The 115343-nt window shown below is 58.7% G+C and carries 101 protein-coding genes, 1 tRNA gene, 1 other RNA gene and 2 pseudogenes (2 of these 105 only partly in view); 48 read left to right on the top strand and 57 right to left on the bottom strand.

The genetic code is table 11. The annotated features are described in order from the left end of the window. The 5 genes from AC07V9_RS08820 to AC07V9_RS08800 form a co-directional block, all read right to left on the bottom strand. Window positions 1-683 carry the 5' portion of an HpcH/HpaI aldolase/citrate lyase family protein gene (locus AC07V9_RS08820; protein ID WP_495015343.1) on the bottom strand. The gene continues 148 nt to the left of window position 1, outside the view, so 683 of the gene's 831 nt are visible here — the first part of the coding sequence; the start codon lies at window positions 681-683; its stop codon lies beyond the left edge, outside the window. Window positions 684-840: 157 nt separating this feature from the next. Next, window positions 841-2040, bottom strand: a complete 1200-nt coding sequence (locus tag AC07V9_RS08815; RefSeq protein ID WP_495015342.1) for a CaiB/BaiF CoA transferase family protein — start codon at window positions 2038-2040, stop codon at window positions 841-843. Between the two features lie 157 nt (window positions 2041-2197). Further along, window positions 2198-3562: an MmgE/PrpD family protein gene (locus AC07V9_RS08810; protein ID WP_495015341.1), complete on the bottom strand. Its 1365-nt coding sequence runs from the start codon at window positions 3560-3562 to the stop codon at window positions 2198-2200. Window positions 3563-3572: 10 nt separating this feature from the next. Further along, on the bottom strand, window positions 3573-4736 hold the full coding sequence (locus AC07V9_RS08805; RefSeq protein WP_495015340.1) for an acyl-CoA dehydrogenase family protein: 1164 nt from the start codon (window positions 4734-4736) through the stop codon (window positions 3573-3575). Between the two features lie 62 nt (window positions 4737-4798). Next, on the bottom strand, window positions 4799-5638 hold the full coding sequence (locus AC07V9_RS08800; RefSeq protein WP_495015339.1) for an HTD2 family dehydratase: 840 nt from the start codon (window positions 5636-5638) through the stop codon (window positions 4799-4801). A gap of 128 nt (window positions 5639-5766) precedes the next feature. Between AC07V9_RS08800 and AC07V9_RS08795 the strand changes: the two genes are divergently transcribed. Next, entirely contained in the window at window positions 5767-6681 is a 915-nt protein-coding gene (locus tag AC07V9_RS08795; RefSeq protein ID WP_495015338.1) for a LysR family transcriptional regulator, read from the top strand. A gap of 92 nt (window positions 6682-6773) precedes the next feature. Here the strand turns inward: AC07V9_RS08795 and AC07V9_RS08790 are convergent, their stop codons facing one another. Next, the gene (locus tag AC07V9_RS08790; RefSeq protein ID WP_495015337.1) at window positions 6774-7655 is read right to left on the bottom strand and encodes an AraC family transcriptional regulator; all 882 of its coding nucleotides are present in this window, start codon (window positions 7653-7655) and stop codon (window positions 6774-6776) included. 219 nt (window positions 7656-7874) lie between these two features. On the opposite strand from AC07V9_RS08790, the gene AC07V9_RS08785 reads away from it, so the two are divergent. Next, window positions 7875-8603 carry a CatB-related O-acetyltransferase gene (locus tag AC07V9_RS08785; RefSeq protein WP_495015336.1) on the top strand — a complete coding sequence of 243 codons (729 nt, stop codon included), beginning with the start codon at window positions 7875-7877 and terminating at the stop codon, window positions 8601-8603. Between the two features lie 138 nt (window positions 8604-8741). Here the strand turns inward: AC07V9_RS08785 and AC07V9_RS08780 are convergent, their stop codons facing one another. Then, window positions 8742-9695, bottom strand: coding sequence for an alpha/beta hydrolase (locus tag AC07V9_RS08780; RefSeq protein ID WP_495015335.1), 954 nt, complete (start codon window positions 9693-9695; stop codon window positions 8742-8744). A gap of 239 nt (window positions 9696-9934) precedes the next feature. Next, window positions 9935-10615: a deoxyribose-phosphate aldolase gene (gene deoC / locus AC07V9_RS08775; RefSeq protein WP_495015334.1), complete on the bottom strand. Its 681-nt coding sequence runs from the start codon at window positions 10613-10615 to the stop codon at window positions 9935-9937. A 140-nt stretch (window positions 10616-10755) separates the two neighbouring features. Between deoC and deoR the strand changes: the two genes are divergently transcribed. Continuing rightward, entirely contained in the window at window positions 10756-11520 is a 765-nt protein-coding gene (deoR, locus tag AC07V9_RS08770) for a DNA-binding transcriptional repressor DeoR (RefSeq protein WP_495015333.1), read from the top strand. 209 nt (window positions 11521-11729) lie between these two features. On the opposite strand, the gene AC07V9_RS08765 is transcribed toward deoR, so the two are convergent. From AC07V9_RS08765 to AC07V9_RS08740, 6 genes are all read right to left on the bottom strand, one after another. Beyond that, window positions 11730-12803: an aldose 1-epimerase family protein gene (locus tag AC07V9_RS08765; protein ID WP_495015332.1), complete on the bottom strand. Its 1074-nt coding sequence runs from the start codon at window positions 12801-12803 to the stop codon at window positions 11730-11732. Further along, a complete protein-coding gene (gene fucP, locus AC07V9_RS08760; protein ID WP_495015331.1) occupies window positions 12800-14134 on the bottom strand; it encodes an L-fucose:H+ symporter permease in 1335 nt (444 codons plus the stop codon). Before fucP ends, AC07V9_RS08765 begins: the two co-directional genes overlap by 4 nt. A gap of 80 nt (window positions 14135-14214) precedes the next feature. Then, complete coding sequence (rbsK, locus tag AC07V9_RS08755) at window positions 14215-15135, bottom strand: ribokinase (protein ID WP_495015330.1); 921 nt, start codon at window positions 15133-15135, stop codon at window positions 14215-14217. A 417-nt stretch (window positions 15136-15552) separates the two neighbouring features. Beyond that, entirely contained in the window at window positions 15553-16503 is a 951-nt protein-coding gene (locus AC07V9_RS08750) for a DUF979 domain-containing protein (protein ID WP_495015329.1), read from the bottom strand. Continuing rightward, window positions 16500-17228, bottom strand: coding sequence for a DUF969 domain-containing protein (locus AC07V9_RS08745; protein WP_495015328.1), 729 nt, complete (start codon window positions 17226-17228; stop codon window positions 16500-16502). The genes AC07V9_RS08750 and AC07V9_RS08745 overlap by 4 nt, the downstream gene beginning before the upstream one ends. A gap of 179 nt (window positions 17229-17407) precedes the next feature. Further along, a complete protein-coding gene (locus tag AC07V9_RS08740; RefSeq protein WP_495015327.1) occupies window positions 17408-18643 on the bottom strand; it encodes an OprD family porin in 1236 nt (411 codons plus the stop codon). Between the two features lie 386 nt (window positions 18644-19029). Between AC07V9_RS08740 and AC07V9_RS08735 the strand changes: the two genes are divergently transcribed. Then, window positions 19030-19956, top strand: a complete 927-nt coding sequence (locus tag AC07V9_RS08735; protein ID WP_495015326.1) for a LysR family transcriptional regulator — start codon at window positions 19030-19032, stop codon at window positions 19954-19956. A 227-nt stretch (window positions 19957-20183) separates the two neighbouring features. On the opposite strand, the gene AC07V9_RS08730 is transcribed toward AC07V9_RS08735, so the two are convergent. Next, on the bottom strand, window positions 20184-21071 hold the full coding sequence (locus tag AC07V9_RS08730) for a LysR family transcriptional regulator (protein WP_495015325.1): 888 nt from the start codon (window positions 21069-21071) through the stop codon (window positions 20184-20186). Between the two features lie 107 nt (window positions 21072-21178). Here AC07V9_RS08730 and AC07V9_RS08725 point away from each other — a divergent pair, with 107 nt between their 5' ends. Further along, entirely contained in the window at window positions 21179-21655 is a 477-nt protein-coding gene (locus AC07V9_RS08725; protein ID WP_495015324.1) for a multidrug/biocide efflux PACE transporter, read from the top strand. Window positions 21656-21814: 159 nt separating this feature from the next. Here AC07V9_RS08725 and AC07V9_RS08720 read toward each other — a convergent pair whose 3' ends face one another. After that, window positions 21815-22690, bottom strand: coding sequence for an alpha/beta fold hydrolase (locus AC07V9_RS08720; protein WP_495015323.1), 876 nt, complete (start codon window positions 22688-22690; stop codon window positions 21815-21817). Between the two features lie 236 nt (window positions 22691-22926). Between AC07V9_RS08720 and AC07V9_RS08715 the strand changes: the two genes are divergently transcribed. Continuing rightward, complete coding sequence (locus AC07V9_RS08715) at window positions 22927-23361, top strand: carboxymuconolactone decarboxylase family protein (RefSeq protein ID WP_495015322.1); 435 nt, start codon at window positions 22927-22929, stop codon at window positions 23359-23361. Between the two features lie 97 nt (window positions 23362-23458). Here AC07V9_RS08715 and AC07V9_RS08710 read toward each other — a convergent pair whose 3' ends face one another. Together AC07V9_RS08710 and AC07V9_RS08705 are read right to left on the bottom strand one after the other, a co-directional pair. Then, window positions 23459-24610: an MFS transporter gene (locus AC07V9_RS08710; protein WP_495015321.1), complete on the bottom strand. Its 1152-nt coding sequence runs from the start codon at window positions 24608-24610 to the stop codon at window positions 23459-23461. A gap of 352 nt (window positions 24611-24962) precedes the next feature. Beyond that, complete coding sequence (locus tag AC07V9_RS08705) at window positions 24963-25604, bottom strand: HD domain-containing protein (RefSeq protein WP_495015320.1); 642 nt, start codon at window positions 25602-25604, stop codon at window positions 24963-24965. A gap of 408 nt (window positions 25605-26012) precedes the next feature. Between AC07V9_RS08705 and rarD the strand changes: the two genes are divergently transcribed. Further along, window positions 26013-26897, top strand: a complete 885-nt coding sequence (rarD, locus tag AC07V9_RS08700; RefSeq protein ID WP_495015319.1) for an EamA family transporter RarD — start codon at window positions 26013-26015, stop codon at window positions 26895-26897. A 177-nt stretch (window positions 26898-27074) separates the two neighbouring features. On the opposite strand, the gene zapE is transcribed toward rarD, so the two are convergent. Beyond that, entirely contained in the window at window positions 27075-28196 is a 1122-nt protein-coding gene (gene zapE, locus AC07V9_RS08695; RefSeq protein ID WP_495015318.1) for a cell division protein ZapE, read from the bottom strand. 9 nt (window positions 28197-28205) lie between these two features. Next, window positions 28206-29414, bottom strand: a complete 1209-nt coding sequence (locus AC07V9_RS08690) for an MFS transporter (RefSeq protein WP_495015317.1) — start codon at window positions 29412-29414, stop codon at window positions 28206-28208. A gap of 302 nt (window positions 29415-29716) precedes the next feature. Here AC07V9_RS08690 and AC07V9_RS08685 point away from each other — a divergent pair, with 302 nt between their 5' ends. From AC07V9_RS08685 to AC07V9_RS08675, 3 genes and pseudogenes are all read left to right on the top strand, one after another. Then, window positions 29717-31162 carry a SulP family inorganic anion transporter gene (locus AC07V9_RS08685; protein ID WP_495015316.1) on the top strand — a complete coding sequence of 482 codons (1446 nt, stop codon included), beginning with the start codon at window positions 29717-29719 and terminating at the stop codon, window positions 31160-31162. A 270-nt stretch (window positions 31163-31432) separates the two neighbouring features. Further along, window positions 31433-32512 (top strand): annotated as a pseudogene (locus tag AC07V9_RS08680) (HAMP domain-containing protein); the annotation flags it as partial. A 291-nt stretch (window positions 32513-32803) separates the two neighbouring features. Continuing rightward, window positions 32804-33370 (top strand): annotated as a pseudogene (locus AC07V9_RS08675) (methyl-accepting chemotaxis protein); the annotation flags it as partial. A 172-nt stretch (window positions 33371-33542) separates the two neighbouring features. On the opposite strand, the gene AC07V9_RS08670 reads toward AC07V9_RS08675, so the two are convergent. Both AC07V9_RS08670 and AC07V9_RS08665 read right to left on the bottom strand, forming a co-directional pair. Further along, on the bottom strand, window positions 33543-34106 hold the full coding sequence (locus AC07V9_RS08670; protein ID WP_495015315.1) for a cysteine hydrolase family protein: 564 nt from the start codon (window positions 34104-34106) through the stop codon (window positions 33543-33545). Between the two features lie 12 nt (window positions 34107-34118). Further along, window positions 34119-35042, bottom strand: coding sequence for a LysR family transcriptional regulator (locus AC07V9_RS08665; RefSeq protein ID WP_495015443.1), 924 nt, complete (start codon window positions 35040-35042; stop codon window positions 34119-34121). A 120-nt stretch (window positions 35043-35162) separates the two neighbouring features. Between AC07V9_RS08665 and AC07V9_RS08660 the strand changes: the two genes are divergently transcribed. Together AC07V9_RS08660 and AC07V9_RS08655 are read left to right on the top strand one after the other, a co-directional pair. Further along, window positions 35163-35912: a 3-oxoacyl-ACP reductase family protein gene (locus AC07V9_RS08660; protein ID WP_495015314.1), complete on the top strand. Its 750-nt coding sequence runs from the start codon at window positions 35163-35165 to the stop codon at window positions 35910-35912. A gap of 164 nt (window positions 35913-36076) precedes the next feature. After that, window positions 36077-36166, top strand: a tRNA-Ser gene (locus tag AC07V9_RS08655). Window positions 36167-36349: 183 nt separating this feature from the next. Here AC07V9_RS08655 and AC07V9_RS08650 read toward each other — a convergent pair. Further along, the gene (locus AC07V9_RS08650; RefSeq protein ID WP_495015313.1) at window positions 36350-36667 is read right to left on the bottom strand and encodes a hypothetical protein; all 318 of its coding nucleotides are present in this window, start codon (window positions 36665-36667) and stop codon (window positions 36350-36352) included. A 569-nt stretch (window positions 36668-37236) separates the two neighbouring features. Between AC07V9_RS08650 and AC07V9_RS08645 the strand changes: the two genes are divergently transcribed. Then, a complete protein-coding gene (locus AC07V9_RS08645) occupies window positions 37237-37515 on the top strand; it encodes a hypothetical protein (RefSeq protein ID WP_495015312.1) in 279 nt (92 codons plus the stop codon). Window positions 37516-37564: 49 nt separating this feature from the next. After that, window positions 37565-38107 carry a hypothetical protein gene (locus tag AC07V9_RS08640; protein ID WP_495015311.1) on the top strand — a complete coding sequence of 181 codons (543 nt, stop codon included), beginning with the start codon at window positions 37565-37567 and terminating at the stop codon, window positions 38105-38107. Between the two features lie 1154 nt (window positions 38108-39261). Here AC07V9_RS08640 and AC07V9_RS08635 read toward each other — a convergent pair. The 9 genes from AC07V9_RS08635 to AC07V9_RS08595 form a co-directional block, all read right to left on the bottom strand. Next, window positions 39262-40089, bottom strand: a complete 828-nt coding sequence (locus AC07V9_RS08635) for a metal-binding protein (protein ID WP_495015310.1) — start codon at window positions 40087-40089, stop codon at window positions 39262-39264. 297 nt (window positions 40090-40386) lie between these two features. After that, window positions 40387-40956 (bottom strand): recombinase family protein, encoded by a 570-nt coding sequence (locus AC07V9_RS08630; RefSeq protein WP_495015309.1) that lies wholly within the window; start codon window positions 40954-40956, stop codon window positions 40387-40389. A gap of 604 nt (window positions 40957-41560) precedes the next feature. Continuing rightward, window positions 41561-42241: a hypothetical protein gene (locus AC07V9_RS08625; RefSeq protein WP_495015308.1), complete on the bottom strand. Its 681-nt coding sequence runs from the start codon at window positions 42239-42241 to the stop codon at window positions 41561-41563. Between the two features lie 843 nt (window positions 42242-43084). Then, the gene (locus AC07V9_RS08620; RefSeq protein WP_495015307.1) at window positions 43085-43672 is read right to left on the bottom strand and encodes a hypothetical protein; all 588 of its coding nucleotides are present in this window, start codon (window positions 43670-43672) and stop codon (window positions 43085-43087) included. A gap of 578 nt (window positions 43673-44250) precedes the next feature. Next, window positions 44251-44739 (bottom strand): hypothetical protein, encoded by a 489-nt coding sequence (locus tag AC07V9_RS08615; protein WP_495015306.1) that lies wholly within the window; start codon window positions 44737-44739, stop codon window positions 44251-44253. Further along, window positions 44732-45004, bottom strand: a complete 273-nt coding sequence (locus AC07V9_RS08610) for a hypothetical protein (protein ID WP_495015305.1) — start codon at window positions 45002-45004, stop codon at window positions 44732-44734. The genes AC07V9_RS08615 and AC07V9_RS08610 overlap by 8 nt, the downstream gene beginning before the upstream one ends. Before the next feature lie 4 nt (window positions 45005-45008). Further along, complete coding sequence (locus tag AC07V9_RS08605; protein ID WP_495015304.1) at window positions 45009-45188, bottom strand: hypothetical protein; 180 nt, start codon at window positions 45186-45188, stop codon at window positions 45009-45011. 829 nt (window positions 45189-46017) lie between these two features. Further along, complete coding sequence (locus tag AC07V9_RS08600) at window positions 46018-47526, bottom strand: tyrosine-type recombinase/integrase (protein WP_495015303.1); 1509 nt, start codon at window positions 47524-47526, stop codon at window positions 46018-46020. A 219-nt stretch (window positions 47527-47745) separates the two neighbouring features. Next, window positions 47746-48054 (bottom strand): DUF6021 family protein, encoded by a 309-nt coding sequence (locus tag AC07V9_RS08595; RefSeq protein ID WP_495015302.1) that lies wholly within the window; start codon window positions 48052-48054, stop codon window positions 47746-47748. 177 nt (window positions 48055-48231) lie between these two features. On the opposite strand from AC07V9_RS08595, the gene pseH reads away from it, so the two are divergent. The 10 genes from pseH to AC07V9_RS08545 all read left to right on the top strand — a co-directional run bounded on the left by pseH (window position 48232) and on the right by AC07V9_RS08545 (window position 56667). Beyond that, window positions 48232-48801, top strand: coding sequence for a UDP-4-amino-4,6-dideoxy-N-acetyl-beta-L-altrosamine N-acetyltransferase (gene pseH / locus AC07V9_RS08590; RefSeq protein ID WP_495015301.1), 570 nt, complete (start codon window positions 48232-48234; stop codon window positions 48799-48801). Window positions 48802-49091: 290 nt separating this feature from the next. Next, entirely contained in the window at window positions 49092-49568 is a 477-nt protein-coding gene (locus AC07V9_RS08585) for a helix-turn-helix domain-containing protein (protein ID WP_495015300.1), read from the top strand. A gap of 68 nt (window positions 49569-49636) precedes the next feature. Beyond that, window positions 49637-50053: a DUF4124 domain-containing protein gene (locus AC07V9_RS08580; RefSeq protein WP_495015299.1), complete on the top strand. Its 417-nt coding sequence runs from the start codon at window positions 49637-49639 to the stop codon at window positions 50051-50053. 138 nt (window positions 50054-50191) lie between these two features. Beyond that, window positions 50192-50590, top strand: a complete 399-nt coding sequence (locus AC07V9_RS08575; protein WP_495015298.1) for a YybH family protein — start codon at window positions 50192-50194, stop codon at window positions 50588-50590. A 188-nt stretch (window positions 50591-50778) separates the two neighbouring features. Further along, complete coding sequence (locus AC07V9_RS08570; protein ID WP_495015297.1) at window positions 50779-52281, top strand: purine-cytosine permease family protein; 1503 nt, start codon at window positions 50779-50781, stop codon at window positions 52279-52281. A 171-nt stretch (window positions 52282-52452) separates the two neighbouring features. Further along, complete coding sequence (locus tag AC07V9_RS08565; RefSeq protein WP_495015296.1) at window positions 52453-52746, top strand: DUF6388 family protein; 294 nt, start codon at window positions 52453-52455, stop codon at window positions 52744-52746. Between the two features lie 148 nt (window positions 52747-52894). Continuing rightward, window positions 52895-53584 (top strand): crotonase/enoyl-CoA hydratase family protein, encoded by a 690-nt coding sequence (locus tag AC07V9_RS08560; RefSeq protein WP_495015295.1) that lies wholly within the window; start codon window positions 52895-52897, stop codon window positions 53582-53584. 231 nt (window positions 53585-53815) lie between these two features. After that, complete coding sequence (gene hemN, locus AC07V9_RS08555; protein WP_495015294.1) at window positions 53816-55198, top strand: oxygen-independent coproporphyrinogen III oxidase; 1383 nt, start codon at window positions 53816-53818, stop codon at window positions 55196-55198. Window positions 55199-55320: 122 nt separating this feature from the next. Then, window positions 55321-56055, top strand: a complete 735-nt coding sequence (gene fnr / locus AC07V9_RS08550) for a fumarate/nitrate reduction transcriptional regulator Fnr (protein WP_495015293.1) — start codon at window positions 55321-55323, stop codon at window positions 56053-56055. A 63-nt stretch (window positions 56056-56118) separates the two neighbouring features. Beyond that, a complete protein-coding gene (locus tag AC07V9_RS08545) occupies window positions 56119-56667 on the top strand; it encodes an adenine phosphoribosyltransferase (RefSeq protein WP_495015292.1) in 549 nt (182 codons plus the stop codon). Between the two features lie 154 nt (window positions 56668-56821). Here the strand turns inward: AC07V9_RS08545 and recR are convergent, their stop codons facing one another. From recR to dnaX, 4 genes are all read right to left on the bottom strand, one after another. Then, complete coding sequence (gene recR / locus AC07V9_RS08540; protein WP_495015291.1) at window positions 56822-57424, bottom strand: recombination mediator RecR; 603 nt, start codon at window positions 57422-57424, stop codon at window positions 56822-56824. Between the two features lie 69 nt (window positions 57425-57493). Beyond that, window positions 57494-58522 (bottom strand): NADPH-dependent curcumin/dihydrocurcumin reductase, encoded by a 1029-nt coding sequence (gene curA, locus AC07V9_RS08535; RefSeq protein WP_495015290.1) that lies wholly within the window; start codon window positions 58520-58522, stop codon window positions 57494-57496. A 294-nt stretch (window positions 58523-58816) separates the two neighbouring features. Next, entirely contained in the window at window positions 58817-59143 is a 327-nt protein-coding gene (locus tag AC07V9_RS08530; protein WP_062385680.1) for a YbaB/EbfC family nucleoid-associated protein, read from the bottom strand. A gap of 68 nt (window positions 59144-59211) precedes the next feature. Continuing rightward, window positions 59212-61368 (bottom strand): DNA polymerase III subunit gamma/tau, encoded by a 2157-nt coding sequence (dnaX, locus tag AC07V9_RS08525; RefSeq protein WP_495015289.1) that lies wholly within the window; start codon window positions 61366-61368, stop codon window positions 59212-59214. A gap of 154 nt (window positions 61369-61522) precedes the next feature. On the opposite strand from dnaX, the gene AC07V9_RS08520 reads away from it, so the two are divergent. The 4 genes from AC07V9_RS08520 to AC07V9_RS08505 all read left to right on the top strand — a co-directional run bounded on the left by AC07V9_RS08520 (window position 61523) and on the right by AC07V9_RS08505 (window position 65707). After that, on the top strand, window positions 61523-62296 hold the full coding sequence (locus tag AC07V9_RS08520) for a substrate-binding periplasmic protein (protein ID WP_495015288.1): 774 nt from the start codon (window positions 61523-61525) through the stop codon (window positions 62294-62296). A gap of 115 nt (window positions 62297-62411) precedes the next feature. Beyond that, entirely contained in the window at window positions 62412-64133 is a 1722-nt protein-coding gene (locus AC07V9_RS08515; protein WP_495015287.1) for an acid phosphatase, read from the top strand. Between the two features lie 124 nt (window positions 64134-64257). After that, window positions 64258-64752 carry an N-acetylmuramoyl-L-alanine amidase gene (locus AC07V9_RS08510; RefSeq protein WP_495015286.1) on the top strand — a complete coding sequence of 165 codons (495 nt, stop codon included), beginning with the start codon at window positions 64258-64260 and terminating at the stop codon, window positions 64750-64752. A gap of 118 nt (window positions 64753-64870) precedes the next feature. Further along, window positions 64871-65707, top strand: a complete 837-nt coding sequence (locus AC07V9_RS08505) for a PhzF family phenazine biosynthesis protein (RefSeq protein ID WP_495015285.1) — start codon at window positions 64871-64873, stop codon at window positions 65705-65707. Between the two features lie 331 nt (window positions 65708-66038). On the opposite strand, the gene AC07V9_RS08500 is transcribed toward AC07V9_RS08505, so the two are convergent. The 4 genes from AC07V9_RS08500 to AC07V9_RS08485 form a co-directional block, all read right to left on the bottom strand. Beyond that, on the bottom strand, window positions 66039-66419 hold the full coding sequence (locus AC07V9_RS08500) for a Rap1a/Tai family immunity protein (protein ID WP_495015284.1): 381 nt from the start codon (window positions 66417-66419) through the stop codon (window positions 66039-66041). Next, window positions 66407-67333, bottom strand: a complete 927-nt coding sequence (gene coaA, locus AC07V9_RS08495) for a type I pantothenate kinase (protein ID WP_495015283.1) — start codon at window positions 67331-67333, stop codon at window positions 66407-66409. Before coaA ends, AC07V9_RS08500 begins: the two co-directional genes overlap by 13 nt. Window positions 67334-67498: 165 nt before the next feature. Further along, window positions 67499-68440: a CDF family Co(II)/Ni(II) efflux transporter DmeF gene (dmeF, locus tag AC07V9_RS08490; protein WP_495015282.1), complete on the bottom strand. Its 942-nt coding sequence runs from the start codon at window positions 68438-68440 to the stop codon at window positions 67499-67501. A gap of 9 nt (window positions 68441-68449) precedes the next feature. Next, window positions 68450-68725, bottom strand: coding sequence for a metal/formaldehyde-sensitive transcriptional repressor (locus AC07V9_RS08485; protein ID WP_495015281.1), 276 nt, complete (start codon window positions 68723-68725; stop codon window positions 68450-68452). Between the two features lie 310 nt (window positions 68726-69035). Here AC07V9_RS08485 and AC07V9_RS08480 point away from each other — a divergent pair, with 310 nt between their 5' ends. Both AC07V9_RS08480 and AC07V9_RS08475 read left to right on the top strand, forming a co-directional pair. Continuing rightward, window positions 69036-70349, top strand: coding sequence for a hypothetical protein (locus tag AC07V9_RS08480; RefSeq protein ID WP_495015280.1), 1314 nt, complete (start codon window positions 69036-69038; stop codon window positions 70347-70349). A gap of 135 nt (window positions 70350-70484) precedes the next feature. Then, complete coding sequence (locus tag AC07V9_RS08475) at window positions 70485-70688, top strand: hypothetical protein (RefSeq protein WP_495015279.1); 204 nt, start codon at window positions 70485-70487, stop codon at window positions 70686-70688. An 8-nt stretch (window positions 70689-70696) separates the two neighbouring features. On the opposite strand, the gene AC07V9_RS08470 is transcribed toward AC07V9_RS08475, so the two are convergent. Both AC07V9_RS08470 and AC07V9_RS08465 read right to left on the bottom strand, forming a co-directional pair. Continuing rightward, a complete protein-coding gene (locus tag AC07V9_RS08470) occupies window positions 70697-72652 on the bottom strand; it encodes a hypothetical protein (RefSeq protein ID WP_495015278.1) in 1956 nt (651 codons plus the stop codon). 34 nt (window positions 72653-72686) lie between these two features. Next, on the bottom strand, window positions 72687-73142 hold the full coding sequence (locus AC07V9_RS08465; RefSeq protein WP_495015277.1) for a hypothetical protein: 456 nt from the start codon (window positions 73140-73142) through the stop codon (window positions 72687-72689). A 414-nt stretch (window positions 73143-73556) separates the two neighbouring features. Here AC07V9_RS08465 and AC07V9_RS08460 point away from each other — a divergent pair, with 414 nt between their 5' ends. Together AC07V9_RS08460 and AC07V9_RS08455 are read left to right on the top strand one after the other, a co-directional pair. Beyond that, a complete protein-coding gene (locus AC07V9_RS08460) occupies window positions 73557-74849 on the top strand; it encodes a site-specific integrase (protein WP_495015276.1) in 1293 nt (430 codons plus the stop codon). A gap of 370 nt (window positions 74850-75219) precedes the next feature. Beyond that, window positions 75220-76704, top strand: a complete 1485-nt coding sequence (locus AC07V9_RS08455) for a DEAD/DEAH box helicase family protein (RefSeq protein ID WP_495015275.1) — start codon at window positions 75220-75222, stop codon at window positions 76702-76704. A 446-nt stretch (window positions 76705-77150) separates the two neighbouring features. Here AC07V9_RS08455 and AC07V9_RS08450 read toward each other — a convergent pair whose 3' ends face one another. Both AC07V9_RS08450 and AC07V9_RS08445 read right to left on the bottom strand, forming a co-directional pair. Next, entirely contained in the window at window positions 77151-77615 is a 465-nt protein-coding gene (locus AC07V9_RS08450) for a hypothetical protein (protein ID WP_495015274.1), read from the bottom strand. A gap of 20 nt (window positions 77616-77635) precedes the next feature. Beyond that, a complete protein-coding gene (locus AC07V9_RS08445) occupies window positions 77636-77953 on the bottom strand; it encodes a hypothetical protein (protein WP_495015273.1) in 318 nt (105 codons plus the stop codon). Between the two features lie 104 nt (window positions 77954-78057). Here AC07V9_RS08445 and AC07V9_RS08440 point away from each other — a divergent pair, with 104 nt between their 5' ends. Next, window positions 78058-78306, top strand: a complete 249-nt coding sequence (locus AC07V9_RS08440; RefSeq protein WP_495015272.1) for a helix-turn-helix domain-containing protein — start codon at window positions 78058-78060, stop codon at window positions 78304-78306. A gap of 180 nt (window positions 78307-78486) precedes the next feature. After that, window positions 78487-79107, top strand: a complete 621-nt coding sequence (locus AC07V9_RS08435) for a recombinase family protein (protein WP_495015271.1) — start codon at window positions 78487-78489, stop codon at window positions 79105-79107. A gap of 293 nt (window positions 79108-79400) precedes the next feature. Here AC07V9_RS08435 and AC07V9_RS08430 read toward each other — a convergent pair whose 3' ends face one another. The 4 genes from AC07V9_RS08430 to ffs all read right to left on the bottom strand — a co-directional run bounded on the left by AC07V9_RS08430 (window position 79401) and on the right by ffs (window position 82704). Next, window positions 79401-79961, bottom strand: coding sequence for a hypothetical protein (locus tag AC07V9_RS08430; RefSeq protein ID WP_495015270.1), 561 nt, complete (start codon window positions 79959-79961; stop codon window positions 79401-79403). A gap of 138 nt (window positions 79962-80099) precedes the next feature. Then, window positions 80100-80777 (bottom strand): DUF2971 domain-containing protein, encoded by a 678-nt coding sequence (locus AC07V9_RS08425; protein ID WP_495015269.1) that lies wholly within the window; start codon window positions 80775-80777, stop codon window positions 80100-80102. A 110-nt stretch (window positions 80778-80887) separates the two neighbouring features. Beyond that, entirely contained in the window at window positions 80888-82372 is a 1485-nt protein-coding gene (locus AC07V9_RS08420; protein WP_495015268.1) for a DUF8370 family protein, read from the bottom strand. A gap of 235 nt (window positions 82373-82607) precedes the next feature. Continuing rightward, an RNA gene (ffs, locus tag AC07V9_RS08415) (signal recognition particle sRNA small type) lies at window positions 82608-82704 on the bottom strand. 222 nt (window positions 82705-82926) lie between these two features. On the opposite strand from ffs, the gene AC07V9_RS08410 reads away from it, so the two are divergent. Beyond that, on the top strand, window positions 82927-83415 hold the full coding sequence (locus AC07V9_RS08410) for a GNAT family N-acetyltransferase (RefSeq protein WP_495015267.1): 489 nt from the start codon (window positions 82927-82929) through the stop codon (window positions 83413-83415). 17 nt (window positions 83416-83432) lie between these two features. On the opposite strand, the gene AC07V9_RS08405 is transcribed toward AC07V9_RS08410, so the two are convergent. The 6 genes from AC07V9_RS08405 to AC07V9_RS08380 all read right to left on the bottom strand — a co-directional run bounded on the left by AC07V9_RS08405 (window position 83433) and on the right by AC07V9_RS08380 (window position 94697). Next, window positions 83433-85238 (bottom strand): putative bifunctional diguanylate cyclase/phosphodiesterase, encoded by a 1806-nt coding sequence (locus AC07V9_RS08405; protein WP_495015266.1) that lies wholly within the window; start codon window positions 85236-85238, stop codon window positions 83433-83435. A 164-nt stretch (window positions 85239-85402) separates the two neighbouring features. Further along, window positions 85403-86569 (bottom strand): zinc-binding metallopeptidase family protein, encoded by a 1167-nt coding sequence (locus tag AC07V9_RS08400; RefSeq protein WP_495015265.1) that lies wholly within the window; start codon window positions 86567-86569, stop codon window positions 85403-85405. 313 nt (window positions 86570-86882) lie between these two features. Next, on the bottom strand, window positions 86883-89246 hold the full coding sequence (ligA, locus tag AC07V9_RS08395; protein ID WP_495015264.1) for an NAD-dependent DNA ligase LigA: 2364 nt from the start codon (window positions 89244-89246) through the stop codon (window positions 86883-86885). A 172-nt stretch (window positions 89247-89418) separates the two neighbouring features. Beyond that, window positions 89419-90279: a cell division protein ZipA gene (gene zipA / locus AC07V9_RS08390; RefSeq protein WP_495015263.1), complete on the bottom strand. Its 861-nt coding sequence runs from the start codon at window positions 90277-90279 to the stop codon at window positions 89419-89421. A 266-nt stretch (window positions 90280-90545) separates the two neighbouring features. Beyond that, complete coding sequence (gene smc, locus AC07V9_RS08385; protein WP_495015262.1) at window positions 90546-94034, bottom strand: chromosome segregation protein SMC; 3489 nt, start codon at window positions 94032-94034, stop codon at window positions 90546-90548. A gap of 3 nt (window positions 94035-94037) precedes the next feature. After that, entirely contained in the window at window positions 94038-94697 is a 660-nt protein-coding gene (locus tag AC07V9_RS08380) for a GntR family transcriptional regulator (RefSeq protein ID WP_495015261.1), read from the bottom strand. Window positions 94698-95004: 307 nt separating this feature from the next. On the opposite strand from AC07V9_RS08380, the gene xdhA reads away from it, so the two are divergent. The 4 genes from xdhA to guaD all read left to right on the top strand — a co-directional run bounded on the left by xdhA (window position 95005) and on the right by guaD (window position 101326). Further along, window positions 95005-96462 carry a xanthine dehydrogenase small subunit gene (gene xdhA / locus AC07V9_RS08375; protein ID WP_495015260.1) on the top strand — a complete coding sequence of 486 codons (1458 nt, stop codon included), beginning with the start codon at window positions 95005-95007 and terminating at the stop codon, window positions 96460-96462. After that, window positions 96455-98863, top strand: coding sequence for a xanthine dehydrogenase molybdopterin binding subunit (gene xdhB, locus AC07V9_RS08370; RefSeq protein WP_495015259.1), 2409 nt, complete (start codon window positions 96455-96457; stop codon window positions 98861-98863). Before xdhA ends, xdhB begins: the two co-directional genes overlap by 8 nt. A gap of 288 nt (window positions 98864-99151) precedes the next feature. Beyond that, on the top strand, window positions 99152-99997 hold the full coding sequence (gene xdhC, locus AC07V9_RS08365) for a xanthine dehydrogenase accessory protein XdhC (protein WP_495015258.1): 846 nt from the start codon (window positions 99152-99154) through the stop codon (window positions 99995-99997). Window positions 99998-100021: 24 nt separating this feature from the next. Further along, complete coding sequence (gene guaD / locus AC07V9_RS08360; RefSeq protein WP_495015257.1) at window positions 100022-101326, top strand: guanine deaminase; 1305 nt, start codon at window positions 100022-100024, stop codon at window positions 101324-101326. A 180-nt stretch (window positions 101327-101506) separates the two neighbouring features. Here guaD and AC07V9_RS08355 read toward each other — a convergent pair whose 3' ends face one another. Next, entirely contained in the window at window positions 101507-102271 is a 765-nt protein-coding gene (locus AC07V9_RS08355) for a GntR family transcriptional regulator (protein ID WP_495015256.1), read from the bottom strand. Between the two features lie 356 nt (window positions 102272-102627). On the opposite strand from AC07V9_RS08355, the gene AC07V9_RS08350 reads away from it, so the two are divergent. Next, window positions 102628-104004: an NCS2 family permease gene (locus AC07V9_RS08350; RefSeq protein WP_495015255.1), complete on the top strand. Its 1377-nt coding sequence runs from the start codon at window positions 102628-102630 to the stop codon at window positions 104002-104004. Window positions 104005-104176: 172 nt separating this feature from the next. Beyond that, complete coding sequence (locus AC07V9_RS08345; RefSeq protein ID WP_495015254.1) at window positions 104177-104803, top strand: LysE family translocator; 627 nt, start codon at window positions 104177-104179, stop codon at window positions 104801-104803. A 263-nt stretch (window positions 104804-105066) separates the two neighbouring features. Here AC07V9_RS08345 and uraH read toward each other — a convergent pair whose 3' ends face one another. Further along, window positions 105067-105420: a hydroxyisourate hydrolase gene (uraH, locus tag AC07V9_RS08340; RefSeq protein ID WP_495015253.1), complete on the bottom strand. Its 354-nt coding sequence runs from the start codon at window positions 105418-105420 to the stop codon at window positions 105067-105069. 402 nt (window positions 105421-105822) lie between these two features. Between uraH and puuE the strand changes: the two genes are divergently transcribed. From puuE to AC07V9_RS08305, 7 genes are all read left to right on the top strand, one after another. After that, window positions 105823-106749 carry an allantoinase PuuE gene (puuE, locus tag AC07V9_RS08335; protein WP_495015252.1) on the top strand — a complete coding sequence of 309 codons (927 nt, stop codon included), beginning with the start codon at window positions 105823-105825 and terminating at the stop codon, window positions 106747-106749. Further along, window positions 106746-107261 (top strand): 2-oxo-4-hydroxy-4-carboxy-5-ureidoimidazoline decarboxylase, encoded by a 516-nt coding sequence (uraD, locus tag AC07V9_RS08330; RefSeq protein WP_495015251.1) that lies wholly within the window; start codon window positions 106746-106748, stop codon window positions 107259-107261. The genes puuE and uraD overlap by 4 nt, the downstream gene beginning before the upstream one ends. Window positions 107262-107305: 44 nt before the next feature. Beyond that, window positions 107306-108301, top strand: coding sequence for an allantoicase (gene alc, locus AC07V9_RS08325; RefSeq protein ID WP_495015250.1), 996 nt, complete (start codon window positions 107306-107308; stop codon window positions 108299-108301). 134 nt (window positions 108302-108435) lie between these two features. Beyond that, the gene (locus tag AC07V9_RS08320; RefSeq protein WP_495015249.1) at window positions 108436-108936 is read left to right on the top strand and encodes an ureidoglycolate lyase; all 501 of its coding nucleotides are present in this window, start codon (window positions 108436-108438) and stop codon (window positions 108934-108936) included. A 50-nt stretch (window positions 108937-108986) separates the two neighbouring features. Continuing rightward, a complete protein-coding gene (locus AC07V9_RS08315; protein WP_495015248.1) occupies window positions 108987-110291 on the top strand; it encodes a urate hydroxylase PuuD in 1305 nt (434 codons plus the stop codon). A gap of 201 nt (window positions 110292-110492) precedes the next feature. After that, window positions 110493-111848: a nucleobase:cation symporter-2 family protein gene (locus tag AC07V9_RS08310; RefSeq protein WP_495015247.1), complete on the top strand. Its 1356-nt coding sequence runs from the start codon at window positions 110493-110495 to the stop codon at window positions 111846-111848. A gap of 379 nt (window positions 111849-112227) precedes the next feature. After that, window positions 112228-113016, top strand: a complete 789-nt coding sequence (locus AC07V9_RS08305; protein ID WP_495015246.1) for an outer membrane protein OmpK — start codon at window positions 112228-112230, stop codon at window positions 113014-113016. A gap of 50 nt (window positions 113017-113066) precedes the next feature. Here AC07V9_RS08305 and AC07V9_RS08300 read toward each other — a convergent pair whose 3' ends face one another. Then, window positions 113067-115343: the 3' portion of an RHS repeat domain-containing protein gene (locus AC07V9_RS08300; RefSeq protein WP_495015245.1), read on the bottom strand. 525 nt of this gene lie beyond the right edge of the window; only the last 2277 of its 2802 coding nucleotides appear in the window; the start codon falls outside the window, past its right edge; it ends in the stop codon at window positions 113067-113069.

The following is a 115343-nucleotide window of genomic DNA, read 5'->3' as shown; positions in this document are numbered from 1 at the left end:
GCACTGGGGGCCAATGCCCCATGAATCACCGGAACCTGCTTGGGGTGGATGCACAATGCGCCGCCGTAGCCCATGTCGTAGGCGTGACGAATCGCGCGATGCAGCCCTTCGGGATCGCCAATCGCCGGGTGTACGCCGTCCAGCGGCGGCAGCAGGTCAGCGCCTCGCGAATGCAGTTGCACCGACATGCGCGCCTGATCGAGAAACACCTGTGCGGCGTGGCTGCCGCTGTTCAGATTCAGGTCCAGCGCCAGGTCCAGCCCGCCGAACGACAGGCGCTCGACCCCCGGTGCATGGGCGATCTGCTCCAGCGCCAGCAAGCCCTTGGCACTCTCGATGATCGGCCAGATCGGTTTACCGGTCTGCCAGACCGCCGCCAACTGGGCGGCGCTCTCGACTTTCGGCAACAGCACCCCGGCCACGCCCGCATGCTGTTTGCAGAACGCCAGATCCGCGCGGTGCTCGGCGTGATCGGGCGCATTGACCCGCACCCAGACAGCCGCTTGCGGGTGCTCTTGCAGGAACGCTGCAAGGTTGTCCCGGGCCTGACGCTTGAGGGGTTCTTCCACGGCGTCTTCGAAGTCGACGATCACCGCATCGGCACCTGCGGCCATCGCCTTGGCAAAGCGTTCGGGTCGGCTGCCGGGCACGAACAGTGCGGAGCGGACGATGGGTTGGGGCATGGTGTATTTCCTTGTGAAATTTATTCTGTGGGAGCGAACTCATTCGCGAGACGTCGGTGAGACCGATGGAAATGCGTCGAATGTACCGGCCAATCGCGAATGAATTCGCTCCCACAGTGAAACCGTGTCCGCCATAAGATCGCGGCCAGAGGGCGACCTAAACCACCCCGGCCTTGACCATCCGCGCCTGATCGTCAGCACTGAAACCCAGCTCGTCGAGAATGCTCGACGTGTGCTGACCCAACCCCGGCACGCCATCCATGCGCGGGGTGAAGGCGGCATTGCGTCCAGGCGGCAGCAGCGACGGCAGCGGGCCGGAGGGGCTGTCCACTTCGCGCCAGCTGTCGCGGGCCTTGAGTTGCGGGTGTTCCCAGACGCCATGCATGTCGTTCACGCGGGCGTTGGCGATCTGTGCGTCTTCGAGGCGCGCGACCACTTCATCCACGCTCAACGCGGCAAAACCATCAACGATGATCTGGCGCAGCACTTCGCGGTTTTCCGAGCGTTTGAAGTTGGCCGAGAAGCGCTCGTCGGTCGCCAGCGCCTTATTCAGCAGCACCTTCTCGCAAAACAGCGCCCATTCACGTTCGTTCTGCAGCCCGAGCATGATCGTGCCGCCACCACCGGTCGGGAACGGCCCGTACGGGTAGATCGTCGAGTGCGACGCGCCGGCCCGTGGCGGCTGCGGCGCGCCGTTGTAGGCGTAGTACATCGGGTAGCCCATCCACTCCACCAGGCTTTCCAGCATGCTGACGTCGATGCGGCTACCCTCGCCGGTCTTGTCCCGCAGCAGCAGCGCCGAAAGGATGCCGGTGTAGGCGTACATGCCCGCGGCGATGTCGGCGATGGAACAACCGGCCTTGGCCATTTCGTTTTCGCCGGGGCCGCCGGTCACCGAGAGAAAGCCGCCCTCGCTCTGGATCAGCAGGTCGTAGGCTTTCTTCTTTTCATAAGGGCCGCCTTCGCCATAGCCGGAAATGTCGCAGACGATCAAACGCGGGAAGCGTTCGTGCAGCGCCTCGAACGACAGGCCCATGCGTGCAGCGGCACCGGGCGCGAGGTTCTGCACCAGCACATCGGCCTGGCCCAGCAGAGATTCGAGGATGTCGCCCGCCTCGTCCTGTTTCAGGTCCAGGGTCAGGCTTTCCTTGGAGCGGTTGGTCCACACGAAGTGCGAGGCCAGGCCGTCGACGCGCTGGTCGTAACCACGGGCGAAGTCACCGACACCTGGACGCTCGATCTTGATCACGCGGGCGCCGAGGTCCGCCAGTTGCCGCGTGCAGAATGGCGCCGCGATGGCGTGCTCCAGGCTGATCACGGTGATGCCGTCCAGCGGACGGGGGTTGTGTTGAGTCATGTTGGTAAACCTCATTTTCCAGACGCCGCAGAATCACCGTGGGAGCGGATTCATCCGCGATGACGTCAGTCCAATCCCACCCATCTGCAGCGTCTGGAACATTGCAATCGCGAATGAATTCGCTCCCACGGGTTCAGCGCTCAGGCAACGATCTGCCTCACACCAAATCCGCCAGATCCCGCGCATCGCGCAGGTGCCAGACCCGTTCGATCAGCGCCTTGCCCTGGGCAACCGAACGGGCGCCGGAGAAGGCCAGCAGGCGCTGCACCTTGTCTTCCAGTTCAGGGCGCGACAGGGTGTTGCCCGGATCGCCTTTCGGGTCGTCGATGGCCGCCGTCAGGGTGCGGCCATCGGTGGTGGTGACGATCACGCGGCCCAGCCAGCGCGCCGGATACGCCCCGTCGACTTCAGGGTCGAGCTCCATGGTCACCTTCTCGCGGAAGGCGGCCACCTGCGCATCGGTGAGCGCCAGATCGCGAAACTCGATCAACTGCGCGCTGCCGTGCACGGCAATCAGGCCCAGCACCGCGCCCATGGAGAACTTGGCCTGGTGCACGGTTTGCGGCACATCGACACGGCCCAGCACATCGATCGCGCCCTGATGAACACGGGTGACGACCTTGGCGATCTGCTCATGACGCAGGCCTTCGCGCTGCATCAGGTGCAACAACGCATCGGCGGCCGGATGGGTGTGGCGGCACGAGGCGTGGAATTTGAACGAGGTCTCGACCAGCGCCCATCGCGACCCCAGACGATCCGACAACTTCGAGGCATCGCTGTCGCTGGACATCCCGGCGGCCATGCCTTGGTCTCCTTCCAGAATATTGCGCGCACCGGTCAGACCGTCTTCGGTCAGGTAAGCCGAAAGCAAGCCATCGGCGGCGGCCTTGGCGGTGTGCAGCTGTTTCGAATCCGCGGCATCGCGCAGGAACTCCCACAGGCCCGCCGCTTGCGTGCCGGCAGTCCCCAGCAGGTTGATGAACTGCTCTTGATTGAAGTTCAGCAGCTTGCCCACGGCCACTGCCGCAGCCAGGGTGCCAACCGTGGCCGTGGTGTGAAAGATGCGGTAGTGCGAGCGACCCATGAACTCGCCAATGCGAATCCCGGCCTCATAACCGGCGACCGACGCCAGCAGCAGATCCTGACCGGATTTGCCCAGGTCCTGCGCCGCTGCCAATACCGCCGAAAACACCACTGTGGCCGGGTGCAGCACCGAGCTGTTGTGCAGGTCATCCTGCTCGACTAGATGCGACGCCGCGCCATTGACCAGCGCCGCGAAATACGCCGAGGTGCCGCGCCCGTTGACCAGGATTTTTGCCTTGCCGCTGGCAGGCCCCATGCGCTCGGCGTAACGCTCGAACACCGGGATCGGCCGCGCGCCTTTGCTCGCCAGCGCCGAGCCGATCCAGTCCAGGAACAAATCTTCGGTGCGATCCAGCACGTGGCCTGGGATGTGCTCGTATTTCAGCTCGGCAAGGAAGCCCGCTAATACCTGAGTGTGGCTTGCCTGGGTATGACTCATCTGGGTGTCCTCAGAAGCTGCGTGGCAGTTCGAGCAAGTGCTCGGCGACGTAGGAAAGAATCAGGTTGGTGGAGATCGGCGCCACCTGGTACAGGCGGGTCTCGCGGAATTTGCGCTCCACGTCGTACTCGTTGGCAAAGCCGAAACCGCCGTGGGTCTGCAGGCAGGCGTTGGCCGCTTCCCACGACGCCTTGGCCGCGAGGTACTTGGCCATGTTGGCCGCAGCGCCTGCGTTCTTGCCGCTGTCGTATTCCTCGCAGGCGCGCCAGCGCATCAAATCAGCCGCTTCGATCTCGATGTGCGCTTCGGCAATCGGGAATTGCACACCCTGGTTCTGCCCGATCGGGCGGCCGAACACCACACGATCACGGGCGTAAGCCGCAGACTTTTCAGTGAACCAGCGACCGTCGCCGATGCATTCGGCAGCGATCAGGGTGCGCTCGGCGTTGAGGCCGTCGAGGATGTATTTGAAGCCCTTGCCCTCTTCGCCAATCAGGCTGTCGGCGGGCAGCTCAAGGTTGTCGAAGAACAGCTCGTTGGTCTCGTGGTTGACCATGTTGGCAATGGGCTGAACGGTCAGGCCCTTGCCAATGGCTTCACGCAGATCCACGAGGAAGATCGACATGCCTTCGGATTTCTTCTTCACCTCGGCCAGTGGCGTGGTGCGCGCCAGCAGGATCATCAGGTCCGAGTGCTGAATACGCGAGATCCAGACCTTCTGGCCGTTGATCACGTACTTGTCGCCCTGCTTCACGGCGGTGGTCTTGATCTTGGTGGTGTCGGTGCCGGTGGTCGGCTCGGTCACGCCCATCGATTGCAGGCGCAGTTCGCCGCTGGCGAGCTTGGGCAGGTAGTGGCTTTTCTGCGCTTCGCTGCCATGACGCAACAGGGTGAACATGTTGTACATCTGCCCGTGCACGGTGCCGGAGTTGCCGCCGCAGGCGTTCACTTCTTCGAGAATCACCGAGGCTTCCGCCAGGCCCAGGCCCGAGCCGCCGTATTCGGTGGGGATCATTGCCGACAGCCAGCCAGCGTCGGTCAGCGCCTTGACGAAGGCTTCCGGGAAGCCTTTCTCTTCGTCGATCTTGCGCCAGTATTCAGCCGGGAATTCCGCGCACAGGGCGCGCACGCCTTCACGGATGGCATTGAGGTCTTCGTTATCGTATGGACTCATGGTCTGTGCTCACATCTGGCAGCGGCGCAGCGACTGTGCGGCCGGCTCTATAAAAGAAGAAATCAGTCGAAAACCACTTCAGCGCTCTGCGCCACACCCGCGTCGTTACCCGCCCACAACTGCGCCTTGCCCGGCTCGGCGATGCGGCCACCCACGCGAAACGGCGTCGGCACGTTCAGCGGGCGCACGCCGCGATAGGCGAAATGACGCACGCGCTTGTCGGGGTTGGCGCGGATGAATGCGCGCAGATTGAAAGTGGCGATCATCGGACCGTGCACCACCAGGCCGGGGTAGCCTTCGGCCTCGGTGACGTAGGGGTAGTCGTAGTGAATGCGGTGGCCGTTGAAGGTCACGGCGGAATAGCGAAACAACAGGGTTGGGGTCGGTTCGATGGTCTCGCTCCAGTCACCCTGCTCGGGCGCCTCACCACTGCTGAGCTTCGGCGCATTGGGCTCGCGGTAGACGATGTCCTGCTCCTCGCGCACGCACAGCTCGCCGTTTTGCGAGTAGTCGTGGCGCAGGGTGACGAACAGCAGCGAGCCGGTGCGGCCGTGCTTTTCTTCGATGTGCAGGATGGTCGACAGCCGGTGAGCGTCGGCGCCGACTTTCAATGGTTGAATGAACTCGACCCGGCCACCGGCCCACATGCGATTGCGGTTGTCGGCAGGTGGCAGGAAGCCGCCGCGAGCGGGGTGGCCATCAGTGCCGAGTTGCGATTCGAACACCGGCTCCTGGAAAAAACACCACTGCCACAGGGGTGGCAGCGCCTCGCCGCTGGCTGGCACTGGTTCACCGAACGTGGCGGCAATGCGCTTGATCAGTGTGAGGCTCAGATGATCATGAGCCTCTTCGGTCCGACCGATCCAGGCACTGAAATCCACTGGCGAATCTGCTGCACTCATGTGAGAGAACCCTTTGCGTTTGTTGTTATTCGCAGATCATGGGAGCACGCGGGCATTCTGTGAATTTGCATTTGCGTATACCGGCGTTCATGTATGCTGAACGCCTTCCGCACTGTCTGGACTCAACCATGCACTTCGACCTGGCTGACTTGCGCCTCTTCATTCATATCGGGGAATCCCCCAGCCTGACCCAGGGCGCCCGCCGCGCCTTTCTCTCCCCTGCTGCTGCCAGCGCGCGGATCAAGGCGTTGGAAAGCCAGCTCGACACCCGTCTGCTGTACCGCGACAGCCGCGGCGTCGAACTAACCCCCGCCGGGCAACGCCTGCTCAAGCACGCGCGGTTGATCATGAGCCAGGTTGATTACCTGAAGAGCGAGTTCACCCACTACGGCACCGATTCGGCCGGGCATATCCGCATCTTCGCAAACACCACGGCGGTGACCGAATTCCTGCCCGAGGTGCTCGCCGGTTTTCTCGCCGAACGCCCCGGCGTCACCGTCGACCTGCAAGAGCGGTTATCACGCGACATCGTGCGCGGCGTGCTCGACGGCAGCTCGGACATGGGCATCATCGCAGGGCCTGTGGAAGCCGCCGGTCTGCAGGTGATCCACTTCAGCACCGACCGCCTGGTGCTGACCGTTCCGGAAGGTCACGAACTGGCCACGCAGAAAAAAGTCACGCTGAAACAAACCCTGGCGTTTCAGCATATCGGTTTGCATGAAGGCAGCACGTTGTTGAGCTTTCTGCGCGATCACGTGGAAAGACTCGGCAAGAACCTGTCACTGCGGATTCAGGTGTCGAGTTTTGAAGCGATCTGCCGGATGGTCGAAGCAGGGGTAGGCATCGGCATCATTCCCGAATCCGCCGCGTCCCGGCACAGTCGCACGATGAAGCTGGTCACCATCGAGCTGGACGAGCCCTGGGCCGTGCGCGAGCGGAGCATTCTGGTGAGGGAACTGGACGCCCTGCCGGGGGTGGTCAGGGCGTTGATTGCGGTGTTGATGCCAAGTGGGCAGATAACCGCCCCCGCGAAGCGTCTGTAAAACCGCTTTCGCGACTGTCGCACAGCTCCAGTTGCTCCTACAGGACGGCAGCCAGCCATACCCTTACCGAACACTGTGGGAGACGTCGCAGGTCACGACGGCGGCGATAGCGCGAGCTCAGGCGACACAATGTCCCGCGAATATACGCCCAGCATCCTCAACCACTTCCCCGGCGGATAACCAAACGTCTTCACGAAATGCCGCGTCATGTGGCTCTGATCGGCAAAACCGGCCATCGCTGACGCGTCACTGAGCGACATGCCGCAGGAGATGGAATGGCGCACCAGATCCAGTCGCCGCAAGGTCAGGTAGCGATGGGGGCTGGTGCCGAACAGGACGCGAAAATCCCGGGACAGGCGCCAGCGGTCGGTGTCGCTGGCCTGCTCCAGTTCATCGAGGCTGACGCCCTGCTCCAGGCTGGCCAGCAGTAATTCCCGTGCACGCTGCGCTGCGGCGTAATCGACGGATTGCCGCCCCTTGCGCGTGCCTGCGGCATCCTGCAGGGCAATGGCGATGTCGAACATGGCGTCGTCCAGCTCCAGCGGATCGAGGGGGTTGTGCAGGTCCTTGAGCAGCGTCTGCGTCGCACTGAACAGCCGAGGGTCACGGGACACGCCACCCTTGATGAAGGGCAACGGCTTGCCATCCAGCACCTGCTGGATCATCGCCGGTTCCAGGTAAAACATGCGGTAGCGAAAGCCGTCTTCGGTGCCCGCGTGGCCGTCGTGGGGCTCGTCAGGGTGCAGGACGATGGTCTGTCCCGGCAAGTTGTTCACCTTGTCCTTGCCGTACTGAAAACTCTGCACGCCAGACAGTGTGTGACCGATGGCATAGGTGTCATGGCGGTGCATCTCGAAACCATGGCCGTGGAAATACGCCTCGATGCGCTCCATGTGCGGCAACGGCGCAGCACGCACGACCCAGTCCTGCTCGCAATGGGTGAGGTGGGCTTCGCCGTTTGAGTATTTGTCCATGAGGCAGGCTCGTGATCGACAGCTGACGCGAACACAGATACCACTTGCGGCGGTGCTTGGGAATGGTCGGCGGCCCGGCTGTCGACGAGGGCCGAGATATGCGACTATTCCCGACTTTTTCCAACAACTGTCTTTCCAAAAGACGCGCATTGATCACGCAGCCTCGCCACGGCTATGCGAAAGCGCGATCTCATTGCCCTCAAACGGACATGCCTTTTCATGAATTTCCTGCGCCGCGTACTTCTCGATCGTCAGCTCAAACAAGGGCTGGCCCAGAACAAATGCCGTCTCGACAGTGGCATTCGGGGCCTGCGGCAGGACATGGAGCTGACCTTGGAGCACGGCGTGAAACTGCATCAGGTCAAGATCCACTCGGCGAAGCTGAGCATCGGTGCCTACACCGACATCGTCAGCGGCACCGAGCTGCAGAATGTCGCGAGCATTGGCCGCTATTGCTCCATCGCCCGCGACGTCACCATCGGCCAGAACCGCAAATCCCATCCGCTGGAGTGGCTCAGCACCCACAGCGCGCTGGGCGGCTTGCGTCAGCAGCAGGCGGGTATGGCGCCGCATGAAGAGGTCAAGCAGACCGTCATCGGCCACGACGTGTGGATCGGCATGGACGTGTTGATTCTGGAAGGCATCACCATCGGTACCGGCGCGGTGATCGGCGCGCAATCGCTGATTACCAAAGACGTGCCGCCGTACGCCATTGTCGTCGGTTCCCCGGCCAAGGTGCAGCGCTATCGCTTCGAGCCGCACATCATCGACGGCTTACTGGCGAGCCAGTGGTGGAACCTCACGCCGCATCAATTGGCCGAACTGCCCATCGAGGACCCGGAAAAACTGCTGGAAGCGTTGAAGGATTTCGTCGTGCCAGACAGCCATCCCGGCAAGGTGGTGGTGCGCAACAAGCCGTTTTCGGTGGGGTATCACCCGGCGCAGTAACGTGGCACGCCGCACATTATTCTGTGGGAGCGAATTCATTCGCGAGATGCCGGTACAGGCGATACATCCCCTTCGCCTGAAACACCTTCGCGAATGAATTCGCTCCCACAGGTTTAAACCGTGTACATCCCTTGGCGCTCAACCCGCTTGTTTGACGGGCGCCTCGGCATCGTTGGACGCATGCGCCGCAGGCGTCTTGGCGTCGAGCAACGCCTGGATCGCGCGGCCATAGGCCTGTTTGCCCAGGTTCATGCTGTTGTTGTGATTGCCGCCGGGGACCATCAGCAGGTTCTTCGGCTCTTGCGCGGCCTGGAAAAGCGCTTCGCTGAAACGCGGCGAGACGAACTGATCCGCGCTGCCATGCACGATCAGCACGGGCATGTGGATGTCGGCGATCTTGTCGATGGAGTCGAATTTCTGTGACACCAGCCAGCGCACCGGCAGCGAGGTGCGGGTGCTGGCCACCGAGGACGCGACGTCTGCCAGATTGGTAAAGGTCGATTCGACGATCAGACCTCGCGCCTGGATGGGTTCATCGCCCTTCTGCGCATCGCGCCCCAGCTCTGCCGCCAGATCCACCGCCACCGCGCCGCCGAGGGAATGGCCGTAGATCAGCCGTTTGCGTGGGTCGGGTTGCAGTTGCTTCAAGCGCTGCCAGGCAATGCGTGCGTCTTCGTACACCGAGGCTTCGGACGGCAACTGGCCTTTGCTTTCACCAAACCCGCGGTAGTCGATGGCCAGCACGGAAAAACCCAGCGCATGCAACTGCTCGATGCGAAAGAACTGCCCGGTGAGGTTCCAGCGTGAGCCGTGCAGGTACAGGATGGCAGGGGCGTCTTTTTTCTCGGCCAGCCACCACCAGGCGTGGATGTTCTGCGAGACGCCGAACGACGACGCCTTGAGTTCCAGTTCCTGCACATCGGCGGGAATGCCGTGGTACCAACTGGCGGTGCCGGGCTCGATCATGAACACAAGCTCACGCTCCTTGTGCTGCAACGCCGCGCAACCGACCGGCAGGCCGACGACGATCAGCACCATGCACAGCCAGAAGAACCAGCGGGCCTTGAAGTGGGCCAGGGAAAGTTGCGGCATAAACGGTGAATTCCGGAGATCAAGTGAGCGCCCCGGCAGTTTGCCATTCCTTGCGGCGCAAGGTCAGGCCCTTCAGCCGAATGGAGTGGACATCCGCTCACCGGCATTCTCCTGTGGGAGCGAATTCATTCTGGGCGGCATTCCGACGAGACGCCGGTACATCCGCTAGAGATGTATCACCTGCAACATTGCATCGCGAATGAATTCGCTCCCACAGGGATATGCGTTTGACTAGGCGATCAATACCCCGAACCAGAAGCCTGCGAGCCACTGACAATCGCGATCCCGGAGCTGGTGCCCAGACGCGTGGCACCGGCTTGGATCATGGCCACGGCGGTGGCGTAGTCGCGCACGCCGCCCGAGGCTTTGACGCCGACGCCTGTGCCGACCACTTTGCGCATCAGGGCGACGTCTTCCAGGGTCGCGCCGCTTTTGCTGAAGCCGGTGGACGTCTTGACGAAGGCCACGTTCAGCTCGCGGCAGATCTCGCAAGCGCGGGTCTTTTGCACGTCGTCGAGCAGACAGGTTTCCAGGATCACCTTGAGCGGCACTGCGCCACAGGCCTGTTTGACTGCTGCGATGTCATCACTGACGAAATCCAGCAGGCCGTCCTTGAGCGCACCGACGTTCAGTACCATGTCGATTTCGCCAGCGCCAGCGGCAATCGCCTGTCTCGCTTCAAAGGCCTTGGTGTCGGAAAGTCCAGCGCCCAGCGGAAAGCCCACCACGGCGCAGACCTTGACCGACGCACCTTGCAGCAACGACGCTGCGTAAGGCACCTGTCCAGAGTTGACGCACACGGAATAGAATCCGTGTTCCTGCGCTTCGCGGCACAATGTGGCGATCTGTTCGCGGGAGGCATCGGCGACCAGCAAGGTGTGGTCGATGTACTGCGCGAGGGTGGCGGGTTCGATCTTCATTGAGTCGTTTCCTTTGAAAGCAGCTATAAGCGGTAAGCCTCATGCGGCAAGCAGGTGCGAATCGGCATGCCGCTGACATGTTTGAAATATAACAGAATATGTTATTTTTACACCATAACTAATCGACAACCGGAACGCCTGTGGACAGTAAAAAATCCGATCGCATCAAACTGATTCAGCAAGCCCTGCAGGACCAGAAAGCCATTCACCTGCGAGAGATGGCGGCGCTGCTGGATGTCTCGGAGATGACCCTGCGACGCGATCTGGGCCGTCATCCGGAGAAATTTCACCTGCTGGGCGGCCACATCACCCTGGCGTTCGACCCGTCCGAAGCCAGCGATTACAAGGTGACCGAGCAAGGCACGCGTCACGTCGAAGAGAAGCGCCGCATCGGCAAACTGGCCGCCGCGTTCATCAAACCGGGCGACACGGTGTTCTTCGATTGCGGCACGACGATCCCCTTCGTCATCGACTTCATCCCTGATGAGCTGGAATTCACCGCCGTGTGCAACTCGCTCAACGTGTTGCTCAAACTGCAGCACAAACCCCACTGCAACATCGTGGTGTGCGGCGGCAGTTTCCACCGCAAGAACCAGGTCTTCGAACATCACAGCGAAGCCAGCATTCTGGATGGCATTCGCCTGACCTGGGCGTTCGTGTCCGCCGCAGGGGTGAGCGACGAGTTCGGCGTAACCTGCTTCAACTTCAACGAGGTGGAAGTCAAGCAGAAGGTCCTGCGCCAGGCCCGTCACTGCATGCTGCTGGCCGATCACTCCAAGTTCGACGCGGTGCGCACCGCGCATTTCGCGACGCTGGAGAACTTTCATGTGGTGGTCAGCGACAAGAAAGTGCCCAAGCCGTATCGCGATCTGATTCAGGGGTATGGGGCGCAGTTGGTGATGTGAGCCGGCGCTGGGTCTTCAGAGCCTGGACCACGGCTATCGCGGATGAATTCGCTCCCACAGATGAAATCCGACTTTCTGTAGCAGTCCGGCTTGCCGGCGGTGGGTCCTCAAAATTGCTACCGCCGGCAAGCCGGACTGCTACAGGGTTCGCGATTTATCTGCCGAAATGCGGTTCACCTGTGGGAGCGAATTCATTCGCGATTAGGCCATCAGCGCTTCAGATCCCCTTCCAGCTGCCGCACTTCTGCAGCCGCCAGATACCCCGTCGTCACACTGAACGACGCACGCTCCCCCGCCGCCAGTTCCCGCACATTGCCCTTGGCCTTTTCCGCCAGATACCCCTCCGGCTCGCAGGTCGCAGGCAGCACGAATGCGGCCACCTGCTGATCGGCGTTGTGCAGAATCCAGCGGGCGGCATGGTCGAATTGCGCAGGCTTGTAGCGCGTGTAAAACGCAGAGCCATCGCCATGCTTGAGGAGAAAATGCGCATCGCCCCTGGCATCGGCCTTCACGCCATCGAAGAAGCAGACAATCTCCGGGTCGTACAGCTCGGGCGTGTTCAGGGTCTGCAAGCGCGACGGCTCTTCGGTCAACTCGGCCATGTACGCCGACCAGGCAGGCGTCGGCTTCACGTGGGCCGGCACGCTGCTACGCACACGCGTGCGCTCGACGCCCAGCGGCTCGACGAACTGCCCATTGGCGACGTAGGCGTAGTTCATGTGGGCCATGTACATCAGCTCCATCGCCTTGCCCGCCAGGTTCTGCACGTCCATGCCGATGTCGAACAACCCCGAGCCCGGACGCAGGGTCACGCTGGGGCGCGCGCGGTAGTGATCGCCGAAACCCATCACGTATTCGTACTCGCCGCCCAGGCGCAGGAACGCGCCTGTCGTGTCTTCGCCCACTTCCAGCCAGGCGCTGTCCATCGGCGCGCAGGGCATCTCGCCGTGCAGCGCATGGTCGTCCTGCGGGGTCGGGCAGCCATTGCGCAGGATGCCGCTGTGAAACATGAAGCAACCGTAGGTGCCGATCACCGTGGGGCTTGGCCGCGGCTGCTCGAACAGGTTGCGCATGGTCAGGTCGCAGCCATCGAACACGGCCGACCAGATCATTTGCCCCTGATACGGCAGCACCACAAGGCGGCCACGATTGTTCTCCAGCGCCAGGGCCTTCACGCCGCTGGGATACGTCCAGGCCAGTACGCGAAAATCGGCGGACTCAAGCAGCGTCTTTTCGGCGCTGCTGAACAGTTCGGGATACAGGGCAATTGTGGTGGTTTTCATGAAGCGCTCACCGCTGCGCCCACTGGCGCGGTCTCGCTGCGCGGATCACGCAGGCACTTGATCGCGTAGGCAACGATTACCACGAAGCACAGCAGTGGCACGCTGTAGGCGATCTGCATGTTGCCGTGGGTGGCATCGGAGAGCAGGCCCTGAAAGATCGGCATCACGCCGCCGCCGACGATGCTCATGACCAGCAGCGAACCGCCGACACCGGTGTCTTCACCCAGGCCGTCGATGGTCAGGCCGTAAATGGTCGGCCAGCAAGGACCGAGGAAAATGCTCACGCCCACTGCCGCGTACACGGCGCTGATGTTCGGCACCAGAATGGTGTAGGCCAGCAAGGCGATGGTCAGCACGCCGTAGATCGCCAGGACCTTGGCCGGGTGCATTTTGCGCATCAGCAGGTTGGCGATCATCTTGCCGACGAAGTAGGCAGCAAAGGTGGTCAGCAGGAACCACGACGCGCTGCGCTCGTTCATCCCGCCCATCTGCATGGCCAGGCGAATGGTGAAACTCCACACGCCCACTTGCGCACCCACATACAGGAACTGCGCCAGCACACCAAAGGTGAAACGCGGGTTGCGCCACAGGCGAGAAAGGCTCTGGCCGATGCTGCTCTTTTTCGCGGTGTCCTTGATGTTGCCCTTGCACGCCGGGAATTTGGTGAAGGCAATGAGCACGAACATCAGGATCAGCACCGCGATCATCCATTTGTACGGCAACAGGGTCGACTGGATCATCTGCAACTGCTGAATGGCCGCGTCAGAGGCGCTCATCTGCTTGAGTTGCTCTTGGGTGGCGTCGGTGTCCTTGAACATCACGAAGCTGCCGACGTACACCCCGGCCATCGCCCCGAACGGGTGGAAGGTCTGCGAGATGTTCAGGCGACGGGTCCCGGTTTCACGGGGGCCCATCAGCGTCGAGTAGGTGTTGCAGGCGGTTTCCAGGAACGACAAGCCAGCCGCGATGACGAACAGGGCCATCAGGAACATGCCGTACTTGGCCATGGACGCGGCCGGGAAGAACAGCGAGCAGCCCACCATGTACAGCATCAGGCCGATGAGGATGGTGGTCTTGTAGCTGAAGCGTCTGACCACCAGCGCCGCCGGAATCGCCACGAAGAAGTAACCCAGGTAGAACGCCGACTGCACGAAGGCGGTCTGGAAATCGCTGAGCAGGAAGGCTTTCTTGAAGTGCGCGATGAGCACGTCGTTCATGCTCGCGGCCGCCGCCCACAACGCAAAACAGCAGCACAGCAGGATAAAGGCGAACCAGGGCGTGCGGTTCAGGTAGAACCCGTCCGGGGATTGTTGGAGCGCGGGCTTTGTCATTGTTGTTCTCCGTGAAGTGCAGGGAATACCCCGCCCTGCCGGTCATGCTGAGCGGTCAGGGCGCGGCGGCGCGTGGTGGTTTAGAGCGTGTCGAGAAAACGCCCGAACGTGGCAGCGTCCGGGTAGGAACTCTGGGTGCCCAGGCCGGTGACCGAGCAGGCGGAATAAGCCACGGCCTGGGTCATGGCGCGGCGCATGTCGCCGTCCTCGCTCCAGTGGCGGGCGAAGCAGCCGATGAAGGCATCCCCTGCGCCAGTGGTGTCGCGGGCGTCGACCTTGATCCCGTCGACGCGGAACTCGCCTTGCTCGCCCACATACAGCGCGCCCTTTTCACCGAGGGTCACGATCACGTGGCGAATGCCGTCCTGCACCAGTTGCAGAGCGGCGGCGCGGGCTGATTCGAGGGAGTCGACGACTTGGCCGGTGATGAGCGCCAGCTCGGTTTCGTTGGGGATGAAGAAGTCCAGCTTCGACAGGTGTGCGCGACTCAGGCCCTTGACGGCAGGGGCCGGGTTCAGCAGCACGGGAATGCCGTTGGCCTTGGCGAAATCGATGGCGTAGTAGACCGTTTCCAGCTCGATTTCCAGCTGTAGCACGATCAGCTTGCAATCGCGCAAGGCGGCCTGAGCGGCGTCGATGTCAGCGGGTTTGAGGTGCGCGTTGGCGCCTTTGACGATGAGGATGCTGTTGTGCGAATCGCTCTGCACGAAGATCGGCGCCACACCGCTGGACACACCCGGCACGCGCTGGACGAACTGGGTGTCGATGCCCAGGCGATTGAAGTTGGCCAGGGTGTTGTCGGCGAACAGGTCGTCGCCCACCTTGCTCAGCATCAGCACGTCGGCGCCCAGCTTGGCGGCTGCGACGGCCTGGTTGGCACCCTTGCCGCCGCAGCCCATGGCGAAATTCGGTGCTTCAAGGGTTTCGCCCTGGGCCGGCATCCGGTCGATGTAGGTGATCAAATCCACCATGTTGCTGCCGATGACCGCAATCTTGTTCATGTGTGTCATACCTTGTGTACGCGCCGCGGACCGAAAGAAGGACTGTCGACACGGTATTATTTTTGTTATTTAAATAACATTTATTGTGACTATTCAACCTCTTTTTTGTAGGGAGATAGCCACTCGCGAAAAAAAAAGGCCAGACATCGCTGTCTGACCCGTGGAAAGCCCGGAATTAGAGGGGTTTGGACCGCTGGTCTATACAGACCACCGATGGTCGCAATCGTTTGCGGCTAGATGAGAGACACAGGTTCTGAGAGACGACAAATACCTGTAGGAGCTGCCGGAGCTGTGCGACAGCCGCGAATGCGTCGGGTCAGACGCTTCATCTGTATCTGACCCACCGCATTCGCGGCTGTCGTAACCTCCAACTGCTCTTACAGACATTTGTGGCGAACCGGTAATTGGCAGCGCGTCTCACATCAGGCAATACAGCAACACGATATTGGCCACCAGCATCGCCAGCGCCGTCGGGATTTGCGCCTTGATCACCGCGTATTTATCCGGCAACTCCAGCAACGCCGCCGGGACGATGTTGTAGTTCGCCGCCATGGGCGTCATCAGCGTGCCGCAGTAGCCGGAGAACATGCCAATGGCCGCCATCACCGCCGGGTTGGCGCCGTACATGCCCACCAGCACCGGCACGCCGATGCCACCGGTCATCACTGGAAACGCCGCAAAACCGTTGCCCATCACGACAGTGAACAGCGCCATCCCGAGCACGTAGACCATCACCGCGACCAGACGAAAATCCAGGTTGATGTAGGCCGTCGCCAGATGCGCCACCGCCTTGCCGACGCCTGCGTCGTTGAACACCAGCCCGAGCATCGCCAGCATCTGCGGCAACACCAGCGCCCAACCCAAGGCCTCGGTCAGACGCCGCGACTCACGCATCGCCTGCACCGGCGTGTCGCGTGTCAACCCGCAGGCCAAAGCCAGTGCTACCAGGCTGCCGATGCCCAGCGAGACGAAGGTGCTGTTGGCCGGATCGAGCAGAAAGACCTCGCCGAACTTGACGTTCTTCAGCACCACCGCACCCATCACCGTGACCAGCGGAATCGCCAGCGCCGGGATGAACAGCTTGTTCTTCAAGCGCCCTGCACTCTGGCGCCGGGCTTTGTCCGGCAGGTTGTCGTGCTGGCCGAAACCCACGCCGCCGAAGCCTGCGATCAGCGCCATCACCAACACGCCAACGCCGACCCACACCGCAGGCAGGCGATCCCCGATCAGAAACGCAACTGCGAACAGGCCCCAGAATAATCCGGTGGTCCAGCGCTTCGGGTTGCTGCGATCGGTGACGCTCATGAACGCGGTGATCGCCAGAATCACGCCCGCCAGCCAGTACAGGTATTGGATCGAAAGGATCATGGCGTGACCTCCTGAGCGACTGTGGATGTCTGTGGCAATGCCTTGAGTTCGCGATTCAGGCGCTGGTCGAAGCGGTACAGGCGAATGGCGTGTATCACAAAGGCGCAGATCGCCGTGGGGATGCCCCAGAAAGCGATGTGCATCGGGTCGACATCGATGCCCGAACCGAGCAGAAAGGTGTGCATCAAGGCGATCGCACCAAAGGCCACAAAGATGTCTTCGCCGAAAAACAGCCCAACGTTATCGGTGGCCGCGCACAACGCCAGCAGCTTGATGCGCAGGGCCTCCGGCAACTGGCCGAAACGCGACTCGGCAGCACCTTCGGCCATTGGCGCGAGCAGCGGGCGGACCATTTGCGGATGCCCGCCCAGGCTGGTCAGGCCCAACGCTGCGGTGCTTTCACGCACGAACAGGTAGGCAATCAGCAGACGTCCGGCGGTAGCGCTGGTGAAGCGGGCGATCCAGTTCTGCGCATGCAGGCGCAGGCCGTGTCGCTCCAGCAGACCGATGACGGCCAGGGGCAGCAGGATGATCAGCGGCAAGGTGCGGGTCTTGATAAAGCCTGTGCCGATGGTCGCCAGAATCGTCTCCAGCGGCATGCTGGCAGACAGGCCCGTGGCCAGCGCCGCGAGGGCGACCACCAGCATCGGGTTGAAACGCAGGACAAAGCCCAGAACGATGACCAGCACGCCGAGCAGCGGCCAGAGGTTGATAGCGGTTTGCATGATGGGGATCTCGTTGTTGGGGTGCTCTGATTCAGAAGTTCGGTTACACACGTCGTGCACTGGATGAACGCAATCGATGTGGGAGCCGGCTTGCTGGCGAAAGCAGTCTGTCAGGCGCAATTGATGTGTCTGATACACCGCCTTCGCCAGCAAGCCGGCTCCCACAAGGGCTTTGCGGTCTACCAGAGCGCCAGGGTGTAACTGACGATCAAGCGGTTCTCGTCCAGGTCATTGCCAAAGTTCGAACGCACGGTCGCGTTGCGCCATTTCACGCCGAGGTTCTTCAGCGTGCCGCTCTGAATCACGTAGCCGATATCGGTGTTGCGCTCCCACTCCCTGCCCTCGCCGCCTGCTGCGCGCTCGACGTTGTCGCCCGACACATAACGGCTCATGAAGGTCAGCCCCGGCAGCCCCAACGCGGCGAAGTCGAAGTCATAACGCAGTTGCCACGAGCGCTCCTTGGCATTGGCGAAATCGCCGATCTGGATGAAGTTGACCAAGTAAGGATCGCTGCCCGTAATGTAGGGAAACGGATCGTCCCCTGTCATTCGCTGGTAGCCAAAACCGAAGGCCTGGGCGCCGACCTTGTAGGTGAACATGGAGCCCAGCGCCTTGTTGTCCAGGTCACGAAAGTTGCCGTCCTCGCGACTGCTGGCGTAACGGATGTCGGACTTCAGGCTCTGGCCCGCCCCCAGCGGCAGCACGTGAACCAGCCCGCCGTAATACTGCTGATAGACGTTTTCCAGCTGCCCGTAATGGGCGCTCAGCATCAGTTGCGGGGTGATCTGATAGTCGCCGCCGCCGAAATTGAAACTGTTGCTGGTGCCGCCGATGCGGTTGCCCGTCATCTCGGTGAAGTCCGAGGAGCTGTTGGCCTTGATGCGGTCGATATGGCCGCCGGTGAACTTGAAGTTGTCCAGTTCCTGAGAGGTCAACAGCCCGCCACGAAAGGTCTGGGGCAACAGGCGCGTGTCGTTGGAGTTGATCACCGGGTCTCTGAAGAACAACGAGCCGACCTTCAGCTCGGTCTTCAAGACCTTCATTTTTGCGGTCAGGCCAAGCTTGGCGTAATCGTCCTGCGACCCCCCGGAGGACAGATCCGCAGGCAGCAAACCGGTGCCTGCCGTGCCATCGCCGGAGTCGAGTTTCAGCCCCAGCATGCCCAGGGCGTCGAGGCCAAAACCCACCGTACCGGGGGTGTAGCCCGACTGCAGACGCAACAGAAAACCTTGGGCCCATTCCTCGGCCTTGTCCCGTGCGCCCTCCTGGCGAAAGTCGCGATTGAAGTAGAAGTTGCGGGCTTCCAGTTCGCCTTTGCTATCGGCGAAGAAGTCCGCTTGAGCGTTGATGCCGTAAGTCAGAGTGGCGCCGCCAAAGAGCAGCGCGCAGACGTATTTTTGGTTGTTATGTGTCATTGAAGCCTCTTCCCGTAAGCGCGCAGCGGCGAAGGCCGACTGCTGGCAGAGCGCAGCGGCGAAGGCCGACTGCTGGCAGAGCGCAGCTAATGAATGAGGTCGGATGCCGGAGCACCCCGACCCTGAAGGCTTGGCGCGCAGGTGGGGGAGGAAGCTGTCCTGCCCGGCGTCGTACCTTTCTCGTGTCGGCGGCCATCTTTCGGCAGGCCGGGGCGCTGCGTCCAACGGGAAAAAACCGCTATGCCCCATAAGATTTTCTGTTGGGGCGGTGGCATGTAACCTGCTGTCTGTGTGGCAAACCTTTCAGGGGTCTGAATGACGGTTCGGCCTGCCCGCAACATTTGGCCCACCGTCATCGCGGCTCAATCGCTCAAGGAAATTGCTCGGTGAATCTCAAGTTTCTGGAAACCTTCGTCTGGGTCGCGCGGCTGAAAAGCTTCCGGCTCACGGCGGAAAAACTGTTCAGCACCCAGGCCTCCATCTCCAGCCGGATCGCGGCGCTGGAGGACGAAATGGGCGTGCGGCTGTTTGTGCGCGATTCCAAAGGCGTGTCGCTGACCAGCGAAGGGTTGCGGGTGCTCGAATATGCGGAACACATCATGGACACCCTGCAAAACATGAAGGCCGCGATCAAGGACCCCAGCCAGGTGCGCGGGCGGATTCGCATCGGCGCCATGGATACGGTGATACACACCTGGCTCAGCCCGTTGGTAACACGGCTGATGAAGTGTTACCCCCATCTTGAGATCGAGCTGACCGCCGAGACCGCAAGCAACCTGTGTTCACAGTTGGAAAAGGGCTATCAGGACATTATTTTCCAGACCGACGTGCTGCGTTTCGACAGCGTGCGCAACGCCATGCTGGCGCGTTATCCGCTGCATTGGGTGGTGCCGGCGGGCTCTGCGTTCGACCGCCCGGACGTGACGCTGGAGGAGATCGCCCAGGCGCGCATCGTGACCTTTTCGCGCAACTCCCGGCCCCATCAGGACATCCTCAACATGCTGCACACCGCCGACATCGTCACCCCGCGCATCAACTGCGTGAACTCGGCCTCGGCGATTACCCGACTGGTGCGCGACGGCTTTGGCATTGGCGCCTTGCCGGTGACGCTGGTGCGTGGGGAACTGGCACAAGGCGTGCTGACCCTCATCGAAAACGTGCCCCTGCCGCCGGTGATGGACATCGTCGCCAGCTGGCGCACCGGCGCGGGGATGGAGTTGGTGGAGGACATCGTCCGGATGACGCGGGAGGTGGTGAACGAGTATGCGCAGGAGATGCCGGTGGGGTTTGTCTTGGAGGCGGGTGAGGATTGAAGAGTGTTGCAGTCGCGGAGCCGGAGGCATATCCCTGTGGGAGCGAATTCATTCGCGAAAAATGTTCCGGACGACATAGATGTGCCAACCCTACCGACGCATCGCGAATGAATTCGCTCCCACAGGGGATGAGCGTTCACGCTCGGGATCGGGGCACTTCCTGAAACGCTGCCCCACCGCTGCTCACACGAAAATTCACGATCCTCCATCGAATTTTCTTGTGTCCCCTAATAATCCCCCCGCCCCTCCAGCAGCGTGTCCAGTAACCACGCCCCTGCCGTACCGAGCTTTTTCTGCCGCGACCAGATCACATCCACTGCCGAGCTGCGCGGCCAGCCAGGGACCTGCAATTCCTTCAAGCGGCCCTGGGCATAACCGCGAACCAGCCAGCGGGGCAAGGCTGACCAGCCGAAGCCGAAGATCGCCATGTCCATCAGCAGCAAGTAATTGGGCGCCGACCACTGACGCAGCGCGCCATCGGGCAGATCGTCGGTCGGGATGCATTCGTCGATGATGGTGTTCAGCCGCAGCGCGCGGTGTTGTGCCAGCGTGCGGTAATCGATGTCGCGGGCGTGCGCGAGCGGATGCTTGTGGGACACGAAGATACCGAAATCGGCACGCTCGGCGATGGTCGCATGGCCCACCTCCGGGGGGTAGCTGGCCTGAGCGGAGAGCAGGCCCAGGCAGGCTCGTCCGGTCTGGATCAGGTTGATCGCATCGCCGTGCTCGGCAAACACGCATTCGAGCTCGATGTCCGGGAAGCGCTGATCCAGCTCGGCCATGCGCACTTCGAATTCAGCGAACTGATTGGCGTCAGACAACACCAGCGTCAGCCGCGGCTCCATGCCCTCGGCCAGACGCCCGGCGGCGCGGCGCAGTTTGTCCGACGCCGCCAACACTTCCTCGATCCGCCCGTGCAGCGCCCTGCCCGCTTCAGTCAGCGCCGGGTGCTTGGATGAACGGTCGAACAGCTCAACCCCCAAGTCGATTTCCAGCCGGGAAATGGCTTCGCTGATGGTCGACTGGCTCTTGCCCAGGCGCCGGGCGGCAGCGCTGAAAGACCCCAGGGTGATGGTCTGGGCGAAGGCTTCAAGGGCTTCTGGGGAGTAACTCATGGCAGGTTCACTCTTCTATCCATCGGTTTTTCCGATGGTAACGATTTTCACTTTAGCCGATTGCCCGCCGACAATGCAGGCCTGCCCGTTACAAAGTGGAAATCATCATGCCTGTTCATAATGCTGCGAAGTCGGCTGTCCCCGCGAAACCCCTCAAGGAGCGTGCCTTTCACGCGCTGCTGTTCGAGCTCATCGGCGTGGTAGTGTTCGCGCCGGGCCTGGCCTGGGTGCTCGGCCAGTCGCTGGGCAAGATGGGCGCCATGACCGTGATGATTTCCACCGTGGCGATGCTCTGGAACATGGTCTTCAATGCCGGTTTCGACCGCCTGCGGGCGCGCCTGGGCTTTGCCATGAGTTTGAAAGCCCGGGCCCTGCACGCGATCTCGTTCGAGACCGGCCTGATCGTCGCCGTGGTGCCGCTCGCGGCGTGGTGGCTGTCGATCAGCCTGTGGGAAGCCTTCCTGCTGGATATCGGCCTGCTGCTGTTGTTCCTGCCGTACACCATGGTGTTCAACATGGCGTACGACAAGGTGCGCGAGCGAGTGGTGACGCGGCCCAATCCGTGTGTAGGGGCGAACCGTTAAGTTTCTGCAGACACAGCCCCTGTGGGAGCGAATTCATTCGCGATGGGACGGTACAGTCAACACACCTGTGTCGCCTGAAACATCTTTCGCGAATGAATTCGCTCCCACAGAAACTCCATCGCCCGTGTCGTCAGATACCGTGCTCGATCCGGCCGGGCATCAAACCAGAAACGGCATCACCTCGGCCAACAACTCATCCGGAATCTCCTCGGCCAGGTAATGCCCGCCGGGCAACGCCTTGCCGCGCACATCGGTAGCGACCTGCCGCCACTCCTTGAGCGGGTCGAAACACTTGCCCACCGTGCCCTCCGCGCCCCACAGCACCAGCAACGGCAATTGCAGATGATTGCCTGCGGCGATGTCGGCGCGGTCGTGTTCCAGGTCGATGGTGGCGCTGGCGCGGTAGTCTTCGCACACGCCTCGCGCGGTGCCTGGCAGTTTGGCGCAGCGCACGTATTCGGCGAACGCTTCGTCAGTGAACGGTGCCAGCCCGGCACTGCGGCTGCCCATGACGCTGCGCAGGTATTGCTCGGGATTGGCCTCCAGCAGCGTCTCCGGCAACGGCGCGGGGCGGATCAGGAAGAACCAGTGCCAGTATGCGCGGGCGAAGGCTTCGTTGGTCTGGCTGTACATCGCAAGCGTCGGCGCGATGTCGAGCAGGGCCATGCGCGTCACGACGTCGGGATGATCCAGCGCCAACCGATGGGCCACTCGCGCGCCTCGGTCGTGGGCCAGTATCGAAAACGTCGGCAGGCCCAGTTCGGTCATCAGCGCCACCATGTCGCGGCCCATTTCACGCTTCGAATAACTGGAATGATCGTCAGTGGCCGGGGGCTTGCTGCTGTCACCGTAACCGCGCAGGTCCGCGGCGACCACGGTGAAATGACGGCTCAAGCGCTCGACGACCTTGTGCCAGATGACGTGGGTCTGGGGGTGTCCGTGCAGCAGCAACAGGCCAGGCCCCGTCCCGCCGATGCGGTAGGCGATCTGCACAGCATTGACCTGACGCTGGGCTTTCTGAAATCCGGCGAACATGGATGACTCCTTGTGATTGTTGCCTCACATGCTAAATCCGTGAGGCTGCACGGCAAGGCGCAAAGCGTGTCGGCGCCGTTCATGAAACGTGTTCGCGAGAAAGCCCAGTCGGCCCGCGAGCAGCGAATTGGTCTGCGAAAAACCCGATCCATTGGCTATTCGGCCTCTGCACACCCCAGCGTAATGTAGTGCCACATCCAGTGACTTTCCCCACTTCTCCAACGGAGCATGCACACATGAACAAACGAATCGCCTGGGCCCAGAAATCGCCAGAAGCGTACAAAGCCATGGTCGGTCTGGAAACCGCGCTGGCCAAATCCGGCCTTGAAAACTCGCTGCTGGAGCTGATTCGTCTGCGCGCTTCGCAGATCAACGGCTGCGCCTACTGCGTCAACATGCACGCCAACGATGCGCGCAAGGCCGGCGAAACCGAAGCCCGCCTGCAGACCCTGAGCGTCTGGGCCGAAACCACTTTCTTCACCGACAAGGAAAAAGCCGTGCTGGCCTGGGTCGAAAGCCTGACCCAACTGTCGATCCACCACGCGCCACAGGATCAGTACGAAGCCCTGCTTGAGCACTACAGTGAAGCCGATGTGACGAACATCACCCTGGCCATCGCCACCATCAACGCCTGGAACCGGTTTGGGGTGGGCTTTGCCATGACGCCCTGACGGCAGCTACGAGCTACGAGCTACGAGCTGCAAGCTGCAGGAAGTCGGCGCAACGGCCGCTTGTAGCTTGCAGCTTGGGGCTCGAAGCTCGCCGCTGCTACACCCGCAGAAAGCGGCCACTGAGCGCCACGCCCAGCAACATCACAGCGATGATCAGAAACGCCACGCCCAGGCTGCTGAGGTGGGCGACAAAACCGATCCCCGCCGGGCCCATCAGAATGCCGAGGTAGCCCAGGGTGGTGATGGCCGGGACGGCGACGTTTTCCGGCATGGTCTTCTGCCGCCCCACCGCGCTGTAGAACACCGGCACGATGTTGGAGCAACCGATGCCCACCAGCGCGTAGCCGCAGAGCGCGGCCTGCCAGTAGGGGATCAAGGTCGCCACGGCCATGCCGACCGCCGCGCACAAACCGCCGAAGAGGATGATCTTGTGCACGCCCAGCCGCCGCACTACCGGGTCGCCGCACAAGCGACCGATGGCCATCGCCAGAGCGAACACCGCGTAACCGAATCCGGCATAGGAAGGTTCGACGCCCCGCTGTGCACTGAGGAACACCGCGCTCCAGTCCAGCATCGCGCCCTCGGTGAGGAACACGGTGAAGCACATCAGGCCGATGAACAGCACCACGCCATGGGGGATCGCGAACGCCGGGCCGCCCGCCTCGCTGCCATAACCGAGCATGTTCGGGCCTGCTTTATATAAGGCCAGGCCGATGAACAACGCGACCAGGGTCATGGTCAGCCACGGCCAGACGCCCACGCTCAGCAATGCCGACACCGCTGCGGCGCCGAGAATGCCGCCACAACTGAACAGGCCATGAAAGCCCGACATCATCGTCTTGCCGCTGGCTCGCTCGACGATGATCGCCTGGATGTTGGTGACACAACCCAGTGCCCCCATGCTGGCGCCATAGACGAACAGCGTCGCCACCATGAGCGGCACGTCCGTGAGGGTGGCGAGCAAGGGAAGGCACAGGCAGGCGATGCTGCCGACCACGACGATGATGCGCCGACAGCCGTAACGGACGGTCATCGCGCCGGCCAGCGGCATGGAAAGGATGGAACCGATGCCCAGGCACAGCAGCAACAAACCGAGGCTGGCTTCGTCGAGCCCCAGACGGCTCTTGGCATAAGGCACCAGCGGCGCCCAGGCGGAAATGCTGAAACCGGTGATAAAGAACGCCACACGCGTGGAGAACTGTTCCAGCCGCCCTGGCACGACCGGTGCCGCGGTGCCGATGGAGGTCATGACTGCTCCCTTGAAAAACATACGCGCCCATCATGGGCCGATGAACAGGAAGCCTAACAAAGGTTGCCGGGATGCCGAAGAGCGGATGTTGAGGGAATTGGCATCAGGAATGCCTCAGCGCTGTCCAGCAGGCTCTCCCTACAGATCGAGCGTCGAACGCGAACCTGCCGTACGCCTCGATACTCGTGGGAGACGTCGGAGGTTACGACGACAGCGAATGCGGCGGGTCAGCTGCAGATGAGTCGTCTGGCACACCGCATTCGCGGCTGTCGCACAGCTCCTGCAGCTCCTACAGGTACGGCGTGAAGCGCAATGTTTCGTCACGCCGCCATACCCGTGGGAGAACCCTGAATCACGCCTTCCAAGGCGACTTGCGAATGATCTCGACAAAATTCATCGGCTTGAATTTCGGATTTTCGTCCACCAGCACATCGGCGTTCACAGTGCCGAAGGTGGTGTCGGGCTTGTCGCGAAAGCCGTTGGCGAAGGCGCACAGGATGCACTCTTTGAACGCTTCACCACGGGGGTGGGCGTGAGTCACGACTTCGCGCTGTTGGTCGCTGAACTGCTCGTAGTTGATGCCCAGCACGTCCATTTCAACGCCTGCGGTCACCAATGCCACATTCGGGCGCAGATGCTCGGGCACGCCTGGCGTGGTGTGCAGGGCAATGGACAGCCAGACCTGTTCGAGATCGCCTTCGGACAACCCGAACGGCTTGGCGAAAGCGCGGGCCGCATTGGCGCCGTCGACTTCGAAGCGCAGGTCCGGGCTGCTGTGTTTTTTCACCAGGCCCAGGTCGTGGAACATCGCGCCGACGTAAAGCTGCTCGGCGTCGTACTTCAGGCCTTTGCGCTCGCCAGTCAACGCGCCCCAGAGGAATACACGGCGCGAGTGGTTGAAGAGCAGATCGTCTTCTTCGTCACGAATGTAGTCGGTGGTGGCGCGAGCCAGGGCGCTGTCAGGGATTTTGATACCGGCGATTTCTTGGGTCATGGCGTTATTCCTCAAGTGGGTCAGGCGGTGTGAAAACGTAGCGAGCGAAGGTAAGACGAGACAAAAACAGGCGAAAAAGCGGAGTTCAGGGTTTCTAAATGAGCATTTTTCGCCTGTTTTTAACGCTGTATTAACGGGTGCAGTAGTTTTCACGCTGCCTGTCGCGCCGGTGTGGCGCGTTGAGGACAAGTCTGAGGGACCGGCATTTCTGCCTCAATCGGCGCACGGTTTCGTTCTCTGCCAAACGTGCATCGTTTACTGCCAGCCCATCTGGGGTTTACCAGAATGCGAGCGAACGGCCGCTGGCGCTTGCGCTAAACTTCGCGCGCTTCCTGCAAGCGGGCCGTCAGAGTCAGGCATCAGAAGGCAATTGCAAACCTATCAATTGAACCGAACCAAGGAGCCCCTGTGTACAAGGGTGTTGCGTTATCGGTCATGGCCTCCTGCCTCTTCGCGGTCATGTACTACTACACCTCATTGCTGAAACCTTTGAGTGGAGAAGAAATATTCGGCTGGCGCATGCTGCTGACCCTGCCCTGCGTGACGATCTTCATGTTGTCGAGCGGGGACTGGAAGCTGGTTCGGGCACTGGGCGCGCGGGTGCGCCAGACGCCAGCGTTGCTGGGAGCGATTGCCCTGTCGGCGTCGCTGATGGGCGTGCAGTTGTGGCTGTTTCTGTGGGCGCCGCTGCATGGGCGCAGTCTGGAGGTGTCGCTGGGTTACTTCCTGCTGCCGCTGACCATGATCCTCACCGGGCGCGTGGTCTATGGCGAGCAACTGTCTCACCTGCAGAAAACCGCTGCCTGCTGCGCCATGGTCGGCGTAGGCAACGAACTGCTGCGCCTGGGGTCGTTTTCCTGGGAAACCCTGGTGGTGTGCCTAGGCTATCCGCTGTATTTCATCCTGCGGCGCAGGCTCAAGACCGACAATCTGGGCGGCCTGTGGTGGGACATGCTGATGATCCTGCCGGTGGCGGTGCTGTTCATCTGCAAGGGCAACCCGAGCGTCGTCGAAACCTACCCGCGCTTCTATCTGCTGATCCCGGTGCTGGGGGCGATCAGCGCGCTGGCATTGGTCAGCTACATCCTTGCCAGCCGCCTGCTGGCGTTCAGCGTGTTCGGGCTGTTGAGCTATGTCGAGCCGGTGTTGCTGGTGGGCGTGGCGCTGCTGTTGGGTGAAAGCATCGGCCGGGACGAGTGGATGACCTACCTGCCGATCTGGCTGGGGGTCATGGTGCTGGTGGCCGAAGGCGCCAAGCATGTGTTGGCGCAGCGGCGGCGTAATAACGCCTGATGGCTGAAGCGGTTCAACCGTGGGTGAGCCTGTTTCGAGGCGGACGCAGACCTCCCTGTGGGAGCGAATTCATTCGCGATGGGTTTGGTAAAGCCGACAGAGATGTATCGTTTGATCATCCGCATCGCGAATGAATTCGCTCCCACAGGGTTCCACCGCGCCCAGGATGAGCCCCCCTCAGTGCCCAAACCGCGCCAGCTGCATCTCCTGCAAACGACTCAATGTGCGGCGAAAGGCAAACGCCAGGTAACCCTCGGTGTACAGATCCTGCATGGGCATCGCCGCTTCGACATACAGCGGCACCTTGCGGTCGTAGCACTCGTCCACCAGCGCAATGAAGCGTCGCACGCCGTCATCGTAAGGTGACAACTGCGGCAGTTCACGATCCCCCGCCACCACTTGCTCCACGCCATCCTCGGTGCCTCGCGCAATGCGGCCTTCACGCTGGGGCGCGCTCAGGGCCGGCACTTCACTGAGCAACACCGCCCGATAGCGATCGCACAATTCGATGAAGTCCATTGCTGCCAGCGGCTGCTCGCACAGGTCCTTGTAGCGGCACCAGACGACGGTCTTGCTGCACCGCACCACCGGCAGATGCCGACGCCCCAACGGCACCGGCCGGATCGACACCAGCTCGCCACTGCTCAGGGCTTCGAACACGTCTACCAGCGCGCTCGGACCTTTGTCTGGGGTGACCCAATAACGTTGCTGCGCCTGACCGGGATGCAGACGATGATCTTCGCCGCCGTCCACCGACACCACGTTCATGTAGTGGTTGATCGCGGTGATCGCAGGGACAAAACGCTCGCGGTTGTGCCCCGTGGAATACAGCTGCTCGGGCAACTGGTTGGAGGTGCAGACCAGCACCACGCCCTCCTCGAACATCGCCCGCAGCAGGCCGCCGAGGATCACCGCGTCGCCGATGTCGTTGACGAACAGCTCGTCGAAACACAGCACGCGCACTTCCTGACCCAGTTCGTGGGCCAGCACCTCAAGAGGCTTGGGGACGCCGGTCAGTTGAAACAGGCGCTGATGCACCCAACGCATGAAGTGATGAAAATGCTGACGCCGCGCCGGGATCTGCAGGCCCTCAAAAAACCGGTCCATGAGCCAGGTCTTGCCCCGCCCCACCGGCCCCCACAGGTAGACGCCCTTGAGCCCGGCATGCCGCTTGCCGTCACGCAGTGCCTGCCAGCAGGCCTGCAATTGCTGCGCGGCGTCGCGCTGGGCGGCGTCTGGCTGAAAACCTTGTGTGTCGACCGCCTGTTGCCAGGCATCCAGTGGAGAAAGCGCACTCATCGAAACGGATCACCGGGGGTTGGAAGGTTGTTCGTGGCGCTTGGAGTACGAAGCCCCCAACAGATAGAAACAGCCGCCTGCCACGATAAAGCCCGCCAGCATATAGAACATGAACGCCGGTGGCTGCGAGGCCAGGGCAAAACCGCACAACACCGGCCCCAGCGCACCACCGAGGTTGGACAGGTTCTGCGCGCCGTAATACATGCCGCGCAGATGGGTCGGCGCGATGCGGTCGATGAACATATACTCGGCAGGGAAGACGATGATCTCGCCCAAGGTGAACACCGCCACAGCCAGTGCCCAATGCAGCACCGTGCTCGAGATCGCGAAGCCCACCACGCCCATCAGGAACAGGCTGAAACCGGCCGTGAGCCACTGATTGAGGTGCTGATGGCTGATATGTTTGCCGACGAAATATTGCAGGCATATCACCACCGCCGCGTTGACGGCGACCACCGAACTGATGACCTGATAGGTGAATTCCGGGGTGCTGGTGGTCACCAGGTACTGGGAGATGTAGGCCGTGAACTGGCCGAACACCACGGCGCTGAGCACACCGCCCAGGGTAAAGCAGACCAGCCGATAGTCCTTGAGCAGAATCCGCCCCACTGCAAGAAACGACACCGGCGCATTCGCCGGGTCCGCCGAACTCAATTTACGGTCGCCGTAGATCGAATAGACCACGAAAAAGCCCAGCCCCAGCGCCGCCGACACCAGGAACGGCAGCTTCATGTTCCAGTGCGCGAGCCCCGCGCCAATGAACGGCCCGACTGCATAGCCGATGTTGATCAACGTGTAGCGCACCGAAAAAACCTTGCTCTGCTCGGCCACTGGCAGCAGCTTGCCGAACGCGGCCTTGACCACGATATCGATCACCGAATAGGCGAAGTTGAACGACACCAGAAACAGAAAGAACAGCCACAACCGACCCGTCAGGCACATGCCGATGAAACCGACGAAGAAGAATCCGGTGAAACACAGGATCAGCCTGTAGCTCGACAGTTTGTCGGTGAGGTAGCCGCCGTACAGGCTCAGCAAGGAGCCGACGATCAGCGCGCTGCCGACTATCATGCCGATGTCGCTGATGCCCAGCGTGAAGTTGGAGGACAGATAAATCACCAGATACGGCAAGGTGATCGCCCGGCCCAGCGTCAGAAACAGCGACGACGACAGCAGGAGATTGACTGAAGCAGGGTAATGTCTGAGCGCGGCGAGCATCGGGGTGCTGTCCTTGGCAATGAGCAGTCATCATTCAAGCCCAGCATCGTTACACAATCGCGCATGACTGCACACTGAGATAAATTCATTTGCCCTTCATATCGGATGAAGCCCTGTGGGAGCGAATTCATTCGCGAGAGGCGGGTATACCCGACACATGTGCGTCGAATGTAAAACCGTCTCGCGAATGAATTCGCTCCCACAGGTTCATCGCTCGGCTCGGGATCACCGTCTGGCTGGCCCGTTTGGCTCACATTCCGTAACATCCACACCCTTTGCATCCCCCGTCCTTCAGGTACCCCATGAAACCCGCCCGCCTGCGTGCCGACGTCCTCGCCGGACTCACCACCTCGTTCGCCCTCGTTCCCGAGTGCATCGCCTTTGCCCTGGTCGCTCACCTCAACCCGCTGATGGGCCTGTACGGCGCCTTCATCATTTGCACCCTCACCGCCCTGTTCGGCGGTCGGCCAGGCATGGTGTCGGGCGCAGCAGGCTCGATGGCCGTGGTGATTGTCGCGCTGGTGGTGCAGCACGGCGTGCAATACCTGTTGGCGACGGTGTTGCTCGGCGGGCTAGTGATGATCGCGTTCGGCCTGCTGCGCCTGGGCAAACTGGTGCGGATGGTGCCGTATCCGGTGATGCTCGGCTTCGTCAACGGCTTGGCCATCGTCATCGCCATGGCCCAGCTGGAACACTTCAAGAGCGGTGAACACTGGCTCAGCGGCACGCCGTTGTATCTGATGCTCGGCCTCGTCGCGCTGACCATGGCGGTCGTCTACCTGCTGCCGCGCCTGACCCGTTCGGTGCCTCCTGCCCTTGTCGCGATCCTCGGCGTTGGCCTTCTGGTTTACATCTTCGACCTGCCGACCCGCACCCTCGGCGACATGGCCCACATCGCCGGCGGCCTGCCAAGCCTCGCCCTGCCGGACGTGCCGTGGAACCTCGAAACCCTGGGCATCATCGCGCCGTACGCCATCCTCATGGCGCTGGTCGGCCTGCTGGAAACCCTGCTGACCCTCAACCTCACCGACGAAATCACCGAAAGCCGCGGCTACCCGGATCGCGAATGTGTGGCGCTGGGTGTGGCCAACATTACCTCGGGCGTGTGTGGCGGCATGGGCGGTTGCGCGATGATCGGCCAGACCGTGATCAACCTCAGCTCAGGAGGCCGAGGGCGTCTGTCGGGCATCGTCGCCGGGGTGATGATCCTGATGTTCGTGCTGTTTCTGTCGCCGCTGATCGAGCGCATTCCGCTGGCGGCGCTGGTGGGGGTGATGTTCGTGGTGTCGCAGCAGACCTTCGCCTGGGCCTCGCTACGGGTGCTGCGTAAAGTGCCGCTGAACGACGTGCTGGCCATCATCGCCGTGACCATCGTCACCGTGCTCACCGATCTGGCCACTGCCGTGCTGTTCGGCATCCTCATCGCCGCGCTGAACTTTGCCTGGCAGCAGGCCCGCGAGCTGTACGCTGACAGCCACCTTGAGCCCGATGGTAGCAAGCTGTATCAGCTGCACGGCACCCTGTTCTTCGCCTCGACCACGACCTTTCTCAGCCAGTTCGACCCGGCCAAAGACCCCGCCGTTACCACCCTGGATTGCCGTCATCTGCGCTTCGTCGACTATTCGGCGATCGCCGCGCTGATGACCTTGCGCGAGCGCTACGAGAAAGCCGGCAAGCACCTGCGCGTGGTGCACCTGTCCGAGCGCTGCAAGAAGCTGCTCAAGCGCGCCGGTGTGCAGCACGCCTGATCTGCGTTAAAGATGCACAGTGGTCGCGCACCACCCCTGGGCATGTGTCAGTTTTTTGTCCCAAAAATACTCACCATTTGTACACAATTATCAGCTGAGGCGTTCTTCAGACGATCCGCCGAACGGATCGGCACCTGCTTTTCAAAGGCTTACAGCCATTTCTTACTCGCCATCCTGACCGCTCGATCAAGTTAGTGGCCCACTTATTGCTCGGGCGCAGTTACTGGCACTGTTCCATCGTGGTTGTGCGCGTGTATTGCGGAGATTTCTATGCCTGTCTGGCGAAAGAGTATTCAGTGGCAATTGACCCTGAGCATGGGGGCTGCGCTGGTGATCAGCAGCCTGATCGTCATCGGCATTTACGCCTTTGCGCTGAACAAACTGACCGACCGCTACCTGTTGCAACAGGCGATGCCGGCCAGCGTCGAAGCGATACGCAACGACCTTGAGCGCCTGTTGGCGGCGCCTCTGACAGCCGCCAGCGACATTGCCGACAACACGCTGGTCTCCGAATGGCTCGGCAATGGCGAAGACCCTGCCCAACAGGCGTCCTTTATCCGCTACCTGGCCAGGATCAAGGAGCAGCACAACGCCCTGACCACCTTTATCGTCGCCAAGGACAGCGGCCACTACATCACCAACAAGGGCGCCGACCGCACGTTGCAGCGGGGCCCGGCCGAGAACGGCTGGTTCTACGGTTTTCTCGACAGCAACAAACAGCGCTCACTGGACATCGATATCGACGCCACGACCAAGGTGCCGACGCTGTTCATTAACCAGCGCATCGCGCACAACGGCACCGTGGTGGGGGTTGCGGGGCTGGGCTTCAGCATGAGCGCGCTATCGCAGATGGTGCGTGATTTCCACTTCGGCAAGGAGGGCCAGGTGTATCTGGTCAGCCCCGACGGCAAGGTCAAAGTGCACCCGAACGCCGACTTCAACGACAGCGAATCCCTGACGCAACTGGTGGGCGATGCCGCTTCCCGCACCCTGCTCAGCCAGAACGGCAACGGTCAGGCGCTGGAGTTCGAACGCAACGGCAAGCCCTATGTGGCGGTGGCCAAACCGGTTTCATCGCTGGGCTGGACGCTGGTCAGCGAAGTGCCTCTGGCGGAAGTCTACGGCCCGGCGAAAGAAGCCCTGACCACGATTTCGGCGATCAGCCTCGCCGTTGTGCTGTGCTTCCTCGGTTTTGTCGCCTGGATTGCGCGGGGCATCGTGCGACCGATTCAGCAAGTGACGACCGCGCTGGTGGACATCGGCGGCGGCCAGGGTGACCTGACTCGCCGTCTGGACGACAGCCGCGCCAACGAACTGGGCGACCTGGCCCGGGGTTTCAACCGTTTTATCGAAAGTCTGCGCTTGTTGATCGGCGACGTGCTGCAGACCAGCGAACAACTGCGCCACAGCGTGGTGGACGTGGCGCGGGTGGTCGACAGCACCTCGACCCGTGCGCTCAAGCAACAGCAAATGACTGACATGGTCGCCACGGCGGTGCATGAAATGGGCCTGACCGTGCAGGAAATCGCCCGCAATGCCGGCGCTGCTGCCGACGTGTCGCGTAATACTCATCAGGAAGCAGTGTCAGCCAAACGCGTGGTCGGCGAATCCCTCAACCACATTCAAAGCATGTCCGACGGCGTAGGCATGGCCGCAGGCGCGGTGGAAAACCTGGCCACGCAAATCTCGACCATCGATCAGGTGCTGAGCGTGATTCGCAGCATTTCCGAGCAGACCAACCTGCTGGCCCTGAACGCCGCCATCGAAGCGGCTCGCGCCGGGGAAATGGGCCGTGGGTTTGCGGTGGTCGCCGATGAAGTGCGCACCCTGGCCGGTCGCACTCAGAGCGCGACGTCAGAGATCCAGCAGATGATGGGCGAGCTGAAAAGCGGCGCCGACGAGGCCGTGACCTCGATGCGTGCAGGCCAGGCGGCGACAGGCACGGGGGTTGAAGCCAGTCGCCGTACAGGTCATTCGCTCGACGCCATCGCCGGCCATGTGGAGGAGCTGACCGATCGCAACCACCAGGTCGCGGCGGCCACGGAGGAACAAAGCACGGTGACGGAAGAGATCAACCGCAACGTGCAGGGTATTGCGGACCTGGCGCAGTCCACCGTCAGCGACGTGAAGACCTGCCGTGAGGACTGCCAGAAACTGTCGCAGAAGGCAGAGCACCTCGCAGCGCAAATGGCGCGGTTCAGGTTGTAAGGCTTTACACCCATTCATCGCAGGAACACAAATCCTGTGGGAGCTACCGGAGCTGTGCGACCGTGGCGAAAGCAGCGGATCAGAAAATTCACCTCTGACTGACACCCTGCGTTCGCTGCCGTCGTAACCTCCGACGTCTCCTACAGGTCTGCGGAGCTGCGAGGGAAAGGGTTTATCCCCAAAGCCCTCGCAGAATGTACTCAGTGCCGACCACCTGCGCATATTCCCCGTGCAGGTTCCCCAACGACATCCCGTGGATCTCCTCGGCACGGCGCGCATTGCCAAAAAAATCGGCGCCATCAAAGGTGTAACAGGCGTCATGAGGCACGATCACCTCGAACCCCAGATTGCCTCCCGTGCGGGCCGTGGACTCAACCGAGTTGTTGGTCACCACGCCGACGATCACCACCTGGTTGATCCCGTCCGCCCGTAGCCAACCTTCCAGAGCCGAATGACAGAACGCGTCCGGCACCTGTTTATGCAGCTCCCCTTCCCCCTCCCATGGCAGAAATGCGGACTGAAATTCGACCCCGGGCTGCCCGGGCCAGAACACCGAATCCGGTGACCGGGAAAAATGCCTGACGTGAATCACCGTACGGCCGGTGTCACGCCAGGCCGCAAGCAGCGCGAGCATATGCTGCTCGGCGTCGGGGTTGTTGCGGCGCCCCAGTTTAGGGTGATTGATGCCGTCTTGCATGTCGATGATGACCAGCGCGGCCTTGCGGGAAATGTCCATGATGTTCTCTGCTCAAATGGCGCTGAAATGCCGCGCCCACTGCTGTACGGCAAACTGCTCGATGATGAAATCGACGAACGCCCGGGTCTTGCCGGGCAATAATTTGTGCTCACTGTAATAGATGCACACGTGGCCGTCCTCGACGTACCAATCAGGTAGCACCCGCTGCAACGCCCCGCTGCGCAGGTACGGCACGGCGAAGGGCATGCTCACCAGCGCCACGCCCAGTCCCTGCTCTGCAGCCAGACAGGCGGCTTGTGAGTCGCTCATGGTCATGCGCACCTTCAGGCGCAGCGGGGTCTGCTCCTGATTGCGGTGAGTGAGGGGCCAGGAGCGAATGCGCCCGGTCTGGGGTGAGCGGATCAGGATGCCGTCGCACTCGCTCAAATCATCGGGGTGCTTGACCTCGGCGTGAGCCTTGAGCCAGTCAGGTGACGCCACCAGCACGCGATGGGCCGGGGCCAACTTACGCGCAACGACGCCTTGAGGCAGGTCGAAACCGCCGCCGATGGCCGCATCGAAGCCCTGCCCGATCAAGTCCACCTGACGGTTATCGAAATGCCAATCGGGGGTGATCGCCGGGTAGCGCCGCAGAAACTCGCCCAGCAGGGGCACTACGTATAAACAGCCGAAGATCGTCCCGACACTGACCTTCAACGTCCCCGCCGGGCTGCCCTCGGCACTGGCCAGATTGGCCACCGCGTTCTGGATGGTGTTGAAGCTGGCGCCCACCTCGCCGAGAAATCGTTGCCCGGCTTCCGTCAAAGTCAGCCGACGCGTACTACGCTGGAACAGCCGCACGCCGAGCCGGGCCTCCAGTTTGGCGACACTCTTGCCCACGGCTGCGGGTGTCAGGCTCAGGCGCCGCGCGGCTTCCGCGAAGCTGCCGACCTCGGCGCTGCGAACAAAGCACTCGATACTGCTGAAGTTTTCCATCGCACTCATTCAAAACTTTTGGTTTACACAGACTATAGCGATTACCCGCTACCGTGAACCTAATCCGCGACAGATACTGATGCCCATCCACTCACTGCTCAATGGTTACAGGAGATCGACATGACTCACCCAACCAACCTCACCGGTCAAGTAGCACTGGTTCAAGGCGGCTCTCGCGGCATCGGCGCCGCTATCGTCAAACGTCTGGCCGAACAAGGCGCAGCGGTAGCGTTCACCTTCGTCAGCTCCGAAGACAAGGCCCGTGCCCTGCAGGACAGCATCACCACTGCCGGCGGCAAGGCCTTGGCGATCAAGGCCGACAGCGCCAGCGAACAGGACATCCGTGGCGCCGTCGACAGCACCGTCAAAGCGTTCGGCGGCCTGGACATTCTGGTCAACAACGCTGGCGTGCTGGCCATCGCCCCGCTGGAAGAGTTCAAACTGGAAGATTTCGACCGGACCCTGGCCATCAACGTGCGCAGCGTGTTCATCGCGACCCAGGCCGCGGCCGTTCATATGAAGGAAGGCGGTCGCATCATCAACATCGGCAGCACCAACGCCGACCGCATGCCCTTCGCCGGTGGTGGCGTGTACGCCATGAGCAAATCGGCACTGGTGGGCCTGACCAAAGGCCTGGCCCGCGACCTGGGCCCACGTGGCATCACCGTCAACAACGTGCAGCCAGGGCCGGTCGACACCGACATGAACCCGGCCAACAGCGACTTTGCCGAAACCCTGCTGGGCCTCATGGCCGTGCCGCGCTACGGCAAGTCCGAAGAAATCGCGGCCATGGTCGCCTACCTGGCCGGCCCTGAAGCGGGTTACGTCACTGGCTCCAGCCTGACCATCGACGGCGGCTTCGGCGCCTGATCCCCTCGCCTCGGCCCCGTAACAAAAGGCCCCGGCTCTGAAAAGACGCCGGGGCTTTGCGCTTTTTGCTTAAGCGCATGAAAAATCTGAAAAAAAGCTTTGCCTTCGAAAGAGACTTCGACTACATTAGCGCGCCTCGACAGACTGAACGTCTGAAGAGCTACGGTGAAGTGTCCGAGTGGCTTAAGGAGCACGCCTGGAAAGTGTGTATACAAGAAATTGTATCGAGAGTTCGAATCTCTCCTTCACCGCCAAATTCTGAAAAGCCCTGTAATTCAATGAGTTACGGGGCTTTTTCTTTTTCAGTTGTACTACTCACTTGTACCACTCAAATCTCGGTCACGGCAGCTGAACCTGTCCCGAGGACCGCTCTGCGGCAAAGCGTTTTTTGCTGACCAAAAAGAAAGCCCCAATGAGGGGCTGTCTGCGTGCTCGTGTTATTTTATCTTGCGCTGTTTACCATGCTCTTCCATCAACCCGGCGAACTGTGTCCACGTGAGGTGATGCTTATTAACGTGGTTCCCGGAAGGTACCCATTCAATATTGCCCTTGCTGATCAAAATGGTACCAAGCTTACCGCCATCCTTTTTCACTTCAATCTCCACATCTTGGTGCTGCACCAATTTTGATTGAAGGTTGATTTTTACTTCGTGAGCCATAACGCCTTTCCATGCGATTTGTAGTGCCTTTATGCTACCACCGCACGATAGCCATTTGGAATCACACGCCCCGCTCACATTTTTACCCGTTTTCATTTCCTCGCCTCATCACCTGACTCAAAATCCCCGGCGGGTTAGCACCTTTGTTTGACCATGCGGGCGAATCGGCCACCTAATACCAAACGTTTATGAAACCCGTACGCCTGACGGTAAAATCCTCGCCAAGCTGCTGAGGGCAATTTGTTCGGGGCGGAAAAAACAGTGATTAGCGGCCCATCTCAGTAACTATGCGGCCTGCGCGCGATTTCCCCTATTCCCACACAATTATACACAGGGTTATCCACAGGCCAGACGTTGCAATTCGTTTTGTAGTCGCATTATCTTGTACCTCATCGCAGCGAGGAACCCTACATATGGGGTCTGAGGTGCGGTGCTCGGGCCTTGAAAGAGGCAGAGGGAAGGAGAAGCTTGCGAATGAACACGATGACGGTCGCCAAACTTAACCGTGTCCATCCGCACCAATCCAGAACCGAAAACCGAAACGAATCGTCAGCTCTGACGGGCATTCATTGAGCCAAATGTGAAAGTGATTAGCAACAGGTAATCACGATTTGATCAATGACCCTGACGGCTGGCTCACAACACGCCGCAACGGGGATATCCTCATGGCTACACTGCTAATCGCCTGTAACGCAGGCAAACTGGGCACCAAACGCCAACGCTTGATTGCTGAAATATACAAATTCGCGGCAACGCGACTCACGCCAGCTGTCTACGCAATACGTACTGACTGCACACCGAAGGAAATCTTCAAGCGTCTCAAACCGTATATTGAGCACGATGAAAGCTTGTATGTATCGGAAATCCAATCGACGGTCGGGCACGGAGACTCAGATGTGAACGACTGGCTTGAGACGCACTTGAACGGACGCACGCTGCACTGATGCATGAGAGCCCCGGAAGCGGGGCTTTTCTTGAGCCGAGGACGATGTGATGCGTATCCCCCCTGAGCAGTGGCATGAGGAAGTTACGAATGCGGTTAACACGCTGAGCGATGAGGTGCAGAAGATCAAAGCATTTCAGGAGGCGAGCGAGCAAGACAAGGCTATCGGATTGCTGATGCAACTCAACGAGAAGCAGATGAATCATGCGTCCAGTTACACAAACCTCATCCTTGTGGCGGGGTATGCGGGTTTTTTCGGATTCTGGACCACGCTGAACAATCGATTACCGGGCAAGGTCTATGCATTGACCGGGTTACTCGCGATTGCCTCCCTTATCCTCTTCATAGGTTGGGAAATCGTGAAGATGGTATGGACGAATATTCATCTCAGGAAGACGAACACCCTCCTCACTGACCCGAAAGTGAAGAACAGACACCTTGAATTATGGGATGCGGCGAACCAATTGTTTAGCGTCAAGACTCACCGCGTTTGGCTGTGCTTTCTCGTTCCTACCTTGCTAACTGGCCTGGGCGCTGGTGCCCTCCTTCTCGGAGGCTTCGGATACCAACTGTGGCAAGCATTCAGCGGCTAATCCCCGCTGGGCTCCCATCCCGATGTGCTGGAATCGCTCTCGCTCCCGAAAAGCAGTTGCGAGTCGTCGAACGCTTTTACTCTCGTATGGAAACAATACAGACGTAATCGTCAGCTCTACCCGCATCATTTAGCAGGCAACTCTCGGCCTCGATAGGACGCTCAATGATTTAGAACTAACCCGACCCCTTGCCACATCCGGTTATTAGCGGGAGTGTGGTGATGCCGCTTGAGCGTTCGATTAGGGGGCCGTGATCGCCAAAGATGACAACGCCCGCAATGATCAAGCTTGGCTACGTCACCATCGGTCGCAGTATCCAACAACAAGCGCCTTAAAACTGCGCGAACTCATTCCCTCAAGGCTTTCTCAAATTGGGCAATGAGCTCCGGCAAGGTCGTTCCCAACACTCTGCAAAGGTCACGAATTTGTACGATGTCGAGTCGCCGTAGACCCCCACGAGAGCGACAGATCAATCCGCAGCGCCAATCATTGAGCCTTGAGAGTCCACAAGACAGGGAATTTTTATGAGAAAGCTTGGCATTTACCTGATGGTCCTGGGAGTAGGAGCACTGCTTTTCGCGTTAGGAATGGATGTTTCTGTTTCCACTGATCGGGACGAGTTAAAAATATCGGATTAATCGCTGACAGGCAGAATTACATACTCCTTGGTGGAATAGCACTGCTTGTCGGCGTGGTTATGATCAATGCAGGAAAATCAAGGCAGGTAGCCTTAGCAGGCTCCCGAACATGCCCTGATTGTGCGGAGATCATTCAAAACGCAGCTGTCAAATGCAAACATTGTGGTGCCGATGTGAATCGTGTCGGTGTTCAAACGACCGATAAAGTTTTCTCGCCAGTCGAGTCCACAGACACTGAAAGAACAATACTTTGGATAGTTCGTGTAATATCATATGTGCTGTTCGCGGCGTTCATTGCCTATTCGATAGTCGGCAGAAGCTAAGTTATCGAAGGGAACTGTCTGAATAGGTAAATTCGTACGATGATCGGACCCCACACACCAGAGAAGCAAGTGCGGTTAGCTTCCATTCTTTCATCCGTACCAATTGCCTTCAGGCCACCATGCGCACATTCCACGATATTAGCTAACGCACTCTGCGCCTTTTTCCACTAAAATTAAATAACCTACCTTGCACTCAATCTTTAACAGGATAGCTAACAATAGCTTGAGCACTCACCATCGCCATCATTTGATCCCCCGATAAACCTGTGTATGGAAAACCGGAATATGGAAAGTGGCCTGATGACAAGTCTACAGTAAGTCTATCATCTGTAAGAGCGAGCTTAGTGGCTCCAGAAGGAAAGATTCCCCTTCCCTTTTCGGTTATGGAAAACGCGAGAGGAAAGAATGACAGAACGCTAATAGTGCAAATATTGCCCTGATTTCTAAATGCAAACATCTTAGCACTTAGATGATGCCTATGCGGATAAAACCAGCAATAGATGTCATGAGATTCGTTTAGAGCAAAGTCGTCTCCCATTACAAAGTTCTGCAAGGGAGTGAAATACGGCGTTTCTATTGGCTCATTCCTGCATTCATCGACAGTTGTTGCCGACAGTATATGACCAATCATAGCTCGACTAAACCTTACAGCATCAACCGGAATAGTCACGTAGTTAAAAGGATTACTTGCATGCTTAAAATGGTGGACCACGAGCTTTGTTAAGCCCTTGTATACCCTCGCAACCTCATCATCGTTTCGGCCTAGGTGTTTGCTATTACAGTCCTTACAGATAGTTTTGAACTTACTTCCATTCGTTGACTTAATACCTTTAACTGGAACCGGATCGACCCCCATTATTTCTGTCAGATGTACTTGCTCAACCTTGCTAATCGACACGCTACCTTGGGGTGGTACATGATCCCAGCTAAGTCTGCCGTATACACCGCAAATCAAACAGTACCCTTCTGAAATATTAGCATGCTTCCATCGCTCGGTCATTTTCTTACTATAGTCACCCATCATTCGCTTCCCATGTGTTCAGCAGGCATATTAGTGTAAATCAGCATAAAACAATATGCGGAAAAAATCCTGCCCCACCGTATTTCAAAATCCGGTTTCCACAAAGCGTATAATTTCTTCTACCTCATAATCCGTTGCACATTATCGACAGGGCTTAGCCCGGCAGGCTTGCAGCAGCACCAAGGTGCTCAACTTCTACCAAATCCGTACGACAGACAGCAGAACGCCCCGACAAGCTTCTGATGGCTCGACAGGGCGTCAGTAATTGATTCTGAATGGTGTCCCTAAAGGGTGTGGTTAAGCTTTGTTCCAATGACGCTTAACAGTGGCTATGCCGATCTGTAGCTTATCTGCCGTTTGACTCTGACTCATACCATCAGCCTTACATGCCTGCACACTGGCTGTAGTGCCTGTTGCTTCAGGACGCCCCAGCTTCTTACCTTCTGCTTTCGCACGCTTCAAACCCGACTGTGTACGTTCAATCAGCAGATCACGCTCAAATTCAGCGACAGCGCCCAGCACCTGCATCGTCATCTTCCCTGCTGCACTGGTGAGGTCTACACCACCAAGGGCCAAACAATGAACACGGATACCCATGGTCGATAGCTGTTCAACTGTCTGACGCACATCCATGGCGTTACGGCCCAGACGGTCCAGCTTGGTTACGATCAGTACATCAGTGGATTCCATACGCTCTAACAGCTTCTGAAAACCCGGACGATCACACGCCATGGTGCTACCGCTGATGGTTTCTTCTACCACCCGACTGGCCTGTACAACAAAACCGGCGGCTTTCACTTCCTGCACTTGGTTCTCAGTGAACTGAGTGACGGTGCTAACACGGCAGTAAAGGAAAGTGCGTGACATCTGGTGATCCTTGGCATCATTTAAGGTGGTATCACTATACGAAGTATCACAAACTGTGTAAATCCTAATTTGATGACACCAGTATCACAGCGGTTTGGATGGTATCGCTTAACGGTCGTTTGATGACACCAAGGCATGCCGACACCAGACCGTAACCCACTGAGAGCGTTAGCCTCTCGGCTCACTGCTCGCACCTGCGTGCTCAGCTGACACGGATTGTCTGAGAATGGAAATCAACTGGGGAGCATTATGGAAGGATGGTGTAGCGGAATCTGTACAGACTGACTATCGAGCTTCAATCTCTACATAGAACCAGTGTACGCAGCTTCTGTAAGGGGTCGCCGTGCCCCGCATGCTTTTGACAAGGAGGATTAGCGATAGCCCGACTCGCTCTTGATCTTCTTCTGTGGTAAACCACAGGATCATCCTCTTATGGTCGATACGACCATGATATTCATTTCCTAAGAGTTTGGATGATGCCTCATCCTCTCCTACTTTCTTCAGAACCTCACTGTGGATGCTTCCACAGAAGAAGAACCTCACTCGGGTTGACCCGAGAAGAACGCTTGCCTCGCTTCGCTTTTCTTATCCGAGCGTAATTCAATCACGCCAGTCTTTGCAGCAGTCCGGCGTTGTTTTGATAGTACGAATCGGCAAAATCCACTTCAAACTGGAGACGCCGCCGTACTGACGGGTTCCGATCAAGGTAGAACTCCATTCCACCGATGGCGAGCCGGGCACACTGGCAGATTCTCCGCGCTTGCGGATCACTCATCGTGCGTAATCCCTCAAGGCGAATCACCTTCTTAACGATCTCGGTGCTGATCTCGTTGAGCATGCAAGCCCATAGTACATGGGATGGGCTAACGTTCATCTTGCCATCACTGATTTGACCCGCAGTCATACAGGCACCAAAAACGTAATCGTCAACCCAGTCAAGGCTATCAGCATGGGCCACCTTGAAATGGCGAGAGTGCGGGTTTGGCGTTACCTTGGGCTTTGGCCCACGTTTAATGCGTTGCGCATCGAGGTCAATCAAACCCGCAGGCAAAGTTTCCACTTCAACTTCTATAACGTCAGGGCGTGGCGCGGGGTCAAGCTCATAGCCCAGCTGTTCAGCTGAGGTCTTACCGATACGGGTCGGTATTTTGTAGTCGTAGGGGGCTGGGATTAGGGCATGGGTGGTGTAGCTTCCCACCACTTCGCCGGTAGATAAATCAAAAATCAATCCATCGATGATGCGAGTGCTCTTGCGTGCAATGCGTTTACGTTCATTTTGTTCCATGGCGTGGTTCTCCTTTTTAGTTCGTTTCAATAGGCGTTACCTCAGGTATTGCCGGTTGGTTGATAAATCGCAGGCAAGACAAAACCTCCTGCGAAGCACCCTTTTCTGGAATAGGGTGGTCACGTGGAGGATGCTATGGGTGTTCCGTTGAGAGGTGTGTCTTATACGCCTATTCATCACCATTGTCAAGAATTATTATCATTTCAATCATCAAGCTCAATGTATCAGCAAGCTCTCAAAAGGCACAGGAGGGGCATTACAGCGTCCTACACCTACCGCGCGTTGGATGAGTTTATGGCAGATCGTTGCTCAAAACGCACCACAGGCGATCCAAAGGGTATTCAGGAATGCATATCGAGTCGTGTTGTGCACGGAATGCATTATCTACCAACACCGTACAAACCATGACCTCGCTGGAAATCGTTGACCTGATCAACAAGGAACGTGCTTCGCTTTTCGCAAATGGTCAATCGAAGAGAATATGTTGAGCTTAAGCACAATGATTTCCTTAAAAAGGCACGTGATGTGCTTTCGGGAGACGAGGGGAAATTTTCCTCCGTCTATACAGGCGGGAATGGTGAGACTCGACCAATGTACATTTTCCCAAAACGTGAAGCTACATTGATGGCTATGTCCTACTCGGCAGCAATCTCGGCAGCTGTGTATGACCGAATGACCGCCCTTGAGGAAGAAGTGAAGAAGAATGTTATTTCACTTCCAAACTTCACGAACCCGGCTGAGGCAGCACGAGCTTAGATTGCTGAATATGAACATGGTGAAGCGACGGCTAACTTGTTGGCTACCGCTTCTTGAAAGCTAAAGGTGCAGTCCAGCACTGACATTCTAAAGTTTGGACGCTGCCTCTTTCAAACTGTTTTCTCCATCAATCTTAGCCTTCTCAGTAACTGAGTCGTTGAAGATGGTAAAAGAACTGGTGTCGATATCGATCCCATAATGACTAAGTATCATTGATATCTTTTCGCCTTTCCAGAATAGCCGCTCATTGTTAAAGCTAGCACCAGCTTTAGTCTTTACGACTTCACTACTGCTGGACGTTGGTTTGCCATACCTCTGAACTAGCAAATCTCGCAGTTTTGGAAACTGATATTCGTACGCCTGAAGCGTAATGGACTGTATTTTGGAATCTTTAAGTTTTACTGAGAGCTTGGGGTTGCTTATGCCAATTTTCGGAGTCCCCCAAACATTGTAAAGATCATCCGTGACCGGATACCAACAAATCTCTGTAAGGGCGTCGCCTACAGTGCATGGCCTCACATCAGATTTAAGGTTGCCTGACAGATTTATTCCTAAAAACGTGGTCGGCTCTTGCTGCCACTTCGGACTTACTGCTTCTTTGGTGGCAGCGTACGTCATGCTTGAAAATAACAAGGCAGCGGCCAGTGCGTTGAGTTTCAGTGCGGACTGTTTCATGTGAATTCCTTTTTCTCAATTTAGGCAGTGCCATTATCACTGATAGCACATTGGAAATAAAGTGATATCTCAGAATAACTGCCTTTTACATCAAGAAGAAATTGCACCTTAAAAACGAACTCACCGCTCACTAGCGGGATGGACGCGTATACCTGACAGCTTGCCTAGCTGACGATTAGAAAGCCGTTGTAATTGCCTCCTGTGAAGCCTCAGGCGCATGCCTGGGCAAACGCTGGGGGATTTCTTTACCTAATACTGATGAAAGCGTAGAGCTACTGAGATTTCAGCGAGGAAATCAATTGTGCTTAACCAAAAATTGACGAAACCCAATGAACATCGTACTGATAACACACTCAAGGCAAAAGAAAAGCCTCCTACCCGATTAAGGGCAAGAAGCTTTAGCCTGTTTATAAGGTCTATTAATGAGCCCGCGACCATCCAAGTTACGATGAGTATTATGGATCATCACTTGCAGACAACTTTGAATAGGGCACCTATGTTTTTGGAAACCCATTGAATTTACAATCTCATCAAGTTGTTGACTGGCTGTGTACGACAAATGTTCTCGCAGCAGCATATTAAATATCCTCTGGTATCAAAAGTGGAGACCAGCAGTTCTGAACCTGACTTTCAATATCAGCAAGAATCTTATCTCTCTTCGCTTGCTCAGCTTTTTCATCTTTTTCTTGCTGCTTTTGCTTAAGTTGTTCTCGAAGCATATCCTGATACTTAGCACGTTCTTGTTGAAGAAAGTTTACATACTCATCCTTTAAAGTTTTCTTAAGCACTTCGATATCACCTTCCTGCAAGCTTTCAGGTTTAACAAGCCATGTCGAATGACCATCAGCGCCATGCGACGGGAACCATGCCCGAGCCAATGTATAACCATTACTCATGTAGTCATGTACAGATTGAAGATACTCATGCTCCAAGGCATGGTGCACCTGAATCATACAGTCGCGAGTTCCACGATATTTGTGAACCTGCACAGCCAAACGCTCATTGAATTCGTCATCACTCCATTTACTTGGGACGCCGCTAATCACAATCTTTTCTTGTTTACTCATTGGTTGTTACTCCTTTCTTTCGCTGTTGATATTCTCGCGTGTGCATCAAGATCGCTAATCGATAGCTAGCCTCAGTCATCCCGCCATTTGCCAGCGGTTTATGGACTGTCTTAATACCAGGTTCTGTAACAGCCTCCAGAGGCTCTACAATCGATTGTAAGGCGTTTACTGCCTTGGGCTTAACGCTGGCATCAATTACTGGTTTACGTTGCTGTAATCGAGCCGTAGACGCTCGTATCTTTTTTACTTCGCTGGATTCATTCATTTATTTATTCCTTCTTTAAGTTAACTGCAATCTTTGATACATACTCACTTGGAGAGATACCGAGCGTGGCGGCTGCGGAGTCAATCGAATCAAGTGCTTCTTTGCTCAAGTAAAAGCGACGACGATAAAGTTCAACGCCGCCGTGTTGTTTTGTTTGCTGTGCTGACCGAACATACTCACTCATTTACGACCTCCTATAAACCAATGTAATTCATCATCGTCGCTTTCAAAATCACCTAACTCCTGTAGAGACGCAGGCGGCTCTTTAGCCCACTCAGGTATAGTTCTTATCATTCTTTCTATTCTTGTCCATTCTTACTAGTGGGCAAAATCTGCCCATAGCTTTATGCAAAATCTGCCTATAGCTTACATCACTTTTCGCCCATATCTATATACACATATTGCCTATATACAGGAGTGAGCAAACTTTACCTAACGAGCAAGGTTACGTTAGCAAACCTTCAACGTAGGCATTAACGCTCACATCCCCCTTCAAAGCAGCAGCCGTGTACTTCACGTACACGTCTAAAGGTAATCGAACACTAAGCAACGCTGACCGGTCCCGATTAATTCTAAACAACCGATTGCGGCACTCAATACTACAGCTTTTGGCATGCTTTCTTTTGCCAGCCAAACTCTTTGAACAAATCACACAAAAGTGATCTTCAGTTTTCATATAACACCTCATCAAATTTTAAACACAAAAAAGCCTCGATCATGGTTGTGGTCATGATCAAGGCCAATGTTGCACAGAAGGAAATAAGTCCCCAGTTGACGCTGGGGAGGTTCTTCATCAGAGACACCCATTGAACTCTGACAAAGAAATATGTGCAAACTCATGGAAATGACGACATGAGTCCGCGGGCTGCTACGGTAAGAAGAAGAAACCCGTAACAACCAAGAGTATTCGTTGGTTATATAATTATTATCCCATTTAATAGTGCATTTGTCAATACGTTAGAAGTGTTTGTCAATCATTTAATTTGTCTTTTTGTCAATCGTCAGACACGTCATCAAAGACTGGCTAATTTCGAGATTGCTGCATATTTCTGCGCAGTACTCGCCCCTTTTGAATATACATCGTGTGTGACAGACCCCGTTTCGTGCCCCACCAATTCTTTAGCGAGTGCGTCAGGCACATCTGCTCTAATCAATTCGGTTACTACTGTGTGACGAAAACCATGGAAAACATGCAGAGCACTGAAACCTGCTGCTCTCTTGAGTCTGCCAAAAGACTTGGATATAGCATGTGAACGCTTACCGTACTGATCACCTGATTCGGTAGGGATGAGGAAGGTATCTGTGCTTTCTTTGATGAGTCGATCCACACTGATCAACAAACTCGGATGAATCGGCACCACGCGCTTGCTCGCTTTACTCTTGCTCCTTGGGAAGTCAAAGCACCTGATGCCATCAATATCAATCACGTTGTCTTTGGTCAGTTTGCAGAGTTCTTCAATCCTGGCCCCGGTGTACCAAGCGAATGCGATCAGATCGGCAAGTGGTTTGTCATTGTTATCTAAAGCCGCTCGTTGCAGCTTCAAGGTGTCAGCCTTCGTGTATATTTCTCTGTCCTTACCAGCAGATTCAGCGCCCCCACCTTGCGGCAGATCGTGGCCCACAAACGGATTCACTTTATCTTTGTACTGGTCACGCCAACCCGCATCGTACTTCGTCGCCCACTTCCAAAATGCAGTGCCCGCCATCAGGTACTGACTCAGTGTCGCGGGTGCCCGGTCCAAAGATTTTAACCAAGCGTCTACACTGTCGAATGTCAGGGGCAGGCCGTCTTTCTTCAGAAACTCCGACAGACGTTCCATCTTCCCAACCTGCTGATCGATGTGTTTCGGGGCACCCCCACGGCTCTCCCTAAATCCACGGAAAGTTTTCAATCGTGCTGGTGTGATGGGCGAACGCGGCTTATAGGTAGTAGGGTTCCCGATGATCGCCTGCGCTTCCGCTTGTTCAATTGATGAGAGTTGGTAAGCCGTTCGTGCACCTTCCGCAATGAAGTGCTGAGTGATTCCATCAGCCAACTGCACACCCTCCACATAGGAATCGGGCGGGGCGTCAAATGAAGCCTGAATTTGATCAGACACACCTGTTGCTCCCGTCACGTGCTCATAGTGTTTGACCTGCTCCAAGAGGTAGGCTTTCTCATACTCCAAACGGAAAAGATGTTGCCGAACGCTCTCAACCGTGGGGTTCGCTGACCCTTTGGGTGGGTTACGGATAGCATCAAGAAGCATGACATCAGCATGCTGACGATGACGCCCCGCCTTTGCTTGTACCTTGTCTTGCCAACCTTCACGATTGACCTTACGGACTGACCGGACTGTCTCGATATCGGCTTTCCACCGAGCCAGCACGGGAAGACGGAGTTCCATTGCTTCCTTACGCAGTCCGGTCTTCAGCGATTGAATCAACACCTTGCAGCCGATGGCTTTCTGCACATCAGCAGGGACGGCGAGCCTCACATACCATGTTGATTCACCTTTTTTCTGGATCAGATTGTCTGCCATCACATTGCCATAATACAGAGAGTGATACAGCCGATTGTACTACTCAATTGTACTACTATGCACGCCGAAAGCCCCGCAATACGGTCATTACTGGTCGAAAACGCCCTAAGAATCGAATCTCTCCTTCACCGCCACATTCGATGTAAACAAAACCCCTGAGGACTGCGAAGTCTCAGGGGTTTTGTGTTTATGGCGGCTGTATGTCAAACCCGCCCTCAATCAGATTCCTTGCCCGCCCTTGGCTGGCTCTTCCTCATCTGCAGGCCTGCGCTGCGAAGGCACCGGGTCGTTGCTGGTTCTGGCCGGGTGCGGCGGGTCGATTTGCGGGTCGGCAAGATCGGGCGAGTCGGGATCGAAGCCCAGTTCGTCGTCCACCCCTTCCTTCTCGCCCGACTCTGCCGAAGGCTGCAGAACCTCTTCGGGCCCTACCTGATCCCGCGGACGCGGATCGAACCCGGTTTCGTTGTCCGCCTGGCTGTTCACGCCCTTTTGCGAAATGTTGCCGGGTGCATCGTGATTCATCTCCATTTTGTCTCTCCCTTCTCATCGCATGGGAAATCCACACCTAAGCTTGAGACGCGGTCAAGCGCCGAGGGTGCCAAGCTTTGGACGAATGGTGAATGAAGCGCCAGCAGCTCGCGCAAGTCTTTACGCTGCAAGGCGGCTATCATCTGCGCATACCAGCCGATGCAAGGAAGTCATCCCATGCTGTTTCTGCCGCTGACCGAAGCGAGCCCGGCCATTCAGTCCGCCGTACGCACCCTGCGCAATCAAGAGAACGTGCGCAAATACATGTACACCTCCCACGAAATCAGCCAGCAGGAGCATGAGCAGTGGCTCAAGTCTCTCGTTGGTAACCCTCGTCAGTCTGTTTTCGTGGCGATGCTCGCCGGCGCGCTGGCCGGGGTCGTCTCGCTTAACGCCATCAACGCCACGCAAAAGACAGCTGACTGGGCGTTTTATCTGGACTCGAGTCTTCGCGGCAAAGGCCTGGGCAGTCGGGTGGAGTTCTGGATGCTCGAACATGCCTTCGGCGAGGCCGGGCTTGAAAAGCTAAACTGCGAAGTGCTGGAGATGAACGCGGCGGTGATCAAGATGCATCAGAAGTTCGGCTTCAGCATCGAAGGCGTTCGTCGACAGAACATCATCAAGGACGACCAACGCGTGAATGTCGTGCTGCTCGGCATCACCCGACAGGAATGGCTCGAACGCCGTCCGGCTATCGAACCGCTGATCACCCGTTTGAATGCCTCACAGATGCACCCTCTTCGTTGAGCCCGCCTCCTTCGTGTACGCATTACTCACCCATTTGGACAGGTCATTCATCCAATCAGGGTGTTTGCGGCTACTGTTCTCACGATTGCGTTGAATTAGCTGCCGCAGAACATCGGAAACCTCTTCATCCAGTCAATTGAACAGCTAATGTCTATGCGTACTCCTCCAACTTAGGAGTAACAACTTAGTACGAGGCTAGTTCGACACACGATCACCCAGCCCGTATTCCAGCCCCCATTGCGCGTTCGACTATACGAATTCCAGAACGCGGATTTCGCAGGAGTAGGTTGATGAACGGTATTGGCAAACGTCTGAAACAGGAAAGGAAGCGGTTGAAGCTGACACAAAGCGCCCTGGGAGCCATCGGGGGTGTGGAGGCCAATGCCCAAGGTCATTACGAGAGCGGACAGCGCCTGCCCAGGGCTGACTATCTGTTCAGGATCGCAGCGGCGGGTGTCGACATTACCCGCGTGGTGACTGGCATCGATTCAAACAATCGGCTGGAAATGCCGGTGCTGCCGGCATTGGCCCACGATGAGGATTTCGACAGCACCGAAAGCGTGGTCAAGATTATCGGCCAGTTGCGTCAGAGCCTGTGGGTCACGGCCAACGCCCTGTGCGAGGTGACTCGGTTGATCGACTCCCGGGAGCAACCGGACACAGGCGATCACGCCGAGGATCATCTGCGCGTGTTGCAGGGTGATGCCGACATGTTCGTCGCGCTCGCGTTGTCCAAGGTGCAGAAATCCAGTCACGAAGCCCATTGATTCAGCCGTTCCTGCGCTGACAGCCCTCCCGGCAAATGGTAGCCTTGCGCCACCTAAGGAGGGCTTCGATGAAAGGATGTGCAATTGCGCTGACGGTGTTCGCACTGGGTATCAGCTGCGCGGCCCATGCCGAGGTGTTCAAGTGCGTCGGTCACGACGGCAAGGTCAGCTATGCCTCGACGCCGTGCCCGGATTACGTCGGCGAGTCGATGCTGCAGCGTCACGGCCAGCGGCTTTCCAGTGACTGGGAAGAGGCCGACTTCCCGCACCGGGTCAACCAGAACGCCACTGAAATCCTGCAGGTCAGCCGACGGCGCAGGATCATCATTACCAACGAAAAAGAAATCTCCGACCACATGCAGGCCATTCGTCCTCCGCCGCCTGGCGTGCCGTCCAATTGTGTGGCGCCGGTGTATAACAGCGCCTGCTTCGACCCCTCCGGTGGGAAAATTCGCCAGCCGGTGAAGGGCAGCCTCTTCCACTGAGGGGAAATCGGCTCTGCACCTACCTGTCGAGATAGTTACGAAATCTCTGAAGTGAATATTTATCGACAACGATGTGACCGAATGTAAGAGCTGCTTAAAGTCATGCCCCATCGCCAGAATCACAACAACGAGACGGCCATGACCTCCACTGCGCACCTCAAAGAACACGTCCAGCAAGCGGCAGACGACCTTGTCGTGGCCTTCGCCAGCAACGACACCGACGCCTACTTCGCCGCTTTCAGCGAGGACGCCACTTTCCTGTTCTACACCCTCCCGGCTCCGCTGCTGTCCCGCGCCGCCTACCGCGAAGTGTGGGCGGGCTGGCAGGCCGACGGTTTTGCCGTGCTCGACTGCCAGTCGAGCAACGCGCACATCAACCTGCAGGGTGACGTCGCGATCTTCATGCACGATGTGAGCACCCGTGTACGCTTCGGCACCGAAGAAAATCAGTTTCAGGAACAGGAAACCATCGTCTTCCGCCACGACGGCAAGCGCTGGCTGGCCTGCCATGAGCATCTGGCGGCTCGGCCTGAATAATCCCGGCGAACGGGCCACCTAGAGCCCGTCGCCACACCGCTTCATTCACAACAAAGACAACATTTACGCATTCCCGGTCGGCCTACCGACCACTGCCAACGCCAAGGCCAGACACGATCCGGCCGAACAATACAGGCGGCACTCGGGTGCCCGCCTCATAACAACACGACAGCGCGCAGGAAACCGTCATGTCACATCCCACCACGAGTATCGAAACCTTCGGTGTCGAACAAATCCCGGACGCTCAACGCGATGCGTCGCCCATCGACCTGTTTCGCCTGACCTTCGGCGGCGCCAACACCTTCGCCACGGCGGTGCTCGGCAGCTTCCCGGTGCTGTTCGGGCTGTCGTTCCAGGCGGGGGTCTGGTCGATCATTCTGGGCATCGTCCTGGGCTCGATCATCCTCGCGCCAATGGGTCTGTTCGGCGCGCTCAACGGCACCAACAACGCGGTGTCGTCAGGTGCGCACTTCGGCGTGCATGGCCGGATCGTCGGCTCGTTCCTGTCGTTGCTGACCGCCGTGGCGTTCTTTTCGCTGTCGGTATGGAGCTCCGGCGACGCACTGATCGGCGGCGCCAAACGCTTGGCTGGCCTGCCTGAAAACGACCTGACCCTAGCCGTCGCCTACGGGGTTTTCGCGGTGCTGGTGCTGGTGGTGTGTATCTATGGCTTCCGTTTCATGCTGTGGGTCAACAAGATCGCAGTGTTCGCTTCGAGCCTGTTGTTCCTGCTGGGTATCTTCGCCTTCAGCGGCAGTTTCGACGCAGGCTTCGCTGGCACCGTGAATCAGGGCAGCGAAGGCTTTTGGGCAGCGTTCATTGGCGCCGCACTGCTGGCGATGAGCAACCCGGTGTCGTTCGGCGCCTTTCTGGGCGACTGGTCGCGCTACATCCCACGTCACACGTCGAAAAAACGCATCATGGCGTCGGTGTTTCTGGCGCAAGTCTGCACCCTGATTCCGTTCCTGTTCGGCCTGTGCACCGCTACCATCGTCGCCACCCAAGCGCCGCAGTACATCACCGATAACAACTACGTGGGCGGCCTGCTGGCGGTGTCGCCGAGCTGGTTCTTCCTGCCGGTGTGCCTGATCGCGATCATCGGCGGTATGTCTACCGGCACCACCTCGCTGTACGGCACGGGCCTGGACATGTCGAGCATGTTCCCGCGCCTGCTGAACCGCGCTCAGGCGACGATTCTGATCGGTATCGCGGCCATTGCCTTCATCTTCATCGGCCGTTTCGCCTTCAATCTGGTGCAGAGCGTGTCGACCTTCGCGGTGCTGATCGTCACCTGCACCTCGCCGTGGATCGTGATCATGGTGTTGGGGCTGATCATCCGTCGCGGCTTCTACCACCCGGCCGACCTGCAGGTGTTCACACGCGGCCAGAGCGGTGGCCACTACTGGTTCGAACACGGCTGGAACTGGCGTGGCCTGGGCGCGTGGATCCCCAGCGCGGCGGTGGGCCTGTGTTTCGTCAATCTGCCGGGTCAGTTCGTCGGCCCGTTGGGCAACCTGGCGGGCGGCATCGACATTAGCCTGCCGATCACCCTCGGCCTGGCGGCGCTGCTGTACATCACCCTGCTGCGCACCTTCCCGGAGCCGATCGGCGTTTATGGTGATTATGGGCCGCATCCGTTGTTGGGCAGCAACGCCCACCGCAACGTGAAAAAGCCGATGACTATCGGGTAAGCGCGAATCAGCCACACATAAAAGGCTCGCCATCATGACGAGCCTTTTCCTTTTCAGGCACGACCGACGGCGCATTGGCGGGTGGCATCAACATTACACATCCCGCACAATCGCCTGTGTATCAGCCCCCATAATCAGAAAACGTCAGCTCGCTCTATTGGAGATACTCGCATGAACGCAAACGACTGGACCGAAGCTGCCCTGGCGAAATACATCGTGACCAATCCCGTGTTGAAGGAAGAGATCGCAAATCTCTCGCCCAAAGACCAGCAAGACCAGATCCGCTGGGCTTTTGAAGACGAGGCGGAGGCCCAAGGCATCGAGACCTGGGAACTGGCCCTGACCTTCATCGCCGAATCCCCCGAGCAGCTCAAGGCACTGCGCCTGGAAGCCCACAAAGAAGCGGCTGACGCACTGGGAATCGACTGGGAAGAATACCGCGCCGAAAACGCCATTTCCGAGTAAGGCACCACACCCTCCTCCCTCGGGCAGCGCCCGCGACAACCCCGCACGCGGCCCGAAACCCTGACTTGCCGGTCACCCTTAGCGCTTTACCTGGCCCCTGCGGGTGGGTAACGTCTGCGCCACTTCAAAACAAAAAAGGACTCGCTCCATGAGTGATTTGGTCGCGTATCAGCTGGACGACGGCGTCGCCACGCTGACCCTGAGCAACGGCAAGGTCAACGCCATCAGCAATGAGGTGATCGCCGCCTTCAACGCCGCGCTGGATCAGGCTGAAAAAGACCGCGCCGTGGTCATCATCACCAGCGCGCCCGGTATTCTTTCCGGTGGCTATGACCTGAAAATCATGACATCGAGCCCTGAAGCTGCCATGGACCTGGTTGCCGCTGGCTCGACCCTCGCCCGCCGAATGCTCTCGCACCCCTTCCCGGTTGTCGTGGCGTGCACTGGCCATGCCGTGGCCAAAGGCGCGTTCCTGTTGCTCTCGGCTGATTATCGCATCGGCGTCGAAGGCCCGTTCAGCATCGGCCTGAACGAAGTACAGATCGGCATGACCATGCACCATGCCGGTATCGAACTGGCCCGAGACCGCCTGAGCAAGGCCGCGTTTGGCCGCTCGGTGATCAACGGCGAAATGTACGACCCCGCAGGCGCCTTGCAGGCCGGCTTCCTCGACAAGGTCGTGGCCCCGGAAGAACTCGCCGACACCGCCCGCACCGTGGCCCTGCAGTTGAAGAAAATCAACATGAAGGCCCACTACCGCACCAAACTCAAGGTGCGCAAGGATTTCCTCGAGACCCTGGACGAGGCCATCGAGCTGGATCGTCAGCATTCGTTCTGACGAGGTGTGCTTGCTCGCGGAACCTTTGAACGGCAGGGCAAAACCTGTAGGAGCGCGCTTGCCCGCGATGGCGATAGGTCTGTTACAGCTGTGCTGAATGACACGACGCGATCGCGGGCAAGCGCGCTCCTACAAAATAATGCGCCCACAGCTGCATTGACCCAGATCAATAAACCCCACCCCCGCCTTCCCTAGACTGCCTTTACCGCCAGCCTTTTCGGGAATGCCCCCATGCTCGACGACCTTCGTTGGGACTCAGAACTCCTCCGCCGCCACGATCTGACAGGACCGCGCTACACGTCCTATCCTACGGCGGTGCAATTTCACACACAGGTTGGCGCCTTCGATCTGCTGCATGCGCTGCGCGACAGCCGCAAGGCTCAGCGTCCGTTGTCGCTATACGTGCACATCCCGTTCTGCGCCAACATCTGCTACTACTGCGCCTGCAACAAAGTGATCACCAAGGATCGCGGCCGCGCCCAGGCGTATTTGCAGCGTCTGGAGCAGGAAATCCAGATGATCGCCTGCCATGTCGAGGGTCGTCAGGTGGTCGAGCAGTTGCACTTTGGCGGCGGCACGCCGACCTTTCTGAGCCATGTCGAACTGCGTCAATTGATGGCTCACCTGCGCAAACACTTCACCCTGCTGGACGAGCATTCCGGCGACTACGGCATCGAGATCGACCCCCGTGAAGCCGACTGGTCGACCATGGGTCTGTTGCGCGAACTAGGCTTCAACCGCGTCAGCCTGGGCGTGCAGGATCTCGACCCGCTGGTGCAACGCGCAATCAACCGTCTGCAAAGCGTGGATGAAACCCGCGCCATCATCGAAGCCGCGCGCACCCTGCAGTTTCGCTCGGTGAACATCGACCTGATCTACGGCCTGCCGCTGCAGACCCCGGACGGCTTCGCCCGCACGGTGGACGAAGTCATTGCCCTGCAACCGGACCGACTGTCGGTGTTCAACTACGCGCACCTGCCCGAGCGCTTCATGCCCCAACGGCGCATCGACACCCAGCAACTGCCCAGTGCCGAAGACAAGCTGCAGATGCTGCAACGCACCATCGAACAACTGACCGGCGCGGGCTATCGCTACATCGGCATGGATCATTTCGCGCTGCCGGATGACGACCTGGCCATTGCCCAGGAAGAAGGCACGCTGCAACGCAATTTCCAGGGTTACACCACCCATGGTCATTGCGATCTGATCGGCCTGGGTGTCTCCGCCATCAGCCAGGTCGGCGATCTGTATTCGCAGAACAGCAGCGACCTGACCGACTACCAGAACCTGTTGGGCAGCGACCAGCTGGCGACCAAACGAGGCTTGGTGTGCAACGTCGATGATCGGATTCGCCGGGCGGTGATCTCGCAATTGATCTGCCACTTCAGCCTGGATTTCGCCGGTATCGAAAACGCCTTTGGCATCGATTTTCGCGGCTACTTCAATGACGTTTGGCCGAAGTTGCTGAACATGGCCAAAGACGGGCTGATTCATCTGGATGCCAATGGCATCCGCGTGACACCGGCCGGCCGCCTGTTGGTGCGTTCGGTGTGCATGGTGTTCGACGCCTATCTGGACCTACAAAACCGTCAGCGTTTTTCCAGAGTGATCTAGGAAACTTGCGTGAAGGCGGCAGGAATCATTTTCACGCCACGGAGGGCGCGTGCTGGTCTGAGGGCCGACCCGTGGGCTACCCTTACGACTGATGTGTGTTTTCTCACAAGGAATTACCCCCCATGCCTGAGCCAGTCAAACTCCGTGCTCATACCCAGGCCCACTGCAAGGATTGCAGCTTGGCCCCGTTGTGCCTCCCGCTTTCATTGAATATGGAAGACATGGACGCACTGGACAACATCGTCAAACGTGGCCGCCCTTTGAAAAAAGGCGAATTTCTGTTTCGTCAGGGCGACGCGTTCGATTCCGTTTATGCCGTGCGTTCCGGCGCCCTGAAGACCTTCAGCCTCAGCGATGGCGGTGAGGAACAGCTCACCGGCTTTCACCTGCCCAGCGAGCTGGTCGGCCTGTCGGGCATGGACGCCGAGGCTTATCCAGTGTCTGCCCAAGCGATGGAGACGACGTCGGTGTGCGAAATCCCTTTCGAGCGTCTGGACGAACTGTCGGTGCAATTGCCGCAATTGCGTCGTCAATTGATGCGCGTGATGAGCCGGGAGATTCGCGACGATCAGCAAATGATGTTACTGCTGTCGAAGAAGACCGCCGACGAGCGCATCGCCACGTTTCTGGTCAACCTGTCAGCCCGCTTTCGTGCCCGTGGTTTCTCGGCCAATCAGTTTCGCCTGAGCATGTCGCGCAACGAAATCGGCAACTACCTGGGCCTGGCCGTGGAAACCGTTTCGCGAGTGTTCACGCGGTTTCAGCAGAACGAGCTGATCGCCGCCGAAGGCAAGGAAATCCACATTCTGGACCCCATCCAGCTGTGTGCGTTGGCCGGTGGCTCGCTGGAAAGCTGATGCATCCGGGTTCGGGCGGAATTAGACTAGGCTCTTTGTGTCACCTTCCTGCCCGAGCGCCTGATGATTTTCGACGAATTCAGCTTCAAATCCCTGATCCGCCCTGTCGTGGACTTTCCCAAGCCCGGCGTGATCTTTCGCGACATCACCCCGCTATTCCAGTCGCCCAAGGCCCTGCGCCTGGTGATGGACAGCTTCGTGCAGCGCTACATCGACTCGGATTTCACCCATGTCGGCGCCATGGACGCGCGGGGTTTTCTGATCGGCTCGATCATCGCCTATGAACTGAACAAGCCGCTGGTGCTGTTCCGCAAACAGGGCAAGCTTCCCGCCGACGTGCTGGCCGAGGGTTATCAGACCGAGTACGGCGAAGCGTTTCTGGAGGTGCACGCCGACAGCCTGTGCGACGGCGATTCGGTGGTGATGTTCGATGACCTGATCGCCACCGGCGGTACGCTGATCGCTGCGGCCAACCTCATCCGCCGCATGGGCGCCAAGGTGTACGAAGCGGCCGCCATCATCGACCTGCCTGAACTCGGCGGCTCGCAGCGCCTGGAAGACATGGAAATCCCGACCTTTTGCCTGACGCAGTTTGCGTTGAGCGATAAGTAACTCGCCACGTAACCGATAACGTCGAACCGGGCCCTGTGGGAGCGAATTCATTCGCGATGCAATATTCCAGGCACTACATCTCTATTGGATGTACCGGCCTATCGCGAATGAATTCGCTCCCACAGTGGCTACTCCGCCAGCTAGCCTGATGGGGTTAGAGCTGAATCGGCTTACGCCCCGCAAACGAATGCGCCAGCGTGCCACCATCCACCAGCTCCAGCTCGCCACCCAGCGGCACGCCGTGGGCAATACGCGAGGTGACCAGGCCTTTCTCGCTCAGCAACTGGGCGATGTAGTGCGCGGTGGCTTCACCTTCCACGGTCGGGTTGGTCGCCAGAATCACCTCGGTGAAAGTGCCTTGCTCCTCGATCCGCGCCATCAATTGCGGGATCCCGATCGCCTCAGGCCCCAGGCCGTCCAGCGGCGACAAATGCCCCTTGAGCACAAAGTAGCGACCGCGATAGCCGGTCTGCTCGACCGCATACACGTCCATCGGCCCTTCCACCACGCACAGCAAGGTGTCGTCGCGGCGGATGTCGGCGCATTGCGGGCAGAGTTCGTCTTCGGTCAGGGTGCGGCACTGCTTGCAATGGCCGACACCTTCCATGGCCTGGCTCAGGGCCTGCGCCAGACGCGAGCCGCCGCTGCGATCGCGCTCAAGCAGCTGCAGCGCCATGCGCTGAGCGGTTTTCTGACCGACGCCTGGGAGGATGCGCAGGGAGTCGATCAACTGGCGAATCAGAGGGCTGAAGCTCATTGAGGAAAAGTCTCACAAAAACACGAGACGCGGTTTATACCCGCGCCTCTGACAAGCGTCAAATCACACTCAGGACACCTTGACCACCAGCTTGCCGAAGTTCTTGCCTTCGAGCATGCCAATGAACGCATCCGGGGCATGTTCGAGGCCGTCGACCACATCCTCGCGGAACTTGACCTGGCCGTTCTTCACCAACGGCACCATGGCCTGCATAAATTCGTCCAGGCGGTGGTAATACTCTTCATAAACAATGAAGCCCTGAATCTTCGCGCGTTTGGTCAGCAGGGTGCGCATCAGCAGCGGCAGGTGATTCGGCCCCTCGGGCAGGCGCTGGGCGTTGTATTGCGCGATGACACCGCACAGCGGAATGCGCGCTCGCTCGTTGAGCAACGGGATCACTGCCTCGAAGATCTTGCCGCCGACCAGCTCGAAATAGATGTCGATGCCGCTGGGGCAGGCCTCGCTCAGTTGCTCGGCGAAGTGCTCGCTGCGATGGTCGATACAGTCGTCGAACCCCAGTTCATCAATGACATACCGGCATTTGTCGATGCCACCGGCGATCCCTACCACGCGCAGGCCGTGCAGCTTGGCCACTTGACCGACCACCGACCCGACGGCGCCGGAAGCCGCCGCGACCACTAGCGTCTCCCCCGAATTGGGTTGACCGATGTGCATCAGGCCCATGTAGCCGGTGATACCCGGCATCCCGAGCACGCCCACTGCCATCGACGGGCTGGGCAGGTCCTTGGGCACCGGCAGCAGGTTCTTGCCATCGGAAATGCTGTGACTCTGCCAGCCGGTCTGACCCACCACCAGATCACCGACCTTGAACGTCGGGTTAAGCGACTGCTCGACCACGCTCACTGCCCCGCCTTCCATGACCGCGTCGATCTCCACGGGCGGTGCGTAGGACGGCGCATCGCTCATGCGACCGCGCATGTAAGGGTCGAGGGAAAGGTACAGCGTACGCAGTTGAATCTGACCGTCTTGCAGGTCAGGCAACGCCTCGCGTTCGAGTCGGAAGTTTTCCGGGGTGGGTGAGCCCTGTGGGCGTGAAGCCAGGACGATACGCTGGTTGAGGATCAGTTCTTGCGACATCGGGAGCGGCTCCTTGAATGGCTATAAGGAGCAGACCGTGGCTGTCGGCCGGCGTTCGGTCGGATGCAGGGGATCCATATGACATACGCAATACTGCAGGGGACTGCAGATTTTAAGTGGGAGCGAATTCATTCGCGAATAACGGTTCGGCCAATGCATAGGTGCTGGATGTACTGGCCTCTCGCGAATGAGTTCGCTCCCACAGGTGATGCGTGAGACGAGGTCTGAATGAGCCCACCAACAAAAATGCCAGGCACGGGGCCCGGCATTGGAGGTGTTGCTGCGACCTTTCGATCAGAACGGCAGCTTCATGCCTGGCGGCAGTTGCATCCCGGCCGTCATGCTGGCGGTCTTTTCCTGGCTGGCGGCCTCGATCTTGCGTACGGCGTCGTTGACGGCGGCGGCGATGAGGTCTTCCAGGATTTCCTTGTCTTCCTGCATCAGGCTGTCATCGAGGCTGACGCGCTTGACGTCGTGACGACCGGTCATCACCACGCTCACCAGGCCTGCGCCCGATTGGCCGGTCACTTCGGCGTTGGCCAGTTCTTCCTGCATCTTGGCCATTTTTTCCTGCATTTGCTGAGCCTGCTTCATCAGGCCAGCCATGCCACCTTTCATCATGGGAGTTCTCCTCGAAAGTCGATGGGGTCAATTGCGCGGCGCCAATCAAGCTTAGCGCCTTGCGGTCATTAAGGGGTTACGGGCGCATCCACCGGGGCGATCGTATCGTCGCGAATAAATGCACCAAACTGTTCCATCATTTGCTGAATGAACGGATCGCTGTGAATCGACGCCTCCGCCTGACGCTGACGATCGGCCCGCTTGCGCGCCGCCGCCTGGGCCGGGGTTTCCTGTTCGGGCTTGATCAGCTCGATACTCAGGTTGAGGGTACGCTCGTGGTATTGGTTCAACGCGTCGTTCAGACGGCGCTGTTGCGTGGCGTTGAACAGTGCGCTGTGCGCCGGGTCCAGGTGCAGCAGCCAGTTGTCACCCTCCACCGAGATCAGCGTGCAGTTGGCGGCGATGCTGCCGGTCATGCCGGAGATCGGCAGTTTCGGGAACAGCTCCAGCCATTCGGCGGCCAGGCCCGTGGCAGGCTTGGCCGCGGGCAGCAGCTCAGGCTCTTTCTCCACGGCTTCGACGGTGTCATGGGCCAAGTCGTCGAGATAGGCAAACGACGCCGGGTCGATGTCTACGTCCGGCTCGTAATAATCGTCATCCGCTGGCGGCTCGTCGTCGCGCTCCATCGGCGCAGGCACATAGGCCACCGCATCAGGCACGTGCTCAAGCATGCCGGGGGTCACCACGTCAGCGGCGGCCTGCACCTGCTCGGGCGAGACCTCCTCGGGCGCGTCCGGCACGGGGCTGGCAGGCGCGGGCGCCGGCATCGGCGTCAGCTCGGGCTGCTCGGCGACGGTGTCGAGCACGGGCTCCGGGACTTCTTCGGCGACAGGCGCTGCGACAGGCTCAGGTTCGGTTGCGATGGCCGGAGCAGCCGCTTTCGGCTCGTTCCACGGCAGATCGACTTCCTCGGCAGGGGCTGCCGGGGCCTGGACTTCGACTTCGACAACGGGCGCCGCAGCCGTAACAGGCGCAGCAACCGGCGCTGCAACTTGGGCGACAGGCTCAGCCGCGACCGGGGCCGGAACGTAAGCCGGTGCCGGAGCAATAGATGCCGCACCGGCCACCGCTGCCTGGGAATCAACCGTGGCCGGGTTGATCCCCACTGACTTTAGCGATTGTCGCGGGGCGTTTTCGCTGTCCGCCGGGCGGAACGCCAGCATCCGCAGCAGCACCATTTCGAAGCCGCCGCGCGGGTCCGGCGCCAGAGGCAGGTCGCGGCGACCAATCAGGCCCATCTGGTAATAGAACTGCACGTCCTCGGCAGGCAATGCCTGAGCGAGCGCCAACACGCGATCACGATCGCCATGGCCGTTGTCGACGCCTTCGGGCAGCGCCTGGGCAATGGCCACGCGGTGAAGCACGTTGAGAATTTCCGAGAGCACGCCGCTCCAGTCGGGGCCCTGCTCGGCCAGGTGGCGCACAGCCTCCAGCAGTGCGCGGGCATCGCCGTCGATCAGCGCGGTGAGCACGTCATAGACCTGGCCGTGATCCAGCGTGCCGAGCATGGCCCGCACGTCCGTGGCCAGCACTTTACCTTCACCAAAGGCGATGGCCTGGTCGGTCAGGCTCATGGCGTCGCGCATCGAACCGTCGGCAGCGCGACCCAGCAGCCACAAGGCATCGTCTTCGAAGGGGATGTTTTCTGCGCCCAGCACGTGGGTCAGGTGCTCGACCACGCGCTCCGGCGTCATGTTTTTCAGCGAAAACTGCAGACAGCGCGACAGGATAGTCGCCGGCAACTTTTGCGGGTCGGTGGTGGCGAGGATGAACTTGACGTAGGGCGGCGGCTCTTCCAGCGTCTTGAGCAAGGCGTTGAACGAATGGCTGGACAGCATGTGCACTTCGTCGATCAGGTAGACCTTGAAGCGGCCCCGGCTCGGCGCGTACTGCACGTTATCGAGCAGCTCGCGGGTGTCTTCGACCTTGGTGCGGCTCGCGGCGTCGATCTCGATCAGGTCGACGAACCGGCCCTCGTCGATCTCCCGGCACACCGAGCACTCGCCGCAGGGCGAGGAAGTGATACCCGTTTCACAGTTCAGGCATTTGGCGATGATCCGCGCGATGGTGGTCTTGCCGACCCCGCGGGTGCCGGTGAATAAATAGGCGTGGTGCAGGCGTTGGCTGTCCAGCGCGTTGATCAAGGCCTTGAGCACATGGGTCTGGCCGACCATTTCGCGGAACGAGCGCGGACGCCATTTACGTGCAAGAACCTGATAACTCATTGAAAACCGTCGCGACTGGGTTGCGGAAGACCGCTAATGCTAGCGGAGCGGGGGCAAAATTGCATCCGGGCAATATCAACACACGCATTCACATGATCTGGCGCTAAACTGCCATCACCGCCCGATAGCACCGATTGCTCTCAAAGGGGACCCAATGCGTCTGCTGACATTGAGCGCTGTGTTGCTGATGAGTGGGGGTGTCGCAGCCGAGCAAGCCCCATTGCGGTTCTCCATCGCCGACGCCTGGGCCATGCCGCTGGTGCAGATCGATGATCACCAGCCCACCCGTGGCATCATTTTCGACATCATGCAGAGCCTGGCCGCTCAAGCCAACCTGTCGGCGCAGTACCGCGTGGTGCCAATCCAGCGCGTGCAGCGCACCCTGGAGCGCGGGGCTATCGACGTGCTCTGTTATGCCGCGCAATCGTGGATGCCCAACCTGTCCGGCGACTACACCTGGAGCCTGCCGCTGTTGATCCAGCGCGACCTGTTGATCAGCACGCCGGACAACGCCACCCTCAGAGCCCCGGAATCGCTGACCAACGAGACCATCGGCGCGGTGCTCGGTTACGTCTACCCCACCCTACAGAACGCCTTCGACAATCGTCAGCTACGTCGCGACGATGCCCGCAGCGAAGTGCAGGTCCTACAGAAACTTCAGATTCATCGCTATCGCTACGCCGTCGGTAACCAATGGTCGCTGGACTGGTTCAACCGTAACCTGCCTGACGACCAGAAATTGCGCGGCGTGGCCGTGATCGACGAGCAGCCGGTGGGCTGCATCGTGCGCAACGACACCGACATCCCGGCACAACGGCTGATGCGCATTGTGCTACGCATGCGCATGTCCGGGGAGATAGATCGAATCATGAGCCGCTACAACACGGTTTCTGGCTTACCGGCGGACCGACCGGCTGCAGCCCCCTGATTCGCCCAAGCACTCAGGCACCGGCGCTCAGGGCTGTAGCATTAACGTCACAATGCGGGATTAGGCTCCGTCGACATAATTTGTTACATGTTTTCGTCAGCGAGCAGGAGCCGTGATGAGCGATAAACCACAAGATCCGAGCCAGCCCTTGGCCGGCGACATTTCCACCGATTTCCCCAAAGACACTAGCCGACGCCGCTTTCTCGGCGGCGTAGCGGTACTGGGTGCAGGCGCCACGTTGAGCGGCGTCGTGGCGGCCAGTGAAAAAACAACAGAAGGCAAATCCAGCGTACTGGAAACCACCCTTAGCGGCGCGGCGCTGGACAAGGCGTTGCAGGACAACGTCAAGACCATCGTGGTGATCTACGCCGAGAACCGCAGCTTCAACAACCTGTTCGCCAACTTCCCCGGTGTGGAAAAGCCCCTCTCGGCCGCCAGACCGGACGACTATCGCCAGCGCGACCGCGACGGCAAGATGCTGGAAACCCTGCCCTCGTGCTGGGGCGGCGTCTGCCAGGTCGGGCCGCAGAGCCTGGACGGCGTGACCTACGCCACCGGCGTGCAGTATCAGGAAAACCTGCCCAACACGCCTTATGCCCTCAAAGGCCCGAGCGGTGAAGACCTGCCTTTGGGCGTGGTCACTCGCGACCTGTGGCACGTGTTCTACCAGAACCAGATGCAGATCAATGGCGGCAAGAACGACGGTTTCGTCGCCTGGGGCGACTCCGGCGGCCTGACCATGGGCTACTACAGCCAGAGCCAGTATTCCCTGCGTTTGTGGGACGTGGCCAAGGAATTCGTACTCTGCGACAACTTCTTCCAGGGCGCTTTCGGCGGCTCGTTCCTCAACCACCAGTACCTGATTTCGGCCAAGGTGCCGTACTACCCGGACGCTGCCAATTCCCCGGCCAAGTCCCAGATGGCCACGCTGCAAAGCAATGACCCGCTGGACTACCGCCTCAAGCCACTGGAGAAATCTCCGGCCAGCGCCATGTCCGGCCCGCCGCAATTCGGCCCCAGCGCCCTGACGCCGGATGGCTACGCAGTCAACACCATGGCCCCGCCCTACTGGCCGACCTGGTTGCGCGACAAGCAGAACCCCGACTACTCGCAACCGAACCTCGCCAACGTGCTGGTCCCGCAAAGCCACGACCACATCGGCGACAAGCTGTCGAAGAAGAACGTCGACTGGGCCTGGTACGCCGGGGCCTGGCAGGTCACGCTGGATGAGTATAAGGATTCGGCGGGCATCCCCAAGATCCCCAACTTTCAGTACCACCACCAGCCGTTCAACTACTTCAAACAGCAAGGCCCTGAGAACCCGGCCGAGCGCAAGAAGCGCTTGCGCGACGGCGGGCTGGGCGACGACTTCAACACCAACAAATTCCTCGCCGACGCCGAAGCGGGCAAGCTGCCTGCGGTGACCTTCTACAAACCTCAGGGCAACCTGAACATGCACGCCGGTTACGCCGACGTCGCGGCCGGTGATCGACACATCGACCGCGCGGTGAAGGTTCTGCGCAACAGCCCGCAATGGAAAAACATGGTGGTGATCGTTACCGTCGATGAAAACGGCGGCTGGTGGGACCACGTGGCGCCACCCAAGGGCGACCGCTGGGGCCCGGGCACACGCATTCCGGCCATCGTGGTTTCGCCGTTTGCACGCCAGGGCACCGTGGACCATACGGTCTACGACACGGCGTCGATCCTGCGCCTGATCACCCGCGTGCACGGTCTGGAGAAGCTCGACGGCCTCAAGGAACGGGACGATGCCATGATCGCGCGCGGCCAGGTGCCGATGGGTGACCTGACCAACGCGTTGCGATTCCCCGCCTGATCCTACATGAGCTGTAGGACGTTGCAGGGCGTCCCGAGACGTTCTGCAACGCTTGGCCGGTTGACCCGCCCGCGCGCTACGTATTCCTTTCAAGGTTCCAATCACCTTGCAAGGAAGCAACATCATGAATGCAACATCTCCTGATTACGTACCGACATGGCGCACCGCCACCGACCTGTTGGTGGTGCACTGCTCGGCCACCCGCCCCACCCAGGACATCGGCGTGCGGGACATCACCCAATGGCATATCCAGCGCGGCTTCGACACCGTGGGCTATCACTACGTCATCCGCCGCAACGGCGAGGTGGAACGCGGGCGCCCGGAGAACGCCGTCGGCGCCCACGTCAGAGGGCATAACGCCAACTCCATCGGCATCTGCCTGGCAGGTGGCGTGGACAGCGCCGGGAAACCGGCCAACAACTTCACCGCCGCGCAATTCGTCGCCTTGCACACGTTGCTCGGCGAGCTGCGCAAGCGCTATCCCGATGCGCGAGTCCTGGGCCATCGAGACCTGTCGCCGGACCTTAACGGCGACGGCGTCATCAGCCCCAACGAATTCATCAAGGCCTGCCCGTCGTTCGATGTCGCCACGTGGCTCGCAAACGGCTGCCCCTCCTGAATTTCAGGCCTCGGCAGACCACACACATCGACTGAGAATGAGCGTGGATCTGTGCCTGTACAGCGTGGTCGCTCCTGCTTAGAGTGACCGCGCCTTATCGCACAAACAGGAGAGTGCCATGCCCCAAGCCTTGAGTTTTCAGCAGGTTGACGTTTTTTCCAGCGCCGCCACCCAAGGCAATCCGCTGGCCGTGGTGATTGCTGCCGACGACGTCAGCGATGAACAAATGGCCGCCTTCGCCCGCTGGACCAACCTCAGCGAAACCACTTTCCTGCTGCGTCCCACACACCCCGACGCCGACTACCGCGTGCGCATTTTCACCACCACCCGCGAGCTGCCGTTCGCTGGTCACCCGACCCTGGGCAGCTGCTTCGTCTGGCTCGACAACGGCGGAACGCCCAAGCACGACGAGATCGTCCAGGAATGCGGGGTGGGTTTGGTCCGCCTGCGTCGCGAGGGTGCGCGCCTGGCGTTCTCCGCGCCGCCACTGCTGCGCGATGGCCCGGTCGAGCCCGAGGTCTTGCGCACCCTCGCAGCCGGCCTGGCTGTGGCCCCTGAACGCATCATCGCCAGCCAATGGGCAGACAATGGCCCAGGCTGGGTCGCAGTCATGCTGCAGAGTCGCGAAGAACTGCTGGCGATCCGCCCGGATTATCAAGCGCTCAAAGGCTTTAATGTCGGTGTGGTCGCGCCCTGGACCGGCCCGGATGCCGAGGCCGACTTCGAGGTCCGCGCACTGATCAGCGAAATCGCCGCCGAAGACCCGGTCACCGGCAGCCTCAACGCCAGCCTCGCCCAGTGGCTGATCGGCGCGGGACTGGCGCCGAGCCAATACACCGCGCGGCAGGGGACGGTCATAGGTCACAAAGGGCAGATCAGCGTCGAACAGATCGGCGAGCGGATCTGGATCGGCGGCGACGTGCAGAAGTGCATCGTTGGCCGGGTGGACCTATAACTCTCGCGCTCATCGCCAATGCATCTAACACCGCTCATTGCCCGCCCCTAGAATCAAAAGGGGCAGGCAATGATTGAGCCGTACGATGAGCAGTGAATCGGACCACAACAAATTCAAGACGGACTATTGGCAATACGCGTCTCGTTGCAGGACGGCTCATGAGCAGCACTATGCAGCAAACACTGCGCATGCCCACGAGGTGTCTGACGCTGCCCACGAGCCGGTCAAAAGCACAACAAAATCAAACACTTCGTGCTTCTACCTGGCCCGATCGAGCCCGTAAATTTTCCGACCCGATCAGTGTGCATTCACACTTCCTCGACACGAGGAATCAGCGGCAGGGAAAGGCGTTCTTCAGTGCAGCGACCACCAGCACGGATTCATTCAGATGAAGGCTTTGTGGGTGATCTTCCAGGGACTGCACCACCACGCGCATCGACTGCACCATGGGAATTCCGCCTTCTGGCACGCAGACAAACTTCGGCGTTCCGCCCGCTTCATGAAGGATGTCCAGGGTGTCCATGGTGGCCTGCAAGACGCCGACGCAATGCCCCACGCCCACCGGGTTCTTCGCCGCGCCGCCGCTCATGCTGTTGATGCCGTCCTGGCATTCAAGCAACAGTTTGTTGCCGTCGGCCATGGCCCCGACGCTACAGCACAGGGCCAACAACGCAGAACAGCCAAGGGCGGCCTTGACCATCAGCGCAGCCATAATTCCTTGACCGAATGGTCCGACGCCTTGCGCACAACCAGGCTTGCACGCTCGCGGGTCGGCAGGATGTTTTCCAGAAGATTGGGGCGGTTGATGTCGCGCCAGATCTTGCGCGCGGCATCCGGGGATTTTTCCGGTGGCAGGTCGGCCAGCTCGCGGAAATAGGCACCGCGAGCGCGGAACGCGGTGCGTTGCAGCATCAGGAACCGCTCGACGTACCAACGCTCGATATCGGCTTCGGCGGCATCCAGGTAAATCGAAAAATCGAAGAAATCCGACACGATGGTGCCCGGTTTCTGACCGTCGTTGCCCTCGGTCTGCAGCACGTTCAGGCCTTCGAAAATCAGGATGTCCGGCTGGCTGACTTCGAGCACCTTGTCCGGCACGATGTCGTAGCTGATGTGCGAATAGACCGGCGCGCTGATCTTCGCGACGCCCGCCTTGAGGTCCGAGAGAAACTTGACCATGCGCTTGCGATCGTAGCTTTCCGGAAAGCCCTTGCGGTGCATGATGTCTTCGGCCGCCAGTTTGGCGTTGGGGTGCAGAAAGCCGTCGGTGGTGACCAGATCGACACGTGGATGATCCGGCCAGCGCGCCATCAGCGCCTGCAACACCCGGGCGAACGTGCTCTTGCCCACCGCGACACTGCCAGCGACGGCGACGACAAAGGTCTGTTTTTTGGCAGGACGGCCCAGAAAGGTATCCTTGATGCTGGCCAGATTGCGCGCGGCACTGACATGCAGGTTGATCAGGCGCGACAGCGGAAGATAGATGTTGACGACATCTTCCAGGGAAATATCTTCGTTTACGCCTCGTAACGCCGCCAGGTCTTCTTCGGACAACGTCAGTGGCGTGCTGGCGCGCAGCCCCGCCCACTCCTTGCTGGTCATTACGAGATAGTCATCAGGCGCCATCTATAGCCTTCCAATCAGGTGTCGGTATCGACAATGGTGCGAAGACTATCGTATTGACCCAAAAACGGGGCAGATTTCTTTGATTTCCCACGCATTATTGGCGCAAAAGACGTTGATCCGGCGCCGATTATTGCGCCAGATCAAAGGTGCTGCTCGATGCGAGCGTTACGCGCTTCGGTACTCGATGGTCAGGTGCGAAACCTCGTGCACCACGCCCAGCCGTTCGCGAATCGTTTCAGCCGTGGTCTCGGCTTTGGCCAGTACGCTGACAATCGCCGCGCGAGCCTGCGGGCCTACTTTCCAGACGTGCAGGTCGGTGATCTGCACATCGCCTCCCGCCTCGACCACTTCGCGAATTTCCTGCGCAACGGACTCATCGGTGACGTCCAGCAGCACGTTGGCGCTCTGCCGGATGAGGCCGACCGACCACTTGGCGATGACTACAGCGCCGACTGCACCCATGATCGGGTCGAGCCAGACCCAGCCCAGATAACGCCCCGCCAGCAAGGCGGCGATGGCCAGCACCGAGGTCAGGGCATCGGCCAGCACGTGCACGTAGGCGGAACGCAGGTTGTTGTCGCCGCCGTGGGCATGCTCGTGATGGCTGTGGTGGTGATGATCGTGGCTGTGATGAGCATGATGACCGTGATGATGCCCACCGCCCGCCAGCATGAAGGCGCTGACGAGGTTGACCGCCAGCCCCAACCCCGCGATCAGGGTGGCTTCACCAAACGCTACCTGAGTCGGCTGAAACAATCGCAGCAGGGATTCGATGCCAATGCCCACGGCCACCAGCATCAGGATCAGCGCCGAGGCGAAACCCGCCAGGTCCCCCACCTTGCCCGTGCCGAAGCTGAAGCGGCCGTTGTTGGCGTTGCGCCGGGCAAACGAGTAGGCCGCTGCTGCGATGCCCAATGCCCCGGCGTGGGTCGCCATGTGAAAACCGTCGGCCAGCAGGGCCATGGAGCCGGTCACGTAACCGGCGGCGATCTCACCCACCATCATGACGAACGTCAGCAACACCACCCACAGCGTGCGCCGGGCGTTGTCGTCGTGGGACTGACTGAGGAACACATGCTCATGAGTGTGTTGCTGCGCAGTGGCCATGAGGCCTCCTTATTTCGAATAGCGGCGAATGGCTTCGAGCAGGTCTTCCAGGCCTTGCGCCCGTTCCTCGTCGCTCAGACCGGGATGCGCCACATGCTCGCGGGCATGGGCTTCGATGATCTGGTCCAGCAGGCCGTTGATCGCGCCGCGCGTGGCCGCAACCAAGTGAAGCGTCTTGGCGCAGTCAGCGTCCGACTCAAGCCCCCGCTCGATCGCCTGTACCTGCCCGGCGATGCGTCGCACGCGCTTGAGCAAGTCATCCTTCTCGGCGTGTAAATGCGCCATACCATACCCCCCCTCCCTATATGAAGCGCGATTCTGGGCACCTCCCGGTGAAAAAACAAGTCCATCCGTCTCCTCTCACACGCCACCCATACAGATTCAGACACTCCATCGGGGCAGTTTCCGGAAACGACCTACACGCCAGAAAACGCTCGCCCTACATATGCGCTCGCCGCAACTCCCGGAACATGGCGTAGGCAGTTACAGCGTGTTTCTGCCACCGACAGGGAACGTCGCTGCATAACGCCGACGCGCCTCTGCCTTTAATTGATCAATAAGTAATGGATTGACCTGCATGCCTATAGAGCTCGAGATGAAGACAGATGACCCCGAAGAACGCCAGCTTGCCGTGCGTTACTGGGCAATGAGCGAAAGCGGCGAGTTTGTTGAAAAAGTCACGGATCTGGTGCCGTTTCGCGACATCAGCCATGGCGGCTCATTGGCCGCCCATGTTCGCCAATGGTGCTGCGCCTACGATACAAACCTGACGTGCCGAGACTGCGGTGCTTCGCTCGAAGTCAAAAGCCGGTCGATGGCGAAGAAATTCCCACAGACCTCATCACGGCCTTGCCCGGCCTGCAAGCAAGTGCATGAACGGCGCGAACGAGAGGCTCGTGCCAAAGCGGCCGCCGAACTGGACATCCAGATAGACGCCTATATGCGCCAATTACCATCAGGCCCCATCGACTACTCCCGCCTGAGCGACGACCAGGCCCTGCTGGTGCTGGCGCTGAACGTCGCACGCTCACCCGGCTCGTGCTCAACCGCGTTCAGCAGCCACGACTGCACAGCGCTGGCGCCCATGGATATCGAATCGTTCATGCTCAAGCTGCAAGCGCAAGGCATCATCAGGGAAGACCCCCATCAGGCCATGCCGGGCACGTACTTCCTGCAAAACGGCGAGCTTATGATCCACACCCGTGCCGTTACCTACACGCTGGCCCCCGATGTGCACTTAGGCACAGGTGAGCAAGCACTGTCGACGCTGATGCAAAGGCGCTATACGGACACCGCCGCGCTGTTCGATCTCTGGCTGGATTTTGCCTGCGCCGACGCCATGCGCTACCTGATCGACAAATGCACGGCCTTCGATCACGACCTCAACGAGCAACAACTCGGTGAAATCAGGAACACACTGCGCGAAGCCCTGAAAACCCATAGCGTTTCGCAGGCCTGGTTTGTGATCTGGAAAAACGTGAAAGACGCCGCCAGCCTTGCCCGGCTGGTGTACTACTCAGCGGCCCGGGCAACCGCGACCCTGCCCGGCAAAATTCGCAGGACCTTCGAAAAGATCGAAAAACAGGACGCCATCATTCGCAAATGGGATCGCCCCGACCACCAACCGTCCGGCGCGCTGGGCATGCTGTTCACGGAGCTGTTCGGCATCGATGAAGACACGCCGGGCATCGAGGTGCTTGAGCGGCTGACACTGCTGCAACCGGACGCAGCCGACGCTGAATGCCAACTCCCCAAAAGCGAGCCGGTCAGGCGCTGGCTGTGCGATGCGCTGGTTAACGACAACGGGCCGCAGATGTTGCTGCGGTTCGCCGATTTGATTCGGGACGGTCACGAAATTGACCTGGCGATCCTGCAAATGCTCGACACCCCTCCCCCCGCCACCTTCTGACATGACAGCCCCCCTTTGTGAGCAAACGGGGCTGGCTTTTCAGACATTCGGCTGCATCGCAAATAAATGGAACTCCTGATGGCCCTCTGCTGACGAATAGCCATCATTCACCACGACCACTTGAGGCGCCTATCGATGCGGCTTGAATCCCTGGCTCTGCGACTGCTTGCCACCCTCACGGACGAGGTCAACTCGCGGATCTATCCGCTGGACTTCACGGCCCTGCTGTACCTGCGTGATCAGGGGTATGCTGATGTGTCAGTGGTCAATGGTCACGTGGTGGCTGGCCGCACGCCCGCCGGGAAACAATTCGCCAGCGAGCGCGCCGGGTGTCGCTGAAGGTCGCATCAGTAGCCGTGGGATTCGCGGAATTTCTGGTAGTTGTGGTACTCGATCCACGCTACCACATCAAATGGCACATAGAGCTGACGGCGGGCCCGTGAGAGGGCGATGTACACCGCGCAGATGCGCTGATCGAACGCGTAGGCGTCTTTGAATTTGACGTTGGTCAGCAGTTCCGGCGTGAGCAGCACCTGATCGAACTCCATGCCCCCCGCCTCGTCAGCCTGCATCAGGATGCAGCGCTTGCCAGGGTCACCCAGCAACCGGTTAATGCGGGTGACATCGGCGACCTTGAAATCCTTGTTTTCAAGCAACGCCTCGATCCACAGAAACGATTCGTCGAAGCGGTTCGCCGCACGCACCTGAGCCCAGTCGGTCATGTCGCTGAAGTACGGATGCAGCCCCAATGCGCTGCGCTCGGGCGCGTAGTAGCTAGGATCGGACAGCCCCACCGCCGTGCTCATGAAGTGCTCGATACTGCGCTGGCTCGCGGCATCCAGGTACCCGAACGGGCATTGCGCGGCACGCAGCTCGATGGCCCATTTCATCGTGTCCCAAGGCGATGCCGTCAGCACCACGCAGCCTTGCGGTGGCACGAAACCTTCGGGGTAGGTCTGGACACTGACATCCGCATCCCGCGCCCCTTCGAACGGCACCTTACCCTTCTCAGAGTGCTGGTAGATCAGCGGATTGACCAAGCGCTCGACGCTCGGCCCCGAACGCACTGAAAAGCTGATGTCGGTCTGGCGCACTGTGCGCTCTCGCTTGACCATCACCCGCCCGGCCTGCTGATACTCGTCGCCCAGGGTGATCAGCACCTGCCGCCCGCGCTCGATGATCTGCAGCAGCGCCGGCGGGATATCCTGGCTCTCGTCGATCAGCACATGGGTGTAACGGTCGGGCATCGAACAGCCCTGCAGGTTCGCGCGTTTGATCATCCACAGCGCCTCGAACCCGGTCTGCCCGCCCCACGTCGGATTGGCCTCAAGGTAAACCCACAGGCGGCTCGAATACTCCAGCAACACCTGACTGTCGACGCTGCCCAGCGGCTGATTGAAATGCGGCAGATGTTTGCTGGACAGGCTGTGATCCCACGACTGGCAATAGCCCTCCAGCACCTTGAGGCAGATGTCCAGCGTGGCCTGCGCGCCATGATCGCGAAAACCGAGGATGTTCAATTCCTCGGCCAGCGCCTGCTTGCTCGGCCCGCGAAACACTGCGGCCTCAGGCGCCGCACGTGGACCGCGCAACAACGCCTGGGCGAAGGCTTTGAACGTCGAACCCGGCCCTTTGCCCTTGCCATGCCCACCCTTTAACCGCGCCCGCAGCGTGTTCAGCTTGCCGGGCGTGCGCGCCAGCAACAGCGTGCGCTCCGGACGCAAACACTCGATCAGCACCCCCAGCAAATGGCTCTTGCCGATGCCCGCATAGCCCTGCACGTGCAGGTCTTCGTCGAGATTGGCGCGAAAGGTACGCACCAGTTTGTCCTGAGCCGCACTCAACCAGCGCTCGCGATAACGCGGCGTGACCATCTGCTGGCTGAAGGGGTTGTGCCGCTGATGATGGCGAATCTTGTACTCCACGTCCCACTTGCCATCGGGGAGCAGGTAATCCCCCGCCGACACTTCCTCGGCCAGCAGCAGACGCAGGTTCAGGTGTTTGATGGCATCGAGGCCGAAGTACAGCTTGCGTGGATCGAACAGACGACGCGCTTCCGACAATAAAGAAGCACGCCTGTCGACCGACCAACCGATCAGGCGCGCGAGAATCTTCTCCGCCGCTTCGCAGGTCAGGTCTTTTTCCGACGCCTGCGCCAGGTTCTGGATGACCAGCACTGCCGCCAGTTCCGCGTCGGTGAGGGAGTCGAGGGCGTTCACGCCGTCGGCTTTGAGTCCCTCGCAGGTGTCGGCGGTGACGGGAAGGAAAACCGGGGTCGCTAAATCAAGGTGCTCAGGTTGCATACAGCCTCACAGCCAGGGAAAACACGGCGCGGGGTCAATCCTGGCCAGGGTTGTCATTTGAATCAGGGGCATTGCCGATCTTCGCAGCGGGATTTGGGGCACTCAGCTCGAAACGATAGTAGCCCAAAGAGCCCGACATCCCACCCGAAGGTCGTCGCTTGTCGCCCGCTTCCAGCTCGCGATGCAGCTCATGAACCGCCATGCCCAGCAGCCTGCGCAGATCCTCGACGCTGTGCGCGGTGACCTTCAGTTGCACGCTAACCGTGTCGGCCTCATTGGCGGTCGCCAGCTCCTCGAGTGGCTCAGGATCATCCACCGGTTGACGCGTCGACCCCGCCAGAATCTCGGCATGCTCCTCGTCCATCAGGTCCAGCACCCGCGACAGCTCAAGGGTCTTCTCGGGCTGCGATTGCATCCGGTCTTTGATCTCCAGCCGACGCATCTGCCATTCGCGCAGTTTGCCTCGGGTCAGGTCATCAATGTTGTCCACGTGCGCCACCTCTGATTGCATGGGGCGGGAGTATGCCACTGATTGGGGGTGGGGCTGAATGAGCCGGTGGGTTCGAGGGGTAACGCGCGCAAAACAGCGACTTCACAAGACTGGAAGCTGTAGCGATGGCGATTTTTACTTGGACAGCCTTGAGAACTCAAGACCAGGAGATTGGGTGGTGCCCCCACCAGCCACACCCCGGCACACAATGTTCCCGCTGTGGCTGCTCCCTTCCGGGCCTGACCGGGTGGCATGCAAGCATGCTCGGGAATCGTTGCGGGCCTAATGGGGTAAGGGTTACAGGCTGATGAGGGTGCAACATATCTGCCGTGCGAACACTCAACACGGGCGTTCAAAACTCCGGGGTGTAGCCAGCATTGTCACACTTTGCTGTAACACTTTGGTGTCACACCTATGGCCTACATCATCAAGCGCGGGGCGCTCTACTACCTGAATCTCAAGCTGCCGAAGCACCTCTTCCCGAGGTGTAACACTTTGCGTTTGAGCCTAAACATTCGGCATCGTCAGAGCGCCTTGTTCATTGCCACATCACTGGTGCAGCGGCTGCATCACCACCTCGGCGAGCACCCTCTAACAGACCTTCAGACGCTTCGCACGTTATGTTCGCAGTGGCGGGACTCAACACCCACACCCTGTACCAAAACCGCCCCACGGACTGCTACGGCGGGTACAGTGAAAGGGAGCAGCGACAGCCCTACCCTAGCTGCGCTCTCCAAACTCTATAAAGAAGAAGGAAAACGCGGAGGCACATGGCGACAAGTCAGCACAGAGGAAGTCGAGCGAGCTTTATCTCACCTACTTGAGCTTATGGGTGACATGCCCGCCAAAGCCTTCGATGTGCATCAAGCTCGTTTACTAAAGGAGCGGCTAAGCCTATGCCCGCAGTACTTCGGCTTACGCCCCGAGTTCAAGGGAAAGACACTGAAACAGGTGGTTGAGTCAGGCAGCACTTACAAGACCATCACTGCGGTCACAGTGAACAACCGCCTCCGCAAGCTCACCTCCTTCATGAACTGGTGCAAGGCGAACGGGTATATTTCCAACAACCCACTGGCGGGCATGAAAGTCATGACAGGATCAGCGAAGGAGGCTCGGCTGTCCTTTGAACGGCACGACCTAGTTGCCCTACTGAACCATGATGCACTGCGAGAGGAAGCTCGCAAGCACCCGTGGCGCTTCTGGCTGCCGCTTCTTGGGCGAGTGACCGGGGCAAGACTGGAAGAGCTGTGCCAGTTGCGTGTCGATGATCTGATTGAACAACAAGGCATCCAGTGCATCCGTATTGATGACAGCCGCGAAGGCCAGAACCTTAAAAACGCCAGCAGCCGCCGAGTGCTTCCGTTGCACCCGTCACTGATTGAGCTGGGATTGCTGCAGTTCGCTGAGTCGGTAAGGACAGCTGGGGCTGATCGCCTGTTCCCCGGACTGGATGCCGTGAGAGGAAAGCTTGGCCATGCACCATCGAAATGGTTTGGCCGCTATAAAATGAAACTGGGTATCACCGACCCACGCAAAACGTTCCACAGCTTCCGTCACACCTTCATCGATGACCTACGTGATGCTGGCGTGCAGGACTCACTTATCAAGCGGATGGTGGGCCATGAAGACAGCTCCGTGACCTTCGGCATCTACGGTAGCAGGACGCCATTCAAGGCTATGGTCGAGGCGCTGGGGCACATTCAATAACCCCGAATAACCTTCAGGAAACCTCGGTTTAGACTTGCCTTCAAACCGATGCTATCCAGCCACTCTTCATTCCAAACCAACGTTTACGGGGCGAATGAGTGGTCTGGACTAAGCAATGCGCGTTCTCCGCTTTGGAAAACAGTTTTTTGAATACGGGCCGTCGCAAAAGTCAATAGCCGATCTTGACCGATCATCGAAATCGTGTATAATCCGCCGCCTACCCAGCAGGTAGACAGACATTTAGAAGCCTCCGTCGCGACCACCGAATCGGTGCCTTGCAAGGGGGCTTTTTCACGCCTGTGATTTACCAAACCATCCCGGCAATACCCGAGGTAACGCCTATCGAAATGAGCTAACAGGAGGATTTAAGATGATCAATATCGCCCCGAATAAAGTGATCCACACCGCGGTATCCGCTCCAGGAGCGGGCAAGACTCAAGCACTCATCGCCCAGATTCCGTCTCTGTTGTCAGCGGGACGCTCCATCGTTCTCGCACTACCAACCCTTGGCCTCACCGAAAGCTTTGTCAGCCGGTTACCCGCCAGTTTGCCTTACCGCGTTATCAACTCCACTACCTGCGATCACGTAGGCACGGAGCTGATGGCTGCTTTGAAAAAGAAAGAAAGCCTTGTGATAATCACGACACATCAGAGCATTTTCGCCGTACGAGCTAATTTGCTCAGGGGCTGGACGTTAGTCGTCGACGAACTACCTCCTGTGGTTGATTTTCCAGCCTTCCCATTCGAGCCGTCAGAACTTGCTCAACTGTTCGTGAATTCAATGGAGCGTGATGGGCGTTTATACATCCGGGAAGGTTGTGCTGGTGCGATTGAGACATCCTTAGCGACTTTCAAGGCGGTCTCAGCAGGAGCTGAACGCACGTCGATGCTGAGCAAGGAAGGGGCTCGTATCTTCGAGTGCCTTAAGGATGGGCATCCAGTATTCATTGACTCCAAGATACCCAATGGAAACAGGTATGTTCGATCAGTAGTCGAGTCCAACTGCTGGGATACCTTCGCTGCGGCTGAAGAGGTCCACGTTCTTGCGGCCAGCGTAGTTGGTACTCAGTTCGATGATTTTGCTCAGGTGCATGGATTCACATACGTAAGGTCTGATTTCACGCCTGCGTTTGACGGCTACACATCTATTGTCACGATCTACCCCGTCATGCCCAAGGGGCGTAACTACAGCAAGTCCGCAATGCTCATGGCTACCCAAGAAGGCAGTGTCATAGATCAGCAGAAGCAGGGAGAGTGTCTGGTAATTGATGAAATTTTGAGGGAAGTCCTTAAGCGAACTAGCGGAACGCCACTACTATTTAGCAATAGCTGGGCAGGTTTCAGGTGGTTGCCACGAGGGACTGTGCATCGCTGCTTGATTGACAGCCGAGGACTGAATGAATATCAGGGCGAAACTGATGCCATTCTCCTGTTTGGTGGCAATCCATCGCCCTCCGATCAGCTGGCATTGGAGTTTTTGTCAGAAAAATATGGCCGAGAGTTCCACCAAGGTTTCATGGTCACCAGACTGTTGGAGCCAAGCTTGCAAGCAGTGACTCGGACAGCGGTACGAGACAGAAGCAATACCAAACCGATACAACTGTTTGTCCAAGATGGGCGAGTTGCTGAGTATCTTGTGTCTAGTTATATGCCAAACGCTGTGATCGATTGGAGCGCCGCTGAAATATGTCCAGTGGGAGAAGACCGCAGAAAGATACAGGACCCTCGTAGGGTTCAAGTGTATCAGCTGTTCGCTGAAGGCAAGAAAAACGCTGAGATTGTTCGTCTCACCGGCGTCCATCGAAACACGTTACCGAGTTGGAGAGAGGACTGGAAGCTAGGCCAAGCGGCATAGAATTAAACACCACTGCACATCGCAACCCTAACATACACCTGCAGAAAATAAATTTGCACATTGATCCTAAAAGGACTACTAGGAAAGATGTGCAGTTCTGATTCCGCTAGAGTAGCATCCAGATTGAGGACCAGCACAGTAGTAAATTAGTAAAACACCAACACACATCCAAATCAAAGCTCTTGTTCTTGAGCTGATCCACCGAAGGTGCGCAACATTGGCAGTATCCACTGACGAGACACTACCGAATATATCCGTATTCACTTTCGCACCAACAGATAATGGCAAGATCAAAATCACAAGCCAAGAGCAGGATTTGGGTAAAGCTTTTTATTACTAGAGTACATCCGATGGAAAATCGGCGGCCACGCCGTGGCTGAGTACGGTTGAAAACAGACGTTGATGGTGCGAAATTCCAAACGAAGTTTGAAAGGTCAATCTCTTGACTATTCGTCAATAGCAAGCCCAACTGACTGAGTGACAGACCTGAATCTGCCAGTCGCAAAGGTTCTCTTGGGCAGAGTGTCGATCTTCAGCATCACTGCCTTTGTGTTCAAAAATTCACGTTTTAGTATTGACTGATCTTGATCCGTTGCTGGTGCAAGTTCTTTGTAGTACTCGTCCGTACACATACCAGTAAAACTCAGGCTTTTACCGTTAACTTTTCCCTGAACCTTAAAAGTCGACTCCCCTTCAGGACAAGCACCCTCACCACTGATGAGGTACGCTAAGCGCATATCCTGCCCGTAGGGAATGACTCGAATGTAGTCGTGTTCGCTTTCTTTACTGACGACAGTAGCTTTATTAGACCAGCCAAGGGACCAGTACTTTGAACTTAGATTTTCTCCCGCATAGGCGAATGCAGATAGCAACGCAACGCAGGGTGCAATTGTCAGAAACATACGGTTCATGTGCTTTCCTTTTCCTGATATCAACGTAACCAACCATTGGCCGTCATGGCAGTCTTACCACTAGGAAGCTGAATCAATGCTGACTTGTCACCGTCCTTGGGACCTTCGATGAAGTTGACCTTGGTAGCAGTTGAGATCGTTCTGCACTTACCTGACTCAATCAGGCGGCCAGCCTCATCTTCGTCCTGATCAAGCGAAGCTTCCACCATCTTGGTCCAGTCACCAGCCTTGTAGCAGACCATTGAGCCAGCGACGAGTGTCCGTTTGGGGTAGGTGTCTGCCATGACGACAGATGTGAGAAAAGGGAGCACGCAAAGCAAACGACTTACGGTGTTCATCGAGCATTCCTTGGGTGGTGCAGAGAACGGGGATAATATCCCAAATTCAGATATCTGAAAACCAGATATAGGTTGGACGCTGCTTATCATGCAGTGCCCCAGCCATGCCCAAGACCATCTACAAACCCGAACACACAGTCCTCCTCACTATCCTGAAGAAACATAGGAAGGCGGCTGGTCTGACTCAAGTCCAGTGTTCAAAGGCTCTGGGTCGTCCACAGTCGTTTATGAGTGATGTTGAGAGTGGGACACGCCGCTTGGACATCGTGCAGCTACGAGACCTGTGCAAGGTTCTGGGGGTTGCTTTGCAAGACCTGATTGCAGAGTTCGAAAAGTCCTTGCCTGAGGACTGACCGGACAACAGTTCACATCCCCGACCAGCCCCTCCATACCGGACCCTCAGCTATCAAAGAAGTAGACGTATCTGGTAGCGCGATAGCCGCAGCGAAATCACTATCAATAGGCTATTGCAGAAAGCTATATGATTAATTTATAATTTAACTATCAAAACGAATGACAAAGGATAGCCAGCCATGAATGCCCACCTTTACCTCCGAGCCTCGACCAAAGACCAAGATGCCACTCGTGCAAAGGTCGCCCTTGAGTTGTTCGCTGCCGAGAAAGGATTGAGCATCGTCGGCGTGTATGCAGAAAACATCAGTGGAACCAAGCTCAACCGTCCTGAGCTGCTTACCTTACTCGATACTGCCGAGAGTGGAGACGTGCTATTGGTTGAGTCTGTCGACCGCCTGAGCCGTCTCTCACAAGCTGACTGGGACACTCTCAAGGCCACTATCAAGGCCAAGGGATTGCGTCTGGTTGTAGCTGATCTACCTACCAGTCACATGCTGGTTGAAGCAAAAGGAATCACCGGTCAAATCATGGATGTGATCAACAACATGTTGATTGACCTCATGGCAACCATGGCCCGACTGGATCAAGAGAAACGCGTGGAGCGTATCAAACAGGGCTTGGAGAACAAGAAAGCTGCTGATCCTGAGTGGAAGCCAGCAGGCAAGGGAAGGAACACTGCGAAATGGTCTGAGGTACAGGCGCTGATGAGGAAGCATCCAACAATGTCAGCTGATCAGATTGCCAAACTGGCTGATTGTGGTGTCGCTACCGTTTACCGGATCAAACGTGAGATGGCTTGAGACTTCCATCAGGTGACGTGGCTCTCAGAGGAACACAGACTTACTTTGAAAAAGCCCAGCTTTCTGCTTTGGCCGGTCACACTGCGTTAAGCAGTGCAGGTGAAACCTCCCTTTGCAGACACTCCGTCCTCAATTACTTTTCTGGCTTGGTTTTCCAGCTTTATAAACGTAAGGCTAGATTTTTTGGCGCGGGATTTGAAATCTGTACAGAAAAGGTTGGCATGGGACACACCCGCAATCGACACCTCTGCCCACTCACATGCCCTCACCTCCCTGCCGAGCAAGGAACATGGCTAGCCGAGCTTCAGTTTTCCTCGCGATTGGAGATCGCTTACCAGCCATAGTCCCGCTTTGGTCATTAAGCAAAAAGTAGCTATTACAAAACCAACTGCCAACCCATCAGCAATGGTCAATCGCTTTCCATCAGATTGAATCACCATCTCCTTAATGGGTCCGCCTCCTAAGTACGGCACCGCGGTTTTATGCTTAAAATTTTCGACTAGGACGATATAACCATCAAGCTCTGACTGACTGAGCTGCTTTTCGAAATCATGCCCGAAATCATTTCTGACCCTGTTCAGGTACTTCAGCGATTCACCGAGCTTAGTAGGTAATCCATATGCGATCGCAACCATCAGTTTTTCGTTAAAGTATTTTAGGAACGTACCATTCTTATCCTTTGGGAAAAACTTCTTACTCTCATCAGGCACTCTTTCCGAAAGATAAACCTCTAGAAATCTTTCGGAAATCAGTTGAAGGCGCAGGATACTGCCTACGTCATCATTATAAGCAATTATGTCCGCGTAATATTTTGGATCGATAAATTTAGTGAAATCGTGTCCAAGCTTCACCATTTTCTGCTCCACCATTCGGCACCCAATTTTCCATTACGAATTAGGGATTAATATCGTTAAAACCGCTTATGCACATCCACATCCACATACATCCACACCATTTCACAAACTCAATATCCAGCAACACATCTAGTTTCTTTAACGAGAATTTACAGTATAAAGCTTCGACTTCCTAACCGTACCCGTAAACCCTAAGATATCTTGAATATAGTGACGCATGGCGTTACAAAGCTCATCCGGAGCTCTAGGATCAAACAATATGGAATCAACCAGATCAACACCTTCGAAATTGACTACAACCCCTTTCAATGAACCACTATCTCCTCGGCTAGCATCCGAATTAAATAGAATTGCCCTAACTTCATTTTCGTGTTCGAAAGCCAATCTTTTCATGCAAAGCAAATCAGCACCTAGGGAAGGACTGCTAAAATCAGCATCCCCCATGAGAGCCTCTATTTGTGCGATTTCTTTCTTATACTCCACTTGGTCTAGATATTTAACTTTTTCCAACCGCCTTTTAAAACCCCTATTTTTCGCAGTATAGACTTGCATAGCTTCAGTTAGCTTCCCCACCCTAGTGCGAAGACGAACACCAAGAAAATTAGGGGAGTATATCCTCCACATTGCATCTGACATACTTGCTGTAGTCCAGCACTGAGCAAAAATCGCATGGTCGTAGCTATGTTTTACATGCGTTTCATACGGGTCTTCCCACTGAGACGGGTGCGAAAAAAAAAGCTCCCCCTTCAGCACCTGCACAGCGTGATCAAACCTCATAATACGGTACAGGTATTTACTATCTGAAATCTTTGCCATGCCGCACCTTACACTTCATATATCAAGAACCCCGAATAGTAGCAACTATAGAGCCCTAGCATTTCGAAGCCGCACCATCCACCTCCGTAAGCATCGACGGTAGCATGGCATCAATTTATTAAATCACTCCACTGCCGCCTAAAGCCCGCAAAAATATTATCACGGTCATTATTATAAATCTTCACCAGACTTTCGATATCATTATCTTCTAACACAAGCATATAACCCCGCCTATCCTTAGCAGTATCTTTGCACCTTTCCAACAATAGCGACCTATCATCGAGAGATCGACATACCAGAATACCGACCTGCCCTCTACTTGGCCCAAACCTAGAGGACAACTGATCAATTTCAGGATTTCCGATTTCCTTCCCGTAGTTTTTACACTCAACAAATATCAAAGGAGCGCAGTAATGAAGAGACAGCCATGCAAAAAAGCCACTCTTTGCCTCATTGCTATACGTGATATCAACTCGTTTTCGACCTTGGTGCAAAACAGTCTGCTTCTTGGGATTACAAAGAGAGGGATAAAAAATAACAGAGAATATTTTCTCAATTACTTTTTCGTAAGCGTCCGCATCATTTCTCCCCGAAGCCAAGGCTTTCATTTCAAGAACTAACGAATCTAGATCAGGAGGCTCAATTCCCTCCACCTCGGAAAGCTGCTCATGAGACAACGGTGGAGAAACATTACTTCCTTTGAACTCCCTATATTCATCCAAAACCCTAGGACGCAACTGAGTCTCTCTTACAGCAGCTAATTTATCACGCCCATACTTTTCCATTAGAGCTTTCTTCGTAACTCGCTCTCGACCATTACTCAAAACCTCTACAAGACTTGACCTTGCGCTTAGGTGCTCCTGCTGCATTTGAGGTAACAAATAATTTCGGTAATACTCATCAAATCGATAGCTAAGACGCTGACGAACTAGAAGCTTAGGAACCAAAATCACTTTACCGTAAGGAGTAATGGGCAACGGAACGAGAGCAGTCTCCCACCTTCCTGTCTCTGCATTCCATATAGGACCAGAATCAACATCAGGAGTTAAAGGAATACCATAAAAAGAACACATATCCTGCGTATATCTTATAAGTGGACCACGCAAGATATTGCACACTGCATCAGATATCATGTCCGTCCCTATACCCGGAATGAGCAATGCAGTGTCCTCAAGGTCTCTTAGCAGGCCGGTTTTTACAGCGTCACTTTGACTGAGGGCCCCCCATACGCTCTTGGCTGATCCACTACCAAACCCATGCCCTCGAGACTCATTTGCCGAGTACCCCAAATGAAATTCATTTCGTTCGTTCAGTGATGAGAGCAGCCTTTGTGCTTTATCATTATTTCCAGAGCGGATTAAGGTCAAAACTTCTTCAAAGAAAGTCTGGAGGAGTGATGATAATTCGTTACCCCATGGACTACTTAACGACTTGATTGCAGTTGGCTCCAAGAATACAGGAACGTCAGTATCCAAACGAATATCAACAAAATCTAAATAGGGCTGCGTCAGCCCAAGCTTGAAGTGCTCAGAAAATCTCATCATTCCCTCGATGGCAGTCAGGTCTAGACCTGACAATACCGGGACGCGAGCCATTTTGCCATCACCGCCAACACTCAGCGCACAGGACAGGCTGCGGGATCAAGCCAGCGTGCTCACCATCAAATTGAGATATCGGCCAGAGGAGAATATTGGAGAATTGGATATAGGATGAGCAAGAGGTAACATTGCCTGCACAGTGCACCACTTAGGTGTACCTAAACGCTGCCACACTTCGAGACTTTGAACTGATAAATCCCTGTAAAATCAAGGATTTAGAGATAGGTGGTGCCCCCACCAGCCACACCCCGGCACACAATGTTCCCGCTGTGGCTGCTCCCTTCCGGGCCTGACCAGGTTAACGGGTAATCGTTGCGGGGGGACCGATGGGGTCACCATAACGACACTCGCCAGTCGGCGAGCCGCGCCATTGTACCGGTCTGGCGCGAAGTTACAACCTCTGGTGTCATATAAAAAATGCGTGGGCGCTCAAGCACTTGAGTACGACCGCCGCGCTCGCTCTCATGGCCCGGAAAATAAGGGCTGGCGGCCTCCATGTGATGATCGCTCGCACTAAACTCATGGATGCGGCACCGAGCAAGGGGACAGGCATGAAAAGCCTTTTGATGAGATACGAACTTCTCTGCAAGGCGCAGCGCCAGCAGTTGCTGCGGATCGAGGTGCGGGAAGAACAAAGAGCATGGACGGGAGATATTCACGGAGCGCTGCATGCATTAACGGCTCGTCCTGCGTCCGATATTCAGGGCTACGCCCTGCTGGTCGACGAAGTGCCAAGGGGCTTCTTGCTTCTCAAACGCCGTTCATTGCTGCCCCGCTGGGCAAAGGCTCACTCGGCAACGCTGCATGGCCTGATGGTGGATCATCGCTATCAAGGGCTGGGATTGGGCAGAGCCTGTGTACAACGACTGCCGCAGCTGGTCTCGAACCTGTGGCCGGAAATCGAGCACTTGATGCTGGCTGTGCATCCCGCCAATACCACCGCGTTGACGCTGTATCAAGGCGTGGGCTGGGCGTTCTGCGACGACATCCCGTCGCTGCCGGCTGATCCCGAAAAACGCATGATGCTCAGCCTGCGCTGAGCGATGCATGTGCATCGTCAGCGCCCCAGTGCACGCAGCTGGCTGACCTTGTTGTTGTGCTCGCCGTTGACCCAGTGCTCAAGCGCGCTGGCGGTCATGGGGCGAGCGATGAGGTAGCCCTGCACTTCGTGACAGCCGAGCTGACAGAGGATTTCGTAGACGTCTTCGGTCTCCGCCCCTTCGGCGACGACGCGATAGCCCAGGCGCCTGGCGAGATCGACGATGGCCTCGACCAGGCGGCGGTCCTTTTCGTTGGCGTCGAGGTTTTCCACCAGCGATTTGTCGAGCTTGACGGTGGTGGCGGGCAGCTGGCGCAGGTAGGTCCAGTTGCTGTAGCCGGTGCCAAAGTCGTCGATGGCGATGTCAATATTCAGCGCACGCAGGCGTTCGAGCTGCTGACGGGTTAGCTCGGGGTTGTCGCACAGCGCGCTTTCAGTGAACTCCAGTTCGAAGCGCCCCGGATCGAGGCCGCTGATTGCCAGTTGCTCGAACAAGGCGTCGCTGAAATGCGAATTGGCCAAGTCAATGGCCGAAACGTTCATCGCCACCTTGAACGCATAGCCCTGCCGCTGCCAGGTGCGGGCCTGCTCGACCGCGTGGCGCAGCACCCACAGGCTCAGTGTGCGAATCAGTGCGGTCTTTTCCGCCAGCGGGATGAACTCCGCCGGACTGATCGGGCCGAGCACCGGGTGTTGCCAGCGCAGCAACGCCTCGACGGTGACGATGCGTCCAGTGCTCACCTCAAGCCGGGGCTGGAACGCCAGGGACAGTTGATCCGGACTGAGCACCGCCTCGGCCAATGACGCAAGCAGCAGAAATGCACGCTGCTGGGCGAAGTCCAGATGCGGCTCGTACCAGCGCCAGCCAGGCGCTTTGCCGCGCGCTTCGTCAGCCGCGCCGACCACCAGACGGATCCAGTCCTTTTCGTCGCAGCGACCCAACCCCAGCGGCAGCACGCCAATGCCCAGGTCCATCTGGATCGGAATGTTGCGGCACACCAGCGGGCGCTGGAAATGCTTGATCAGCCGACAAAACAGCAACTCGGCCTGCTCAGGCCCCGTATGCCGGGTGAGCAGCGCGATGCGGGTCGGGCTGACCTTGTACAGCGGCGTATCGGCCGGCAGTTGCTCGCGGCAGGCGTCGACCATACAGCGCACCAGTTCCTGCGCGAAGTTGTAGCCAAGGGCCTTGATGATGCTGTCGAGAAACACCGGATTGACCATGTCCAGCGCCACCAGCGCGTGATCGTCATGGTCGCTCAGGGCTAGAATGTCTTTTTCCAGGCGCAGGCGATTGAACAGTCCGGTGGGTTGATCGACGTAGCAGGCCTTGCGCAGGTTGTTCAGGCGCTTCATCACCAACTGGCCGTACATCTCCAGCATGGTGATGTCGCGCGGCTCGAGCGGCGCGCGGGTTTCGCTGTCGATGATGCACAAGGTGCCGAGGGCCAAGCCGTCGGAGGTTACCAGCGGCACGCCGGCATAGAAGCGGATATGCGGCTCGCCAGTGACCAAGGGGTTGTCCATGAAGCGCGGATCGAGCCGCGCGTCGGGCACTTGAAACACGTCAGGGGTCAGGATCGAATAGGCACAGAACGAGATTTCCCGCGGGGTTTCACGCTCATCAAGCCCTGTCCCGGCACGAAACCACTGTCGATGCTCGCTGACGATCGACACCAGCGCGATCGGCACATCGAAGTAATGAGCCACCATGTCGACGATGTGATCCAGCACTTCGTCGGAGGTTGAATCGAGCAACCCCATGTGGGTAATCCGGGACAGGCGCGAGGCCTCGTTCAACGGAAGTGGAGCGCTATTGGCCATATGCGGATCCCTGTGCAACTGCTCTACGCCAGTAGTATCAAAACGACACTGCTAGGCAAAGTAGCAGGAGATCCAGGCATTTGCAGGCGTTCGCGGACCAGCGGCGATGACAGAACGTGAAGGGCAAAGTTGCAGCCTTCGAGCGCTTCACCCAAACGAGTGGATCACTGCACCTGCAGCACCTGATCGGCCTTGCCGCCGGCGCCTTGTATGACCAAATGGATGAAATGCAGCTTGGTAATCACCGGCGCGGGCACCACAAACGGATAGAAATCCGGCTGCCCCATGGCACGGGACAATTCGTTGAGCATGCCTGCCAGTTCGATCCACGCGTTGACGAAGGCCAGAAACGCCGGACCGCCCGGATGCTGCGGATCGTAGAGGGTGTTGAGCTCGAACGGCTGGTAGTCGAGGTCCATGTCGCGGGCGCTCATGCCCAGGCTCAGCGCGGTGTCGACAGCGTCCATCATGTGCAGGTAATGGGCCCAGGTTTCGGCCCAGTCTTCCCATGGGTGCATGGTGGCGTAGGCGCTGACGTAGTTTTGCTGCCAGTCCGCCGGGGCGCCATGCTGGTAGTGATGATCAAGCGCGTCGGCGTAACTGGCGCGGTCATCGCCAAACAGGTTGCGGAAACCGTCCTGCCAGTAAGTGCCGGCGATCAGACGATCCCAGTAGTAATGTCCGACCTCATGACGGAAATGCCCGAGCAGCGTGCGGTAGGGTTCGTGCATCTGCACGCGAACCTTCTCACGAATGGCGTCGTCGGCTTCTTCGACGTTCAAGGTGATCAGGCCATTGGCATGGCCGGTGGTGGGCAGATTGCCTTGCAGGTCGACACCAAGGAATTCAAAGGCCAGGCCCTTTTCTTCATCGACCGATTTGGGAATCACCGGCAGCCCCAGGGTGATCAATTGAGCGACCAGACGGCGTTTGGCGGTTTCGATCTTGAGCCAGCGTTCAGGGTTCTCCGGGACGGACAGGTCGGGGATGGTTCTGTTCAGGCTACAGGCCACGCAGAAATCTCCGACATTCAACGCCGGAAACAGCCAGTTGCAGGCAGCGGGTGTGTCCAGGTTGGCGCAGCGGCGATAGAGCCCGGCCTGCGGTTCGTCGCTCAGACGCCAAGTATTAACCTCCGGGCCAGGTTCCAGGGCAGAGATCCGGCTCTGTTCGGGCAGATAGCCCAGGGCCGCCGAACAGGCCAGGCACTGACTGTTGCGAAAGAACACCGACTGCCCGCAACGGCATTGCCAGACCTTGCTGTTGCGCTTGCTGTCCCCGCCGAATGGCGCTGCGATCCGTGTGCTGAGTTGCTCGAAGAACTGGAACATGGTGATCTCCAAAGTGGGCTGCAAGCACTAGATCACCGGCAGTTGCGGGGGTTCCGGATATTTTTTGAAGGGTGGAATCTGTGATGGAAATACAGTTTTGACTGACCTGCGAGTCACACATCCTCCTGTAGCAGCGCACGAGCCGCGCGAGGCCGCGATCGGCTGCGCAGCAGTCGCAGAATGGCGAACAGGAAACCTGACAGACCGCATGTTCAGGATCTGCTGCCGCTGCGCGCCAGATCGCGACCTCGCACGGCTCCTGCGCTCCTACAGGTCAGCGCCCGTTTCAATGCCGCGCACGCAGCAACAGCAACTACTCGACAGCAACGTTGTGCTTTTTAAGGAACGCCACAAACGCCTCTTCATCCAGCACCTTCAACCCCAGCTCGCTGGCCTTGGTGAGCTTGGACCCCGCCCCCGGCCCTGCGACCACGGTGTGGGTCTTGGCCGACACCGAGCCTGACACCTTGGCGCCCAGGCTTTCGAGCTTGTCCTTGGCCACATCGCGGCTCATCAGTTCCAGCGAACCAGTGAGCACCCAGGTCTGGCCCGCTAAAGGCAGGCCTTCGACGACCTTCTTCTCGCTCTGCCAGTGCATGCCGAAATCTTTGAGCTGCTGCTCGATCATGAGGGCGCGGTCGGCGTTTTCCTCGATATCGAAGAACGCTCTGACAGACTGCGCCTGCTTTTCCGGCAACGTCTGGCGCATGTCCAACCAGTCGGCCTTGATCACCCCTTCCAGCGTGCCGAACTTGTCGGCGAGCTTCTGTGCGCCGCCCGGCCCGATCGACGGAATGTTCAGCTTGTCGAGCATGCCGCCCAACGTCGCGCTGGCAGCGAATTCGGCGCCCAGCTCGCCCACGTCCTGCAACTGCATCTGGCATTCGCCCAGCAGCGCGCCGATGACGTTCTGGTTGTGATCGTCTTCGAAGAAGCTGTGGATTTCATGGGCCACTTCCAGGCCGATGTCCGGCAGGTAGGTCAGCACTTCCGGCAGTGCGACTTTGACTTTCTCCAACGAACCCAACGAACGGGCCAGCACCTTGGCCGTCTCCTCGCCGACATCGGGAATGCCCAGCGCATAAATGAAGCGCGCCAGGGTCGGCTGTTTGCTGTCGTCGATGGCCTTGAGCAGTTTCTTGCTGGAAATCTCGGCAAAGCCTTCCAGGTCGATGATTTGTTCGTATTCGAGCTTGTAAAGGTCGGCAGGCGAGCCGATGAGCTTTTCGTCCACCAGTTGCTCGATGGTCTTGTCGCCCAGGCCTTCGATGTCCATCGCGCGACGGGACACGTAGTGGATGATCGCTTGCTTGAGCTGCGCGCCACAGGCCAGACGGCCGACGCAGCGATACACCGCGCCCTCGCTGACGGTTTCCTTGCCCTTGCTGCGCTTGATCAGCTGCGTGCGCTCGACCTGCGAGCCACACACCGGGCAGGTCTGCGGAATCTCGACCTTGCGCGCGTCTTCGGGGCGGCGCTCCACCACCACTTGCACCACTTGCGGAATCACGTCACCGGCGCGGCGGATGATCACGGTGTCGCCGATCATCAGGCCCAGACGCGCGACTTCGTCCATGTTGTGCAGGGTCGCATTGGCCACGGTCACGCCCGCGACCTTGACCGGCTTCAAGCGCGCAACCGGCGTCACCGCGCCGGTCCGCCCCACCTGAAACTCCACGTCGAGCAGTTCGGTCAGCTCTTCCATGGCCGGGAATTTATGGGCGATGGCCCAGCGGGGTTCGCGGGCGCGGAAGCCCAGTTCGCGCTGGGAAGCAATGCTGTTGACCTTGAACACCACGCCGTCGATTTCATACGGCAGCGACAGGCGACGTTCGCCGATGTCGTGGTAGTACTTGAGGCAGTCCTCGATCCCTTGGGCCACTTTCAGCTCGCGGCTGATGGGCATGCCCCATTCCTTGAGTTGCTTGAGGTTGCCGATGTGGGTATCGGAAATGTCGTGGGACACCTGGCCGATGCCGTAGCAGCAGAATTCCAGCGGGCGGTTAGCGGTGATCTTCGAGTCCAGTTGACGCAGGCTGCCGGCGGCGGCGTTACGCGGGTTGGCGAACGTCTTGCCGCCAACTTCCAGCTGGCTGGCATTGAGGCGCTCGAAACCGGCCTTGGACATGAACACCTCGCCGCGCACTTCCAGCGTTTCGGGCCAGCCTTTGCCGTGCAGCTTGAGGGGGATGTTGCGCACCGTGCGCACGTTGACGCTGATGTCTTCGCCGGTGGTGCCATCGCCGCGCGTGGCACCCCGGACCAATGCGCCGTTCTGGTACAGCAGGCTCACGGCCAGGCCATCGAGTTTGGGTTCGCAGCTGTACTCGACCTTCGCGCCCGCGCCGAACAGATCGCCCACCGGCAGGTCCAGGCCTTCGGTGACACGACGATCGAACTCCAGCAGGTCGGTTTCTTCGAAGGCGTTGCCCAGGCTGAGCATCGGGATTTCATGGCGTACCTGAGTGAACGCCGACAACGCCGCGCTGCCGACGCGCTGGGTCGGCGAATCCGGGGTCACCAGATGCGGGTTTTTCGCTTCCAGGGCCTTGAGCTCATGGAACAGGCGATCGTATTCAACGTCCGGAATGCTCGGCTCGTCCAGTACGTGGTAGCGGTAGTTGTGTTGATCCAGCTCTGAGCGCAGTTCCAGGATTCGGGTTTCGGCGGCGTTCATACGGTGTTCTCTCAGAATGCAAAAGAGCAGCCGGAGCTGCTCATCTGATGTTGCATTAACCTGTAGGAGCGCGCTTGCCCGCGATCAGAGGTGTCAGCACCCTAAAGGCCAACTGACAGAAAGTCATCGTGGGCAAGCGCGCTCCTACAATTAGAAGCTGCGTCGTTCGCAATCAACGACGCTGAGTCAGCGCGCGGCGTTCGAATTCGACGATGCGCTGGCGGTAGTGTTCGATGGTCTGCGCAGTCATGACGCTGCGCTGATCGTCTTTCAACTCACCGTTCAGCTCGTGGGCCAGTTTGCGGGCCGCAGCGACCATCACGTCGAAAGCCTGTTTCGGGTGACGCGGGCCTGGCAAGCCAAGGAAGAAGCTCACCGCGCGGGTGCTGAAATGGTCGATGTCGTCCAGATCGAACACGCCCGGCTTGACCGCGTTGGCCATGGAGAACAGCACCTCGCCGTTGCCGGCCATGCTTTCGTGGCGATGGAAGATGTCCATTTCGCCGAAACGCAGGCCACTCTCCAGAATATTCTGTAACAAAGCCGGGCCTTTGAAGCCGCTCTCATCGCGGGAAATCACGCTGATCACCAGCACTTCTTCAACCGGCGCCTGATCCTTGTCTTCAGTGATGCGCTGAGCCGGCTTGTCGTCCGGGAAGTCTTCGTCGCGGGCGCCAAATAGGCTCGGGCCATCGGCGTCCAGGTTCAGGTCGCCCTGCTGGGGCTCGTCCTTGCGCTTGTTGCGCTTGCTTTCTCCACGGTCGGGGCGCTCAGGCCGCTCGCGCGCCGCGCTCATGGTCGGCAGGTCGTGCTCGTCGAGCTGCGGTTCTTTCTGGGTTTCCAGTACACGCGCAGGCCCCAGTACCTCGGCGGACGAGCCTTCTTCGTCGTCCGGCAGGTTGGAGAAGCTGCGATCCAGCCTGAATTTCAATTTGCCCTTGCCACCGCGCATCCGGCGCCAGCCATCAAAAAGAATACCGGCAATGACAATAATGCCGATGACGATCAGCCACTCTCGCAGACCGATTTCCATGTAATCCCGTGCCTCTAATGAAAATTCTGAAAATTAAGGGCGTAAACCCCTTTAAAACGTGGAGCCAACTCTATGTTCTGAATGGCCTTTTACCCACGCAAAATGAAAAAGTGGACATTAAGCTAGCACGACCAAAGGTAACTTTACACCGTCTGTTACATCTGGCATGTCGCGACCTTCCGTCAGGTCCCTCGAGAACTTTCTGTACTGAGCTATCACAACGCCACTTTCCCCCTGACCCATCCATTCGACCGCATGGCAGTCCGCTATGCATCCACCAGCGCCATCGCCTCCTCTACGTCCACCGCCACGAGGCGCGAGCACCCTGGCTCATGCATGGTGACACCCATCAACTGATCGGCCATTTCCATGGCGATCTTGTTGTGGGTGATGTAGATGAACTGCACGGTTTGCGACATCTCCTTGACCAGTCGGGCATAGCGGCCCACGTTGGCGTCGTCCAGTGGTGCGTCGACTTCGTCGAGCATGCAGAACGGCGCCGGGTTGAGTTTGAAAATGGCAAAAACCAGCGCCAGTGCGGTCAGGGCTTTTTCGCCGCCGGACAGCAAATGGATCGTGCTGTTTTTCTTGCCGGGAGGACGCGCCATGATCGTCACCCCTGTATCGAGTAAATCTTCGCCCGTCAGTTCCAAATAAGCGCTGCCACCACCAAAAACTTTTGGAAAAAGTGCCTGAATTCCGCTGTTTATCTGATCAAAGGTCTCTTTGAAGCGATTACGCGTCTCTTTGTCGATTTTGCGGATGACATTTTCCAGGGTATCCAGCGCCTCGACGAGGTCTTCGTTCTGCGCATCCAGGTACCGCTTGCGCTCGGACTGCTGCTGATACTCGTCGATGGCCGCAAGGTTGATCGCGCCCAGACGCTGAATGCGCGCGGCGATGCGCTCCAGTTCTTCCTCGGCGTCTTTTTCGCTGGCCTCGGGCGTCAGCGTCGCCAGCACGCCATTCAAATCGTAGCCGTCTTCGTGCAATTGCTCCTGCAAGGTTTTGCGTCTGACAGTCAGCGATTGCCATTCCAGGCGTTGTTGTTCCAGTTGTCCGCGCAGCAGTTGCGCTTGCTGCTCGGCCTGGGTACGACGTTTCTCCGCCTCACGCAATTCACGGTCGGCGTCTTCCAGGGCGTTTTTTGCCGTGCGCATTTCGTCGTCGACGACCATGCGTTTTTCCAGCAATTCTTCGAGCTTCAGGCGCAGCTCTTCCAGCGGCGCTGCGCCCTCCTCCAGGCCCAGATTCAGCTGCTCGCGCCTTTCGGTCAAACGCTCGGACTGCATCTCCAGCCGTTCCAGCGCCTGACGGGTCGAGTCGTGCTGGGCACGCAGCGAACTCAGGCGCACGGCCAACTGGTTGCCGTGGTCCTTATGCTGTCGGGCCTCTTGACGCACCCGGTCCAACCGCTCGCGCAGACTGTCGCGCTGGGCCAGCAGCAGTTCGCGTTGTTCGGTGTCCAGCGCCATGCTGTCGAGGGCATCCTGCAATTGCAGGCGCGATTCGCCGAGGCTTTCCTGCTCGATGGCGCGCTGTTCGCCCAGTTCGGTCAGCTCTTCATCGAGGCGCGTGCGGCGCAGGGTCAACTGCTCGACCTTGGCCTTGGCGGCGGACAGCTGTGCCTTGAGTTCGCTTTGCTGACGGGCTTCGTCCTGCAAGCGACGGCGCAATTGCTCGCGGCTGTCTTCCTGCAGGCGCTGCTGCTCGCGCTGGGTCAGCAGTTGATCATCCAGCGCGGCCAGGGTGGCTTCACGTTCTTCGCGCTCGGCTTCCAGACGCTGCAATTCCTGCCCCCGGGCCAGCACGCCGCTCTCGGCTTCGCTGGCACGACGCACCCGCAGGAAGTCGCGCCCGACCCAATACCCATCGCGACTGATCAGGCTCTGACCTGTGCTGAGTTGCCCGCGCATCGACAAGGCATCGTCGAGGGTTTCCACCGGTTTGACCTGCCCCAGCCAACTGCTCAGATCGACGCGGGTTTCGACCTTGTCCAGCAGGCTGCCGGGGACGCGCGTGACGTCCGTCGCAGGGCTCACCAGACGCAGATCACCCTGGCTGAAACCGGCCAGATCGAGTCCTGCGAAGTCATCGACCAGCACCGCCTGCAGGTCGGCGCCAAGCACGGTTTCCACCGCCAGCTCCCAACCCGCTTCCACGCGCAAGCCTTCGGCCAGACGCGGGCGCTCGCTCAATTGATGATTGCGCAGCCACTCGGCGGTGCCGGTGCCCGGATCGAGAGCGGCCTGTTGCAGGGCTTCGAGCGAGGCGATACGGCCGTTGAGGCGTTGCAGATCGCCCTGAGCCTGCTGCTGGGCCTGAGTGGCCTGCTGCAGTTCGAGGCGCAATTGCTCAAGGCGCTCGATGAGCTGTTCTTCTTCGGCGGTCAGTTCTTCAAAGGCCATCTCGCGGGCAGCGAGGTCTTCGCTGAGGTCCAGAATCGCAGCGTCTTCCGGATCGGCGGCCAGCAATTGAAGTTCTTCGCCAAGGCGACGTTGGCGCTCGGCCAGGCGCTCCATGCTGGTTTCCAGCTGCTGGATGCGCGCCTGCTGCACTTCGGCCTGACGCCTTGGCTCGGCGGAGGACAGGTTGAAGGCGTCCCACTTTTCCTGCCAGCCGTGCATCGACGATTCGGCTTCTTCCAGCGCTGCGGCTGATTCCTCAGCGGCTGCGAGGGTCATCTCCTGCTCGGGCTCGAGCATTTCCAGTTCTTCGCCAAGGGTCGCCAGCAAGGTGCGGTCGTGGCCCAGATGGGACTCGGTTTCCTGCCGCGCGCGCTCGGCTTCACGCAGGTCGTCCTGCAATTGACGCAGGCGCTGCTGGCCATGCTGGATGCTTTGTTCGTTACGGGCGATGTCGCCGCCGACCGAATAGAAGCGGCCCTGCACCAGATTGAATCGCTCGGACAGGTCGTGATGACCGTCACGCAGCCGTTCAATAGAAGCATCGGCGCTGCGCTGATCAGCCACCAGCGCTTCGAAACTCACTTCCTGGGTGCCGATGATCGACTCGCGCTGGGCCACCTGATCATTCAGGGCCTGCCAGCGCAAGGCCGACAGCTGCGCCTTGAGCTGGCGCTCCTCACCTTTATATTCCTGATACTTCTCGGCGGCCTGGGCCTGGCGATGCAGACGCTCCAGCTGGCGTTCGAGTTCTTCGCGCAGGTCAGTCAGGCGCGCGAGGTTTTCATGGGTGCGGCGAATTCGGCTCTCGGTCTCACGACGGCGCTCCTTGTACTTGGAGATGCCCGCCGCTTCTTCGATGAAATTGCGCAGGTCCTCAGGCTTGGCCTCGATCAGCTTGGAAATCATGCCCTGCTCGATGATCGAGTAGCTGCGCGGACCCAAGCCAGTGCCGAGGAAGATATCGGTGATGTCGCGACGCCGGCATTTGGTGCCGTTCAGATAGTAGGTGTTCTGGCTGTCGCGGGTGACTTTGCGGCGAATGGAGATTTCCGCGTAGGCGGCGTATTCGCCGACCAGGGTGCTGTCCGAGTTGTCGAACACCAGCTCGATGCTGGCCTGGCTCACCGGTTTACGGCTGGTGGAGCCGTTGAAGATGACGTCGGTCATCGACTCGCCGCGCAGGTTCTTGGCCGAGCTTTCGCCCATGACCCAGCGCACCGCGTCGATGATGTTGGATTTGCCGCATCCATTGGGGCCAACCACGGCCGCCATGTTGCTGGGGAAGTTCACCGTCGTCGGATCGACGAACGACTTGAACCCGGCCAGCCTGATGCACTTCAGACGCATGGATCAGCTGGCCGCCAGGGCAGACAAAATGGACTGACAACTGCGCTCGGCGTACGCGGTGAGTACGTCGCGAATGCGCGTTAGGTCACGGGCGACCACAGCTTCCAGCAACTGGCCGAACAGGGTCAGGTATTCGCTCATCTCGGCCTGACGCTGATCCAGCGCCAGATAGTAGAAGCGGCTCATGGACGGTTGCAGGTTCTCGACGGTCTCTTCCAGGTACGGGTTGTTGGCGAAGGAATACGCCGCGCGCATCACGTTGAAGCTGTCTTCGACGAAGCTCTTCACATCGCCCCGCTCACAGCTGGCGATCAGACGTTGCTGAATTTGCAGGAACGGCGCCAGATCAAGCTCTTGCTCCCAACTTTTGGCCACCGCAAGGCCCAGCAGAATGTACAGCTCGCTCATCAGGGCGCACAGGCTCTGGATATTGTGCGGGGTGAGGATCGACACCTGAGCGCCACGGCGCGGCAGGATCACGATCAGATGACGGCGTTCGAGGATCAACAGCGCTTCACGCACCGAGCCGCGGCTGACGTTAAGCGCCTGCGTGACCTTCTGCTCCTGAATCCGCTCCCCTGGCTTTAGCTCGCCGCGAATGATCCGCTCGGCGAGGTGATGAGCGATCTGCTCAGCGAGGCTGTCCGGTGCCTTGAACGTCATTTCTTTCCTTTCAACCATTAGCTGCACACAAGCGGCGCAGTGTATCGCACTGGATACCTGTGGCGCAGGGCCATGTCACGGAAACTGGCACGAAATAAGCAAAACTTTGAGCGTCGCCACAGCGATTCATTGCAAGGGCATGCCGCCGTTAATCGGGTGGAGCAGAGAAATTTGATTTTCTTGACTTAAAGGTCAGATTTTAATTGACCCGATAGTCAGAACTGATAGATTCATCGACAGGTTCGATGACGAATTCCGCTACACCTTTTACGACAGCTTTCTATTACAAGAAGACGAGGCGCGACCCGTGATCCAGTTTTTGCTGAACCAAGAGCTGAAAACCGAGCATGCTCTGGACCCCAACATGACGGTGCTCAACTATCTGCGTGAGCATTTGCACAAATCCGGCACCAAGGAAGGCTGCGCCAGCGGCGACTGTGGCGCCTGCACCGTGGTGGTGGGTGAATTGAGCACCGACGACGATGGCCAGGATCATCTGAGCTATCGCAGCCTCAACTCCTGCCTGACCTTCGTGGCCTCGCTGCACGGCAAACAGTTGATCAGCGTCGAAGACCTCAAGCATCAGGGCCAGCTGCACGGCGTGCAAAAGGCCATGGTCGAGTGTCACGGTTCGCAATGCGGCTTCTGCACGCCGGGCTTCGTGATGTCGCTGTTCGCGCTGCAAAAAAACAGCACAGGGCCAGACACCGCTCAGGCCCACGAAGCCCTGGCCGGCAACCTGTGCCGCTGCACGGGGTATCGCCCGATTCTCGCCGCCGCCGAACAGGCTTGTGGTGCGCAACGCCAGCCCGATCAGTTCGATGCGCAAAAAGCGCGCACCATCGCTCGCCTCAAAGCCATCAAGCCTTCCGAGACCGCCGAGCTGAACAGCGGCGACAAGCGCTGCCTGGTGCCGCTGACCGTGGCCGATCTGGCCGACCTCTATGACTCCTACCCTCAGGCGCGCCTGCTGGCCGGCGGCACTGACCTCGCGCTGGAAGTCACGCAGTTTCACCGCGCCCTGCCGGTGATGATCTACGTCGGCAACGTCGCCGACATGAAGAAAATCGAGCACTTCGACGACCGCATCGAGATCGGCGCCGCCACTGCGCTGACCGACTGCTACGAAGCCTTGAGCAGCGAGTACCCGGACTTCGGCGAACTGTTGCACCGTTTTGCGTCGTTGCAGATCCGCAATCAGGGCACGCTGGGGGGCAACATCGGCAACGCCTCACCCATTGGCGACTCGCCTCCCCTGTTGATCGCCCTGGGCGCGAAGATCGTCCTGCGCAAAGGCGAGACAACGCGCACGTTGGCGCTGGAAGATTACTTCATCGACTACCGCGTCACCGCACGTCAGGAAAGCGAGTTCATCGAAAAGATCATCGTGCCCAAGGCCAATGCCAGACAGGCCTTCCGCGCCTACAAAGTGTCCAAACGTCTGGACGACGACATTTCGGCGGTCTGCGCAGCCTTCCGCGTGCAGGTGGAAAACGGCGCCATCGTCGACGCCCGTGCAGCGTTTGGCGGCATGGCGGCGATCCCGAAACGCGCGGCCCACTGCGAGAAAGTCCTGATCGGCCAGCCCTGGACCTCGGCCACAGTGGAGCGCGCCTGCGCAGCACTGGAGCAAGACTTCACCCCGCTGTCGGATTTTCGCGCCAGCAAGGAATACCGCTTGCTGAGCGCGCAGAACCTGCTGCGTAAATACTTCATCGAGCTGCAAACGCCACACATCGAGACTCGGGTGACCGCTTATGTCTAATCACGCCCCGCAAAAGACTCAAGAAGAACTGGTCGCCCTGTTTCAGCAAGACCTCACCTCGGGCGTCGGCCGCAGCGTCAAGCACGACAGCGCCGACAAGCATGTATCCGGCGAGGCAATCTACATCGATGACCGGCTCGAATTCCCCAATCAGCTGCACGTGTATGCGCGCATGTCGGACAGGGCCCACGCGCGGATCGTCAGCGTTGATGTGTCGCCGTGCTACGACTTCGAAGGCGTGCGCATCGCCATCACCCACGAAGACATTCCCGGCCTCAAGGACATCGGCCCGCTGCTGCCCGGCGACCCGTTGCTGGCCATCGACAAGGTCGAGTTCGTCGGCCAGCCGGTGATCGCTGTGGCCGCGCGCGATCTGGAAACCGCGCGCAAGGCGGCCATGGCCGCGATCATCGAATACGAGGACCTGGAACCGGTACTCGATGTAGTCGACGCCTATCGCAAGAAACACTTCGTGCTCGACAGCCACACCCACAAGCGCGGGGATTCGGTCACCGCGCTGGAGTCGGCACCCAACCGGATTCAGGGCACGCTGCACATTGGCGGGCAGGAGCACTTTTATCTGGAGACGCAGATCTCTTCGGTGATGCCCACCGAAGATGGCGGCATGATCGTCTACTGCTCCACGCAAAATCCCACCGAAGTGCAGAAGCTGGTCAGCGAAGTGCTCGACGTGTCGATGAACAAGGTGGTGGTGGACATGCGCCGCATGGGCGGTGGATTTGGTGGCAAGGAAACGCAAGCCGCGAGCCCCGCGTGCCTGTGCGCGGTGATCGCGCGCCTGACCGGTCAGCCGACCAAGATGCGCTTGCCGCGCATGGAAGACATGATCATGACCGGCAAGCGTCACCCCTTCTACGTCGAGTACGACGTGGGCTTCGACAACGACGGCCGCCTGCACGGCATTCAGCTGGAGCTGGCGGGTAACTGCGGCTGCTCGCCGGACCTCTCGGCCTCCATCGTCGACCGCGCGATGTTCCACGCCGACAACTCGTACTACCTGGGCGACGCGACCATCAACGGCCATCGCTGCAAGACCAATACCGCGTCGAACACGGCTTATCGTGGTTTCGGTGGCCCGCAAGGCATGGTCGCCATCGAGGAAGTGATGGACGCCATCGCCCGTCATCTGGGCAAGGACCCACTGGCCGTGCGCAAGGCCAACTACTACGGCAAGACCGAGCGCAACGTCACGCACTATTACCAGGAAGTCGAGCACAACATGCTCGAAGAAATGACCGCTGAACTTGAGCAAAGCTGCCAGTACGCCGAGCGGCGCAAGGCGATCATGGCCTATAACGCCAACAGCCCGATCCTGAAAAAAGGCCTGGCGCTGACTCCAGTAAAATTCGGCATTTCTTTCACGGCCAGCTTCCTCAATCAGGCCGGCGCGCTGATCCACATCTACACCGACGGCAGCATCCATCTTAACCATGGCGGCACCGAGATGGGCCAGGGCCTGAACACCAAGGTCGCGCAGGTGGTGGCCGAGGTGTTCCAGGTCAGCATCGACCGCGTGCAGATCACCGCGACCAACACCGACAAAGTGCCGAACACCTCGCCGACCGCAGCCTCCAGCGGCGCGGACCTGAACGGCAAGGCGGCGCAGAACGCGGCAGAAACCATCAAGCAACGGCTGATCGAATTCGCTGCGAAGCATTACAAGTGCGAAGAGGCTCAGGTCGAATTCCGCAACGGCCACGTGCGCGTCGGTGAGCAGGTGATCAGCTTCGACACCTTGGCGCAGCAGGCGTGGATGGGTCAGGTGTCGCTGTCGAGCACCGGCTATTACAAGACGCCGAAGATCTACTACGACCGCAGCCAGGCGCGGGGACGGCCGTTCTACTACTTCGCCTTTGGCGCGGCGTGTACTGAAGTGATCGTCGACACCCTGACCGGCGAATACAAAATGTTGCGTACCGACATCCTCCACGACGTCGGCGCCTCGCTGAACCCGGCCATCGACATCGGCCAGGTCGAGGGCGGCTACATTCAGGGCATGGGCTGGCTGACCACCGAAGAGCTGGTGTGGAACGCCAAGGGAAAGCTGATGACCAACGGCCCGGCCGGCTACAAGATCCCGGCGGTCGCAGACATGCCGGCCGATTTGCGGGTCAAGCTGGTGGAAAACCGCAAGAACCCGGAAGACACGGTGTTCCATTCCAAGGCCGTGGGTGAGCCGCCGTTCATGCTGGGGATTGCGGCTTGGTGCGCGATCAAGGATGCCGTGGCGAGTCTGGGCGATTACAGGCATCAGCCGAAGATCGACGCGCCTGCGACCCCGGAGCGGGTGTTGTGGGGGTGCGAGCAGATGCGCAAGTTGAAGGTGGCCAGGTCCGAGGCCGTCGGTGTGGCCCATGAGTTGACGGTTTCACCGGTTTAGAGGCCATAGGCGGTCGAAACCTGTGGGAGCGAATTGATTCGCGATGCAATGGATCAGACGACACAAAGGCGTCGGATGAACGGGCCTCTCGCGAATGAATTCGCTCTCACAGGATAGGGACCGGCCGAGAGAATTGCGGCGTTTGAACCGACGTCATCGTCGGATTGCCGCCCAGAATGAATTCGCTCTCACAGGGGTGCGTGACCAACCTGTGGGAGCGAGTTGATTCGCGAGACGATGCCACAGACAACATGGATTTTGATCGTCTGACTCGATCAGGAGAAACACATGAACAACTGGATCAGCGCCCTCGCCGAGTTGCAAAACCAGGGTGAAGCTTGCGTGCTGGTGACCATCATCGAGGAGCGTGGCTCGACGCCACGCAATGCGGGTTCGAAGATGGTGGTCAGCGCCGAGCGGATCTACGACACCGTGGGCGGCGGCCATCTTGAATACAAGGCCATGGAAATCGCCCGTGAGATGCTCGCCAGCGGCAGCCAGCAGACGCGCCTCGAACGCTTCAGCCTCGGCGCGAGCCTGGGTCAATGCTGCGGCGGCGTGAACGTGCTGCTGTTCGAACCCATGGGCCAGCCTCAGGCGCAGATTGCCGTATTTGGCGCAGGTCATGTCGGACGCGCCTTGGTGCCGCTTTTGGCCAGCCTGCCCTGCCGCGTGCGCTGGATCGATTCGCGGGAAGCGGAATTCCCGACACACCTGCCTGAAGGTGTGAGCAAAATCGTCAACGAAGAAGTGGTCGACGAGGTAGATAACCTGCCCGCTGGCAGTTATTGCATCGTCATGACCCATAATCACCCGCTCGATCTGGAACTGACCGCCGCGATCCTCAAGCGCGGCGACTTCACCTGGTTCGGGCTGATTGGCTCGAAGACCAAACGCGCCAAGTTCGAGCACCGCCTGCGCGATCGCGGCTTCGACCCGGCATTGGTGCAACGCATGCGCTGCCCGATGGGGCTGGCCGAAGTGAAGGGCAAGTTGCCGATGGAAATTGCCGTCTCGGTCGCCGCTGAAGTCATCGCCACTTACAACGCGAGCTTTGGTGAGCAAGGCGCATCCGCCAGCTCCGAACCCATTGCCAAGCTGATGCCGGTCTCCCGTCGCAGCCAGGCTCAATGAACATTTGAAGAACGAATTCTGAACATGACAACTGCAAAGAAAGCCTACCGCGCCGCCATCGTCCACAGCATCGCCGACCCTGCCGAGGTGGTGATCGAGGCGTCCTACGAGTATTTCGAAGACGGCCTGATGGTGGTCGAAAACGGCAAGATCGTCGCCGTCGGTCACGCAAAAGATTTGCTGAGCACCCTGGCCAGTGACATCGAAGTGGTGAGTTACAAGGACGCGCTGATCACCGCCGGTTTCATCGACACCCACATCCATTTGCCGCAGACCGGCATGGTCGGTTCCTACGGCGAGCAGTTGCTCGACTGGCTCAACACCTACGTCTTCCCTGTCGAGCGCCAGTTCGCAGATCCTGCACACGCCGCTGAAGTGTCTGACATCTTCATCCAGGAATTGCTGCGCAACGGCACCACCACCGCGCTGGTGTTCGGCAGTCGCCACAAGGAGTCGGTGGAGGCGTTCTTCACCGCGGCCGAGAAGCTCAACCTGCGCATGATCGCCGGCAAGGTGATGATGGATCGCAACGCCCCGGACTATCTGGTGGACACCGCCGAATCCAGCTACGTCGACAGCAAGGCGCTGATCGAGCGCTGGCATGGCAAGGGTCGTTTGCACTACGCAGTCACACCTCGCTTCGCACCGACCAGCACGCCAGAACAACTCGCCCTCGCCGGCCAGTTGCTGACCGAATACCCCGACCTCTACATGCAGACCCACATCAGCGAAAACCTCAAGGAAGTCGAGTGGGTCAAGGCACTGTTCCCGGAGCGCAAGAACTACCTGGACGTTTACGACCACTTCAAGCTGCTGGGTGAACGCTCGGTGTTTGCCCACGGCGTGCACCTGTGCGACGAAGAGTGTGAGCGCCTGGCGGAAACCGGCTCAGCCATCGCCTTCTGCCCCACGTCCAACTTCTTCCTGGGCAGTGGCCTGTTCAACCTGCCGATGGCGGAAAAGCACAACGTCAATGTAGGACTGGGCACTGACGTGGGCGGCGGCACCAGCTTCTCGCTGCTGCAGACGCTGAACGAGGCCTACAAGGTGATGCAGCTGCAGGGCGCCAAGCTGAGCCCGTTCAAGTCGCTGTACCTGGCGACGCTGGGTGGCGCGCGGGCGCTGCGTCTGGAAGACAAGATCGGCAACCTGCATGCCGGCACCGAGGCGGACTTCGTGGTGCTGGACTTCAACGCCACGCCGCTGCTGTCCTATCGCATGAAACAGGCGACCAGCATCGAAGAGCAGCTGTTCGTGCTGATGACGCTGGGGGATGACCGGACGGTGAGCGAGACGTATTCGGCGGGGGTTTTGGTGCATAAGCGCTGAGGGAAGCGCTCGATTTCGAATTAAACACAAAACCCTTGTAGGAGCTTGCGGAGGTTACGACGGTGCGGGCCGCGATCGGACGAAAGCGATTTGTCTGACACACCGCTTCGCCAGCGTCGTAACCTCCGCAAGCTCCTACAGGTATTGGGTACGCCGCAGGATTTGCGGCGAGCCTGTCAATCAAACCGCCGTACTGCGTCCCGGCTTTTTCTTGGGCAGCATCAGGTGCGAGAACACCGCGTGCAGGTCGTCCGAGGCGCTTTCTTCGTCGAGGTTGAGCTTGCTGTCGATGTGATCCATGTGGTGCATCATCAGGTTCACCGCCAGCGCCGCGTCGCGAGCTTCGATGGCGTCGATCAACTGGGTGTGTTCATCGTAGGAGCAGTGCGAGCGGTTGCCGCTTTCGTACTGGGCGATGATCAGTGAGGTCTGCGACACCAGGCTGCGCTGGAAACTCACCAGCGGGGCATTCTTCGCCGCCTCCGCCAGCTTGAGGTGGAACTCGCCGGACAGACGAATACCCGCCCCGCGATCCCCTCGGGAAAAACTGTCGCGCTCGTCGCTGACCATCTTGCGCAGTTCGAGCAATTGCTCAGGGGTCGCGTGTTCGACTGCAAGTTCGGTGATCGCTTTCTCGACCATGCGTCGGGCGAAAAACACTTGCCGCGCTTCTTCAACGCTTGGGCTGGCGACCACCGCGCCGCGATTCGGACGCAGCAGCACCACGCCTTCATGGGCAAGACGTGACAGCGCGCGACGAATGATGGTGCGGCTGACCCCGAAGATTTCGCCCAGGGCTTCTTCGGACAGTTTGGTGCCCGGCGCCAGGCGTTGCTCGAGGATCGCCTCGAAAATATGTGCGTAGACGATATCGTCCTGGGTGCCGCTACGGCCCGCCTTGGCGGCGCGTGGCTGTTTCTTGAGGGGTTGCAACTGATCGTTCATGGGCACTCGTAAGAACTGAATCCGGCGCTGGGGCCGTGCCGTAACTGCTGATGACAAGCGGCTGTTGGTGAAACCAATAGCAGATATCCGTGCAAAGTCACAGTAAAAGTAATGGCGCATTGTACACAGTGCACAGCGGCTGAACAGATTTCCGCTATTGCTCGCGTTATGCACACAATCCCGGAAATCCGTTCGACAAAATCAAAAACATTATTTGCATTTTTTGTATACAAAAGGATAATTCGCTCGTGCACGTTCCTGACCTTTCAGTCAACAAATTGACCGACGGTCGACTCGCTACAAAGAGCAGTTACCGGCTCTGAAAAAAACAACAAAAACGTCCCGAGGATTTCACTGTGGAAAGTCGCAAAACCGAAGCCACGCCGCTCGATGCCACGCCAGCCAAAGCCACTTATGCCCAAAGCAGCACGTCACGCACGGGGCTGCTTGAGCGCATCTTCAAGCTGAGCCTGCACGGCACCACCGTTCGAACCGAGCTGTTGGCGGGACTGACGACCTTCATCACCATGGCTTACATCATCTTCGTCAACCCCAACATCATGGCCGACGCGGGCATCGACCACGGCGCAGCATTCGTCGCCACCTGCATCGCCGCTGCGCTGGGTTGCCTGCTGATGGGCCTGTACGCCAACTGGCCGGTAGGCCTTGCACCCGGCATGGGGCTGAACGCGTTTTTCACCTACACCGTGGTCGGCACCATGGGTTACAGCTGGCAGACGGCGCTCGGCGCGGTGTTCATCTCGGGGCTGATTTTCATGGTCCTGACCCTCTCGCGCATCCGCGAATGGCTGCTCAACAGCATCCCGGTGAGCCTGCGTTTTGCCATGGGCGCGGGCGTTGGCCTGTTCCTCGGGCTAATCGGTCTGAAAACCGCCGGTATCGTGGTCGACAGCCCTGCCACCCTGATCAAGCTCGGTTCGCTGCGTGAGCCTGGCCCACTGCTGGCCGCGATCTGCTTTCTGATGATTGCCGTGCTCAGCTACCACCGCGTGTTCGGCGCGATCCTGATCAGCATCATCACCGTGACCCTCGCTGGCTGGGGCCTGGGCCTGGTGCACTACAACGGCATTTTCTCCACCCCGCCGAGCCTGGCGCCGACCTGGATGGCCATGGACATCGCCGGCGTGTTCAACGTCAGCATGATCAGCGTGGTGCTGGCCTTCCTGTTTGTGCACATGTTCGACACCGCAGGCACCCTGATGGGCGTTGCGCAACGCGCGGGCCTGGTCAACGACGACGGCCGCATCGAAAACCTGTCCCGCGCGCTCAAGGCCGATAGCGCGTCGAGCGTGTTCGGTGCGATGGTCGGTGTGCCGCCAGTGACCAGTTACGTGGAAAGTGCGTCGGGCGTGGCCGCAGGGGGTCGTACCGGATTGACCGCCGTGACCGTTGGCGTATTGTTCGTCGCCGCGATGTTTTTCGCCCCGCTGGCCGGCATGATTCCCGCTTATGCCACGGCAGGTGCGCTGATTTACGTGGCCATGCTGATGATGGGCGGCATGGCCCACATCGAATGGGACGAGGCCACCGACGCGATCCCGGCGATCGTCACCGCGATCATGATGCCGCTGACCTTCTCGGTCGCGGACGGGATTGCCCTGGGCTTCATCACCTATGTCGTGCTGAAGGCTGGCACCGGGCGTCACAAGGAGATTTCAGTGAGCCTGTGGGCGCTGTGTGCGATCTTCATTGCCAAGTTTGTGTTTTTGTAAGCCCGTATGAATACCCAACTGTAGGAGCGTGCTTGCCCGCGATGCGTCATTTCAGCCAAGGATCTGGTGACTGCAAGAACGCAATCGCGGGCAAGCGCGCTCCTACAAGAGCTCTAACATCAACGCCGGAAGGCGTTTTTGCTTTTCTGATGGTCGACAAGGAGAACACCGCATGACCCTGGAAACCTGGCTGCTGTTCAGTGGCGCCGCGCTGGTGGTGATTCTGATCCCGGGGCCGCTGTCCCTGCTGATGATCGGCAACAGCCTGAACTACGGCCTGCTGCGTTCGTACCCGGCATTTCTTGGCGGGGTCTGCGCCTCGATCTGCCTGCTCAGCGCCTCGGCCCTGGGCCTGGGCGCATTGCTGATGGCGTCGAAACAGCTGTTCAGCGCGTTGAAAATCGCTGGCGGCCTGTACCTGTTCTATCTCGCCTGGCAGAGCTGGAAGCAATCGCGCCAGCCGGCCGTTGGCGCAGACGTACCCGCCGCAGTGAGCGATCCGGGCTTCGCCGCGCTGTTCTGGCGCGCCTTTGTGCTCGGCGGCAGCAACCCGAAGGACATCCTGTTCTTCGCCGCGTTTCTGCCGCAGTTCCTCAAGGCTGATCAACCCTTCCTTGGCCAGTTGATCACCATGATCATCACCTGGACCGTACTGGATCTGGCCTGCAAATTGTTCTACGGCCTCAGCGCCCAGGGTGCCGCGCGCTACCTGCGCACCGGCAAGGGCCAGAGTTGGTTCAACCGAATCAGCGCGGGCCTGTTCGGTGGCGCCGGTACGGCGGCGCTGCTCAGTCATTGATGCGTTGAATGCCGCTGCCACCTAACGGCAGCGGCCTGTCCCTCACGCTTCGGCCAGGCGCTGCACAAACACCTGCGCACCGGCCCAAGCGCTGCCGCTCCTGACACCCCGACCCACTTCACCAGACGCCCCTGACGGTAGTGCACGAAGTCCCACGCCGGCACAGGCCCTGCGGTACATAACTATCGGGCAAAAAAAAAGCCCGCAGTGTGGGCGGGCAAGAGGAACAGGGGCATAGCAATGATGAGGGTGGAACGTGTTGCTCAGCTGCCGCGATAGGTGGAATAGCTGTACGGCGAAATCAGCAGCGGGACGTGGTAGTGATCCTGTTCGGCGTCGATGCCGAAACGCAGCACCACTTCGTCGAGAAATGCCTGATCACCCAGCTTCACACCCTTGGCGCGGTAGTAGTCACCGGCGCTGAATTGCAGCTGGTAGACACCCGAACGGTAATCATCGCCCTGTAACAAGGGGGCGTCGCAGCGGCCGTCGCTGTTAGTCAGGGTGTCGGCGATCTTTTCCAGGCGATCGCCTTCGACCCGATACAGGGCAACGCGGATCGCGCTCCCCGGGCAGCCGTGCGCGGCGTCCAGCACGTGTGTGGTCAGTCGTCCCATGGCTTGTCGGAGCCTCTTGTCTGATTTGAGGAAAAGGTCGCACTCTTTCGGTGCCTGTCAGGCCCTGCAGAAATACGAGTGACGAGCGATTAAGACACTTTTCGGAAAAGTTGTACACAATAAAAATCACTTTTCTTGAACAGCTATTCCAACATCCCGGAAAAACCTTGAAGTGGCGGGTCTTGCGGAATGTATTGAGGTTTTTCCGCAGTTCCTGACCACTCAGGCAAGTTTCTTGCAGCGGCGTCTGTCATCACAAAAGCGAAAAAACAGGCTTACAAATCGCGAATAAAGTTGTATACAATCGATCCATCGCAGCGGCAGTGCCCCATCACGATCACCCGCGTTGCACGATCAGTGACAGCCACCGCCACAGACAACACGTAGATAAGGAAGATTGCAGTGAGCGCCGACTATCCACGCGACCTGATCGGTTACGGCAGTAACCCGCCCCACCCCCGCTGGCCAGGCAATGCCCGTATCGCGTTGTCGTTCGTACTCAATTACGAAGAGGGCGGCGAACGCAACGTGCTGCACGGCGACAAGGAATCCGAAGCGTTCCTGTCCGAGATGGTCGCCGCCCAGCCGCTGCAAGGCCAGCGCAACATGAGCATGGAGTCGCTGTATGAATACGGCAGCCGTGCCGGCGTGTGGCGCATCCTCAAGCTGTTCAAGCAATTCGACATCCCGCTGACCATCTTTGCGGTGGCCATGGCCGCCCAGCGTCACCCGGACGTGATCCGCGCGATGGTCCAGGCCGGTCACGAGATCTGCAGCCACGGCTATCGCTGGATCGACTACCAGAACATGGACGAGGCCCAGGAGCGCGAGCACATGCTCGAAGCGATCCGCATCCTCACCGAACTCACCGGCGAGCGCCCACTGGGCTGGTACACCGGTCGCACCGGCCCCAACACCCGTCGTCTGGTGATGGAAGAAGGCGGTTTTCTGTATGACTGCGACACCTACGACGACGACCTGCCCTACTGGGAGCCGAACAACAGCACCGGCAAGCCGCACCTGGTGATTCCGTACACACTGGACACCAACGACATGCGCTTCACCCAGGTCCAGGGCTTCAACAAGGGCGACGACTTTTTCGATTACCTCAAAGACGCCTTCGACGTGTTGTACGCCGAAGGGGCCGAGGCACCGAAAATGCTCTCTATCGGCCTGCACTGCCGTCTGATTGGCCGTCCTGCGCGCCTGGCGTCGTTGCAGCGTTTCCTTGAATACGTCAAAGGTCACGAACAGGTGTGGTTTGCCCGCCGCGTCGAGATCGCTCGCCACTGGCACGATGTGCACCCGTTCGAAGGAGCTGCCAAATGAGCCGTTTCCAGACCCTGACGCCCTCCTCTCTCAATCGCGAAGACTTCGTCAAAGCCTTCGCCGACATCTACGAGCATTCGCCCTGGGTCGCTGAAAAAGCCTATGACCTGGGCCACGGCAGCGACATTGACGACGTCGACACCCTGCATGCCCGTATGAGCGACATCCTGTTGAGCGCCGATCATGCCACGCAACTGGCGCTGATCAACGCTCACCCGGATCTTGCCGGCAAAGCCGCCGTGCAAGGCCAACTCACCGAAGCCAGCACGAATGAACAGGCTGGCGCCGGTATCCACCAATGCACGGCTGAAGAGTTCGCACGCTTCACCGAGCTGAACGACGCCTACAAAGCCAAGTTCGCGTTCCCCTTCATCATGGCGGTAAAAGGCAGCAACCGGCATCAGATTCTCGCGGCTTTCGAAACGCGCATTCACAATTCGGCCGAAACCGAATTCGCCTGCGCCCTGGCCGAGATCAACAAGATCGCGATGTTCCGACTGCAAACCCTTTGAGCCCTGACCATCCCCACGCCCATTACCAAAGGCAGACAAAAAGAATGAAAGCTTACGCCGTACCCTTCGAAAAATTCGTCAACCTGGCCGACGCCCGTCTGGGCACCAAGATCATTTCCGTGACCGACGACTGGTTCGCCGACGCCAACCGCCTGTTCCAGCCCACCCCTGCGGTGTGGAAGGAAGGCGTGTTCGATGACAACGGCAAATGGATGGATGGCTGGGAATCGCGCCGCAAGCGTTTCGAAGGTTATGACAGCGCGGTGATCCGCCTGGGCGTGGCGGGCTCCATCAAGGGCGTGGACATCGACACCTCGTTCTTCACCGGTAACTACCCGCCGTCTGCCTCGCTGGAAGCGTGTTTCCTGGCCTCCGGAGAGCCGGACGAAAACACCGTGTGGACCGAAGTGCTGCCAGCTGTGGAACTCAAGGGCGACAGCCACCACTACCACGAGATCAGCGACGCCAAGGCCTACAGCCACCTGCGTTTCAACATCTACCCGGACGGCGGCGTGGCGCGTCTGCGCGTGTACGGCGTGCCGCACCGCGACTGGACGGCGGTTGGCGACAACGAGCAAGTGGACCTCGCTGCAGCCCTGAACGGCGGTCGCGCCCTGGCCTGCTCGGACGAGCACTTCGGCCGCATGAGCAACATCCTGAACCCGGGCCGTGGCATCAACATGGGCGACGGCTGGGAAACCGCGCGTCGTCGCACCCCTGGCAACGACTGGGTCATCGTCGCGCTGGGCCATGCCGGTGAAGTCGAGCAGATCGTCGTCGATACCCTGCACTTCAAGGGCAACTACCCGGACAGCTGCTCGATCCAGGGCGCGTTCGTCAAAGGCGGCACCGACAGCCAGATCGAAACCCAGAGCCTGTTCTGGCGCGAACTGCTGCCAAGCCAGAAGCTGGAAATGCACGCCGAACACACCTTCGTCGAGCAGATCAAGGCGCTGGGCCCAATCACCCACATCCGCCTGAACGTGTTCCCGGACGGTGGCGTGAGCCGGCTGCGCGTTTTGGGCAAAGTCTCCAGATAAACACATGGCCCTGTAGAAGCGCGCTTGCCCGCGATGACATTGTGTCAGCCAACATCCATGGCGCAGACCGATCGCAATCGCGGGCAAGCGCGCTCCTACAGGTTGATTTCAACTTTTTGAACAGAAGACCCCGCATGCGCACACTGATTATCGAGCCGTTGACCAAAGAAGCCTTCGCCCCTTTCGGTGATGTCATCGAAACCGATGGCAGCGATCATTTCATGATCAACAACGGCTCGACCATGCGCTTTCACAAGCTGGCGATCGTTGAAACGGCCACGCCGGACGATAACGCGATCATCAGCATTTTCCGCGCCGACGCGCAGGACATGCCGTTGACCGTGCGCATGCTGGAGCGCCATCCGCTGGGCAGCCAGGCTTTCATTCCGCTGCTCGGCAACCCTTTTCTGGTCGTGGTCGCGCCATTTGGCGATGTGCCTGAACCAGAGTTGACCCGCGCCTTCATCACCAATGGCAGGCAGGGTGTTAATTACCATCGCGGCGTCTGGCACCACCCGGTGCTGACGATCGAAAAGCGGGATGACTTCCTGGTGGTTGATCGCAGTGGCAGTGGCAATAACTGCGATGAGCATTTCTTCGAAGAGAGTCAGCTGATGATTCTCGATCCCCACTAATAAGAAGGGCCTAAGCGTCCGCCAGTGACGACAGGCAAACGGTAAAGACTGTGGCTGCACATCTGATGGAATGGCTGAATCTGGGCGTGCGCTGGATTCACATGATCGTCGGGATCGCCTGGATCGGCGCATCCTTTTACTTCGTCTGGCTGGAGAACAACCTCAACCGCGCCAACCCCCGTGACGGTCTGTCCGGTGACTTGTGGGCGATCCACGGCGGCGGTATCTACCACCTGGAGAAATACAAGCTGGCCCCACCGACCATGCCGGACAACCTGCACTGGTTCAAATGGGAAGCCTACTGGACCTGGATGTCGGGCATCGTGCTTCTGTGCATCGTGTTCTACTCCAATCCGACCCTTTACCTGCTGGCCCCCGGCAGCACCCTGAGCGGCGGCGAAGGCATCGCCATCGGTGTCGGCGCGTTGATCGCCAGCTGGTTCATCTACGATCTGCTCTGCGACTCGCCGCTGGGCAAGCGTCCCGGCCTGTTGGGTCTGGTGCTGTTCGTGCTGATCATCGGCGCCTGCTACGGCTTCACTCAGGTGTTCAGCGGTCGTGGTGCGTACCTGCACACCGGTGCGATCATGGGCACCATCATGGTCGGCAACGTGTTCCGCATCATCATGCCCGCCCAGCGCGCGCTGGTGGCAGCCATCGAACAGAACCGCACGCCGGACCCGACCCTGCCCGCCAAAGGCCTGCTGCGTTCGCGTCACAACAACTACTTCACCCTGCCGGTGCTGTTCATCATGATCAGCAACCATTTCCCGAGCACCTATGGCAGTCAGTACAACTGGCTGATCCTGGCCGGGATCGCGGTGTGTGCGGTGGTGGTGCGTCACTATTTCAACACCCGTCACGACAGCAACCGCTTTGCCTGGGCTTTGCCGGTTGGCGCACTGGGCATGATTTGCCTGGCGTATGTGACAGGCCCTGCGCAAATGCCTAAAGGCCCTGAAGTCGCCAAGATCGAGTACCAGCCATTGCCGGCCACGGCCATTGGCGGTCATCGCGCGGACGAGCCCAAGCCTGAAGTCGCGCCCGCACCTGCTCCTGCGGCGGCGCCAGCACAAGCCAGCAACGCCGGCGGCGTGGACTTCGAGAAGGTGCACAGCGTGATTCAGGAGCGCTGCGCGGTCTGCCACTCGGCCAAACCGACCAGCCCACTGTTCAGCAGCGCACCGGCCGGAATCATGTTCGACACCCCGCAACAGATCCAGCAGCTGGCCCCGCGCATCCAGGCCCAGGCCGTAACGGCGCAAATCATGCCGCTGGGCAACATCACCCAGATGACTCAGCAGGAGCGTGATCTGCTGGGGCAATGGATTGACAAGGGGGCGCAGACCAACTGAGGTAACAGGCCCCGATTTCCGGGCCTGACGAAACACCCTGTAGGAGCGCGCTTGCCCGCGATAGCTGTGCCATTCATGCCCATGACACATCGCAATTCGCGGGCAAGCGCGCTCCTACAAAAGCAGCATTACCCAGACGCATAAGATCCACCGCCCAGCCGCAACGGGCGTACTCAAAAATAAGAACAAATGAGGTGTTGCATGTCCGAGTCAACTCACGCGCGCATCCCTGCTGCGCCACCACGACAGCCCCTGCCACTGATGCAACTGATTCTGGTGGGCCTGCAACACGTCCTGTTGATGTACGGGGGTGCCGTTGCGGTGCCGCTGATCATCGGCCAGGCCGCTGGCCTCTCCCGAGAAGAAATCGCCTTTTTGATCAACGCCGACCTGCTGGTCGCCGGTATCGCCACGGTCGTGCAGTCGTTCGGCATCGGCCCGCTGGGCATTCGCATGCCGATCATGATGGGGGCAAGCTTTGCCGCCGTCGGCAGTATGGTCGCCATGGCCGGCATGCCAGGCGTGGGCCTGCCGGGGATCTTCGGCGCGACCATCGCTGCCGGCTTCTTCGGCATGCTGATTGCGCCATTCATGTCGAAAATCGTGCGCTTCTTCCCACCTTTGGTCACCGGCACGGTCATCACCTCCATCGGCCTGTCGCTGTTCCCGGTCGCCGTAAACTGGGCAGGCGGCGGCAGCAAGGCGGTGAGCTTCGGCGACCCGCTGTACCTGGGCGTGGCGGCGCTGGTGCTGCTGACCATCCTGCTGATCAACCGTTTCATGCGCGGCTTCTGGGTCAACATTTCGGTGCTGATCGGCATGGGCCTGGGCTACATCCTGGCGGGCTTCATCGGCATGGTCGACTTGAGTGGCCTGGCCGGGGCCGACTGGGTCAAGGTGGTCACGCCGCTGCACTTCGGCATGCCGACCTTCAGCCTCGCGCCGATCCTGTCGATGTGCCTGGTGGTGGTGATCATCTTCGTCGAATCCACCGGGATGTTCCTGGCGCTGGGCAAGATCACCGACCGCGAAGTCAGCCCGGGCATGCTTCGCCGCGGCCTGCTGTGTGACGCGGCGGCCTCGTTCCTGGCCGGTTTTCTCAACACCTTTACCCACTCCTCCTTCGCCCAGAACATCGGTCTGGTGCAGATGACGGGCGTGCGCTGCCGTTCGGTGACCATGGTCGCCGGGGGGTTTCTGGTGCTGCTGAGCCTGCTGCCCAAAGCCGCGTACCTGGTGGCGTCGATCCCTCCTGCTGTATTGGGCGGTGCGGCGATTGCCATGTTTGGCATGGTCGCAGCCACCGGCATCAAGATTCTCCAGGAAGCCGACATCGCTGACCGCCGCAACCAGTTGCTGGTCGCCGTCAGCGTGGGCATGGGCCTGATCCCGGTGGTTCGGCCGGAGTTCTTCAGCCAGTTGCCACACTGGATGGGGCCCATCACCCACAGCGGCATTGCCATGGCGACCTTGAGCGCCGTGCTGCTGAACCTGCTGTTCAACGTGCTCGGCGGTGCCGAACGCGCGGCCATGGCAGGGCCTGCGCACTCGCACTGACAAACCTGCCCTGTTTTCGACTCGGGTGCTCCGTCGCGGAGCACTTGAGGACTGCTGCGCGAGTCAGTATCCTCCGCCGCCGCTTCGCCGTAGCTCGAAAAACAGGGTCTGACCACCACCGCAATAATTCTGACTGACCGGACAACTAACCGATCAGCGACTGCATCCTCGAAAAGGCAACAGAAAACACCCCAATCGACTGTGTTCACCACAGCCGACGAAACTTTTTCGTCTTTTTTCAGGGTCTTGGCGCAGCTCTTGCTAACTAGGAAACGCCGCAATTAGTTGACCAAATGGACAACTAAATCAGCGAAAACAAAGGCGCCGAAACAGAGCGTCAATCACCGCAACAACGACTTATAAACCAAGGGAGTCACCCATGAACCGCACGCTTTCCAGCCTGATGGCCGCAGGCACCCTGCTTGCCGCCACCCCGGCGATGTCCGGCGACCTGCTGCAGTGGCAGAGCAACAGCCTGACCTACCTCTATGGACAGAACTTCGAGGTCAACCCGGATACTCAACAGACGTTCACCTTCGAACACGCTGATGGCTGGAAATACGGCGACAACTTCCTGTTCGTCGATAACATCTTCTACAACGGCAAGAAAGATTCAGGCGTGGGCAACAACACCCTGTACGGCGAGTTCTCCCCTCGCCTGTCGATGGGCAAGATCTTCGACCAGAAATTCGAACTGGGCCCGATCAAGGACGTGCTGCTGGCCGGCACTTACGAGTTTGGCGAAGGTGATGTGGAGTCCTACCTGATCGGTCCTGGTTTCGACTTGAACATCCCGGGCTTCGACTACTTCCAGCTGAACTTCTACAAGCGCTACAACGAAGGTCATCGTGCCGGTTACGGCGCCTGGCAGATCACCCCGGTGTGGTCGTACACCATTCCCGTGGGCAAGTCCGACATCCTGATCGACGGTTTCATGGACTGGGTGGTGGACAACAAACAGTCCAACACCAAAGGCGACTACCACTCCAACCTGCACTTCAACCCGCAGATCAAATACGACCTGGGCAAGGCGATGAACCTGCCGGAGCGGCAGCTGTACGTAGGCATCGAGTATGACTATTGGACCAACAAATACGGGATCAATGACACGCGTTATTTTGATACTGATCAGAACACGGCGAGTTTGTTGGTGAAGGTGTTTTTCTAAGAGCGTGAGGCGTGCGGGTGATTGACTCGCACGCCGATGTGCTCATGACCTCAACGGCCATTGGTTCGTTGAGCCAGCAACTGACGCCCACGTGCTTGATAAAAGCTATAAGCGGACTCAACGATACTGTCCGCGTTCCGCGAGGCCATTACCGAAGCTATGTGGGGGTTCGCATTAAACGCATCAATAGCCGAGGGCAGATCCTTCACAGTTGAGCGTCGATGGTGCAAGACCCGTACGTGCTCCAAGAACTGCGACTCTGAACTTTCCGATATCTGGATATAGCTGAGTGTCAGCTTTCCATTAACGATAGCCTCTGAGATAGCAGACTCCCCTCCCCCCACCAAATGATCTCCTAAAGCTTGCGCCGAGTTTGTATCCAGATAAAAATTATCTTCACTTTCCACGCCTGAAAGCGATTCGAATCCACTCACCATAGCTAAATGAGTCATCTCGTGGGCGATTGTCTTGGGCAAATCTGATGATTCGAGCTTATCAACATTCAAGAAAATACGGCCATGAGGATCGTCGGGTAGCACACTTGCAAGTTCTTCGGTGTCGTAGGGAATAATCCCTGCAAACTTCCCATATCCTTTTTCGCTTCGATAGGCTGACGTCAACGCTTGGGTTTTTGCCCAATCGCGCACCACGCCAGGCATCGCTTGTTCGTGATAATAGCCAAAATACTGACGACTGATATTGGAGGAGTTCCAGCCCAAATCTTGGGCAGCGGCAATTGCACCAGAGAAGACTTCGTCGTTTCTGGCTAGCGCGAGCCTTATACATCTGGCCTCGTCAGGATAAAGCGTCTGCAACTCGGCCAGATCTCTCCAGACGAAGGTATCCCCGTCGTGCTCCATTTCTTTTTCGAAGGAATCGTTCATACCCTCATAAACCCAACCGTTTATTTCGACCTGAGTGATAGGGTTATTCCCGACAAATCCATACCGGTTCAACCCCTGAACATCCCCCGCTGGATCCGGATTAACCCAACGCTGCAACCACGGCGCGTAATACCGGAAGCCATAGTAATAAAGTCCCGATGCATCCCGCTCTTTGCCCGAATAACGCACGGTCTTGTACTTGGCCTCAACAGCACTGCGCGATGCCCACCACGCGGTGCCGCCAAACGGGTAATAACCTTCGTGGCTGATCAACTTTGCATCTTGATCAAGTTCAAGGGTGGTTGAGCCCAAGTGATCAGTCAGGCTATAGCGCAACTGGTCATTCTCGATGCCATCGGGTTTGCCGGATTCCCAATGCAGCAGCTTCACGTAAAGGCGCCCCGCCTCTGCCGTGAGCACATGCCGCACTTCACCAGTGGCCTCGTTGCGATGAATTTCCAGCCCCGGCAAGTAACGCACCTCAGCCATCAATGTGCGGCTGCGCGCCTGACTGACACGTACTTTACGCACCCGCTGTCCCTCGCCGTCGTAGCGATAAAGCTCGCTGTCATCAGGCCCCTCCTCGCGCTTCACGGCAGTGACTTCACTCAGCTGATTTCGCGCATCCCAAGTCATTGTCTGACCCGGTTGCAGCATCTTCAGGTTACCGTTTGCGTCGAAGGCTTCAGCGATCTGGCTGTCATCCGGCAGCGTCCCGTCAGCCCGCTGGGGCAGGCTGCGGTTACTCGTCGAAGACACCGCCATGCGCCAGGTCTCGGCGCCTGAATGATGCCGAGCGAGCAGATTGCCGCCTGCGTCGTATTCAAAGCGCTGGGTGTAGTTGATCAGCTTGCCAGGGTCTAACGGCAGGGGGTGAAGGTCGGGCAACCCGGGCAAATGGGAAACCGGGGCGACTTCCCGTCCGGTGGCTTCGATGAGTTGATAGAGGCTGTCATAGACGTAGCGACTGACGGGATCGACGCGCTGATTCTTGAAAAACGAAGCCGGCTGCGCAGCATCTTCAACGCTCACCACGTTGCCAACCGGGTCGTAGCCGTAGTTCAGATCCTGCAGCACCTGCCCCTCGCCAGTCAGCGCCAACAGCCGGGTCAGCCGGCCGTCTGCCGGATTGTAAAAGGCAGTACTCACGACACCATTGCCTGCCACCTCCCGTTCGGCTGCGCCCATTGCGTTGTGGTGGATATCGCTCACCAAAACCTGAACCCTATCGCTGCCCGACGACTGAAGCGCCGTGCTCTCCAATGCGCCTGAGCAGGTGTACGCCAGCATCCGGCGATTTTCCTGGGCATCCGTCTGCGTTATGACATCCCCGCCAGCACTGACAGCACTCGTCGATAGATAGCGCTGCGCCTCAAGCAACAGGTCACGTTGCGAGGGCTCTTGCGGCCAGTCAACGCGGCCTGTCTGTGCAAGAAATCGCCG

The organism is Pseudomonas sp. GW821-FHT02A11 (genome assembly GCF_059421985.1).
Note: the sequence above shows the minus strand (reverse complement) of the source record. Positions and strands in the feature narration are given on the sequence as shown.

What these genes read in the sequence shown, in the direction of transcription:
- AC07V9_RS08320 (WP_495015249.1), top strand. Translation starts at nt 108,436, where the DNA reads ATGCGCACACTGATTATCGAGCCGTTGACCAAAGAAGCCTTCGCCCCT.
- dmeF (WP_495015282.1), bottom strand. Translation starts at nt 68,440, where the DNA reads ATGGCCACTGCGCAGCAACACACTCATGAGCATGTGTTCCTCAGTCAG.
- AC07V9_RS08380 (WP_495015261.1), bottom strand. Translation starts at nt 94,697, where the DNA reads ATGACGTTCAAGGCACCGGACAGCCTCGCTGAGCAGATCGCTCATCAC.
- AC07V9_RS08480 (WP_495015280.1), top strand. Translation starts at nt 69,036, where the DNA reads ATGAAGACAGATGACCCCGAAGAACGCCAGCTTGCCGTGCGTTACTGG.
- AC07V9_RS08585 (WP_495015300.1), top strand. Translation starts at nt 49,092, where the DNA reads ATGAACGGTATTGGCAAACGTCTGAAACAGGAAAGGAAGCGGTTGAAG.
- AC07V9_RS08545 (WP_495015292.1), top strand. Translation starts at nt 56,119, where the DNA reads ATGATTTTCGACGAATTCAGCTTCAAATCCCTGATCCGCCCTGTCGTG.
- AC07V9_RS08470 (WP_495015278.1), bottom strand. Translation starts at nt 72,652, where the DNA reads ATGCAACCTGAGCACCTTGATTTAGCGACCCCGGTTTTCCTTCCCGTC.
- AC07V9_RS08625 (WP_495015308.1), bottom strand. Translation starts at nt 42,241, where the DNA reads ATGGAACAAAATGAACGTAAACGCATTGCACGCAAGAGCACTCGCATC.
- AC07V9_RS08710 (WP_495015321.1), bottom strand. Translation starts at nt 24,610, where the DNA reads ATGACCTCCATCGGCACCGCGGCACCGGTCGTGCCAGGGCGGCTGGAA.
- AC07V9_RS08500 (WP_495015284.1), bottom strand. Translation starts at nt 66,419, where the DNA reads ATGGCTGCGCTGATGGTCAAGGCCGCCCTTGGCTGTTCTGCGTTGTTG.
- AC07V9_RS08305 (WP_495015246.1), top strand. Translation starts at nt 112,228, where the DNA reads ATGAACCGCACGCTTTCCAGCCTGATGGCCGCAGGCACCCTGCTTGCC.
- AC07V9_RS08560 (WP_495015295.1), top strand. Translation starts at nt 52,895, where the DNA reads ATGAGTGATTTGGTCGCGTATCAGCTGGACGACGGCGTCGCCACGCTG.
- AC07V9_RS08665 (WP_495015443.1), bottom strand. Translation starts at nt 35,042, where the DNA reads ATGGAAAACTTCAGCAGTATCGAGTGCTTTGTTCGCAGCGCCGAGGTC.
- AC07V9_RS08610 (WP_495015305.1), bottom strand. Translation starts at nt 45,004, where the DNA reads ATGAATGAATCCAGCGAAGTAAAAAAGATACGAGCGTCTACGGCTCGA.
- AC07V9_RS08815 (WP_495015342.1), bottom strand. Translation starts at nt 2,040, where the DNA reads ATGACTCAACACAACCCCCGTCCGCTGGACGGCATCACCGTGATCAGC.
- AC07V9_RS08400 (WP_495015265.1), bottom strand. Translation starts at nt 86,569, where the DNA reads ATGTTCCAGTTCTTCGAGCAACTCAGCACACGGATCGCAGCGCCATTC.
- AC07V9_RS08520 (WP_495015288.1), top strand. Translation starts at nt 61,523, where the DNA reads ATGCGTCTGCTGACATTGAGCGCTGTGTTGCTGATGAGTGGGGGTGTC.
- AC07V9_RS08460 (WP_495015276.1), top strand. Translation starts at nt 73,557, where the DNA reads ATGGCCTACATCATCAAGCGCGGGGCGCTCTACTACCTGAATCTCAAG.
- AC07V9_RS08580 (WP_495015299.1), top strand. Translation starts at nt 49,637, where the DNA reads ATGAAAGGATGTGCAATTGCGCTGACGGTGTTCGCACTGGGTATCAGC.
- fnr (WP_495015293.1), top strand. Translation starts at nt 55,321, where the DNA reads ATGCCTGAGCCAGTCAAACTCCGTGCTCATACCCAGGCCCACTGCAAG.
- AC07V9_RS08405 (WP_495015266.1), bottom strand. Translation starts at nt 85,238, where the DNA reads ATGGCCAATAGCGCTCCACTTCCGTTGAACGAGGCCTCGCGCCTGTCC.
- AC07V9_RS08605 (WP_495015304.1), bottom strand. Translation starts at nt 45,188, where the DNA reads ATGAGTGAGTATGTTCGGTCAGCACAGCAAACAAAACAACACGGCGGC.
- alc (WP_495015250.1), top strand. Translation starts at nt 107,306, where the DNA reads ATGAAAGCTTACGCCGTACCCTTCGAAAAATTCGTCAACCTGGCCGAC.
- guaD (WP_495015257.1), top strand. Translation starts at nt 100,022, where the DNA reads ATGACAACTGCAAAGAAAGCCTACCGCGCCGCCATCGTCCACAGCATC.
- AC07V9_RS08645 (WP_495015312.1), top strand. Translation starts at nt 37,237, where the DNA reads ATGGCTACACTGCTAATCGCCTGTAACGCAGGCAAACTGGGCACCAAA.
- AC07V9_RS08650 (WP_495015313.1), bottom strand. Translation starts at nt 36,667, where the DNA reads ATGAAAACGGGTAAAAATGTGAGCGGGGCGTGTGATTCCAAATGGCTA.
- AC07V9_RS08310 (WP_495015247.1), top strand. Translation starts at nt 110,493, where the DNA reads ATGTCCGAGTCAACTCACGCGCGCATCCCTGCTGCGCCACCACGACAG.
- AC07V9_RS08570 (WP_495015297.1), top strand. Translation starts at nt 50,779, where the DNA reads ATGTCACATCCCACCACGAGTATCGAAACCTTCGGTGTCGAACAAATC.
- AC07V9_RS08505 (WP_495015285.1), top strand. Translation starts at nt 64,871, where the DNA reads ATGCCCCAAGCCTTGAGTTTTCAGCAGGTTGACGTTTTTTCCAGCGCC.
- AC07V9_RS08630 (WP_495015309.1), bottom strand. Translation starts at nt 40,956, where the DNA reads ATGTCACGCACTTTCCTTTACTGCCGTGTTAGCACCGTCACTCAGTTC.
- ligA (WP_495015264.1), bottom strand. Translation starts at nt 89,246, where the DNA reads ATGAACGCCGCCGAAACCCGAATCCTGGAACTGCGCTCAGAGCTGGAT.
- uraH (WP_495015253.1), bottom strand. Translation starts at nt 105,420, where the DNA reads ATGGGACGACTGACCACACACGTGCTGGACGCCGCGCACGGCTGCCCG.
- AC07V9_RS08740 (WP_495015327.1), bottom strand. Translation starts at nt 18,643, where the DNA reads ATGACACATAACAACCAAAAATACGTCTGCGCGCTGCTCTTTGGCGGC.
- AC07V9_RS08685 (WP_495015316.1), top strand. Translation starts at nt 29,717, where the DNA reads ATGAAACCCGCCCGCCTGCGTGCCGACGTCCTCGCCGGACTCACCACC.
- AC07V9_RS08425 (WP_495015269.1), bottom strand. Translation starts at nt 80,777, where the DNA reads ATGGCAAAGATTTCAGATAGTAAATACCTGTACCGTATTATGAGGTTT.
- zapE (WP_495015318.1), bottom strand. Translation starts at nt 28,196, where the DNA reads ATGAGTGCGCTTTCTCCACTGGATGCCTGGCAACAGGCGGTCGACACA.
- AC07V9_RS08800 (WP_495015339.1), bottom strand. Translation starts at nt 5,638, where the DNA reads ATGAGTGCAGCAGATTCGCCAGTGGATTTCAGTGCCTGGATCGGTCGG.
- AC07V9_RS08640 (WP_495015311.1), top strand. Translation starts at nt 37,565, where the DNA reads ATGCGTATCCCCCCTGAGCAGTGGCATGAGGAAGTTACGAATGCGGTT.
- AC07V9_RS08795 (WP_495015338.1), top strand. Translation starts at nt 5,767, where the DNA reads ATGCACTTCGACCTGGCTGACTTGCGCCTCTTCATTCATATCGGGGAA.
- AC07V9_RS08510 (WP_495015286.1), top strand. Translation starts at nt 64,258, where the DNA reads ATGAATGCAACATCTCCTGATTACGTACCGACATGGCGCACCGCCACC.
- AC07V9_RS08810 (WP_495015341.1), bottom strand. Translation starts at nt 3,562, where the DNA reads ATGAGTCATACCCAGGCAAGCCACACTCAGGTATTAGCGGGCTTCCTT.
- uraD (WP_495015251.1), top strand. Translation starts at nt 106,746, where the DNA reads ATGAGCCGTTTCCAGACCCTGACGCCCTCCTCTCTCAATCGCGAAGAC.
- deoC (WP_495015334.1), bottom strand. Translation starts at nt 10,615, where the DNA reads ATGAAGATCGAACCCGCCACCCTCGCGCAGTACATCGACCACACCTTG.
- AC07V9_RS08435 (WP_495015271.1), top strand. Translation starts at nt 78,487, where the DNA reads ATGAATGCCCACCTTTACCTCCGAGCCTCGACCAAAGACCAAGATGCC.
- AC07V9_RS08715 (WP_495015322.1), top strand. Translation starts at nt 22,927, where the DNA reads ATGAACAAACGAATCGCCTGGGCCCAGAAATCGCCAGAAGCGTACAAA.
- recR (WP_495015291.1), bottom strand. Translation starts at nt 57,424, where the DNA reads ATGAGCTTCAGCCCTCTGATTCGCCAGTTGATCGACTCCCTGCGCATC.
- AC07V9_RS08595 (WP_495015302.1), bottom strand. Translation starts at nt 48,054, where the DNA reads ATGGAGATGAATCACGATGCACCCGGCAACATTTCGCAAAAGGGCGTG.
- coaA (WP_495015283.1), bottom strand. Translation starts at nt 67,333, where the DNA reads ATGGCGCCTGATGACTATCTCGTAATGACCAGCAAGGAGTGGGCGGGG.
- AC07V9_RS08635 (WP_495015310.1), bottom strand. Translation starts at nt 40,089, where the DNA reads ATGGGTGACTATAGTAAGAAAATGACCGAGCGATGGAAGCATGCTAAT.
- AC07V9_RS08565 (WP_495015296.1), top strand. Translation starts at nt 52,453, where the DNA reads ATGAACGCAAACGACTGGACCGAAGCTGCCCTGGCGAAATACATCGTG.
- AC07V9_RS08805 (WP_495015340.1), bottom strand. Translation starts at nt 4,736, where the DNA reads ATGAGTCCATACGATAACGAAGACCTCAATGCCATCCGTGAAGGCGTG.
- AC07V9_RS08720 (WP_495015323.1), bottom strand. Translation starts at nt 22,690, where the DNA reads ATGTTCGCCGGATTTCAGAAAGCCCAGCGTCAGGTCAATGCTGTGCAG.
- AC07V9_RS08455 (WP_495015275.1), top strand. Translation starts at nt 75,220, where the DNA reads ATGATCAATATCGCCCCGAATAAAGTGATCCACACCGCGGTATCCGCT.
- AC07V9_RS08785 (WP_495015336.1), top strand. Translation starts at nt 7,875, where the DNA reads ATGAATTTCCTGCGCCGCGTACTTCTCGATCGTCAGCTCAAACAAGGG.
- AC07V9_RS08420 (WP_495015268.1), bottom strand. Translation starts at nt 82,372, where the DNA reads ATGGCTCGCGTCCCGGTATTGTCAGGTCTAGACCTGACTGCCATCGAG.
- xdhB (WP_495015259.1), top strand. Translation starts at nt 96,455, where the DNA reads ATGTCTAATCACGCCCCGCAAAAGACTCAAGAAGAACTGGTCGCCCTG.
- curA (WP_495015290.1), bottom strand. Translation starts at nt 58,522, where the DNA reads ATGTCGCAAGAACTGATCCTCAACCAGCGTATCGTCCTGGCTTCACGC.
- AC07V9_RS08620 (WP_495015307.1), bottom strand. Translation starts at nt 43,672, where the DNA reads ATGAAACAGTCCGCACTGAAACTCAACGCACTGGCCGCTGCCTTGTTA.
- AC07V9_RS08660 (WP_495015314.1), top strand. Translation starts at nt 35,163, where the DNA reads ATGACTCACCCAACCAACCTCACCGGTCAAGTAGCACTGGTTCAAGGC.
- AC07V9_RS08600 (WP_495015303.1), bottom strand. Translation starts at nt 47,526, where the DNA reads ATGGCAGACAATCTGATCCAGAAAAAAGGTGAATCAACATGGTATGTG.
- AC07V9_RS08430 (WP_495015270.1), bottom strand. Translation starts at nt 79,961, where the DNA reads ATGGTGAAGCTTGGACACGATTTCACTAAATTTATCGATCCAAAATAT.
- AC07V9_RS08475 (WP_495015279.1), top strand. Translation starts at nt 70,485, where the DNA reads ATGCGGCTTGAATCCCTGGCTCTGCGACTGCTTGCCACCCTCACGGAC.
- AC07V9_RS08705 (WP_495015320.1), bottom strand. Translation starts at nt 25,604, where the DNA reads ATGACCCAAGAAATCGCCGGTATCAAAATCCCTGACAGCGCCCTGGCT.
- AC07V9_RS08485 (WP_495015281.1), bottom strand. Translation starts at nt 68,725, where the DNA reads ATGGCGCATTTACACGCCGAGAAGGATGACTTGCTCAAGCGCGTGCGA.
- AC07V9_RS08780 (WP_495015335.1), bottom strand. Translation starts at nt 9,695, where the DNA reads ATGCCGCAACTTTCCCTGGCCCACTTCAAGGCCCGCTGGTTCTTCTGG.
- smc (WP_495015262.1), bottom strand. Translation starts at nt 94,034, where the DNA reads ATGCGTCTGAAGTGCATCAGGCTGGCCGGGTTCAAGTCGTTCGTCGAT.
- AC07V9_RS08440 (WP_495015272.1), top strand. Translation starts at nt 78,058, where the DNA reads ATGCCCAAGACCATCTACAAACCCGAACACACAGTCCTCCTCACTATC.
- AC07V9_RS08790 (WP_495015337.1), bottom strand. Translation starts at nt 7,655, where the DNA reads ATGGACAAATACTCAAACGGCGAAGCCCACCTCACCCATTGCGAGCAG.
- AC07V9_RS08670 (WP_495015315.1), bottom strand. Translation starts at nt 34,106, where the DNA reads ATGGACATTTCCCGCAAGGCCGCGCTGGTCATCATCGACATGCAAGAC.
- AC07V9_RS08450 (WP_495015274.1), bottom strand. Translation starts at nt 77,615, where the DNA reads ATGAACCGTATGTTTCTGACAATTGCACCCTGCGTTGCGTTGCTATCT.
- AC07V9_RS08515 (WP_495015287.1), top strand. Translation starts at nt 62,412, where the DNA reads ATGAGCGATAAACCACAAGATCCGAGCCAGCCCTTGGCCGGCGACATT.
- AC07V9_RS08765 (WP_495015332.1), bottom strand. Translation starts at nt 12,803, where the DNA reads ATGAAAACCACCACAATTGCCCTGTATCCCGAACTGTTCAGCAGCGCC.
- dnaX (WP_495015289.1), bottom strand. Translation starts at nt 61,368, where the DNA reads ATGAGTTATCAGGTTCTTGCACGTAAATGGCGTCCGCGCTCGTTCCGC.
- AC07V9_RS08750 (WP_495015329.1), bottom strand. Translation starts at nt 16,503, where the DNA reads ATGATCCTTTCGATCCAATACCTGTACTGGCTGGCGGGCGTGATTCTG.
- AC07V9_RS08575 (WP_495015298.1), top strand. Translation starts at nt 50,192, where the DNA reads ATGACCTCCACTGCGCACCTCAAAGAACACGTCCAGCAAGCGGCAGAC.
- AC07V9_RS08530 (WP_062385680.1), bottom strand. Translation starts at nt 59,143, where the DNA reads ATGATGAAAGGTGGCATGGCTGGCCTGATGAAGCAGGCTCAGCAAATG.
- AC07V9_RS08745 (WP_495015328.1), bottom strand. Translation starts at nt 17,228, where the DNA reads ATGCAAACCGCTATCAACCTCTGGCCGCTGCTCGGCGTGCTGGTCATC.
- AC07V9_RS08725 (WP_495015324.1), top strand. Translation starts at nt 21,179, where the DNA reads ATGCCTGTTCATAATGCTGCGAAGTCGGCTGTCCCCGCGAAACCCCTC.
- AC07V9_RS08690 (WP_495015317.1), bottom strand. Translation starts at nt 29,414, where the DNA reads ATGCTCGCCGCGCTCAGACATTACCCTGCTTCAGTCAATCTCCTGCTG.
- fucP (WP_495015331.1), bottom strand. Translation starts at nt 14,134, where the DNA reads ATGACAAAGCCCGCGCTCCAACAATCCCCGGACGGGTTCTACCTGAAC.
- AC07V9_RS08615 (WP_495015306.1), bottom strand. Translation starts at nt 44,739, where the DNA reads ATGAGTAAACAAGAAAAGATTGTGATTAGCGGCGTCCCAAGTAAATGG.
- AC07V9_RS08730 (WP_495015325.1), bottom strand. Translation starts at nt 21,071, where the DNA reads ATGAGTTACTCCCCAGAAGCCCTTGAAGCCTTCGCCCAGACCATCACC.
- rbsK (WP_495015330.1), bottom strand. Translation starts at nt 15,135, where the DNA reads ATGAACAAGATTGCGGTCATCGGCAGCAACATGGTGGATTTGATCACC.
- AC07V9_RS08410 (WP_495015267.1), top strand. Translation starts at nt 82,927, where the DNA reads ATGAAAAGCCTTTTGATGAGATACGAACTTCTCTGCAAGGCGCAGCGC.
- AC07V9_RS08345 (WP_495015254.1), top strand. Translation starts at nt 104,177, where the DNA reads ATGACCCTGGAAACCTGGCTGCTGTTCAGTGGCGCCGCGCTGGTGGTG.
- pseH (WP_495015301.1), top strand. Translation starts at nt 48,232, where the DNA reads ATGCTGTTTCTGCCGCTGACCGAAGCGAGCCCGGCCATTCAGTCCGCC.
- zipA (WP_495015263.1), bottom strand. Translation starts at nt 90,279, where the DNA reads ATGGAAATCGGTCTGCGAGAGTGGCTGATCGTCATCGGCATTATTGTC.
- xdhC (WP_495015258.1), top strand. Translation starts at nt 99,152, where the DNA reads ATGAACAACTGGATCAGCGCCCTCGCCGAGTTGCAAAACCAGGGTGAA.
- AC07V9_RS08445 (WP_495015273.1), bottom strand. Translation starts at nt 77,953, where the DNA reads ATGAACACCGTAAGTCGTTTGCTTTGCGTGCTCCCTTTTCTCACATCT.
- hemN (WP_495015294.1), top strand. Translation starts at nt 53,816, where the DNA reads ATGCTCGACGACCTTCGTTGGGACTCAGAACTCCTCCGCCGCCACGAT.
- AC07V9_RS08355 (WP_495015256.1), bottom strand. Translation starts at nt 102,271, where the DNA reads ATGAACGATCAGTTGCAACCCCTCAAGAAACAGCCACGCGCCGCCAAG.